The sequence below is a fragment of the Exiguobacterium oxidotolerans JCM 12280 genome, assembly GCF_000702625.1.
GTDB classification, from domain to species: Bacteria; Bacillota; Bacilli; order Exiguobacteriales; family Exiguobacteriaceae; genus Exiguobacterium_A; species Exiguobacterium_A oxidotolerans.
Window position 1 is genome coordinate 341,981 of sequence record NZ_JNIS01000001.1, and the last position, 115,343, is coordinate 457,323.

General features: G+C 47.3%; 116 protein-coding genes, 1 pseudogene and 1 riboswitch (1 of these 118 cut by a window edge). Of the genes and pseudogenes, 6 read left to right on the forward strand and 111 right to left on the reverse strand.

Annotated elements, in window-relative coordinates; genetic code table 11:
- Positions 1-110 precede the first annotated feature (110 nt).
- From P403_RS0101865 to smc, 79 genes and pseudogenes are all read right to left on the reverse strand, one after another.
- Complete coding sequence (locus P403_RS0101865; RefSeq protein ID WP_029330714.1) at positions 111-2,279, reverse strand: DNA translocase FtsK; 2,169 nt, start codon at positions 2,277-2,279, stop codon at positions 111-113.
- Positions 2,280-2,348: 69 nt separating this feature from the next.
- Positions 2,349-4,013, reverse strand: coding sequence for a ribonuclease J (locus P403_RS0101870; protein ID WP_029330716.1), 1,665 nt, complete (start codon positions 4,011-4,013; stop codon positions 2,349-2,351).
- A gap of 153 nt (positions 4,014-4,166) precedes the next feature.
- Positions 4,167-4,829 carry a M15 family metallopeptidase gene (locus P403_RS0101875; RefSeq protein ID WP_029330718.1) on the reverse strand — a complete coding sequence of 221 codons (663 nt, stop codon included), beginning with the start codon at positions 4,827-4,829 and terminating at the stop codon, positions 4,167-4,169.
- Entirely contained in the window at positions 4,829-6,088 is a 1,260-nt protein-coding gene (locus P403_RS0101880) for a lipid II:glycine glycyltransferase FemX (RefSeq protein ID WP_029330720.1), read from the reverse strand. Before P403_RS0101880 ends, P403_RS0101875 begins: the two co-directional genes overlap by 1 nt.
- On the reverse strand, positions 6,085-7,548 hold the full coding sequence (locus P403_RS0101885) for a UDP-N-acetylmuramoyl-L-alanyl-D-glutamate--2,6-diaminopimelate ligase (RefSeq protein WP_034800799.1): 1,464 nt from the start codon (positions 7,546-7,548) through the stop codon (positions 6,085-6,087). The genes P403_RS0101880 and P403_RS0101885 overlap by 4 nt, the downstream gene beginning before the upstream one ends.
- 61 nt (positions 7,549-7,609) lie before the next feature.
- Positions 7,610-8,842: a M16 family metallopeptidase gene (locus tag P403_RS0101890; protein WP_029330723.1), complete on the reverse strand. Its 1,233-nt coding sequence runs from the start codon at positions 8,840-8,842 to the stop codon at positions 7,610-7,612.
- A 74-nt stretch (positions 8,843-8,916) separates the two neighbouring features.
- Positions 8,917-11,136 carry a polyribonucleotide nucleotidyltransferase gene (gene pnp / locus P403_RS0101895; RefSeq protein ID WP_029330725.1) on the reverse strand — a complete coding sequence of 740 codons (2,220 nt, stop codon included), beginning with the start codon at positions 11,134-11,136 and terminating at the stop codon, positions 8,917-8,919.
- Between the two features lie 137 nt (positions 11,137-11,273).
- Positions 11,274-11,543, reverse strand: coding sequence for a 30S ribosomal protein S15 (rpsO, locus tag P403_RS0101900; protein ID WP_023468676.1), 270 nt, complete (start codon positions 11,541-11,543; stop codon positions 11,274-11,276).
- A 123-nt stretch (positions 11,544-11,666) separates the two neighbouring features.
- A complete protein-coding gene (locus tag P403_RS0101905; RefSeq protein ID WP_029330726.1) occupies positions 11,667-12,596 on the reverse strand; it encodes a bifunctional riboflavin kinase/FAD synthetase in 930 nt (309 codons plus the stop codon).
- A 16-nt stretch (positions 12,597-12,612) separates the two neighbouring features.
- On the reverse strand, positions 12,613-13,521 hold the full coding sequence (gene truB, locus P403_RS0101910) for a tRNA pseudouridine(55) synthase TruB (RefSeq protein ID WP_029330728.1): 909 nt from the start codon (positions 13,519-13,521) through the stop codon (positions 12,613-12,615).
- Between the two features lie 56 nt (positions 13,522-13,577).
- Positions 13,578-13,919, reverse strand: coding sequence for a 30S ribosome-binding factor RbfA (rbfA, locus tag P403_RS0101915; RefSeq protein WP_029330730.1), 342 nt, complete (start codon positions 13,917-13,919; stop codon positions 13,578-13,580).
- A 35-nt stretch (positions 13,920-13,954) separates the two neighbouring features.
- Positions 13,955-16,129 (reverse strand): translation initiation factor IF-2, encoded by a 2,175-nt coding sequence (gene infB, locus P403_RS0101920; RefSeq protein ID WP_029330732.1) that lies wholly within the window; start codon positions 16,127-16,129, stop codon positions 13,955-13,957.
- A gap of 15 nt (positions 16,130-16,144) precedes the next feature.
- Entirely contained in the window at positions 16,145-16,447 is a 303-nt protein-coding gene (locus P403_RS0101925) for a YlxQ family RNA-binding protein (RefSeq protein ID WP_029330734.1), read from the reverse strand.
- Entirely contained in the window at positions 16,440-16,709 is a 270-nt protein-coding gene (gene rnpM / locus P403_RS0101930) for an RNase P modulator RnpM (protein WP_029330736.1), read from the reverse strand. Before rnpM ends, P403_RS0101925 begins: the two co-directional genes overlap by 8 nt.
- Positions 16,710-16,712: 3 nt before the next feature.
- Positions 16,713-17,825 (reverse strand): transcription termination factor NusA, encoded by a 1,113-nt coding sequence (nusA, locus tag P403_RS0101935; protein ID WP_029330738.1) that lies wholly within the window; start codon positions 17,823-17,825, stop codon positions 16,713-16,715.
- A 16-nt stretch (positions 17,826-17,841) separates the two neighbouring features.
- Positions 17,842-18,309, reverse strand: coding sequence for a ribosome maturation factor RimP (gene rimP, locus P403_RS0101940; protein WP_029330739.1), 468 nt, complete (start codon positions 18,307-18,309; stop codon positions 17,842-17,844).
- Between the two features lie 129 nt (positions 18,310-18,438).
- Positions 18,439-22,710 (reverse strand): PolC-type DNA polymerase III, encoded by a 4,272-nt coding sequence (locus tag P403_RS0101945; protein WP_167331099.1) that lies wholly within the window; start codon positions 22,708-22,710, stop codon positions 18,439-18,441.
- Between the two features lie 150 nt (positions 22,711-22,860).
- Positions 22,861-24,561 carry a proline--tRNA ligase gene (locus P403_RS0101950; RefSeq protein ID WP_029330744.1) on the reverse strand — a complete coding sequence of 567 codons (1,701 nt, stop codon included), beginning with the start codon at positions 24,559-24,561 and terminating at the stop codon, positions 22,861-22,863.
- A gap of 30 nt (positions 24,562-24,591) precedes the next feature.
- Positions 24,592-25,833 carry an RIP metalloprotease RseP gene (rseP, locus tag P403_RS0101955; RefSeq protein ID WP_029330745.1) on the reverse strand — a complete coding sequence of 414 codons (1,242 nt, stop codon included), beginning with the start codon at positions 25,831-25,833 and terminating at the stop codon, positions 24,592-24,594.
- A 13-nt stretch (positions 25,834-25,846) separates the two neighbouring features.
- Positions 25,847-27,001 carry a 1-deoxy-D-xylulose-5-phosphate reductoisomerase gene (locus tag P403_RS0101960; protein WP_029330747.1) on the reverse strand — a complete coding sequence of 385 codons (1,155 nt, stop codon included), beginning with the start codon at positions 26,999-27,001 and terminating at the stop codon, positions 25,847-25,849.
- Between the two features lie 12 nt (positions 27,002-27,013).
- A complete protein-coding gene (locus tag P403_RS0101965) occupies positions 27,014-27,814 on the reverse strand; it encodes a phosphatidate cytidylyltransferase (protein ID WP_029330749.1) in 801 nt (266 codons plus the stop codon).
- Between the two features lie 19 nt (positions 27,815-27,833).
- Entirely contained in the window at positions 27,834-28,571 is a 738-nt protein-coding gene (locus P403_RS0101970) for an isoprenyl transferase (RefSeq protein ID WP_029330752.1), read from the reverse strand.
- An 84-nt stretch (positions 28,572-28,655) separates the two neighbouring features.
- On the reverse strand, positions 28,656-29,213 hold the full coding sequence (gene frr, locus P403_RS0101975; protein WP_029330759.1) for a ribosome recycling factor: 558 nt from the start codon (positions 29,211-29,213) through the stop codon (positions 28,656-28,658).
- 1 nt (position 29,214) lies between these two features.
- Entirely contained in the window at positions 29,215-29,934 is a 720-nt protein-coding gene (gene pyrH / locus P403_RS0101980) for a UMP kinase (protein WP_029330761.1), read from the reverse strand.
- 110 nt (positions 29,935-30,044) lie between these two features.
- Positions 30,045-30,926 carry a translation elongation factor Ts gene (tsf, locus tag P403_RS0101985; RefSeq protein ID WP_029330763.1) on the reverse strand — a complete coding sequence of 294 codons (882 nt, stop codon included), beginning with the start codon at positions 30,924-30,926 and terminating at the stop codon, positions 30,045-30,047.
- 82 nt (positions 30,927-31,008) lie between these two features.
- Positions 31,009-31,743, reverse strand: a complete 735-nt coding sequence (rpsB, locus tag P403_RS0101990) for a 30S ribosomal protein S2 (protein ID WP_012370721.1) — start codon at positions 31,741-31,743, stop codon at positions 31,009-31,011.
- A gap of 129 nt (positions 31,744-31,872) precedes the next feature.
- Positions 31,873-32,304 carry a hypothetical protein gene (locus P403_RS0101995; RefSeq protein WP_029330767.1) on the reverse strand — a complete coding sequence of 144 codons (432 nt, stop codon included), beginning with the start codon at positions 32,302-32,304 and terminating at the stop codon, positions 31,873-31,875.
- Positions 32,305-32,315: 11 nt separating this feature from the next.
- Entirely contained in the window at positions 32,316-33,089 is a 774-nt protein-coding gene (locus tag P403_RS0102000) for a FliA/WhiG family RNA polymerase sigma factor (RefSeq protein ID WP_029330769.1), read from the reverse strand.
- A 13-nt stretch (positions 33,090-33,102) separates the two neighbouring features.
- On the reverse strand, positions 33,103-33,585 hold the full coding sequence (locus P403_RS0102005; RefSeq protein ID WP_029330771.1) for a chemotaxis protein CheD: 483 nt from the start codon (positions 33,583-33,585) through the stop codon (positions 33,103-33,105).
- Positions 33,578-34,186 (reverse strand): chemotaxis protein CheC, encoded by a 609-nt coding sequence (locus P403_RS0102010; protein ID WP_029330772.1) that lies wholly within the window; start codon positions 34,184-34,186, stop codon positions 33,578-33,580. The genes P403_RS0102005 and P403_RS0102010 overlap by 8 nt, the downstream gene beginning before the upstream one ends.
- Positions 34,179-34,607, reverse strand: a complete 429-nt coding sequence (locus P403_RS0102015) for a chemotaxis protein CheW (RefSeq protein ID WP_029330774.1) — start codon at positions 34,605-34,607, stop codon at positions 34,179-34,181. The genes P403_RS0102010 and P403_RS0102015 overlap by 8 nt, the downstream gene beginning before the upstream one ends.
- A gap of 11 nt (positions 34,608-34,618) precedes the next feature.
- A pseudogene (locus P403_RS15935) lies at positions 34,619-36,615 on the reverse strand (chemotaxis protein CheW).
- 21 nt (positions 36,616-36,636) lie between these two features.
- Positions 36,637-37,488, reverse strand: coding sequence for a MinD/ParA family protein (locus P403_RS0102025; RefSeq protein ID WP_034800809.1), 852 nt, complete (start codon positions 37,486-37,488; stop codon positions 36,637-36,639).
- Entirely contained in the window at positions 37,488-38,534 is a 1,047-nt protein-coding gene (locus tag P403_RS0102030) for a flagellar biosynthesis protein FlhF (protein ID WP_029330778.1), read from the reverse strand. Before P403_RS0102030 ends, P403_RS0102025 begins: the two co-directional genes overlap by 1 nt.
- A 3-nt stretch (positions 38,535-38,537) precedes the next feature.
- Positions 38,538-40,562 (reverse strand): flagellar biosynthesis protein FlhA, encoded by a 2,025-nt coding sequence (gene flhA, locus P403_RS0102035; RefSeq protein ID WP_029330780.1) that lies wholly within the window; start codon positions 40,560-40,562, stop codon positions 38,538-38,540.
- Positions 40,563-40,576: 14 nt separating this feature from the next.
- On the reverse strand, positions 40,577-41,668 hold the full coding sequence (flhB, locus tag P403_RS0102040; protein WP_029330781.1) for a flagellar biosynthesis protein FlhB: 1,092 nt from the start codon (positions 41,666-41,668) through the stop codon (positions 40,577-40,579).
- 1 nt (position 41,669) lies between these two features.
- A complete protein-coding gene (fliR, locus tag P403_RS0102045) occupies positions 41,670-42,437 on the reverse strand; it encodes a flagellar biosynthetic protein FliR (RefSeq protein ID WP_029330783.1) in 768 nt (255 codons plus the stop codon).
- Positions 42,434-42,706, reverse strand: coding sequence for a flagellar biosynthesis protein FliQ (gene fliQ, locus P403_RS0102050; protein WP_012370733.1), 273 nt, complete (start codon positions 42,704-42,706; stop codon positions 42,434-42,436). The genes fliR and fliQ overlap by 4 nt, the downstream gene beginning before the upstream one ends.
- A gap of 11 nt (positions 42,707-42,717) precedes the next feature.
- Positions 42,718-43,386 (reverse strand): flagellar type III secretion system pore protein FliP, encoded by a 669-nt coding sequence (gene fliP / locus P403_RS0102055; RefSeq protein WP_029330785.1) that lies wholly within the window; start codon positions 43,384-43,386, stop codon positions 42,718-42,720.
- On the reverse strand, positions 43,383-43,874 hold the full coding sequence (locus P403_RS0102060) for a flagellar biosynthetic protein FliO (protein WP_029330787.1): 492 nt from the start codon (positions 43,872-43,874) through the stop codon (positions 43,383-43,385). The genes fliP and P403_RS0102060 overlap by 4 nt, the downstream gene beginning before the upstream one ends.
- Positions 43,871-44,236 (reverse strand): response regulator, encoded by a 366-nt coding sequence (locus P403_RS0102065; RefSeq protein WP_029330789.1) that lies wholly within the window; start codon positions 44,234-44,236, stop codon positions 43,871-43,873. The genes P403_RS0102060 and P403_RS0102065 overlap by 4 nt, the downstream gene beginning before the upstream one ends.
- Positions 44,237-44,248: 12 nt before the next feature.
- On the reverse strand, positions 44,249-45,406 hold the full coding sequence (gene fliY, locus P403_RS0102070; RefSeq protein ID WP_029330790.1) for a flagellar motor switch phosphatase FliY: 1,158 nt from the start codon (positions 45,404-45,406) through the stop codon (positions 44,249-44,251).
- Between the two features lies 1 nt (position 45,407).
- Positions 45,408-46,391: a flagellar motor switch protein FliM gene (fliM, locus tag P403_RS0102075; protein ID WP_029330791.1), complete on the reverse strand. Its 984-nt coding sequence runs from the start codon at positions 46,389-46,391 to the stop codon at positions 45,408-45,410.
- Between the two features lie 9 nt (positions 46,392-46,400).
- On the reverse strand, positions 46,401-46,850 hold the full coding sequence (locus P403_RS0102080; RefSeq protein WP_029330792.1) for a flagellar basal body-associated FliL family protein: 450 nt from the start codon (positions 46,848-46,850) through the stop codon (positions 46,401-46,403).
- Positions 46,825-47,061, reverse strand: a complete 237-nt coding sequence (locus P403_RS0102085) for a flagellar FlbD family protein (protein ID WP_029330798.1) — start codon at positions 47,059-47,061, stop codon at positions 46,825-46,827. The genes P403_RS0102080 and P403_RS0102085 overlap by 26 nt, the downstream gene beginning before the upstream one ends.
- Positions 47,058-47,954 carry a flagellar basal body rod protein FlgG gene (flgG, locus tag P403_RS0102090; RefSeq protein ID WP_029330799.1) on the reverse strand — a complete coding sequence of 299 codons (897 nt, stop codon included), beginning with the start codon at positions 47,952-47,954 and terminating at the stop codon, positions 47,058-47,060. The genes P403_RS0102085 and flgG overlap by 4 nt, the downstream gene beginning before the upstream one ends.
- The gene (locus tag P403_RS0102095) at positions 47,954-48,421 is read right to left on the reverse strand and encodes a flagellar hook capping FlgD N-terminal domain-containing protein (protein WP_029330801.1); all 468 of its coding nucleotides are present in this window, start codon (positions 48,419-48,421) and stop codon (positions 47,954-47,956) included. Before P403_RS0102095 ends, flgG begins: the two co-directional genes overlap by 1 nt.
- Positions 48,414-49,520 (reverse strand): flagellar hook-length control protein FliK, encoded by a 1,107-nt coding sequence (locus P403_RS0102100; RefSeq protein WP_029330803.1) that lies wholly within the window; start codon positions 49,518-49,520, stop codon positions 48,414-48,416. The genes P403_RS0102095 and P403_RS0102100 overlap by 8 nt, the downstream gene beginning before the upstream one ends.
- A gap of 15 nt (positions 49,521-49,535) precedes the next feature.
- Complete coding sequence (locus P403_RS0102105; RefSeq protein WP_235195160.1) at positions 49,536-50,054, reverse strand: MotE family protein; 519 nt, start codon at positions 50,052-50,054, stop codon at positions 49,536-49,538.
- 35 nt (positions 50,055-50,089) lie between these two features.
- Positions 50,090-50,524 carry a flagellar export protein FliJ gene (locus P403_RS0102110; RefSeq protein WP_029330807.1) on the reverse strand — a complete coding sequence of 145 codons (435 nt, stop codon included), beginning with the start codon at positions 50,522-50,524 and terminating at the stop codon, positions 50,090-50,092.
- Positions 50,525-50,536: 12 nt separating this feature from the next.
- Positions 50,537-51,850, reverse strand: a complete 1,314-nt coding sequence (fliI, locus tag P403_RS0102115; RefSeq protein ID WP_029330809.1) for a flagellar protein export ATPase FliI — start codon at positions 51,848-51,850, stop codon at positions 50,537-50,539.
- Positions 51,843-52,568 carry a FliH/SctL family protein gene (locus P403_RS0102120; RefSeq protein ID WP_029330810.1) on the reverse strand — a complete coding sequence of 242 codons (726 nt, stop codon included), beginning with the start codon at positions 52,566-52,568 and terminating at the stop codon, positions 51,843-51,845. The genes fliI and P403_RS0102120 overlap by 8 nt, the downstream gene beginning before the upstream one ends.
- A complete protein-coding gene (gene fliG, locus P403_RS0102125) occupies positions 52,552-53,559 on the reverse strand; it encodes a flagellar motor switch protein FliG (protein WP_029330812.1) in 1,008 nt (335 codons plus the stop codon). The genes P403_RS0102120 and fliG overlap by 17 nt, the downstream gene beginning before the upstream one ends.
- A 4-nt stretch (positions 53,560-53,563) precedes the next feature.
- Positions 53,564-55,132, reverse strand: a complete 1,569-nt coding sequence (fliF, locus tag P403_RS0102130) for a flagellar basal-body MS-ring/collar protein FliF (RefSeq protein WP_029330814.1) — start codon at positions 55,130-55,132, stop codon at positions 53,564-53,566.
- A gap of 28 nt (positions 55,133-55,160) precedes the next feature.
- On the reverse strand, positions 55,161-55,451 hold the full coding sequence (fliE, locus tag P403_RS0102135; protein WP_029330816.1) for a flagellar hook-basal body complex protein FliE: 291 nt from the start codon (positions 55,449-55,451) through the stop codon (positions 55,161-55,163).
- A 15-nt stretch (positions 55,452-55,466) separates the two neighbouring features.
- Positions 55,467-55,865, reverse strand: a complete 399-nt coding sequence (gene flgC / locus P403_RS0102140) for a flagellar basal body rod protein FlgC (protein WP_029330818.1) — start codon at positions 55,863-55,865, stop codon at positions 55,467-55,469.
- Between the two features lie 2 nt (positions 55,866-55,867).
- Entirely contained in the window at positions 55,868-56,230 is a 363-nt protein-coding gene (flgB, locus tag P403_RS0102145) for a flagellar basal body rod protein FlgB (RefSeq protein WP_029330820.1), read from the reverse strand.
- A gap of 245 nt (positions 56,231-56,475) precedes the next feature.
- The gene (gene codY / locus P403_RS0102150) at positions 56,476-57,255 is read right to left on the reverse strand and encodes a GTP-sensing pleiotropic transcriptional regulator CodY (RefSeq protein WP_029330822.1); all 780 of its coding nucleotides are present in this window, start codon (positions 57,253-57,255) and stop codon (positions 56,476-56,478) included.
- A gap of 16 nt (positions 57,256-57,271) precedes the next feature.
- Positions 57,272-58,651, reverse strand: coding sequence for an ATP-dependent protease ATPase subunit HslU (gene hslU / locus P403_RS0102155; RefSeq protein ID WP_029330824.1), 1,380 nt, complete (start codon positions 58,649-58,651; stop codon positions 57,272-57,274).
- Positions 58,638-59,189 (reverse strand): ATP-dependent protease subunit HslV, encoded by a 552-nt coding sequence (hslV, locus tag P403_RS0102160; RefSeq protein WP_029330826.1) that lies wholly within the window; start codon positions 59,187-59,189, stop codon positions 58,638-58,640. The genes hslU and hslV overlap by 14 nt, the downstream gene beginning before the upstream one ends.
- 13 nt (positions 59,190-59,202) lie before the next feature.
- On the reverse strand, positions 59,203-60,081 hold the full coding sequence (locus P403_RS0102165) for a tyrosine recombinase XerC (RefSeq protein WP_034800817.1): 879 nt from the start codon (positions 60,079-60,081) through the stop codon (positions 59,203-59,205).
- 172 nt (positions 60,082-60,253) lie between these two features.
- Complete coding sequence (trmFO, locus tag P403_RS0102170) at positions 60,254-61,558, reverse strand: FADH(2)-oxidizing methylenetetrahydrofolate--tRNA-(uracil(54)-C(5))-methyltransferase TrmFO (RefSeq protein ID WP_029330830.1); 1,305 nt, start codon at positions 61,556-61,558, stop codon at positions 60,254-60,256.
- A gap of 3 nt (positions 61,559-61,561) precedes the next feature.
- Positions 61,562-63,658, reverse strand: coding sequence for a type I DNA topoisomerase (gene topA / locus P403_RS0102175; protein WP_029330840.1), 2,097 nt, complete (start codon positions 63,656-63,658; stop codon positions 61,562-61,564).
- Between the two features lie 47 nt (positions 63,659-63,705).
- Positions 63,706-64,533: a DNA-processing protein DprA gene (dprA, locus tag P403_RS0102180; RefSeq protein ID WP_029330841.1), complete on the reverse strand. Its 828-nt coding sequence runs from the start codon at positions 64,531-64,533 to the stop codon at positions 63,706-63,708.
- Between the two features lie 64 nt (positions 64,534-64,597).
- Entirely contained in the window at positions 64,598-65,515 is a 918-nt protein-coding gene (gene sucD, locus P403_RS0102185) for a succinate--CoA ligase subunit alpha (RefSeq protein WP_029330842.1), read from the reverse strand.
- A 13-nt stretch (positions 65,516-65,528) separates the two neighbouring features.
- Positions 65,529-66,689 (reverse strand): ADP-forming succinate--CoA ligase subunit beta, encoded by a 1,161-nt coding sequence (sucC, locus tag P403_RS0102190; RefSeq protein WP_029330843.1) that lies wholly within the window; start codon positions 66,687-66,689, stop codon positions 65,529-65,531.
- 88 nt (positions 66,690-66,777) lie between these two features.
- Positions 66,778-67,038: an EscU/YscU/HrcU family type III secretion system export apparatus switch protein gene (locus P403_RS0102195; protein WP_029330844.1), complete on the reverse strand. Its 261-nt coding sequence runs from the start codon at positions 67,036-67,038 to the stop codon at positions 66,778-66,780.
- On the reverse strand, positions 67,035-67,916 hold the full coding sequence (locus P403_RS0102200; RefSeq protein ID WP_029330845.1) for a flagellar hook-length control protein FliK: 882 nt from the start codon (positions 67,914-67,916) through the stop codon (positions 67,035-67,037). Before P403_RS0102200 ends, P403_RS0102195 begins: the two co-directional genes overlap by 4 nt.
- A gap of 13 nt (positions 67,917-67,929) precedes the next feature.
- Positions 67,930-68,682: a ribonuclease HII gene (locus P403_RS0102205; RefSeq protein WP_029330846.1), complete on the reverse strand. Its 753-nt coding sequence runs from the start codon at positions 68,680-68,682 to the stop codon at positions 67,930-67,932.
- Between the two features lie 61 nt (positions 68,683-68,743).
- Positions 68,744-69,610 (reverse strand): ribosome biogenesis GTPase YlqF, encoded by an 867-nt coding sequence (gene ylqF / locus P403_RS0102210; RefSeq protein ID WP_029330847.1) that lies wholly within the window; start codon positions 69,608-69,610, stop codon positions 68,744-68,746.
- 243 nt (positions 69,611-69,853) lie between these two features.
- Positions 69,854-70,393, reverse strand: a complete 540-nt coding sequence (gene lepB / locus P403_RS0102215) for a signal peptidase I (protein WP_029330848.1) — start codon at positions 70,391-70,393, stop codon at positions 69,854-69,856.
- 100 nt (positions 70,394-70,493) lie between these two features.
- Entirely contained in the window at positions 70,494-70,847 is a 354-nt protein-coding gene (gene rplS / locus P403_RS0102220) for a 50S ribosomal protein L19 (protein ID WP_029330849.1), read from the reverse strand.
- A gap of 112 nt (positions 70,848-70,959) precedes the next feature.
- The gene (trmD, locus tag P403_RS0102225) at positions 70,960-71,688 is read right to left on the reverse strand and encodes a tRNA (guanosine(37)-N1)-methyltransferase TrmD (RefSeq protein WP_029330850.1); all 729 of its coding nucleotides are present in this window, start codon (positions 71,686-71,688) and stop codon (positions 70,960-70,962) included.
- Complete coding sequence (rimM, locus tag P403_RS0102230; protein ID WP_029330851.1) at positions 71,685-72,194, reverse strand: ribosome maturation factor RimM; 510 nt, start codon at positions 72,192-72,194, stop codon at positions 71,685-71,687. Before rimM ends, trmD begins: the two co-directional genes overlap by 4 nt.
- 86 nt (positions 72,195-72,280) lie before the next feature.
- Positions 72,281-72,556 carry a 30S ribosomal protein S16 gene (rpsP, locus tag P403_RS0102235; RefSeq protein ID WP_012370770.1) on the reverse strand — a complete coding sequence of 92 codons (276 nt, stop codon included), beginning with the start codon at positions 72,554-72,556 and terminating at the stop codon, positions 72,281-72,283.
- Between the two features lie 93 nt (positions 72,557-72,649).
- Positions 72,650-74,002, reverse strand: coding sequence for a signal recognition particle protein (gene ffh / locus P403_RS0102240; protein WP_029330852.1), 1,353 nt, complete (start codon positions 74,000-74,002; stop codon positions 72,650-72,652).
- Positions 74,003-74,014: 12 nt separating this feature from the next.
- Entirely contained in the window at positions 74,015-74,335 is a 321-nt protein-coding gene (locus P403_RS0102245; RefSeq protein ID WP_029330853.1) for a putative DNA-binding protein, read from the reverse strand.
- Positions 74,336-74,436: 101 nt separating this feature from the next.
- Complete coding sequence (gene ftsY, locus P403_RS0102250) at positions 74,437-75,441, reverse strand: signal recognition particle-docking protein FtsY (RefSeq protein WP_029330854.1); 1,005 nt, start codon at positions 75,439-75,441, stop codon at positions 74,437-74,439.
- Positions 75,438-79,007, reverse strand: a complete 3,570-nt coding sequence (gene smc, locus P403_RS0102255; RefSeq protein ID WP_029330855.1) for a chromosome segregation protein SMC — start codon at positions 79,005-79,007, stop codon at positions 75,438-75,440. Before smc ends, ftsY begins: the two co-directional genes overlap by 4 nt.
- A gap of 126 nt (positions 79,008-79,133) precedes the next feature.
- Between smc and P403_RS0102260 the strand changes: the two genes are divergently transcribed.
- Complete coding sequence (locus P403_RS0102260; protein ID WP_029330856.1) at positions 79,134-79,334, forward strand: DUF1128 family protein; 201 nt, start codon at positions 79,134-79,136, stop codon at positions 79,332-79,334.
- Positions 79,335-79,391: 57 nt separating this feature from the next.
- On the opposite strand, the gene rnc is transcribed toward P403_RS0102260, so the two are convergent.
- The 11 genes from rnc to P403_RS0102315 all read right to left on the reverse strand — a co-directional run bounded on the left by rnc (position 79,392) and on the right by P403_RS0102315 (position 89,569).
- Entirely contained in the window at positions 79,392-80,162 is a 771-nt protein-coding gene (rnc, locus tag P403_RS0102265) for a ribonuclease III (protein ID WP_029330857.1), read from the reverse strand.
- A gap of 58 nt (positions 80,163-80,220) precedes the next feature.
- Positions 80,221-80,460, reverse strand: coding sequence for an acyl carrier protein (gene acpP / locus P403_RS0102270; protein ID WP_012370777.1), 240 nt, complete (start codon positions 80,458-80,460; stop codon positions 80,221-80,223).
- 68 nt (positions 80,461-80,528) lie between these two features.
- Positions 80,529-81,260 (reverse strand): 3-oxoacyl-[acyl-carrier-protein] reductase, encoded by a 732-nt coding sequence (gene fabG, locus P403_RS0102275; protein ID WP_029330858.1) that lies wholly within the window; start codon positions 81,258-81,260, stop codon positions 80,529-80,531.
- Complete coding sequence (gene fabD / locus P403_RS0102280; RefSeq protein WP_029330859.1) at positions 81,257-82,180, reverse strand: ACP S-malonyltransferase; 924 nt, start codon at positions 82,178-82,180, stop codon at positions 81,257-81,259. Before fabD ends, fabG begins: the two co-directional genes overlap by 4 nt.
- Before the next feature lie 19 nt (positions 82,181-82,199).
- The gene (gene plsX / locus P403_RS0102285) at positions 82,200-83,186 is read right to left on the reverse strand and encodes a phosphate acyltransferase PlsX (RefSeq protein ID WP_029330860.1); all 987 of its coding nucleotides are present in this window, start codon (positions 83,184-83,186) and stop codon (positions 82,200-82,202) included.
- The gene (gene fapR / locus P403_RS0102290; protein ID WP_029330861.1) at positions 83,186-83,752 is read right to left on the reverse strand and encodes a transcription factor FapR; all 567 of its coding nucleotides are present in this window, start codon (positions 83,750-83,752) and stop codon (positions 83,186-83,188) included. Before fapR ends, plsX begins: the two co-directional genes overlap by 1 nt.
- A gap of 85 nt (positions 83,753-83,837) precedes the next feature.
- Positions 83,838-85,868, reverse strand: a complete 2,031-nt coding sequence (recG, locus tag P403_RS0102295; protein WP_029330862.1) for an ATP-dependent DNA helicase RecG — start codon at positions 85,866-85,868, stop codon at positions 83,838-83,840.
- Entirely contained in the window at positions 85,852-86,748 is an 897-nt protein-coding gene (sdaAA, locus tag P403_RS0102300) for an L-serine ammonia-lyase, iron-sulfur-dependent, subunit alpha (protein WP_029330863.1), read from the reverse strand. Before sdaAA ends, recG begins: the two co-directional genes overlap by 17 nt.
- A 4-nt stretch (positions 86,749-86,752) precedes the next feature.
- On the reverse strand, positions 86,753-87,415 hold the full coding sequence (gene sdaAB, locus P403_RS0102305; RefSeq protein WP_029330864.1) for an L-serine ammonia-lyase, iron-sulfur-dependent subunit beta: 663 nt from the start codon (positions 87,413-87,415) through the stop codon (positions 86,753-86,755).
- A gap of 92 nt (positions 87,416-87,507) precedes the next feature.
- Complete coding sequence (locus tag P403_RS0102310; protein ID WP_029330865.1) at positions 87,508-89,181, reverse strand: DAK2 domain-containing protein; 1,674 nt, start codon at positions 89,179-89,181, stop codon at positions 87,508-87,510.
- 25 nt (positions 89,182-89,206) lie between these two features.
- The gene (locus P403_RS0102315; RefSeq protein WP_029330866.1) at positions 89,207-89,569 is read right to left on the reverse strand and encodes an Asp23/Gls24 family envelope stress response protein; all 363 of its coding nucleotides are present in this window, start codon (positions 89,567-89,569) and stop codon (positions 89,207-89,209) included.
- A 284-nt stretch (positions 89,570-89,853) separates the two neighbouring features.
- Between P403_RS0102315 and rpmB the strand changes: the two genes are divergently transcribed.
- Together rpmB and P403_RS0102325 are read left to right on the forward strand one after the other, a co-directional pair.
- Positions 89,854-90,042 (forward strand): 50S ribosomal protein L28, encoded by a 189-nt coding sequence (gene rpmB, locus P403_RS16370; protein WP_023468758.1) that lies wholly within the window; start codon positions 89,854-89,856, stop codon positions 90,040-90,042.
- 139 nt (positions 90,043-90,181) lie between these two features.
- On the forward strand, positions 90,182-91,588 hold the full coding sequence (locus P403_RS0102325; protein ID WP_034800825.1) for an amino acid permease: 1,407 nt from the start codon (positions 90,182-90,184) through the stop codon (positions 91,586-91,588).
- Between the two features lie 357 nt (positions 91,589-91,945).
- Here P403_RS0102325 and P403_RS0102330 read toward each other — a convergent pair whose 3' ends face one another.
- From P403_RS0102330 to gmk, 12 genes are all read right to left on the reverse strand, one after another.
- On the reverse strand, positions 91,946-92,545 hold the full coding sequence (locus P403_RS0102330; RefSeq protein WP_029330868.1) for a thiamine diphosphokinase: 600 nt from the start codon (positions 92,543-92,545) through the stop codon (positions 91,946-91,948).
- 2 nt (positions 92,546-92,547) lie between these two features.
- Positions 92,548-93,108 carry an energy-coupled thiamine transporter ThiT gene (gene thiT, locus P403_RS0102335; RefSeq protein WP_029330869.1) on the reverse strand — a complete coding sequence of 187 codons (561 nt, stop codon included), beginning with the start codon at positions 93,106-93,108 and terminating at the stop codon, positions 92,548-92,550.
- A gap of 64 nt (positions 93,109-93,172) precedes the next feature.
- Positions 93,173-93,279, reverse strand: a riboswitch (TPP riboswitch).
- Positions 93,280-93,299: 20 nt separating this feature from the next.
- Entirely contained in the window at positions 93,300-93,956 is a 657-nt protein-coding gene (gene rpe, locus P403_RS0102340; RefSeq protein WP_029330870.1) for a ribulose-phosphate 3-epimerase, read from the reverse strand.
- Between the two features lies 1 nt (position 93,957).
- On the reverse strand, positions 93,958-94,863 hold the full coding sequence (gene rsgA / locus P403_RS0102345; protein ID WP_029330871.1) for a ribosome small subunit-dependent GTPase A: 906 nt from the start codon (positions 94,861-94,863) through the stop codon (positions 93,958-93,960).
- Between the two features lie 36 nt (positions 94,864-94,899).
- Entirely contained in the window at positions 94,900-96,816 is a 1,917-nt protein-coding gene (gene pknB / locus P403_RS0102350) for a Stk1 family PASTA domain-containing Ser/Thr kinase (RefSeq protein WP_029330872.1), read from the reverse strand.
- Positions 96,817-96,818: 2 nt separating this feature from the next.
- Positions 96,819-97,553, reverse strand: coding sequence for a Stp1/IreP family PP2C-type Ser/Thr phosphatase (locus P403_RS0102355; RefSeq protein ID WP_029330873.1), 735 nt, complete (start codon positions 97,551-97,553; stop codon positions 96,819-96,821).
- 61 nt (positions 97,554-97,614) lie between these two features.
- Entirely contained in the window at positions 97,615-98,943 is a 1,329-nt protein-coding gene (gene rsmB, locus P403_RS0102360) for a 16S rRNA (cytosine(967)-C(5))-methyltransferase RsmB (protein ID WP_029330874.1), read from the reverse strand.
- Positions 98,940-100,325: a methionyl-tRNA formyltransferase gene (gene fmt / locus P403_RS15940; protein WP_029330875.1), complete on the reverse strand. Its 1,386-nt coding sequence runs from the start codon at positions 100,323-100,325 to the stop codon at positions 98,940-98,942. Before fmt ends, rsmB begins: the two co-directional genes overlap by 4 nt.
- Positions 100,326-100,334: 9 nt before the next feature.
- Positions 100,335-102,659 carry a primosomal protein N' gene (priA, locus tag P403_RS0102370; RefSeq protein ID WP_029330876.1) on the reverse strand — a complete coding sequence of 775 codons (2,325 nt, stop codon included), beginning with the start codon at positions 102,657-102,659 and terminating at the stop codon, positions 100,335-100,337.
- Complete coding sequence (coaBC, locus tag P403_RS0102375; RefSeq protein WP_029330877.1) at positions 102,656-103,846, reverse strand: bifunctional phosphopantothenoylcysteine decarboxylase/phosphopantothenate--cysteine ligase CoaBC; 1,191 nt, start codon at positions 103,844-103,846, stop codon at positions 102,656-102,658. The genes priA and coaBC overlap by 4 nt, the downstream gene beginning before the upstream one ends.
- 56 nt (positions 103,847-103,902) lie before the next feature.
- Complete coding sequence (gene rpoZ / locus P403_RS0102380; protein WP_029330878.1) at positions 103,903-104,106, reverse strand: DNA-directed RNA polymerase subunit omega; 204 nt, start codon at positions 104,104-104,106, stop codon at positions 103,903-103,905.
- Between the two features lies 1 nt (position 104,107).
- The gene (gene gmk, locus P403_RS0102385) at positions 104,108-104,725 is read right to left on the reverse strand and encodes a guanylate kinase (RefSeq protein WP_200872407.1); all 618 of its coding nucleotides are present in this window, start codon (positions 104,723-104,725) and stop codon (positions 104,108-104,110) included.
- Positions 104,726-104,894: 169 nt separating this feature from the next.
- On the opposite strand from gmk, the gene P403_RS0102390 reads away from it, so the two are divergent.
- Positions 104,895-106,589 carry an Rqc2 family fibronectin-binding protein gene (locus P403_RS0102390; RefSeq protein WP_029330880.1) on the forward strand — a complete coding sequence of 565 codons (1,695 nt, stop codon included), beginning with the start codon at positions 104,895-104,897 and terminating at the stop codon, positions 106,587-106,589.
- A gap of 328 nt (positions 106,590-106,917) precedes the next feature.
- Here the strand turns inward: P403_RS0102390 and P403_RS0102395 are convergent, their stop codons facing one another.
- From P403_RS0102395 to P403_RS0102410, 4 genes are all read right to left on the reverse strand, one after another.
- Positions 106,918-107,829, reverse strand: coding sequence for an FUSC family protein (locus P403_RS0102395; protein WP_029330881.1), 912 nt, complete (start codon positions 107,827-107,829; stop codon positions 106,918-106,920).
- Positions 107,826-108,725: a DUF4097 family beta strand repeat-containing protein gene (locus P403_RS0102400; protein ID WP_029330882.1), complete on the reverse strand. Its 900-nt coding sequence runs from the start codon at positions 108,723-108,725 to the stop codon at positions 107,826-107,828. Before P403_RS0102400 ends, P403_RS0102395 begins: the two co-directional genes overlap by 4 nt.
- A gap of 201 nt (positions 108,726-108,926) precedes the next feature.
- Positions 108,927-109,616 carry a metal-dependent hydrolase gene (locus P403_RS0102405; protein ID WP_029330883.1) on the reverse strand — a complete coding sequence of 230 codons (690 nt, stop codon included), beginning with the start codon at positions 109,614-109,616 and terminating at the stop codon, positions 108,927-108,929.
- Between the two features lie 35 nt (positions 109,617-109,651).
- The gene (locus tag P403_RS0102410; protein ID WP_029330884.1) at positions 109,652-109,954 is read right to left on the reverse strand and encodes a winged helix-turn-helix transcriptional regulator; all 303 of its coding nucleotides are present in this window, start codon (positions 109,952-109,954) and stop codon (positions 109,652-109,654) included.
- A gap of 107 nt (positions 109,955-110,061) precedes the next feature.
- Between P403_RS0102410 and P403_RS0102415 the strand changes: the two genes are divergently transcribed.
- Together P403_RS0102415 and P403_RS0102420 are read left to right on the forward strand one after the other, a co-directional pair.
- Positions 110,062-110,553: a lactoylglutathione lyase family protein gene (locus P403_RS0102415; RefSeq protein ID WP_029330885.1), complete on the forward strand. Its 492-nt coding sequence runs from the start codon at positions 110,062-110,064 to the stop codon at positions 110,551-110,553.
- 2 nt (positions 110,554-110,555) lie between these two features.
- Positions 110,556-111,527 (forward strand): zinc-binding dehydrogenase, encoded by a 972-nt coding sequence (locus tag P403_RS0102420; protein ID WP_029330886.1) that lies wholly within the window; start codon positions 110,556-110,558, stop codon positions 111,525-111,527.
- Between the two features lie 205 nt (positions 111,528-111,732).
- On the opposite strand, the gene P403_RS0102425 is transcribed toward P403_RS0102420, so the two are convergent.
- From P403_RS0102425 to P403_RS0102445, 5 genes are all read right to left on the reverse strand, one after another.
- Positions 111,733-112,545, reverse strand: a complete 813-nt coding sequence (locus P403_RS0102425) for a GNAT family N-acetyltransferase (protein ID WP_029330887.1) — start codon at positions 112,543-112,545, stop codon at positions 111,733-111,735.
- A gap of 152 nt (positions 112,546-112,697) precedes the next feature.
- Entirely contained in the window at positions 112,698-113,330 is a 633-nt protein-coding gene (gene pyrE / locus P403_RS0102430; RefSeq protein WP_029330888.1) for an orotate phosphoribosyltransferase, read from the reverse strand.
- The gene (pyrF, locus tag P403_RS0102435) at positions 113,327-114,025 is read right to left on the reverse strand and encodes an orotidine-5'-phosphate decarboxylase (RefSeq protein WP_029330889.1); all 699 of its coding nucleotides are present in this window, start codon (positions 114,023-114,025) and stop codon (positions 113,327-113,329) included. Before pyrF ends, pyrE begins: the two co-directional genes overlap by 4 nt.
- Positions 114,000-114,929, reverse strand: a complete 930-nt coding sequence (locus tag P403_RS0102440; protein ID WP_029330890.1) for a dihydroorotate dehydrogenase — start codon at positions 114,927-114,929, stop codon at positions 114,000-114,002. The genes pyrF and P403_RS0102440 overlap by 26 nt, the downstream gene beginning before the upstream one ends.
- A protein-coding gene (locus tag P403_RS0102445) for a dihydroorotate dehydrogenase electron transfer subunit (protein ID WP_029330891.1) crosses the window boundary here: on the reverse strand, positions 114,926-115,343 show its 3' portion. It continues 314 nt past the right edge of the window; only the last 418 of its 732 coding nucleotides appear in the window; its start codon lies off the right edge, out of view; the stop codon is at positions 114,926-114,928. The genes P403_RS0102440 and P403_RS0102445 overlap by 4 nt, the downstream gene beginning before the upstream one ends.

Below are 115,343 nucleotides of genomic sequence, written 5' to 3' on the forward strand. Positions count from 1 at the left end.
GTCTGACAACTATTTTTCTGAAATCGTTCTCATTTAGACTTTTTTTAATATTTTCTTACACGTAAAGAAAACCAACGCTCACTATGTGAACGCTGGTTCTCTATTATTACTTAACGTCCGATGACGCGGCGTGGTTTCGATCCTTCTGACGGACCGACGAGGCCATTCTCTTCTAATGCATCGATCAGTCGTGCAGCGCGATTATAACCAATCCGATACTTCCGCTGTATCATTGACGTCGAGGCTGTATCTTGCGTCAAGATGAACTGAACAACCTCGTCATATAACGGATCGTCGACGTCAGATTCACCCTCAGGAACATCTTTTGGAATCATCGCTTCCACGTACTGTGCTTTTTGTTGACTGATGACGTGGTTGACGACCTTTTCAACCTCTTCGTCCGATAAGAACGCCCCTTGGACACGAACGGGTTTATTCATCCCATTTCCAAGGAGTAGCATGTCCCCTCGTCCGAGTAGCTTATCTGCCCCGCTCGTATCGAGGATGGTGCGAGAATCCGTTCCACTCGATACGCTGAAAGCAATCCGGGACGGTATGTTCGCTTTGATGACACCCGTGATGATATCGACACTCGGCCGTTGTGTCGCAATCACCATATGAATTCCTGCCGCTCGTGCCATCTGAGCAAGACGCATGATGGCATCTTCGACTTCGTTTGAAGCGACCATCATCAAATCTGCTAACTCATCGACAATGACGACGATGTAAGGTAGGCGTTGATGGACTTTCTCTTCCGCATTCATCTTATCAATCAATGCATTGTAGCCTTCGATGTTGCGGGCGCCGTTCTGACTGAAGATTTCATACCGCCGTTCCATCTCTGAAACGACTTGTTTTAAGGCTTGCGCCGCTTTTTTCGGGTCGGTGACGACGGGTGCGAGAAGATGCGGAATGCCATTGTAGACATTCAACTCAACCATTTTCGGATCGATCATCATCAAGCGGACTTCATCCGGCCGTGCCCGCATCAATATCGAGACGATCATCCCATTGATACAGACTGACTTTCCGGATCCCGTCGATCCTGCGACTAACACGTGTGGCATTTTGTTTAACTTCGCCGTCACGGTCTCTCCCGAGATACTCCGTCCAAGGGCGACAAGTAATCGATCTGGATCGGCTTGAACGCTTTCTGCTCCGAGGACTTCCCGAAGTGAGACCATCGCCACTTCACGATTCGGCACCTCGATCCCGACCGCTGCCTTTCCCGGAATCGGTGCTTCGATTCGAATGTCCTTCGCAGCGAGCGCGAGCGCCAGGTCATCTGCGAGTCCCGTGATCCGACTGAGCTTAATCCCTTGATGCGGTTCAATTTCATACTTCGTGACACTTGGACCTAAATGAATTTTTAAGACCTTTGCCCCAATCCCAAACGACTTTAAGGTCGCAATCAATTTCGTTGCATTGTCCTTGAGACGTTTGTTCTCTCCTGATAAATCTTTTGATGTCGGCTCCATCAATAATTCAAGAGAAGGCAATTGATATCCATCCGGTGTTTCAGTCATCGTCAACGGACCTTGTAGTTCAGTCGCCTGCGGTTCGACATGGTCCGCGAACCCGATGATTGGGACGTCTTGAATACTCTCTACTGCATCTTCTGGTTCGTTTTCCGGAAGTGACGGCACAGTAGTCTCCTGTTTAGCCGTTGCTGGTTTTGCTTGCCGTTCGAGTGGTTTACGTTCTTTTAGTTTTTTAGCCTCTTTGACCGGACGCTCCTTGCGTTCAGGTAAAGACCGCTCACGATTTCGAAACGCTTCCACCCGCTCGAGCATTCCATGCGCCAGTTCACTGAAGAATAACGGATGAAGCAGGTGCACACTTGTGCCAATTAAAAACAACCCAATCAAGAAGGCACCAAAACTCGAAATGTAATAGGCCGATCCTTGATAGAGCCAAGCATTCAATGTCCCCCTCGGCTCTCCTAATATTAAATCAATCCAAATTAAAAGACCGGCTGCGAGCAAACTGATTGCCCATTTTTTTTGTCGCTCGAGTTGCGAGAGGAACAAGAGGAGCACACTCCCTGACAAGCCATAAAGCAACGATCCGAATTGACCGACCGTATCAAAAGCGAACTCGGCGAGCTTCTCACCGACTCGTCCAAATTCTCCTAATGCAAGAAGATAGGCTAGTAATAACAAAACAGCGAAGACACCTACATATGTACGATATTGAATCGGAGGACGTTGTTTTTTAGCCGGCGGTCGTTTCCGTGCCGTCGTTTGTTTGCGAACAGGCTTCTTTTTTGTCGTCGCCATCTATACTACCTCCTGATAAAAAAACGACTCAGCTGACCAGGAATTGGTCGATCTGAGTCGCTCTTCTTGTTAAATCTCCATGATGATCGGCAAAATCATTGGACGACGTTTTGTCTGTTCATATAGATAAGAACTCAGCTTATCTCGAATCAACGACTTCATTTCAGTCCAATCGAGTTCTCCCGTTAATTTTCCTTGGAGTTGTTTCGCGACGATTCGGTTCGCCTCATTGATCATATCTTCTGACTCACGCATGTAGACGAATCCACGTGAGATGATTTCTGGGCCTGACACGATCGTTTTGTTCTTCCGACTAATCGTGATGACGCAGAGAACGACACCATCTTGAGACAAGAGACGACGGTCACGTAAGACGATGTTCCCGACATCGCCTACACCAATCCCGTCAATCAACACATTTCCGGCATTCACTTTACGTGACATCCGTGCTTTACGTTTTTCAAATTCGACCACATCACCATTTTCAATAATGAAGATGTTGTTTGCATTGACACCGACCGTCTGTGCGAGACGACTATGCGCTTTTTGCATCCGGAATTCTCCGTGAATCGGAATAAAGAACTTCGGTTTGATTAAGTTGAGCATCAACTTCAAGTCTTCTGCGTGACCGTGACCAGACACGTGAACTTTACGTTGGTTATAAATGACGTTCGCCCCGGCACGGAACAACAGATCGATTGTTTTCGAGACCGATTTCTCGTTCCCTGGAATTGGTGACGCTGCGACGACGACTGTATCGTTAAGACGGATATTGACTTGTTTATGTGCATTGCGTGCCATCCGTGTTAATGCCGCCATCGGCTCGCCTTGTGAACCGGTCGTCAAGATGACGACTTGGTTATCATCGAGGCGATTGATTTCTGACAACTCAATCAATGTTTTTTGCTTAAACCGTAAATAGTTCAAACGTTGCGCGACTTCGACGATGTTGACCATACTTCGTCCGACGACTGCAACTTTCCGGTTATTCGCTTCGGCCGCTGCGAATACTTGTTGCAAGCGGTGAACGTTCGATGCGAACGATGCAACGATCACACGACCCGGTGCTTCATAGATGACGTCGTTCAATTCGGACCCGACCGTCGACTCTGAACCGGACATCCCTGGTCGCTCTGCATTCGTTGAATCAGATAGAAGACATAAAACGCCCCGTTGCCCGATTGCTGCAATCTTACCGAAATCTGCTTGTTTCCCGTCGACTGGTGTGTAGTCAAACTTGAAATCCCCCGTATGAACGATGGCTCCTTGTGATGTTTGGATACAAACCCCGACCGCATCCGGTATCGAGTGGTTGACGCGGAAGAACGTAATGAAATGTCCCGCAACGGTTAATTTCGTCTTGGCATCAATTGGACGAAGATCTGCCTTCTTCAATAAACCGGCTTCTTTTAATTTGATTTCAATCAATCCGAGTGTCAGGCGTGTCCCGTATACAGGCACTTTCAAGTCACGTAAGACGTAACTGAGGGCACCGATATGGTCTTCGTGACCGTGCGTGATGAAAATCCCTTGAATCCGTTCTTTGTTTTCCTTCAGATAACTTATGTCTGGAATGACTTTGTCAATTCCAAGCATCTCATCTCCTGGGAACATCAAGCCAGCATCGATTACGAAGATGTCCTCGTCGAGTTCGACGACGTACATGTTCTTACCGATTTCACCAGCCCCACCAAGAGCAAAGACGCTTACTTTTTCCGTCTTTTTCTTTGACACAACATGACCTCCTATTTGTATTCACTTTTCGTGAGCCGTCCACTTATCACTATCACTATTCTAGCCGAACTTTGCCTTCCTGCCAACAACGGGACTAGGAAAATTAAAAAAAAACGTCATACCGAATCAGAACATGTCCGGTATGACGCTTCATCAAGATTCAAGCAAGTGCTCGATTTCCTCAGTTCGATTGGCCTTTTCTTGCTTACTCGGTCGTGCACCGGACTTCAATTCACTTAAAGAATAATTGAAATTCATCTCAAAATGCGGATAATCAACAAAACGCTTCCAGTCGCCACCCCACTCAAATCCAAGGGCTTTACCGACATCGGCGACCTCTCGCCAATCACTCTTGCCTGATTGATTGCCATCGTAGTCAATGTCATATGAAATCCCACCATCAATCATTTGTACGAAGTCGATCGCTAGACCGTAGTTATGCATTGATTCCCCGCCACGCGCATTTGTTACGATGTCACCAGACGTTGAACGACCTTGTGCATAGAGGGCATCCTGTTGTTTTTTTGTCCGATAACCTTGCGTGATTCGAATGTCGATATCGTAGCAAGAGTGGCTAATTCGAATCAAGTCCTCTGCCCCTGCCTCGACGGCTGGGTGGAGCTGTTTGAGGTTGTCTCGACTAGCGTTAATCAAACGGTTCTCCCCTGCTACATCCCGGGGACAGCTGTCAATTCCTAAATCTGGTTGGTCTAGTAGAACAGACGGTAAACGATTTGTTGAAGCGGCAAGAAACAACCCGACCGCGAACATCGCAAATAAAAACAAGATCCAGGCAAAGATTGTCCCTCTCTTCATTAGCGGCGGAACTTCTTCCGTAATCGCTTCAGAATCGGTAGACCTGTTTCAAGCACAAGATACAGAGGTTTGTTGAGAACGTAATCAAATTCTCCAATTTTTTCAATCATCGTACTGCCCCAGCCCGACTTAAACGCATATAACCCTGCATAATGATCATCCGGGTCCGTCGATCCACTGACGCCACCAAAATCATACGATACGGCGCCGTGTGCTTTGGCATACTGCATCATCGTCCACTGCATCAAGTGATTCGGCATGAACTCACGATACTCATTTGACGACGCACCATATAAATAGTAAGAACGACGACCGGCAAGCGTCAATAATCCACCTGAGAGAATGACACCGTCCGGATGCTTCGCGGCAATTGCCATCAACTCAGTTTTTGATTTCTCAGCCTTGTCGATCTGTGCTGTCGTCTGTTCGAGACGATTGTTCAGACTCTTGATTTTTTTCTCCGTCGTCTCTTTTTCAAGCTGTCGGTGGATTTTTGCTAATTCACGATCAGCTTGTAACAATAATGCTTCCGTGCTTTCAAGTGCCTTCGCCGCATCAAGTTTTGTTAAAAAGAGTGCCGCATCCCCGTTCGGACGCAAATGATCATAGAGATTCTCGAAGTAGTCAAGACCACGGATCGAGAACCCGTCCCGTTCGCCCGTTTCGACCATCAACTTCGCGAACGTTTTCAGTTCTTCACGACTCGCTTCATAGCAAACAATTCCTTTTCGTTCAGCTAGTCGGACGTTGTAGCGAAACTTTGAATGAAACCGATCAAAGATTTCTTTCTCTGTTCCTTCAAGGCTCGTCTCCATCGTAAAACGCGGTTGCGCATGATCGAAGCCGCCACCAAAACCATTATGCTTAAATCCGAGGGCCATCATTTCTGTCAGCAGTGTCGGGTCTTCATCACGATCAATGTTCGGATCCAGTTTGATGGCGATGGCTTTATGTTGTTTTGCCACCTTAATCGCGAGATCACGCAGTGCTGTGACGGCTTCTTTATTTGCATAATCGACGACAAATCCGCGTGGTGCGTAACATAACGTAAACGGTAGTTTCGGTACTTGCTTAAATAAGAGTAAAGCGACACCGATTGGTTGACCGTCCGGCGTTCCAACAGCAATCCGCTGATGGGTCCATCCTGTCGCCTGTTTGACGTCTCCCCATGCCGGTAACTGTAATAAGTCCCCTTTTGGATGTGTTTTAACAAACGCTTCAAATCGTTCTGTCGTTAATTCAAGTGGTTGATAATTCACTGCTTTTCCTCCAATTGGCGTATCATCTCTTTGACGATTTGTTCTTCGTCGAGTGGTGTTTTTTCGTCACCAATGATTTGATATTTTTCATGCCCTTTTCCTGCGAGAATGACGATATTATCGGGACGTGCAAGACTTGCTGCATATCGAACGGCTTCGACACGATCGCCAATTTCGACGAATTGGTCATGAAGCATCCCTGACGCAATCCCTGATGTGATCGACTCATAAGACTCAAAGCGCGGATCATCCGTCGTGACGATGACCGTCCCGGCATAGGTCGATGCCAGTTGTCCCATCATCGGACGTTTCGTCACATCCCGATTTCCACCTGTTCCAATCAAGAAAATAATCTTCTCTTTCGGGACATCGACGAGAGCCTTCAGACATTGCTCGATTCCATCTGGTGTATGGGCGTAATCGACATAGACATTATACCCGTCAATCGGTAAACGTTGCATCCGTCCTTGGGCTGGCTGAATCTGAGTGATCGCGTTCGAAATCTCAGGTAAACGATAGCCGAGTGATAATAAGATACCTGTTGCGAGCAACAAGTTATAGACGTTAAAACGACCAATGAATTGGACCGTCAATTCAATCGACTCTTCTTGATAATCCATCGTAAATGTCGTCTCTTGAAGGGTCTGCGTAATGTTGCGTGCCTGCAAATCCGCGGGCTGATCAATGCCATATGTTAACACGCGCGCACCCGTCATCATCTCAAACAATTCACTTGTCGCATCGTCTGCATTCAAAACGGCTACCTTCTCATCCGATAGGCGCTGTCCGAGTTGTGCAAACAATAACCCTTTTGCGCGGGCGTAGTTTTCGAACGTCTTATGGAAATCGAGATGATCATGCGTTAAGTTCGTAAATCCTGCCACATCAAAATCCGCGCCCGTGACACGTCCTAGCTCTAATCCATGCGACGATACTTCCATAATGACGTCTTCAACGCCCTCTTGGTACATCTGATGGAAAAATGCTTGCAGTTCCGAGCTTTGTGGCGTCGTATTCCGACTTGGAACGACACGGTCACCAATCTTCACTTCGACGGTCCCAATAATTCCTGTCTTGCGTCCTAGACGTGCCAAGACGTCACGAACAATCGTCGTCGTCGTCGTTTTTCCGTTTGTTCCTGTAATGCCAATCATCCGCATTTTTTCGGAAGGATAATCATAGAATTTCCCTGCAAGTTCAGCGATTGCCCGCGTCGTACTTCTGACAAGAATGACAGGAATCGTCACATCGAGCGCGTGTTCAGCGATGATTGCAATTGCTCCGCTCGATTCCGCCTGTCGAGCGTAATCGTGTCCATCTACTGTATATCCTTTAATCGCGACAAATAATGTCCCAGGCTTCACGTCACGTGAATCTGTCGTCAAAGAGACGACTTCCGCATCTACCATCCGTTCAATTTTTTGAATTTGGATGGCTTCGATTAATTCAGCTAAATTCAAGGGTATTCCTTCTTTCTCGACAACATGTTTTCTGTATGATTTTTTTAGTTGAGAGCTTCTCTCACACGGTTTCTTCTTCCATTTCCGGTAAGATGTACGCTTTTGCTGGTGGTTCTTCGAAGATATGTGTGATCAATCCTTGAATATCTTCTTTAGTGATGCGCTCCACCTCTTCGATGACTTCTTCTAACGTCGGATGTTTTTCCAGATGGAGTTCATTTCGTGCATTTCGGTTCATGTGACTTGATGTTCCTTCATTCCCGAGAATGAGTGAACCTTTCAGTTGCTCGATGCCATCTTCAACTTCTTTATCCGTCAAACCATTCGCAAGCAACAGTTTGATTTCTGCTTCTAAGACATCTTCGACTTCCTTCAGTGTTTCGTGTGAAGTACCGACGTAAATCGTGAACGTCCCATGGTCGTCAAATGTCGTGTAGTACGAAAAGACAGAGTACGCCAGTCCGCGTTCTTCACGAATGGATTGGAACAAGCGGCTAGACATCGTCGCTCCAAAGGCATTATTCAATAATGCAAGTCCCGGTAAACGATCGTCCGTAGAATCGATTGCACGGAAATTATAACAAAGATGGACCTGTTCTGTATCCTTTTCCTTCCGGATTACATCATTTTTTAGTTGAGGAAGCTGAATCGGACGCGATGTTTCACTCGGTGTCATGACACTGAACCGTTCCTTCACTTGTTCCACTAAAGCATCCGATACATGACCAGCAATCGAGATGACGATTTGGTCCGGTGCATACGCCTGTTTCATGTATTCCGTAATCATCTGCCGATTGATTTTAAGAACACTCTCTTCTGTCCCAAGGATGGGACGTGCCATGACATCCTCGCCATAGGCTGCGATCGCGAGCAGTTCATGGACGAGATCATCTGGTGTATCTTCGTACATCTTGATTTCTTCGATGACGACCCGTTTCTCTTTTTCGAGTTCTTCTTCGTCGAACGTCGAGTCGAGGAACATATCCGCTAGGACATCAAATGCCGTCGCCGCATGTTCGTCTAACGTCTTAACGTAATAACACGTTTGATCCTTACTTGTGAATGCATTAATATTTCCACCAAGTCGGTCGAAGTAAACCGCAATCTCTTTCGCTGAGAACTGTTCTGTCCCTTTAAAGACCATATGTTCGATTAAATGACTGATCCCATGTTCCTCAAGCGTTTCTGTTCGTGAGCCGGCCTTGATGAAAATTCCTGTTGCTACGCTCCGCGCGCTCGGCATCCGTTCGATGATGATTCGTACTCCGTTTTGTAGCTGTATCCGTTCGACCATAATAGTTTCCTCCTGAATCGGAAACAAGGTGGCCCTCGTTGCGACATCCGCACCGTTGAGCCACCTTGTTTTCATTAGTTACGACGTGGTGGACGTTGTCCGTCACGTGGTGGGCGAGATCCTGTATCCCGACGTGGCGGGCGGTTGTCACGCTCTGTTTTTTTCTTTTCATCGTATGCTGCACGGTCTTCCGCACTCATTCCTTCAACAAGAAGAATTTTATGCGAGGCGTTGACACGGCCTTTATCATCGACTTCTGTGACACGAACTTTCAGTTTGTCGCCGAGTTTGACGACATCTTCCGTTTGACCGACACGATCAAGTGCAAGTTCAGAGATGTGGACGAGTGCATCTTTTCCTTTGAACAACTCAACGAACGCTCCGAATTTCTCAATCCGGCGGACTGTCCCGTCAAACTCTTCACCGATGACGACTTCACGAACGATGTCCTCGACGAGTTGACGTGCACGATTAATGCCATCTTGATCTGTCGATGCGATAAAGACCGTACCATCTTGGTCGATATCAATCTTGACGCCTGTTTCATCGATGATCGCATTGATGACTTTACCGCCGGGTCCAATCACATCACGGATTTTATCCGGATTGATTTTGAGGGTAACGATTTTCGGTGCATATTTCGACAATTCGACACGTGGTTCTGCAATGATCGAATTCATGTGTTCAAGAATGTGCAAACGACCAAGACGTGCTTGTTCGAGTGCCTCTTCAAGAATTTGACGCGTGATGCCACCAATCTTCATATCCATTTGTAAAGCAGTTACACCATCTTTTGTTCCTGCGACTTTAAAGTCCATGTCTCCGAGGTGATCTTCCATCCCTTGAATGTCTGTTAAGATTGAATAATTTTCGCCTTCTTTAATTAATCCCATCGCGATTCCTGCAACTGGTGCTTTAAGCGGGACACCGGCATCCATCATCGCGAGGATTGATCCACAGATTGAGGCTTGTGAAGAAGATCCATTTGATTCAAGCACTTCCGAGACGAGACGAATCGTATATGGGAAATCTGTTTCTGATGGCAAGACAGGCTGTAAGGCACGCTCTCCAAGTGCTCCGTGACCAATTTCACGACGACCTGGTGCACGCATTGGACGCGCTTCTCCGACTGAGAACGGCGGGAAGTTGTAATGGTGCATGAAACGTTTTTCTTCTTTCAAACCAAGTCCATCGATGATTTGTGCGTCTCCAGCGACACCAAGCGTCGCGACAGACAAGACCTGTGTTTGACCACGTGTAAAGAGTCCAGAACCGTGAGCACGTGGCAAGAGACCGATTTCTGAGTCGAGCGGACGAATTTCAGCAAGTCCACGACCATCCGGACGGACTTTATCTTCTGTGATGAGACGACGAACTTCCGCTTTGACGAACTTATTCAATACACCAGAAACTTCAGCAAGTTGTGCTTCCGTGACTGACTCGTCGGCTGCGTAAAGATCAATATATTTTGAGATGACTTCGTTGATCGCGACGTCACGCGCTTGTTTTTCTTCGACTTGAACCGCTGTCGTAACTTCTGCTAATGCTTCCGTCTTCAGACGCGCAACAAGTCCTTCATCAAATGATGACACCGTGTAGGCAAATTTCTCTTTCCCGACGGCAGCAACGATTTCCTCTTGGAACGCAATCAATTCTTTGATGACGTCATGTCCGAGAAGAATCGCTTCGAGCATCGCTTCTTCCGGTACTTCCTTCGCACCGGCTTCGACCATGTTGACGGCATGTTTTGTCCCTGCGACTTGTAAATCGATATCGCTTGCTTCCGACTGACTTGCCGTTGGGTTGATGATGAACTCTCCATCAACGCGACCAATCGTCACACCAGCGATTGGACCGTCAAACGGAATATCCGAGATGGAAAGGGCAATCGAAGCACCAATCATCGCTGCGACTTCTGACGAGTTGTCCGCATCTGAAGAAAGAACTGTCGTCGCGACTTGAATGTCATGACGGAATCCTTCTGGGAAGAGTGGACGAATCGGGCGGTCAATTAATCGCGATGTTAAAATCGCGTTTTCTCCAGGACGACCTTCACGTTTTAAAAAGCCTCCTGGAATTTTACCTGCTGCGTATAATTTTTCTTCATAGTTCACTGTTAATGGGAAGAAATCCAAGTCTTTCGGTTGCTTCGACGCAACGACTGTTGCGAGGACGGCTGTCTCGCCATAGCGAATCATCGCTGCCCCGTTCGCTTGTTTGGCCAGTTGACCGATTTCAATTGTTAAAGTACGTCCACCGAGTTCGGTCGAAAACGTCTGTTTTGTTTGTGACATGCACAAATCTCCTCTCACTACTATCCGTTTTTTCATTCAAATCTAATTATGTAGGTTCTTGCGCCAAATGTCCACGAATCGGCAAAAAAAAGAAACAGGAGACAATGCTCCTGCTTCCACTTGTCCTTTTAGTCGGATTAGCGACGAAGACCAAGACGCTCGATCAATGAACGGTAACGAGCAACATCCTTGTTACGAAGGTATGTGAGCAAGTTACGGCGACGACCGACCATTTTCAAGAGACCACGACGTGAGTGGTGATCCTTTTTGTGTGTACGTAAGTGATCGTTCAAAGTTGTGATCTGTTCAGTTAAAACAGCAACTTGTACTTCCGGCGAACCAGTATCGCCTTGTTTCGTAGCATAAGCTTCGATAATTTCGTTTTTACGTTCTTTAGTGAGTGCCATTGTCACTCCACCTCCATCTTTTGAATGACCGTATTGCCGAGCATCGGATGGTGAGACCTGATGCCAAGTCAATCGGCTGTACGTGATCGTACTGACTTATCATAACGAACCGCTATTCTTCTGTCAAACGTTTAAACGGCGCGCGGCTTCGATTTTATCTTGAGCCAGTTGTGCTTTTAAGCTCTCAATCCCGTCAAATGCTCGCTCGTCACGTAAATAGGCAATCCACTCAAGTTTTAATTCTTGACCGTATAAGTCTTCGTCGAACTGAAGTAAGTGAGTTTCCACACTGACTTCTCCTGTTTCGTAAAAGGTCGGTCTCCGTCCGATGTTCGTCATCGCGGGGAATGTCCGTCCATCTTCTAAATGGACAAGTGTCGCGTATACACCAAGTTTCGGGATGACATACGCAAACTCCGGACGGATATTAGCAGTCGGAAAACCGATTTGTCTTCCTCGTGCATCTCCATGAATGACTGTCCCTTTAATTTGATACGGTTCTCCGAGTAAACTTGCTGCCGCTTCGACTTCACCAGCCGCTAATAGTTTCCGAATCCGCGTTGAACTGACTTTTTCATCATCTGCTTGCTGTTCAGCGACGGTCGTATGTGTGAATTGACCGCGACTATGGAAATCGAGTGTCGCCATCTTTCCAGCTCCAAATCGTCCGTACGAATAGTCAAATCCGGCAACGATATGTTTCGCACCCGCCGCAATCAAGTACGTATCGACAAACTCTTGCGGGGACAACTCGGAAAACGCAATCGTGAACTCAATCACGTAAGCCCGATCGATTCCGAGGTCCGCCATCTTCTCGAGCTTTCGATCAAGCGGGGTGATGTAACGGATTTGATCGTCACTTTTTCCGAGGACCTGCTTCGGGTGGGGATCAAACGTCATCACGGTAACAGGAAGTTTGAGTTCTTTCCCTTTGTCGATTGCCGTTTGCAAGACATGTTGATGCCCTAGGTGAACCCCATCAAAGAATCCAAGTGCAATGACTCCCGACTCCGCCACCGGTTTTTCCGGATATGTTAAATGAATGATTTCCATCCCTATCTCTCCGATCTTAATCGATTTGTAACATGACCTCGACACGCCCCATATTGATTTCAGGGTCTCGGCGATAAATCGCTAACGGTACGTCCTCTTCATTATAGACAGTAAACAGTTCGAATTCATCCGGAATGCTTGCAAGCTTTGCTCCGTTTAAGACCCGGGCTGCCGTTTCAGCGTCAATCGTCATCCGTGGCCACTTTTGAATGACTTGTTCAATTGGTAAAACGTACGCCATCCGCTCCTCGACCGTCTGGCAGTCCTCGAGTGTCGCAAGCGTCACGGTGTCACCCTCACGGATTGCGCCCGACTCCGTCCGGCGTAAGTGGCTCATATGCGCCGCGTAGCCCAGTTGTTCCCCGATTTGCACGGCAAGAGTCCGGATATAGGTCCCTTTTCCGCAGGCAATCTCCATTTGAAAGCGACACGTGTTGTGATCGAACGTCAAAGGAGACGTTCGTTTCAAGTCGTGAATCGTAACGACGCGCGTTGGTCGCTCGACTTCGATGCCTTTTCGTGCATATTCGTATAGCTTTCTTCCATTAACTTTAACGGCAGAGTAGTACGGCGGGGTCTGTTCAATTTGCCCTGTCAATTGCCGAAGGACCGCATCCAGTTCTGCTTCTGTCACTGCCCCTTGCGGCACTCCGGTCGTCTCGACCGTTTCCCCATGGGCATCTTCTGTCGTCGTCGAAAAACCAAGCGTCACTTCCGCTACATACCGTTTTCCTTCATCCGTGATGAACCGCGCGAGTTTCGTCGCCCGTCCTAAACATATCGGTAAGACGCCTGTGACTTCAGGATCAAGCGTGCCGGTATGTCCGACTTTCTTTGTTTGAAACAAACGACGTAATTTAAATACACAATCGTGACTCGTCATACCCGCTGGTTTGTCTAACGGTAGTACACCAATCGGTTCCATCTCTCATCATCTCCTAAAAAAAGGGCAACCACGCCTGTGGTTGCCCTGTTCATGTGTCAATCCTTGTTCAAGTTCCGGAGCAACTCATCAATCCGCGATCCATACTCGACCGATGTATCAATCTCGAACATCAATTCAGGAGTTTTGCGTAACCGGATGCGTGATCCAATTTCTTTACGCATGAATCCTTTTGATTTTTCAAGACCGATCCGTGCCTCTTCGCGTACTTTCTCGTCACCAAGCACTGAATAAAAAATCGTTGCTTGCTGTAAATCACCCGTCACTTCGACACCTGTTACGGTAATCGCTTTGACACGGGGATCATTGACGTCTTTGATGAGCATTTGCGTAATCTCTTTACGAACTTGTTCTGCAACACGATTTGAACGTACACTCATGTGAATTCCCTCCAGTTCGGATGTTCTCCGTTCTGTTACTTCCGTTTTACTTCTTCCATGATGAAGGCTTCGATAACGTCATCGACTTTGATGTCGTCATATTTCTCAATCTTGATTCCACATTCGTAGCCGGTTGCGACTTCTTTGACGTCGTCTTTAAAGCGACGTAGTGTATCAAGTTTCCCTTCATAAATAACGATGCTGTCACGGACCACACGAACACCTGCTGCACGTGTCAGCTTACCTTCCGTCACGTAACCACCAGCAATCGTTCCGACTTTCGAAACTTTGATGACGTCACGGACTTCAGCTTGTCCAATGATTTTCTCAACGAATTCAGGGTCAAGTAACCCTTTCATCGCTTGTTCGATTTCTTCAATCGCATTGTAGATGATTTTGTGAAGACGAATCTCAACTTTTTCTTGATCTGCCATTGATTTCGCGTTGCCGTCTGGACGGACGTTGAAACCGATGATGATCGCGTTCGCTGCTGAAGCGAGGATGACATCACCTTCTGTGATGGCACCAACACCTGAGTGAACGATGTTGATTTTAACGCCTTCGACATCAATTTTCTTGAGTGAACCAGCGAGGGCTTCGACTGAACCTTGAACGTCACCTTTGATGATGATGTTTAAGTCCTTGACTTCGCCTTCTTTGATACGATCAAAGAGATCTTCGAGGCTGACTTTCGCCGAATCGCGACGTTGTGCTTCGATTTCACGTTGGTAACGTGCTTCACCGATTTGACGCGCTTTTTTCTCATCTTCAAACGCGAAGAATTGATCACCGGCTTTTGGTACATCGTTTAAGCCTGTAATTTCGATCGGTGTGGATGGACCGACTTCTTTCACACGGCGACCGATATCGTTGACCATTGCCCGGATACGACCGAACGTATGACCGACGACGACTGGATCTCCAACGCGAAGTGTCCCGTGCTGGACGAGTAACGTCGCAACCGGTCCACGACCTTTATCGAGTTTCGCCTCGATGACCGTACCACGCCCGTGCATTTCTGGTGTTGATTTGTATTCTTGAACTTCTGAGACGAGAAGAATCATTTCGAGTAACTCATCGATTCCTTCGCCTTTAAGAGCAGAAACTGGTACGAAAATCGTATCGCCGCCCCAATCTTCCGCAACGAGTTCGAACTCTGTCAATTCTTGCTTGACGCGGTCCGGGTTCGCTCCTTCTTTATCCATCTTGTTGACGGCAACGATGATTGGTACGCCTGCTGCTTTCGCATGACTAATCGCTTCTTCCGTCTGTGGCATGACGCCATCATCTGCTGCAACGACGATGATCGCGATATCCGTCACATCTGCACCACGTGCCCGCATCGTTGTAAACGCTGCGTGACCTGGTGTATCGAGGAATGTGATTTTTTTGTTATCGATTTCAACTTGATATGCTCCGATGTGCTGCGTAATCCCACCTGCTTCGCCCGCTGTTACTTTCGTATTACGGATCGAGTCAAGAAGTGTTGTTTTACCATGGTCAACGTGACCCATGATTGTAACGACAGGAGGACGTTCCGAGAGTTCGTAGTTATCAAGGTCGAGTTCATACGCATCGAAATCCGTTTCATCGACTTGGACTGATTTTTCAACTTCGAAACCGAAGTCTGATGCTAACAATTCAACCGTCTCATCGTCGAGATCTTGGTTGATTGTCGCCATGACGCCCATGCCCATCAATTTCATGATGAGTTCGTTTGGTTTTTTCGCCATTTTTTCAGCAAGTTCACCGACCGTCAAGTTATCCGCGTATTGAACGACGTTCGCCATCGCTTCTTCTTGTGCACGGCGTGCTGCTTTCCGTTGACTTGATTTCGAGTTCGGGTCAGCGACTTCTAATTTGCGTGGTTCCGCTTTTTTCTGGTTCGGACGACGTTTTCCACCGCGGTTGTTGCGGTTTCCGAATTCTGGACGTCCGCCTTTTGTATTACGTGATTGATTGCCTGCTGGTTTATTAGTAGTAGTTCCTGGTCTGTTCGGTTTATTGTCTGATTTCACTTGTTTTGGAGCCTCCGTTTTTTGAGCCCGATGTTTCTCGGGATTAAATACTTTGTCGAGTTGCTGTACTGTCTGTTCATCTAATACTGCCATATGATTCTTGACGGGTTTCTCAAGCTTTTCAAGCTGTGCGATGACCTGCTTACTTGTTACGTTTTGTTCCTTAGCGAATTCGTATACACGTTTACCCAAAGGATCCACCTCCAATTAGTCGTTCGAGAGGAGTTCAGTTAGCTTTTTCGCAAATCCGGCTTCATTGACTGACACGACAACACGCGCATCTTTCCCTAGTGCATGGCCAAGAATCGAACGATCCCCGACTTCAAGATATGGGACATGATAACTTGTACATTTATCCGTAACCTTTTTACGCGTGGCAGCCCCCGCATCTGCTGCTAAGAGGACAAGCTTCGCTTGCCCTCCTCGTACTTCTTTCAGCACGAGTTCTTCTCCAGTCGTCACTTTCCGCGCTCGGTTCGCGAGACCAAGTAGCGATTCCCATTTACTCATGTATACCTCCCGCGATCTCAAGCAATTGATCATATAATTCATCTGTCGTCTTGACTTTTAAATGATGATCGAGCGTTCGCTTCTTTTTCGCCTTAGTAATGACAGCTACATCTTTCGTTAAATAGGCACCTCGCCCATTCATCTTACCATTAAGATCGATGACAACCTCACTGTCAGGTGTTCGAACGACGCGAATTAGCTCTTTTTTGGTTTTCATTTCTTGTGTGATGACGCATTTACGTAAAGGTACCTTCTTTTGCACGAATTATTCCTCGCCTTCGACTTGGACCGCTTCCACGTCAACTGCTTCATCTTTAAGGAACACATCACGAAGACCCATCGATTCTGCTTCTGACTCACTCTTGATGTCAATTTTCCATCCCGTCAGTTTCGCCGCAAGACGTGCATTTTGTCCGCGTTTCCCGATTGCGAGTGACAATTGGAAATCAGGCACGACGACGATTGTCGCCTTCGCCGGTTCGTTGACATACACGCCGACGACTTGAGCAGGACTCAAGGCATTGGCCACATATTCTTTCGGATCATCGGAATAGCGAACGATGTCAATTTTTTCACCGTTCAATTCGTTGACGATGTTTTGAACACGTGCCCCTTTTTGACCGACACACGCACCAACCGGGTCGATATCATCTGACGCGACCGCGATTTTCGAGCGATCTCCGGCTTCACGAGCAACAGATTTCACTTCGACTTCGCCATCAGCGATTTCCGGCACTTCAATCTCAAACAAGCGTTTGAGTAAGCCAGGGTGTGTCCGTGATACAAGAATCGATGCGCCAGACCCTTTCACCATCGGGTCGACTTTCGTCACGTATACTTTGATGTATTCCCGAATACCGAACCGTTCATTCGGCATTTGTTCATGTGTTGATAGAACCGCTTCGATTCCCTCGAGATTAACATAGAGGTTACGTGCGTCTTGACGTTCGACCATCCCCGTCATGATTTCATCTTCACGATCCGCAAAGTGATTGTAGATGCGCTCGCGCTCTGCTTCACGCATTTTTTGTGTGACGATTTGTTTTGCCGTCTGTGCCGCGACACGTCCGAAATCTCCCGGTGTGACTTCAACTTTATGGAAGTCTCCTAGTTCATAGGTCGGATCGATTTCATGCGCTTCTTCTAGCGAAAGTTGCTCTTCTGGTTGTGTCAACCGTTCGACGACTTCCTTCAGTGCAAAGACACGAATCTCTCCTGTTTTTTGGTCGAACTCAACCTTGACTGCCTCCGACTCTTTACCGAAGTTCCGGCGGTAAGCTGAAATCAATGCTTGTTCTAGCGCATCGATGATGATGTTCTTATCGATTTCTTTTTCTTTTGCAATTTGCTCGATTGCTTCGAGTAACTGTGGTCCCATCGTTCTCTTCCTTTCCTTAGAACATTACCGCAAGTCGCGCCATCGCGATCTTGATCACCGGTATTTCAATTTTCAATTTTCGTGTTTTTACGCGGACTTCGATTTCAAGCATTTCATCGTTATACGCAAGTAACGTTCCTTCAAATTCGGTAGCATCTTTAACCGGATCATTCGTTTTGACGTAGATATGTTTACCAATCGCCTTTTCGAAATCTTCCGCTTTTTTGAGTGGTCGTTCTGCACCTGGACTGGCAACATCTAGATAGTAGGGTTCGTCAATCGGATCATCATTATTTAATGCTTCCGATAACTGTTCGTTGATGTTGACACAATCTTCAAGGTCAACGCCACCTTCCTTATCGATGGAGACACGTAGGAACCAATCCGCCCCCTCTTTGACGAATTCGACGTCGACAAGCTCCATCCCCTCTCGTTCTACGATTGGTTTCGCGAGCGCCTCGACCTTCTCAGTTACGTTCGTCATCTTCATCCTCCTTCAAAAAACAAACAAGAAAGGAGCAGGTCCCCCTACTCCTTCCAAGTCGTAGTATAAAAAACATTTCCTCACTTAATATAGCATAATGAACCGCTCTAAGCAAGTCTCCGCCCGGCTTTACAGGTCAAACAACGAAAGCTGGTTCTCGTCTGGAAGACCTTCGAGACAACCAAGATTGTCGAGCGTTTCGATAATCGTTTTCGATAATTTGGCACGTTTCTGTAAATCTTCCTTCGACAGGAACTCGCCACCTTTACGAGCTTCGACGATTTGTTTTGCCGCGTTCGTTCCGAGTCCGGTCACAGCGTCGAACGGTGGTAACAGCGAATCCCCTTCGATTAAGAATTCACTTGCGCTCGACTTGTACAAATCGACTTTTTGGAACGTAAAGCCACGTTCAATCATCTCAAGCGCAATTTCAAGAACCGTATAGAGTCCTTTATCCTTCGCCGTCGCCTCGAATCCTTTATCTTTGATATCTTGTAAAACTTTTCGGACGGCAGCTGTCCCTTTGTTCATCGCTCCGATGTCAAAGTCACCCGCCCGGACCGTAAAGTACGACGCATAGTAGTACATCGGATGATGAACTTTGTAATAGGCAATCCGGACCGCCATCAAGACGTAAGCTGCAGCATGGGCTTTCGGGAACATGTATTTAATCTTTTTGCAGGAGTCGATGTACCAAAGCGGTACACTGTTTTCAATCATTGCTTCTTCCATCTCAATCGAGAGTCCTTTCCCTTTACGGACAGACTCCATGATTTTAAAGGCAAGCGACGGCTCAAGACCGGCATAAATCAAGTAGACCATGATGTCATCCCGGCAGCCGATGACGTCTTTCAGTTCACAGGTTCCGTTATAGATCAACTCACTGGCGTTTCCGAGCCACACGTCCGTTCCGTGTGATAGTCCGGAAATCTGAACGAGTTCCGAGAACGTCGTCGGTTTCGTTTCTTCAAGCATCTGTCGAACGAACTTCGTCCCGAACTCCGGAATCCCGAGCGTTCCGGTTTTCGAATCGATTTGTTCTGGTGTAACACCAATCGATTCCGTCGAACTGAAAATTTTCATGACCTCGGCGTCATCGACGGGAATCGTTTTCGGATCACGACCGGATAAATCTTGCAGCATCCGAATCATCGTCGGGTCATCGTGTCCGAGAATATCAAGTTTCAGTAGATTATCGTGAATCGAGTGGAAGTCAAAGTGTGTTGTTTTCCATTCCGACCCCATGTCGTCGGCCGGGAACTGGATTGGACTGATATCATAGATGTCCATGTAATCTGGTACGACGATGATTCCCCCAGGGTGCTGTCCGGTCGTCCGCTTGACACCCGTCACCCCGCTGACGAGCCGGTCGACTTCCGCGTTGCGGTAATTCAAATCATTTTCCGATTGATAGCCTTTCACATATCCGTAAGCTGTTTTTTCGGCAATCGTTCCGATTGTCCCTGCCCGGTAGACATAGTCGTCACCAAACAAAACTTTTGTATAGGCATGGGCCTTCGGCTGATACTCCCCACTAAAGTTCAAATCGATATCCGGTACTTTATCCCCTTTGAACCCAAGGAACGTTTCGAACGGGATGTCATGTCCGTCTTTCGTCAACGGAATTTGGCACGTCTTACATTCCTTATCCGGTAAATCGAATCCCGATCCGACCGATCCATCATCGAAGAATTCAGATTCTTGACAGTTCGGACAGACGTAATGCGGCGGTAACGGGTTGACTTCCGTGATCTCTGTCATCGTCGCGACAAGACTCGACCCGACCGAACCACGTGAACCGACGAGATACCCATCATCTAGCGATTTTTTTACAAGTTTATGCGAAATCAAGTAGATGACGGCAAAGCCATGACCGATGATTGATTTCAATTCTTTTTCGAGTCGGGCTTCGACGATTTCCGGTAACGTCTCGCCGTAAATTTTATGTGCCATGTCATAGGATAGGTTCCGGACTTCATCATCGGCACCGTCAATCTTCGGTGTAAACAGGTCTTTCGGGATGATATCGATGTTTTCGAACATCTCAGCGACTTTCTGACTATTCGTGACGACAAGACGTTCTGCAAGATCCGGTGCAAGGAACCGGAAGTCTTCCATCATTTCCTGCGTTGTCCGGAAATGAGCCGGGGGAAGCTGTTTCCGCATGTTGAGCATATTTGCCCCACCTTGCGTCCGAATCAAAACTTCACGGTACGTCGCATCATGGCGATCGAGATAATGTACGTTCCCTGTCGCGACCGGCAGGATATCGTTTTCTTCTGCCACCCGGATGACTTTTTTGATCAATTCACGAAGTTCGAGTTCATTCTGAACGATTTCCCGTTCAATTAAATGTCCGTACATCGCCGGTGGCTGAATTTCGATGAAATCATAAAACTGCATGACCTTCGCTAAATCTTCATCCGATTTATTGAGCGCCGCATCAAACACTTCCCCATTATCACACGCAGAGCCGATGATTAAACCTTCCCGGTGCGCAACGAGCTGCGAACGTGGCGTCCGAACGACACGATGGACGTGTTTCGTATGCGCAAGCGAGATGAGCTGGTACAAATTTTTTAAGCCTGTCCGATTTTTCGCGTAGACGGTCGCGTGATATGGACGCGTCCGCGAAATGTCTTTTCCCATCTCCCGGTTGAGCGACAAGTGCGTTGTCATGTTGAACATTTCATCTGCCATTTGCAATAACTTCAACATCAAGTAGCCGGTTGCTTCCGCATCATAAATCGCCCGGTGATGTTGTGTCAGTTCGATATCAAACCGTTTCGCGAGCGTATTCAACCGGTGATTCTTCAGCGTCGGCATCAAGACACGTGCCAGTTCCAGCGTATCGATAACAGGCAATGTCGATTCGTCATGTTCACCCGAACGAAGCGTCGCATTCAAAAACCCGATGTCAAAGGCCGCGTTGTGGGCGACGAGAATCGAATCCCCCGCCCAGTCCATGAATTCTTTAACGACTTGTTCTGGGTCCGGTTTCCCGCGGACCATATCATCGGTGATGCCCGTCAAATCGATCGTCGTCGCAGATAATAAGTGTTTTGGGTCAGCGAACGCCTCGAATTTATCGATCACGTCCCCGTCGTAAATCTTAACTGCCGCGAGCTCAATGATTTTGTTGTACATCGCCGATAGTCCGGTCGTCTCGACGTCAAAGACGACGAACGTCGCTTCTTCGAGACTTTTGTCGACTGGATTGTATGCCACTTGGACACCATCGTTGACGACATTCGCTTCAATTCCGTATAACACCTTGATGTCATTTTTCTTTCCAGCATAATAGGCATCCGGGAAACTTTGTGCCCCGGCATGATCGGTAATGGCGACAGCAGGGTGCCCCCAAGCTGCGGCACGTTCGACATATTTCGTTACGTTCATGACGGCGTCCATCTGACTCATTTGCGAGTGCGCATGCAATTCGACACGCTTCTCGCCTGTCCACGGATCACCCGGAAGCTCGACTTTCACTTCCGACAGTTGGGCAATCATCATACAGAGGTCGCGGAGGAACGTATCGAGTTCGACTCGTCCGGCTGCCTGGATCCACATGCCTTTTTTGATTGCCGACAGTACTTTAACATCGGTCTCGTCACGAGCGAACATCTTGACGACAAGTGAATCGGTATAGTCGGTCAATTTGAACGTAAAGATCGTTTTTCCACTTCGTAATTCCCGACTCTCTGCTGAGAATACAAGTCCCCGAATCGCAATCCGACGTTCTTCATCTTGAATCGTCTTGATCGGCACGATTTCATCTTGAATCGGTTTCCCGATCCGAATGTCGACCGGCCCCTCATCATCATCGCGCGACTGCTCCCGTTTGAATTGGAGCTCGAGCATCCGTTTCGCTTCCTCGATGTCCTCTTGTTTGACTTGATTACGTAACGCCTCTTGCGTCGATTGATCCATCTGAACAATCGGTTCACAAACAAACTTCGGAAATCCATAGGCACCGTATAATAATTGCATCTCTCCACACAGATCATTCTTTAAGAAACCAGCTTCTGGTTCACTCCGAACAGGGATGAACAGTTTATTTTCCCTAAACTCTGGCAAGACACGACTGAGCTGGGTCCGCATCGCTGCAGACGCATCAGCTAAGTCCTGAACGACGTACGGCCAGTAGTCGATGAAAAGTTTGCTTTCCGGACGATCGTCCGAGACGAGGATCAATTTGACTTCCGCAAATTGTTGATAACGACTCGTCAAACGACTGAAAAACATCTGATAGACGTTTTGCGGCAAAATCTTCGGAATTCGAATTTGGAACGTCCACGTCGAATTGCTTTTATTGACACGGAGCTTCTCAAGGGTAGCCCCCGTAAAATATTCTTCAGTAATTCCTGTCGGTAAATCTAAGTCACTCATTAAAAGCGACATGCGTTGTTGTGTATCCACTCGCAATTGTGCTGTCCTATCGCATCACACCGTGACAGCAACTCCTCCTCCTCTTGCAGATTGCCCAAGGGGCGAATGGGTGTGAGACAAGAAAACAGTCACTTAAACGTTTTAAGTGACCGTTCCCATTACTTATTCTAAACCTTCATAAAGCGAACGAACAGCCTGAACGAGATTTCCTTGTTCAATTTCTTCTGCTTCGCCGCCGCGGCGGGCTTTCAGCTCAACGATTCCGTCTGCCGCTTTTTTCCCGACGTTGATTCGAACAGGTAAGCCAACTAAATCAGCATCTGCGAATTTCACGCCAGCCCGTTCTTTCCGATCGTCAAACAGAACAGAAAATCCAGCAGCCGTCAGTTGACGGTAGACATTTTCTGCCACTTCCATTTGCTCAGCGTTTTTCCCATTGACGGCAATCAAGTGCACATCATACGGAGCAATCGCTTTCGGCCAAATGATACCACGCTCATCATAATGCTGTTCGACGACGGCAGAAAGTGTCCGTGAAACACCGATGCCGTAACAACCCATGATGAGGGGTTGTGCTTTTCCACCTTCGTCAAGGAAGGTTGCACCCATCCCTTCCGAATAACGTGTTCCAAGTTTAAAGACTTGTCCGACTTCGATCCCGCGTGCGAACTTGACGTGCCCCTCGCCGTCTGGTGAAGCATCGCCTTCTTCGACGAAGCGTAAATCTGTATATTCCGCTTCGAAGTCACGACTTGGATTTACATGAATGTAATGCGTTTCCGCTTTGTTCGCTCCACAAACTGCGTTCGTCAAAGCACGGACAGCATAATCCGCCACGACCTGCATGTCTGCCCCAATCGGACCGAGCGTGCCCGGTTTCGAATGCAGTGCCTGTTCGATTTCCTCATCAGAAGCCATCGTGATATCAAGCGCACCAAGGTAGTTTTTCAATTTAATGTCATTGACTTCGTGATCACCGCGGACGAGGGCCATGACAAGACCTTGTTCCGTTTTGAAGACGACCGTCTTGATTGATTCGGTTGCCGGTACCTGCAGGAACTCACCTACCGCTTCAATCGTTTTTGCTTCTCCTGTATTAACGGTTTCCAGTGCTTCCGGTGCTTTGTCTTGTACGTCGTACGCGTCAACAGCTTCTGCCATCTCAAGGTTTGCCGCGTAATCCGACTGATCGGAATAAACGATCGTATCTTCACCGATTGCTGCAAGTGCATGGAATTCATGTGTGCCACTTCCACCAATCGCACCTGAATCGGCGACGACAGGGCGGAACTCTAATCCGACACGCGTAAAGATTTTGTTGTATGTTTCAAACATGTTTTGGTACTCGTCGTCTAAGCTTTCTTGTGTCGCATGGAACGAATACGCATCTTTCATGATGAACTCACGTCCACGCAAGAGACCAAACCGGGGCCGACGTTCATCACGATACTTCATTTGAATCTGAAACAGATTGACCGGTAATTTTTTGTACGAGTTCAACTCATCCCGAACGATTGACGTAATTAATTCTTCATGTGTCGCACCGAGCGCGAACCGTCGATCATGACGGTCTGTCAAGCGCATCAATTCTGGTCCGTAAATGTCCCAGCGTCCTGTTTCTTCCCATAGCTCTGCCGGTTGAATGGCTGGCATCAATAACTCTTGTGCCCCTGCTGCATCCATCTCTTCACGAATGATCGTCTCAATCTTCGCTAAGACACGTTTCGCTAGTGGCAAGTATGAGTAAATCCCTGCTGCATTTTGACGGACAAAACCTGCACGCAATAAAAGTTGATGGCTAATAGCCTCTGCGTCTGATGGTACTTCACGCAATGTTGGCATAAACATTTTCGATTGTTTCATAATGAGTCGTGAACCCCTTTGATTGAAAGATTAAAAGAACTTTTGGATGTCATTCCATGTGACGACGAGCATCAATAGCATGAGCAGTGCAAATCCAACGAAGTGCACGAGCCCTTCTTTTTGCGGATCGACCGGTTTGCCGCGTAACGCTTCGAGGAAGAGGAAGAGTAATCGACCACCGTCAAGTGCGGGTAGTGGTAATAAGTTAAAGACCGCTAAGTTGACGGACAATAGAGCTGTCCACGTCAAGAGCATCGAAAATCCGCTGTCCGCTACCTGGTCCGTCATCTTGACGATCCCGACAGGACCTGATAGTTGATCGACACCAACGACCCCCGTCACTAAGTCACCGACTGCGCCCACAATTAACGTCGACATCCGCCATGTTTCCGTTACACCCGTTTCGAGTGCCGTCCCGAACGACTTTTCCGTCTCATTCGTCACACCGATGATTCCGACTTTTTGATCGCCTTGTTGTTGAATTTTCGGCGTGATTTGTGTTGTTGTTTCTTGACCATCCCGCTCATAGACGACGGTCGTTTCTTTTCCAGCTTCATCTTGGAAGCCAGCGCGAAGGTCTTCCCATTTTGTCGTCTCGTCTCCGTTGACGGAGACGATTCGGTCGCCTTCGACGAGTCCTGCTTGGTCCGCCGGCGAACCTTTTTGAACGGTCCCGATGACACTTTCACCTGTTGGAGAACCGTTGTACAACGCCAATCCAAATAAGATGATGAAGGCGAGAACAAAGTTCATCGCTGGTCCGGCAGCAATCGCAAGTACCCGTTTAAAAACGGATTTCGAACCAAATGTCCGGTCGTACGGCGCAATTTGTGTTCGTGTCTGCCCTTCGACGAGGAAGGCGGTTTTTGAAATATCGTATCGTGTCGAGACTTCATCTTGTAATCCAACGAGCTCTAACTTGTGCAATAAATCAATCCGTTCGACCGTCACGACTTGGTCCGCCTTCGGATGGCTTGCATCTAAATAAATCGTGTCGACAAGTCCCTCGTTCATTCCTAAGCCAACAGCCTGACCGGGTTTGACTTCAACGAACTCTGGTTCTTCGCCAGCCATCTTAACATATCCGCCAATTGGCAAGAGGCGAACTGTATACAATGTCTCATTTTTGAAAAATGAGAAGATTTTCGGTCCAAAGCCGATCGCGAACTCCCGGCAAAGGATTCCCGCGCGCTTCGCCATTACGAGGTGACCCCATTCATGTACGGCAACAAGTACACCGAACATCAATACGATCGAAATAAAGGTCGTCATTGCTATCCCATCCTTAGTTAGCGAGTGAAAGTGACGCGACAAACGCACGTGCCCAGCGATCCGCCTCTAAAATTTGATCCAAGGACGGATCGTTGATCAGTTCATGCGCCTGTAACGCAGCTTCAACACTCACTTCGATTTCTAAAAAGCTGATTTCCCCTTTTAAAAAGCGGGCAACGGCTTGTTCGTTCGCGGCATTAAGTACTGAAGGCATCGAACCCCCTGCACTACCCGCTTCAAAAGCAAGGCGTAATAAGGGATAGCGTTCAAATGAAGCTTCAGCAAAGTTCAAGCGTCCGATTTCTTTTAAGTTTAACCGTTCTCCCCCTTTGATTTCAAGGCGGGACGGATATGTAAGAGCATATTGAATCGGTTCACGCATATCCGGCATACCGAGCTGTGCCATGACGGCACCATCATTGAACTCGACCATCGAGTGAATGATTGATTCGCGGTGAATGACGACATCGATTTCTTCATACGCAACATCAAACAACCAGTGGGCTTCAATGACTTCAAATCCTTTATTCATCATCGTTGCAGAATCAATCGTAATTTTCGCCCCCATCGACCAGTTCGGATGGTTGAGCGCTTGCTCGACCGTAACATCCGCCAATTGATCGCGCGTCATGTCACGGAAACTACCGCCAGATGCCGTTAAAATGATTTGACGGACATCTTCACGTCGTTCTCCATTCAAGCATTGGAAAATCGCTGCATGCTCACTATCGACAGGTAAGATAGCAACACCTTTTTCACGTGCTTTTTTCATGACAAGATGTCCAGCAGTGACCAAGGTTTCTTTATTCGCAAGACCAATCGTTTTTCCTGCTTCAATCGCTGCGAGCGTCGGACGGAGACCAACGGCACCGACAACTGCCGTGATGACGATATCTGCTTCTTCCATTGTCGCGACGTCAATCAAGCCTTGATCGCCCGTCAAAATTGTCGGACGATAGTCGAGTAGCTTTTGCAACTGTCCGCGCGTCACTTCGTCCATGACGGAGACGAGCATCGGACGTAAACGATTCAACCATGGAACTGCAACGTCAATATTTTTCCCGAACGCAAAACTGACGAGTTGAAACTGTTCAGGATTGGCGGCAATGACGTCCAGCGTCTGTGTCCCGATTGAACCTGTTCCCCCAATAATACTGACTTTCTTCATGTAACTTCCTCCTCAACTGAAGATGCCGAGTGTGATCAATACCGTAAAGACGATTAACATGCTATCAAAACGATCAAGAATCCCACCGTGCCCTGGAAGTAAACTTCCGGCATCTTTCACGCCATAATGTCGTTTGTATGCTGATTGTACGAGATCACCCAGTTGACCGACGACAGCCACGATCAATGCTAATAAAACGACTTCTGCATACCCGATTGTCGGTGTAATCGCTTCAAAAATCACACCAAGAAGTACCGCGAGTAAAATTCCACCTGCTGCCCCTTCAATCGTTTTATTTGGACTGATTGCCGGCCATAGTTTTGTTTTGCCGAAACGTTTCCCGACAAAATAGGCCCCTGAATCTGTGAACCAAATCAAAAGAATGATTAACAGCGATAACGTCAGACCATTATCCAGTAAACGGATGAACGCAAACGATGCAAAACCAACACCAACATAAACACTCGTTAGTAGCAAAAAAGCCACGTCGTCAAACGTGAACACATTTTTTGAAAATACAGTCCAAAATAGACCGACTAAAATAATCAGCATTCCCCAAGCAAGTGGAGATAATCCGCTTACCACTGTTTGTTCACTCGTTAATTCATAAACACGAATGAAGGGAAGCAATGTCCCAATCCCGAACAAGAGAACGGGAATCGACGAATAGCTCAGTTGTCTCATCTTGACGAGTTCTGTATAACCGATCACTGTTAAGATTGCCATGAAGGCAAGAAATGGAAGACCACCTAAGTAAAGTAACCCTAAAAAGATGGCACCTGCCCAAACCCCTGTAATAATACGCGTTTTCATAAGCTATGTCCTCGTTTAGTCAGACGCCGCCGAATCGGCGTGTCCGTTGATTGTAATCCTCGATTGCTGTCAAAAATTGTTCCCGTCGAAATTCCGGCCACAAGACATCGGTGAAGTAAAACTCCGCATAGGCTGCTTGCCATAACAAGAAATTCGATAACCGCTGTTCTCCGCTCGTTCGTATGACGAGATCGACATCTGTCATGGAACCCGTCATCAATTCGTGTTCGATGACCTCATTTGTAATCTCAGTCGGAAGCAGTTGTCCGGCTTGTACTTTTTCAGCAATCTTTTGCATGACTTGAACGATTTCATCTCGCCCGCCATAATTTAATGCAAAAATTAACCGTAGTCCAGTATTGTCAACTGTATCCTGTTTCGCTTGTTGAACTGCCTCCCGTGTATAGACGGGTAAACGCGATATTTCACCAGCGACTTCTACTTTGACATTGCGTTCATTCAAGTCTTTTAAATCCGACTCTAAAAATTGAGCCGGCAACTTCATCAAGAAACTGACTTCTTCTTCAGGACGCGTCCAATTTTCGGTCGAGAAAGCGTATAAGGTCAGACTCTTTACCCCTAACTCATTGGCGACACGGACGACTTCGCGAACTGATTTCATCCCTTCACGATGCCCCATGATGCGGGGAAGTCCTCGTTTTTTTGCCCAACGTCCATTTCCATCCATGATGATCGCGATGTGATCAGGTACGTGTTGTTCGATCACTTCTTTTGTCTGGTTTAACCATTGAAACATGTACTTCTTCCTCCCCTCATTCATTTATAAGAAGAAAGGGACTCTTCGTGTGACAAAGAGTCCCCAACATGACGACATTTTGCGTCATACTTCCATGATTTCTTTTTCTTTATCCGTCGCCGTTTGATCAAGCGCTTTGACGAATTTATCCGTTAATGTTTGGACGTCTTCCGTGTAACCACGTAAGTCATCTTCTGTTAACGCGCCATCTTTTTCTTCTTTTTTCAGTTGCTCATTCGTATCACGGCGAATGTTACGTAACGCAACTTTGCCTTCTTCTGTATACTTCTTGACGAGCTTAACGAGTTCCTTCCGACGATCTTCTGTCAGTGGTGGAATCGCTAAGCGAATGACTGTACCATCTGAAGATGGTGCCAATCCTAAATCTGCACGTTGGATTGCTTTTTCGATTTCTGTAACCATCGATTTATCCCAAGGTGTGATTAAGATGAGGCGCGCTTCCGGTGTATTGACGTTCGCGACTTGATTAAGTGGTGTCGGTGAACCGTAGTAATCGACATGAACAGGGTCAAGGATTGCAACGTTCGCACGACCAGCACGGAGTGTCGCAAGTTCTTTTTTAAGTGAAAGATGCGCTTTTTCCATCCGATCTTCGGCTTGTTTCATGATTTGCTGTGACATATTATTTCCCCCTTACGAGTGTTCCGATTTCGTCGCCAACGACGACGCGTTTAATATTTCCTTCTTCCATCAATGAGAAAACGATGAGCGGAATATCATTATCCATGCAGAGTGACGTTGCCGTCGAATCCATGACTTGCAAGCCGTCTTTTAAGACATCGAGGTAAGACAATGTTTCGAATTTCTTCGCATCCGGATCCACGTTCGGATCAGCCGAATACACGCCATCGACATTGTTTTTCGCCATCAAGATGACTTCAGCTTCAATTTCAGCGGCACGAAGCGCTGCTGTCGTATCTGTCGAGAAGTACGGATTTCCCGTTCCGGCCGCAAAAATGACAACCCGCCCTTTTTCTAAGTGACGCATCGCACGACGACGAATGTACGGTTCAGCAACTTGTCGCATTTCGATTGAAGTCTGAACGCGCGTTTCAACGCCTACTGACTCTAAGCTATCTTGTAATGCGAGCGAGTTCATGACCGTCGCAAGCATCCCCATATAATCGGCATTTGCCCGGTCCATTCCAAGTTCTGCCCCTGTTTTACCACGCCAAATGTTACCTGCACCTACAACAACGGCAACTTGTACATTCAATTCTACCAATTCACGAATCTGTTGAGAAATTGAATTGACGATTACGGGGTTGATTCCGAACCCTTGATCACCTGCGAGCGCTTCTCCGCTCAATTTTAACACAATCCGGTTATATTTCGGTTGCATGACTACGTCCTCCTTGCTAAATTCCGTAAAAAAGGAACACGAACCACTTCCACACGAAAGTGGATTGAAGCATACGTGTTCCTTCTCTTGTCATCAGGAAATCCTGATTCTTATTTTTTAAGTTGGTTCATAACTTCTTCAGCGAAGTTTTCTTCACGTTTTTCCATACCTTCTCCAACTTCGAAGCGTACGAATGAAACGACTTTTCCGCCTTTAGATTCTACGTATTTACCAACTTTGAAGTCTGGGTCTTTAACGAATGTTTGGTCGACGAGGCAAATTTCCTCGAAGTACTTGTTCATACGTCCAGCAATCATTTTTTCAACGATGTTAGCAGGTTTGCCTTCGTTGATTGCTTGCTCTGTAAGAACTTTTTCTTCACGTGCTTTTTCTTCTTCTGTGACAGAAGAACGATCGACGTAAAGTGGGCGTGCTGCCGCGATGTGCATCGCAACATCTTTCGCGACTGCTTCGTCTGTTGTTCCTTCGATGACGACGACAGAACCGATCCGTCCACCCATGTGGAGGTAAGAACCGAACGCTGCGTTGTCTTCTTTCGTGAAGAGTGCTACACGGCGGAGTGAAATTTTCTCTCCGATTGTAGAAGCTTCTTCAGAAATATACGTTTCAATTGTTTTACCCGCTTCATATTCAGAAGCGAGAGCTGCTTCAGCCGTTTCAGAACCGTTACGGAGAACTGCATCCGCGATGTTTTGAACGAGTGATTGGAAACGTTCGTTTTTTGCAACGAAGTCTGTTTCTGAGTTGATTTCGACGAGTGCTGCTTTGTTTCCGTCAACTGCGACTGCTGTCAAACCTTCTGCTGCGATACGATCGCCTTTAGCTGCTGCTTTTGCGATCCCTTTTTCACGCAAGAAATCAACTGCCGCGTTCATATCCCCATCCGTTTCAACGAGCGCTTTTTTGCAGTCGAGCATACCTGCACCTGTTTTTTCACGAAGTTCTTTTACCATTGCTGCTGTAATAGCCATTCGATATTCCTCCTTATAACGTCCTTATTTTCAAAAAAAAGGTGATAAAAGGTCAATTCCCTTTATCACCTGGCATCACGAATTACTCAGCGTCTGCTACTACTTCTTCAGTAGTTTCAGGTGCTACGTTATCTTCGCCTTGTTTAACTTCGAGGATTGCGTCAGCCATTTTACCAGTGAGCAATTTGACTGCACGGATCGCATCGTCGTTCGCTGGGATGACGTAGTCGATTTCGTCTGGATCACAGTTAGTATCAACGATCGCAACGATTGGGATGTTGAGTTTGTGTGCTTCTGCAATCGCGATACGCTCTTTGCGTGGGTCAACGATGAAGAGTGCATCTGGAACGCCTGGCATATCTTTGATACCGCCGAGGAATTTCTCAAGACGAGTCATTTCTTTTTTAAGAATGATGACTTCTTTTTTAGGAAGAACTTCGAACGTACCGTTCTCTTCCATTTTTTCGAGTTGTTTCAAACGGTTAATCCGTTTTTTGATTGTAGAGAAGTTCGTGAGTGTTCCACCTAACCAACGTTCGTTGATGAAGTATTGACCAGCACGGATCGCTTCTTCTTTCACAGTGTCTTGAGCTTGTTTTTTCGTACCAACGAAAAGAACATTTCCGCCTTCAGACGCTACTTCACGGATGAAGTTGTAAGCTTCGTCTACTTTTTTAACCGTTTTTTGTAGGTCAATGATGTAGATTCCGTTACGTTCTGTGAAGATGTATTTTGCCATTTTTGGGTTCCAACGGCGTGTTTGGTGACCGAAGTGTACACCAGCTTCTAACAATTGTTTCATCGAGATTACTGCCATGATGAATTCCTCCTTTTGGGTTTTGGATGTCCTCCGCGATGATCGTTGTCCCAGCTAACCTATTAAAGGCACCGCAGCCGGCGATACATGCGTGCGTAATTAACACCGTAGACTAATATAGCATAAACTTTACCGTCGGGCAACCTTCGTTTTTGAAGAAAGTTTCGCAATCAACGCCACTTCACCCGTTCCTCGATTTAAAGAACGCGCGAGTTGATCCAGATCGGCCCCCGCCGCAAGTTGATCTTTCACATCTGTCAGTACTGGCTGAACGGATTCAGCCGATTCTTCCTGCGCCTGTTCGAACTGTGGAAGTTCTGTTACATCAGGACTGACGACCGTTTCATATGAGGACTGAGTAGGAGCAGCCTCAGCAGTCGGTTGCTCCTCGCGTTCAGCCAATCCGTTCACTTGTTCCATGAAGCGAAGCAAGATTTCTTCTGTCTCTTGTTTTTGACGTTCAAGATCGGTCACACGATCTTTTAGCAATGCTTGTTGTTTAAATAGAAGCAACAGACCATAACTAACGAGCGCCGCCAGTAAAATATAAAAAATTGTCATAGTAGTTCCTTTCACATCGCGACACGATCAGACAAATAGGCACTTCCTAGCGCTTGCTTTAATTTACGTAACGCCTTCGAGTGGATTTGTGAGATCCGTGAAGTCGACAATCCTAGCACTTCTCCGATTTCCGTTAACGTCAGTTCTTCAAAGTAGAAAAGGGACACAACATATTGCTCTTTTTCCGATAGTTGCTCGACTTCTTCTGCAAGCTTCGAAATCAATTCACGCATCAGTAACGTATCTTCCGGCGTCGCTGCTTCCGGGTCGAGATACGATACGGCCATTGCTTTTCCCTCATCTTGGAGCGTCACCGCCTCGTCGATTGAGAGGACATTCGCAAAGTAACTTTCTGCAAGCGCCGTCTTGACTTCGTCCGGACTCATTTCGACGATGGACGATACTTCATCAAGCGTCGGCGTCCGTTGTAAGCTCTGCTCGAGAATTTCGACGGCCGCCTCGACACGTTTCGATTTTTCACGCAAAGAGCGTGGCAGCCAGTCAATTTTTCTTAATCCATCTAAAATGGCTCCACGAATTCGAAAGGCTGCGTATGTATCGAATTTATTGTTATGATTTTGATCGAACTTTTGCAGTGCGTCGTATAGACCCATCATACCAAGACTTTTTAACTCATCACGATCGACACTTTTCGGAAGTGTCGCACTAAGACGTTGAACGTGGTATTGAACTAGAGGTTCATAATTCAGAAGTAATAGGTCAGCTACCGCTATATCGCGCGTCGATAGCCATTTATCCCAAAGTTGTTGTAGTTCCTCACGCATGACCATTCCTCCTCTAAATTTCCAGCGTTCCGACGTTGACCGTCCGAATGACGAGACGACCAGAGCTTGAATGGAACTCGATCGTCCGACCGTTCGTTCCACCAACATCTTCCGCGACGAGTGGGATTTTCGCTTGTTGCAATGCTGCTTTCACAGCAGCGATGTTCCGTTCACCGATACGCATCGATTCATGTTCATATTTGAATTGAAACATTTGCGCTCCCCCGGCAATCTTTGCCCGTAACCGAATCGCGCCACCTTGTCGTAAGCGCTTTACAAGCTCAGTTACTGCAGTATCTGCGAATTTCCCGACTTCAACGGTGATATCGCGACTGATTGCCGAGTCTGGAAGCATGACATGTGCCATGCTCGATAGACCACGTTCTTGATCATAAATGATGACGCCGACACAGGAACCTAATCCTGCAGTACGAAGGACGACCGGTTTTCGACTAACGGCATATTCCGCTATTCCAATCCGAATGACTTCATCCATCAACTTCCACACCCAATCGTTGAAAGACCGCTGCAAAAGCATCTGCTTCTGGCAGTAATAATAAATGACCGTTTAAGTCGTTACCTAAACTTGAAAGACGCGTATCGATGTATACTGCCATGTTACCAAATTTTGTCGACTCAAGTAAGGCAACTTCCAAAATTGCTCCAACCATATCAAAAGCGGAGGCAGGAACCGTCACATGCACGGATAAATCTAGCCAGTCAGAAATCGCGCGAGCGTAAGCGCCGATCAAGATGTTGCCGATTTCTTCCCAAGCGGAAACACCGATCGCATGATGTTCCGAAAAAAACTGAAACGGCTGTTGCATCAACTGAGAAATCAGTTTTTCCGCATCTTGGAGCGGCATCAAAAAGAGTAGAGACGCCTTGATATCTCCTGTAAAGCGAAGTAAGGCTCCAGCTGTGTAAGCTTCCGCTCCGCCTACACGATCAATAATCGTCGAAAAGTGTTCGAGTTCTGCTGACGGTACTTCAATTTCAACAGGCTGTCCAAGAAGTGTCGATAATGCCGTAGCTGCGTGCGCTGCCCCAATGTTTCCGACTTCCTTGAAAATGTCCTGTTCCATCCGATTAAGCATGAACGATGTCCTCGAATAAACGGTTCGGCTCAAGTAAGGAGAACAATTGATCTTCCCCTTTAGCGATTGCTGTCAAATAATTGGTTTCTTCTTGTTTTTGATCAGTCAACGGTTCAATCCGGACATCGATTGCTTCGACGACTTCGTTCGCCCGATCGACGATGAACCCGGCATCTCCATGTTCGAGCGTCGCGATGATGATTCGTGTTTCTTCCGTTCCTTCGATTTCCTCAAAACCAAGACGTGTCCGTAAGTCAATCACCGGTGTCACGACCCCGCGCAAATTGATGACGCCTTTTACGTAAGGTGCAGCGTTCGGGATTCGTGTAATCGGAATCACGCGTTCGATGGAGCGGACAGATTGAACATCAATCCCGTAAGCATTTTGTTCCAGTTGAAAAACGACCCATTTTTGTTCCATTATCTATTCCCTCACTTTCGTAGCAGTGCATTGCTATCAATGATTAACGCGACTTGACCGTCTCCAAGAATCGTCGCGCCAGAAATCGCGCGAATTCCTTCCAAATAACTTCCGAGCGGCTTCATGACGATTTCCTGTTGACCAATTAATTCAGTGACCATCAGTCCGGCTAATTTTTCACCACTTCGAACGACGACAACTGAGTAGGCTTCTGCTTCTACTTGTGGAAGACCATACACTTCATTCAACGAAATCAATGGAACGAGTTGTCCACGGAAATCAAACACCTTTTCACGATGCGCTTGTAAGATGGCATCTTGTCGAAGCGATGTCGTTTCGATGATTGCCGTCAGCGGAATCGCATACGTTTCTTGACCGAGCTCAACAAGCATCGCGGAAATGATTGAGAGCGTCAATGGAAGACTGATTCTAAAGATTGTCCCTTCGCCACGTTTCGTCTCGACGAAAACTTCGCCACCGAGCGACTCGATCTTCGATTTGACGACGTCAAGACCTACGCCACGTCCCGACAAGTCGGTTACTGTTTCTGCCGTTGAGAAGCCTGGTGCAAATAGTAACATCGACGCTTCTTCCGGTGTTAAAACAGCAGCTTCTTCTTCCGTTAGCAACTCTTTCTCAATCGCAATCCGTGTGACCCGCTCATGGTTGATTCCTGCCCCGTCATCTTCAATCTCAATGAAAACCCGGTTTCCAGAATGATAAGCACGTAACGACAGATTGCCTTCGACTGGTTTCCCGGCCAAAATTCGATCCGTCTTGCTTTCAATGCCATGATCGACGGCATTACGGATTAAATGAACGAGTGGATCACCAATCTCGTCAATCACTGTTCGATCAAGCTCCGTCTCTGCACCCGTGATATGCAATTTAATATTTTTACCGACATCTTTTGAAACCGATCGGACCATCCGTGGGAAACGATTGAAGACCTGTTCAATCGGCATCATGCGTAACGTCAAGACCAGCGATTGTAATTCATTCGTGCCGCGTTTAATACGTTCGACGGTTTCCGTCAATTCAGATGAACCGACTTCGGCAGCAATTCGTTCTAAACGACCACGATCAATGATGAATTCTTCGAATAAGTCATCAAACGGTCAATTCGTTCCAAGTTGACACGAATCGTTTTCGAGGCGACTGGTGCTGTTACGTCTGTTGTTTCACTGACGACTTTCGTTTCTGGCTCGACTGTTGATTTAGGTTCAACTAACGTGGATGTCGCAACTTCGGCTTCTATCGTTGTTTCAAAAGGCTGAATCGAGACGTGTGCCACTTCCGACACTGACTGGATGCCTTCAGTCACTTCTTCCTCTGATTTCATCGTGACGAACAAGACATCAAAGCTCGTTTCGAATTGTTCTTGCTCTAATTCATCTGAAGTCGGATTCGAAAGGATGACATCGCCTAGACTTTGAAGACGGTCGAACACCATGTAGACACGCGCCGCTTTTAAAATGACATCTGCCGATAGTTCGACCGTGATGACGTATGCATGGTAACCGGACGCAATCGATTGTTTAACGACAGACTCTGAATAGACATCACATTCAAAATTACGTTTCGTCGCCACAGCCGTCGCTTCTTCAGTCGTCTCTACAGCAGTTTCTTCTGCTTGAATGAATCGTTTTAAACGTACGACCGTTTCTTTCACGTCGAGCTTTCCGGTTCCACCTTGACTGATGTCCTCAACCATCGTTTCGAGTTGTTCCGCCGCGATGAACAAAACATCAATCAGCTCTGGTGTAGCAGGTTGCGTCTTTGAGCGCACTAAGTCAAGCGCACTCTCCATTTCGTGTGTTAAATCCGCGATGGCATCGTACCCCATCGTACCGGACATTCCTTTTAATGTATGGGCAGAGCGGAAAATCTGATCGATGACGGCTTCATCATCGAGACGCTGTTCAAAAATGAGCAGACTTGAATTGATAGCTTGCAAATGTTCAATCGATTCGTCTAGAAACAATCCTAAATATTCATTTAAATCCATTGGTGATACCCTCCTTCATGATTAGCGCACACGATTGTTTCGATTTTTCAAGCGACTTACCAATCGATCTAAAAATTTCCGTTCCTGCACGCGAAGACCTGTTAATGCGGTGGTAATATGATCGAGTCGCCAGCTAACATCACTCGTCCGATCAAAAAGATAGAACGGTTTTTGTGCTTTGACGGCTCTGACGACTGTTGGGTCATCTGGTAAAAACCCAGCGAATCGTAAAGGTTTGTTCAAAAATTGTTTACTGACAAGTTCGAGACGATCAAATGTTTCGAGTGCCTCTTCACCGTTCATCGCACGATTGACGATGACACCGATCGGTAACTCCGTTGCATGATGGTGCGACAATTTAACGAACGCATAACCATCCATGATCGATGTTGGCTCTGGTGTAACAACGAGCCAGGCTTCATCGGCACTACTAATGAAATCGAATGTTTGGTGTGTTGCTCCAGCACCCAGGTCGAGGATGACAAAGTCGTATTCATAGAAAAAACGAAATTCTTTCATCATGAACGCAACATCCGGATCCGTTAAATTCGTTAATTCAGTAAAACCACTTCCACCATGGATGAAATGTAAGGTTGGTGAAACTTCAACCACTGCATCTGCCAAGGATTCACGACGCTTGACACAATCCATGAGCGACGTCTTCGATGATTTTCCTAACAGCACCCCGACGTTCGCCATCCCGATATCAAGATCGATGATGAGGACACGTTTTTCTTGAAGCGATAAGGCGACACCCAGGTTTACGGCGACGTTCGTTTTTCCAACGCCCCCTTTACCACTGACGATCGCAATCGTTTTTGTTTCTTTGACTGACACTTTTGAACGTAAGACACGCGCTTGATCATCTCGCATCACCTGCCCCCTCTTTCTACAATCATTCGAGACATGTCGGATTGATTGACCCACGTGATATCTTCTGGTACTTCTTGCCCCGTCGTGATGCAGAGCACCGGCAGCTTCGCTTTCACGGCTAGACCGTAGATGGACCAAAACTCCGTCGTTTCATCTGCTTTCGTAAAGATAAACCCGTTGAGTGGAACTTGTTCAAAACGTCGTCTAATCTGCTCTAAGTCCCGGTATTTTGCCGTTAAGCTTAAAACAAGAAAAACATCCGTATTTGAAAAATCATGACGTGATTCAAGCTGTGTGATGTAACCTGCGTCCAAGAAGTTTCGTCCAGCTGTATCAATCAAAACGATGTCACAATCTGCTAATTGTTCTTTCGCTCGTTCAAACTCTGCTAAATCGTAGGCGATATGTAGCGGAACATCGATGATTTCAGCATAGGTTTGCAACTGTTCGATTGCCGAAATCCGGTACGTATCCGTTGTAATCAATCCAACCGTCTTACCTTCCGTCAATCGGTAGTAAGCAGCAAGTTTAGCGATTGTCGTCGTCTTGCCGACCCCTGTCGGTCCTGTCAACATCACATAACGTGATGTCACGGTCGTTACTTGTAACTCATGTTCAATCGTTTGGGCGAACGCTTGTTGAACTTGTTCAAGATCGTCTGTTTTGTAATACGTCGATAACAAAACGTCGTGCAATTGCTCCACCCGTGCCTGTAAAGCCGGTTCGGACAAAATCGCTTCATATGCCCCTAACTCTTCCGGTAAACGGCGAGAGGAAAACGAAATGATTTTCGGGACTGGCATTTCAATCGTTTTCTTAAGCTGTGGGGTCCGTTTAGGAGCTGGTTGCTGGACATCTTTTTCATGAATGATTGGATGTTCGTCAACAGAAGCAACGAGTTCGACCTTTTTTTGTGCAAACAATCCGAAGAGTCCACCCACTTTGATATGTCGTGTATTTAAAATAATCGCTTCTTCGCCTAAATCACGTTTGACAAGTTCCATTGCTTCACTAAATGAATTTGCAATAATTTTTTTAACCATCATGTATTAAATCACCCCAATGCTCTTGACTTCAATCGTCGGAATTAATTCGTTGTATGACAGGACAGGTACATCTGGGAAATAGCGCTCCGTCAACTGACGAACAAACATCCGAATGCTTGGTGAGGCCAAGATGATCGGTTGTACTCCGTAACGCTCGAACTCTGACGACAGTTCATTAAACGACTCGATGAACCGTGTCGCTTTTTCCGGGTCAAGCGCAAGATAATTTCCGAACTCTGTTTTTTGAATCGCGGACTGAATATCGATTTCCATTTCACTCGATACCGTCACGACGTGTAAGACGTCCCCTTGCAGCACCTGTTCCGTAATTTGCCGTGATAAGGCTTGGCGGACGTACTCAGCAAGCAATTCGCTATCTTTCGTCACGGCCGCATAATCAGCTAGTGTTTCAAAAATCAATGGTAAATTGCGAATCGATATTTTTTCTTTTAGTAATTGAACGAAGACTTTTTGCAGTTCTCCAATCGTTAAGAGTTGCGGCGTGACTTCATCGACTAAAATTGGATGTGTTTCTTTCAAGTGATCAACGAGTTGCTTCGTCTCTTCTCGTCCCAGCAAGTCTGCAGCATGTTTTTTAAGCAGCTCTGTTAAATGCGTTGCGACGACGGATGGTGGATCGACGACCGTATAACCAGACATTTCTGCCCGACTTCTCGTCTTTTCATCAATCCAAAGCGCTGGCATTCCAAACGCTGGTTCGACCGTTTCGATGCCTTGGATTTCAGGATCATCGACTCCGGGACTCATTGCTAAATAATGATCGAGCAAGAGTTCTCCCGTCGCCATCTCACTACCGCGAATCTTAATCCGATAATGATTCGGCGGGAGTTGTAAGTGGTCGCGAATCCGAACGGTCGGGAGGACGAAACCAAGTTCCAATGCTAACTGGCGACGAATCATGACGACACGGTCGAGTAAATCGCCACCTTGTGCTTCATCAGCAAGTGGAATCAATCCATAACCGAATTCAAACTCAATCGTATCGACATTTAAAAGCGAAATGACCGATTCACTTGAACGTAGGTTCTCCGTCGATTCTTCTTCGACGGCGACTTCTTCCGTGGTCGCTTTTGGCGTTCGTCTCAGTTGCCAAGCAAAGAAGCCGGCTGCTGCTGCGACAGGAATTGTCACATAGTCTGGAATCGCCGTGAACAGACCGAGTAAGAAAATCGCGCCTGCCCCAATCATGACGAGCAATGGCGTCCGCGTTAACTGACCGATGATGTCTTCACCTAGATTGCCGTCCGATGTCGAGCGTGTGACGATAATCCCGGTTGCGACAGAAATCAACAGCGCTGGAATCTGACTGACTAATCCATCTCCGACTGTCAAGAGCGTATATAAGTTGATTGATTCTGTCATCGGTAAGCCTTGTTGGACGACTCCGATGACCATCCCGAAAATCAAGTTAATGATGACGATGATGATGCCGGCGATTGCGTCTCCTTTTACAAACTTCGACGCCCCATCCATCGCCCCGTAAAAGTCGGCTTCGGATTGGATTTTTTGCCGGCGTGTCCGTGCCTGAAGTTCATCAATCATGCCGGAGTTCAAATCGGCATCAATCGCCATCTGTTTCCCTGGCATCGCATCCAGTGTAAATCGAGCCGATACTTCCGAAACCCGTTCTGATCCTTTCGTAATGACGAGAAACTGGATCAAGACGAGAATCAAGAAGACGACGAACCCGACGAGTGCGTTCCCGCCGACGACGAAGCTCCCAAATGCTTCAATCACTTCGCCCCCATTCCCGTTCGAGAGAATCGAGCGGGTCGTCGAGACATTTAATGCGAGACGAAACAGGGTGACGATTAACAATAAAGTTGGGAAAACTGAAAATTCCAATGCTTCTTTGGCGTTCATCGAAACGAGTAAGACCATCAAAGCAATCAAGATGTTGATGATGATTAAAAAGTCGAGTAAAAAGCCTGGCAGTGGAATGACCAGCATGAAGACGATCATGATGACGCCCAGTAGTACGGAAAGATCTCTTGTTGAAATAGTCATGATGCTCCATCCTTTCATTTTGCTTGTTTCATTTGGTAGACAAAGGCGAGTGTTTCAGCGAGTGCCTGATAAAATGATTCATCCACTGCCATACCTATCTCTGATTTTGCGAATAAGGCCCGTGCGAGCGGACGATTTTCGATGATCGGGATGTCAGCTGCTGTCGCCTTCTCCCGAATACGGAATGCGACAGCATCCACACCTTTTGCGACGACGATTGGTGCCGCGTGTTTTCCATCATCGTATTGAATGGCAACTGCATAGTGGGTCGGGTTCGTAATGACGACGTCTGCATTCGGTATTTCTTGCATCATCCGTCGCATCGCCATCTCTCGTTGTTGCTGTTTGATTTTACCTTTGATTTGAGGGTCACCCTCCGTGTTCTTATGTTCGTCTTTTAAGTCTTGTTTACTCATCCGAATCGATTTTTCGAAATCAAACTTTTGATAGGCAAAATCTAAAACGGCAAGTGCAATCAACGCGATGCTGACCGAGAGACCCAGTAAAAAGGTCAAATGACCAATGATGGCTAACGCATCTCCAATCGGCTCAGACGTCAACCGTGAGATTTCGACTTTGTTGTTCCATAAGATCGTCCCGCTCGTCATCCCGATGACAAGTAACTTAAAAACAGACTTTAAAAATTCGATCAGTGCTTTCATACTGACGATGCGTTTGACTCCTTGGAGTGGATTGATTCGATCTAACTTTGGTTGAATCGATTCTGCACTGAGTAAAGCACCAATCTGCACGAAGTTTCCTAAAATCCCGATGGTGACAGCCGTTAAAAAAAACGGGGCGACGAGAATCGCCATTTGCCCTAACATCTCAATTAATATCTGCTCGACACGCCCTTCCTCTACTGCAACAAGGACGGTCCTTGCACTCAATCCATTTTCTAAAACCAAGACGAAACGTTTGCCGAGAAACGGTCCAAAGAAAAACAAGACGAGGAACATCGCGAATAACATTAAACTACTCGTTAAATCAGCGGATTTTGCGACTTGCCCTTTTTTTCTCGAATCATCCCGCTTACGCGGTGAGGCTTTCTCTGTTTTTTCACCAGCGAAGTACTGGAGGTCGAGTTTTAAACGATATGTATTCATCTCAACCTCCCAGTAATCGAATGGCATCCGCTAAAACGTCTTGCAGTAGCGGAATGAACTTTGAAATCCCGGTAATCGTCGAACCGGCAAGTAAAAATAAAATCGCATAGCCCATTAGTAATTTGACTGAAAAACCAATCGCAAAAATATTGAATTGCGGTGCTGTCTTTGCTAAAAACCCAAGTGCAAGATCGACCAGGAACAAGGACACGATGAGTGGCATCGCCATTTGAAGGGCCGTTAACATCGCTAGACCGACGACTCGAACGACAAGACTCATTCCCGCCTCGCCTGAAACTGCAATCGAACTGCCGGGTGGAAAGATTTGAAAACTGGTGTAAATGCCATCGAGTAAAATCAAATGCATGTCGGAGGCAAGTAACACGAGTAGTGTCAACATGTAATAAAACCGGCCAATGATTGGTGATTGACCACCGAACATCGGATCATAAGCTGATGCCATCGCGAGTCCCATCTGTAAATCGATGATGGAACCGGCGATTTGTGGGGCAAATAAAAGGAAGCTAGCTAATAAGCCAAGCGATAACCCTACGATGACTTCCGTACCCATCCGAAAGAAAAAATTGAAATCATCGACTTCAACGGTCGTTTTGACGGCATAGCTCGCAAAATAGGCAAGACCGGCAGCTAAGGCTAATTTATGTTGGGCCGGCAATTGTTTTGATGAAAACAACGGTGCCGCGACCAAAAATCCGACGATGCGACCAAATACGAGTAAAAATACGCTGACAAAAGACAATAACGTCATTTCCTTGAAACCTCAGCAATCTGTTTAAAGATTTCAATCGTAAACGTTTTTAATTCTTCCATGATCCATGGTCCGAAAAAGACGAGTGCTAAAAATACAGCAACGATTTTCGGGACGAACGAGAGGGTCTGCTCTTGAATTTGCGTCGTCGCTTGTAAAATACTGACGAGCAGACCAACAACGAGTGAGACGAGCAAGAGCGGTGCCGATACCTTTAATAAGGTCCAGACGGCCGAACTCGCTAGTTGAATAATCATTTCCTGCGTCATATCGTTCCTCCCTACTTCATGCTGACAAGCAATGACTCGACAATTAAATGCCAACCATCGACGAGGATGAATAGTAATAATTTAAACGGTAAAGCAATCATGACAGGCGGTAACATCATCATCCCCATCGACATCAACACACTCGAGACGACCATGTCGATGACGAGAAATGGAATGAAAATCATGAACCCGATCTGAAAAGCCGTTTTCAACTCACTGATGGCATAAGCAGGAACTAACGCGACAAGCGGAATGTCTTCGACTTTTTCCGGCTTGTCGTAATTTCCATACTTCAAAAATAATTCTAAGTCATTGGTACGTGTATGTTTTGACATGAAACGTTTCATCGTTCCACCTGCTCGATCAAACGCTTCGTCCTGACTAATTTTTTCACCCATGTATGGTTGAAGTGCCGTCGTGTTGAGTTCCGTCAGAACCGGCGACATGACGAATAATGTAATGAATAAGGCAAGACCGACTAGCAACTGGTTCGGTGGTGTCTGTTGTGTCCCGAGCGCTGAGCGTACAAACGATAAGACGACGACAACGCGCGTAAAACATGTCATCAAAATCAATAACGAGGGTGCTAAGGATAATAATGTCAACAAGACAAGTAACTTAACTGATGTCGCTGTTCCTGATGGTGTGTCTAGAGAAATCAGACTTTCAATCGTTGTCATGAACGACCTCGTTTCTTCTGGAATTGATCAAGTTGTTGCTTGAACGACTCCAAGAAAGGCGATTCGCTCGTCGACTGCTTCATGTCATGCATCTCTTCAGTCGACCATTCCGTATCCGCTTCGAGCGTGTCGAGTAGCTCAATGTTTTGCCCGACACCGACGACGTAAACTTTATCGTGGACGCGTACGAGTTGCACCGATCGATCTTTCCCGAGCGGCACACCTCCGAGATGTGAAAGTTGATTGGATTGGCGGACACCTCGCGTCCGATCATTGATTAATCGGACAGCCAGGAGAAATCCCCCGATTAAGACCACGAGCGTGACGATGACTTTAATGACCGTCACAATCGTCGACGACCCATCGACCTGTTGAGTTGTTGGTTCACTCTTCTTAGATGGATTCAAATTCTCTTCCACTGTTTCTGCCCCGACTTGTGCTGAGAACAGGAACAACAGGAGACAGGTCAAAAAGGTCAGTCTTTTCATGACGAAACAGTTTTCGAAACGGCTTCAAGCACACGGTCTGCTTGGAACGGTTTAACGATGAAGTCTTTTGCACCGGCTTGAATCGCATCGATAACCATCGACTGTTGTCCCATTGCCGAACACATGATGACTTTTGCTGCTGGGTTAAAGGCTTTGATTTCTTTTAGTGCTGAAATGCCGTCCATTTCTGGCATCGTGATATCGAGCGTTACGAGATCCGGTGTTAATTCTTTGTATTTCGCTACGGCTTCGCGACCATTTTCTGCTTCCCCGACGACGTCATATCCATTCTTCGATAAAATTTCCTTAATCATCATTCGCATGAAAGCTGCATCATCTACGATCAATACTTTTGCACTCATCTTATTTCCTCCTTAGAACATCCGAAGACGTTCTTTTGTATTTACGATTTCTGTAATTCGTACTCCAAAGTTTTCTTCAATGACTACGACTTCACCTGTCGCAATCAATGTATTGTTGACAAACACATCAACCGGCTCTCCAGCCAATTTATCAAGTTCGATGATCGAACCTTGTGTCAATTCCAATATGTCGCGTACAGAGCGACGTGTTCTGCCGAGTTCGACGGTTACATTCAGCGGGACATCATACAACATTCCGATGTTACCCGGTACGCCTTCTTGTTGCACTTCTTCAAATTGACCAAACTGGACCGGGCTGACACCTACCGGTTCCTTTTTCGGTGCAACAGGCGTTTCATAACGTTGTTCCTGCTGGGGCGTTTGTTGCGTTTGTTGCGTTTGTTGCGTTTGTTGCGGTGCTGCTTGTGGCGACGGTTGAACCGGTTCATGCGTCGTACCTTTTGCTTCTTCAGTCGTCGTAGTGCTTGCGCTGAATAATTTCTGAATCAACTGCTTTGAAAATTCGAGTGGTGCAAGCTGAACGATTTTTGAATCGATCAATGTCCCGATTTTCAAATCGAATTCGATGATGACCATGCTTTCCCATAAAGAAAAGCTGTCGACAATACTTTTCTCTTGCGAAAAGTCGAAAATTTCAACGGCTGGTGGCGAAATATCGATCCGCATCGAGAAGACCGTTGACATCGATGTCGCCGCTGCTCCCATCATTTGGTTCATCGCTTCTTGAACGGCAGAAAGGGCGATTGGCTCCATTTCATGGTCCTCCTCGACCATCCCGTCGCCGCCCATCATCAAGTTCGCGATGACAGATGCGTCACGTTGCGTCAAAATCAAGACGTTTTCACCTTTGAATCCTTCTGTGTACCCGACGCGCAAAGCCACGTGCGGGATTGGATAACGACTGCGTAATTCGTCCATCGTGATCATCCGCACATGTGGCGTCGTGATCTCGACCTTTTGGTTGAGTAATGCAGATAACGCTGTTGCTGAATTCCCGAGTGAAATATTCCCTACTTCACCTAAGGCATCAATTTCCATCTCGTCTAATTCTTCTAATCCATCGTCCGAACTTGTATCAGTCGGCTCATCATCCGACGGGGTCCCGCGTAATAACGCATCGATTTCATCTTGCGAAAGCATATCGCTCATGTTATTCCTCCTCAATTCGTTGTATGACTTGTAAAGCGAGATGCTTCCCATTCAGACCAGGTCGCGCTTTGAACATTTTCCGATCATCAACAAACAATTCAACCGGGTCGGATGTACGTGTCTTCAGGGACAGGCAGTCGCCTACCTCGAGGTGTAACAATTCTCCAAACGATAATTCGGTTTGGCCGAGCACAGCTTTTAAATCGACGATTGACCCCATCAACTGAGTTTGCATCTGTTCAGATTCTTGGTTATCGACCGCTTTACGTTTTTCTTGTTGCATCCAAAAATGACTCGATAGCTTCGGAATGATTGGTTCGAGTGTGACGAACGGGAGACAGACATTGAGCGTCCCACTGACTTCTCCCACCGTCACATAAATCGAGACGAGGATTACCGTCTCATTCGGTGAAACGAGTTGAAGGAATTGCGGATTGATTTCTAAATCATCATACTCTGCTTCTAGTTCTGTGATTGACTCCCAAGCTTCGCCATATTGAACGAATGCTCGCTTAAACAATTGCGTCAAAATACGTGTCTCGATTTCAGTCAAATTTTCAATCTTATTCATCCCTTCGCCAGGACCACCGAGGAGTCGATCGAGCATCGCATAGGCGATGTTCGGGTTGACTTCAAAGATGACTTTCCCATCAAGCGGTTTCAGGTTAACTAGATTGATTAAGGTCATGTTCGGAATGGAATGGATGAATTCATCGTATGGCAACTGTTCGACCGTATTGACCGTGAACTGGACGTACGTTCTCAGCTGCGCTGAAAAGTGTGTTGTCAGTACACGTGCGAATTGCACATGGATTCGAGTCAAGTTCCGCATTTGATCTTTTGAGAAACGAAGTGCCCGTTTGAAATCATACACTTTGACACGCCGTTCCTCTTCTTGACTTCGTATCTCCTCGACTTCCATATCTCCGCTCGAAATGGCTGATAGCAAGGCGTCAATTTCATGTTGTGATAATACTTCGCTCATGCTGCCACCTCACTGGATGATTTTTTTCGTCGTATAGACGCGTTGAACATCGCCTTCTTGAAGAAGTTTTTTGAATTGACCACGTAATTTTTCTTCAAGCTTTGCCATATCTTGTTTTGAATCCAAGTCTTGCTTTTTCATCGATGCTAAATCACCAAGAATGATGTTGTTGATTTGAAACTTACGTAGTTCTAACTCTTCCTTCGTTTTCACATCATCCGTGACAATCGTAAACTGAACATTCAAAAACCGTTCGTCTGCGATGTTCGTCGTCAAGTCGTCTGTTTGAAAACTTCGTTCTTCGAGCTCGGCACCTGTCGGTTGTTCAACTTTTGCTTCCGTCTCATCTCCGACTAACCAATACTTCGTGAGCATATACCCTGCGCCGATCATCATGAGGGCCACGATAACCATGATCAACGGTATTTTTAACTTACTCTTCTTCTTTTCTTCTGCCATCTTCGAACCTCCTAATGCTGTTCAAGCCCGCTAGTCCGACTTGTCGGTAAAAATCGATTGTTGCCGCTTTTACCTCTTCTAACGATTCTTTGACGATGTATGTCTGCCCTCCAACGAGTTGAATCGTCGTATCTGGTGTCGATCGAATCGATTCGATTAATATAGCATTCAATACGAGCGGTGCTTGACGTAACGTCGTCAGTGTAATCATCGTTTCAAGTTAACGAGTTCTTCTAAGATTTGGTCGGATGTCGTAATAATTCGTGTATTTGCCTGGAATCCACGTTGGGCGATAATCATTTCTGTAAACTCTTCCGATAAGTCGACGTTCGACATTTCGAGCGTCCCAGACGTCAGTTGCCCAAGTCCGTTCGTGCTTGGTGTCCCGGTTGCTGGAATCCCTGAGTTCTGTGATGCAGAAAAGAGGTTCACCCCTGATTTTTCAAGTCCACCCGGGTTCGCAAAGTTTGCCATCGAGACGTAACCGACGCGTTGTAACGCACCTGTCGCATCAACGAATGTGACTAATCCATCTTTTCCGATAGCTAAGTTTTGCGCGCCAGTCGGAATTTGGAGTTTCATGTAGCCATTGTTCACTTTATTCGTAATTTGTCCTTGCGCATCGTACTGGTTTGCCGGTAAGTTTGCTTGGTTCGCTGGTGGCTGTCCTGGGTTTGCTGGTGGCGGATCAGATAATCCGACGAGGTAGTTCCCATCTCCCGTGACGATATTTCCTTGTAAGTCCGTGTAAAAGTTTCCTGAACGCGAGTAACGAACGCCATCTGCTGTAAGCACTTGATAGAATCCTTCGCCCGAAATCCCGACATCGAGCGCCCGTCCCGTGTTTTGAAGTGCGCCTTGGTTATAGACGTTATCAACCGTCGACATCGATGCCCCGAGTCCGACTTGCTTCGGGTTTGTTCCCCCGACGCCGCCGCCTGCTCCTGAAGCTGAACCGACTGATTGGTTAACGAGATCTTTAAAGGTAACCCGCCCTTTTTTGTAACCGAACGTATTGACGTTTGCGATGTTATTCCCGACGACATCAAGCTTTGTCTGGAAGTTCTTTAACCCACTGATTCCTGAATACATTGAACGTAACATTATTTTTCCTCCTTTGTTTTAATCTCCGTTAATTCATAGACGCTGACTTGCTTCCCGTTCGAAAGTTCCGCGATGACGTCAATTCCGTCTCGCTTGACGCTTATGACGTTCGCTGTCTCCTTGACCGTCGCGCCCGTCGCCGTTCCCGTCGCATCCTCAACCGTTCCATCTGTTTCGTAACTAACTGATTTCCCGATTAAATTACTGTATGTCAGCAAGGAATTCGCATGTTGATTCAAGACCATCGTGTCCATCCCTTTTCCAATCGCTTGCATTTGTTCAAGGGAAGAAAATTGTGCCATCTGTGAGATGAACTCTTTATCTTCCATCGGTGCAGTCGGATCTTGATTCGATAACTGGGCAATCAAGATTTTCATGAACATGTCTTTGTCCATCGAATTATTCGGCACAGCTGTCGTTTTATCCGGCAACTGGTAGGACGATGCCGCATTAATGGAATCAGTCATCTTCTTCCTCCTCTAACTCCTCATCTTGAGGTTTCGGTTGTTCCTCTTGCGCTGTCTCTTGCCGCTCTTGTGGTGTCGATGTATCAAACTCTTTTACGGTCGAGGCCAGTAATCCCGTCTCGATTTTAACGAGCGGCGCTTGATGTTGCAGTGAACCTTGTAATTTACCTAGCTGTTGCTCAATCAGTTGTTTCGCCTGCTCGGTGCCCGCAAACAGTTTCACTGTCAACACGCCTTCTTTTCGCTCGAGTTGAACGACGACCTCACCTAGCTGTTCTGGGTATAAACGAATCGACATTCGTGTCGAACCGTCTGCTCCTTTTAAGAACGGAGCTTGCTGGAGTGCTGCTTCGATTCGTTTTGCCAATTGTTCATCGACATTACTTTGCGGAATGAGGGGAGGCATCGTAACGGTACGATCGTTTTTCACGAACAGCGTCGAAGAAAAGGCGAGCGGTAATGCTGTCCCTTCCGAATCAACTGTTCCTTTCAACGGCTCACTACGCGTCAATCCTTCGCCTAACTTCATCGAAGCCGGTAAGGTTTGAGCCAGGGCGGCTTGTCGTGTCACTGGAAGAGCCGTCTGCACGACCCTTCCCGTCTTCACTTCACCTTCCCCTGTCTTGACAACTTTTCCGACGGGCGTATCCGCTACTGGTTGCAGTTGATCTGCTACCGGTTTCGTAACACCAAGAATCGACGCGATTGTCGCCGTAATCAATTGACCGACCGACGCCGGTAACTGTTGTAACATCGCCGTCGCTTGTTCCGCATCTCCTTCTTGGATCGTTTTTACGAGTTGTACGAGCTCCGTCATTCCTTTTGAATCTTGTTCTAGTGCTTCTAGTTGCGGATGATCCAGTAAAAGCAAGGCTTGCTCGGGTTGTGCTGTGAGTATCTTCACCAACTGACCTTCATTTGATTGTGGCGTCGTCGTGCTAGAGACGACATTCGCAGGCAAAAGACTTGGTTCTGGCGTCGTGAACAGTTGTAGCAAAGAAGCAAAGCTCCCCATGCCTTCAGCCGAAGGAGCACTTTGGACGACTGATTTCGCCGTCCCTTTGACTGTTTGATTTTGTTGCACATCTGTCAAATTCATCGTATTCGCTCACCTCTATTTCGTCGCAAGTAGTTGCGTCAATGCTGCAGCCTTTTTTGCATCCATCTTTGCGATGATGGCTGCTTGTTGTTCCGCATCGATAGTCTCGATGATAGGAACGACCTCTGTCGGACTGAGTTCATTTAAGATTGTCGCTGCTTCTTTCGGCGACATCTCTGCATAAACATCGGTCACACTTGCCGTCTTGGTTGTCTTCTTGTCTTCCTCGGTTGTTTTATCCGGGGAAGGCGTTTGTTTTAATTGATCGCGCTCTGCGATTAATCGCGTAATCTCTTGTTCTTTCACTTTGAGTGTATCCGCTTGTTCCGTCGCTTCATTTCGCAATTTTTTAATTTCTTGATTCGCTATTTTTAATCGACTTTCTAAATCAGACGTTTCCTTACCAGGCGTTCCCTTCGTTTGTTTCGACGTTTCCTCTGTCGAAAACGGGAGTGCAAGCATCGGACGACCGTTAGCATAATTGAGCACGAGATAGGCTGTACCTAAGATTAAGATCAAGGGAATGATCAACAACGGTAAAATCCATTGTTTCGATGATTTTGAATTACTTATGATGTCCGCCCTCTTCCAAACTGTAGCAGTGCCAGTTCATCTAATTGATTTTGTTCGAGTAGTGCATTGATTTGCCGTGCTTCTTCTAGTTGATTCGCCTGAAGACGCGTGAATTTCTTTTCCTCAATCATCGCTTCTTTTAAATCGACTTGTGCGCGTTCATACTGATTTTTTGCTTGAGTGACATATAATTGTTGCCGTTCGATTTGCTGTTTGACGACGTCACGCGCACGTTCACGGTATTGAGAAGCGAGTAATTCGACGGTACCCATCTCATTTTGCGCCTTCAAAAACGTTTCGTAACGAACGAGCAAGTGATACAACTTTTCGACTTCAATCTCGTAGCGTTTCTTTTTTTCAGCCGTTTGTTTCGATACACGATCTTTCTCCGCCTCGGCTAAAGGAATGATTCGCTCATATATTGTTTTCATACCTTTTCCTCCTTAGCGAATCGTCATGATTAAACGGTTCATGGCTTCTTCAAATTGACTTCCTTCTTCAACACGTTGCTTCAAAAAGCCGATTAATTCTGGATATTTTTCAACGGCACGATCGATTTCAGGATTTGTCCCACTTTTATATGCACCGATATTGATCAAGTCTTCTGCATCTAAGTATGTCGAGAGCAATTGCCGAAAGACGATCGCACTGTCTTTATGTTCCGTCGATGTGATTTGATTCATAACCCGGCTAATCGAACGTAAAACATGAATCGCCGGATACTGCCCTTTGTTCGCCAAACTTCGATCAAGGACAAAGTGACCATCTAAAATCCCGCGGACTGCATCCGCAATCGGTTCGTTCATGTCGTCTCCATCGACGAGTACGGTATAAAAAGCTGTAATCGACCCGGCTGTCGTCTTTCCGCTTCGTTCAAGTAACTGAGGCAGTAGAGCGAATACACTCGGCGTGTAACCTTTTGAAGCAGGCGGTTCTCCCGTCGCTAGACCGATTTCACGTTGCGCCATCGCGAACCGCGTAACGGAGTCCATCATCAAGACGACGTTCTTACCTTGATCCCGAAAGTATTCTGCGATTGCTGTCGCCGTATAGGCTCCTTTTAAACGGACAAGCGGTGGTTGGTCACTCGTCGCGACGACGATGATGGAACGCTTTATTCCTTCTTCGCCCAACTCCGCTTCGATGAACTCTTTCACTTCCCGCCCTCGCTCTCCAATCAAGGCGATCACATTGATGTCAGCAGTCGAACGTTTTGCAATCATTCCGAGCAGTGTTGATTTCCCGACACCAGACCCGGCAAACAAACCGACGCGTTGCCCTTGACCGACTGTCAGCAGACCATCAATGGCGCGAATACCTGTTGACAACACTTCATTGATACGTGGTCGTTCAAGTGGACTCGGTGGTTTTCGCACGATTGATGTTGTCCGGAGATGAGTCAACTCCTCACCATCAAGTGCTCGACCTAATCCATCTAACACTTTCCCGATCAGCTCCTCACCGACGGGTACGTGAAGTGGTTTTCCTGTTGCGATGACGATTGATCCTGGTGCAATTGCTGTCGTTTCACCGTAAGGCATCAATAAGACGTGACCTTCTCGGAAGCCGACAACCTCTGCTTCGATTTCTTGACCTCGATGCAGTTGAATCAAACACCGTTCCCCGATTGCGACTGCCGTCGGTCCTCGTGATTCAATCATTAAACCGATTACTTGCACGACTTTACCGGAATGTCGGACTAAATCTTCCGTCCGAATATCTCGAACGGCCGCTTGCAATTGCTTCACCTTATACATCTTGTAGCACCTCAGTCACCTGGTTAATCAACGCCTCATAACTAGAAGTAAGCCCGCCCGTAATCGCTCCATTTTCTGAATCGATACGGAAATCGCGTGGCGCGAGTTCTGGATCAATTCGTAAGCTGATTGTCGCAGCACCACCTAATATCGTATGTAGACGTTCATCCAGTAATACAACCCGTTCAAAATCTTCTGCAGACGTGTAAACAATGATTTTTTCACGGTCACGGAACTGGATAATCAATTGGTGAATCGATTGATAGAGTGCTTCCTCATCTGTATCATGTAATTTTTCTAAAAAATGATGGGTCACTTGCAGTGACAATGCACACAACTCATCTTCCATCGCTAACAAGCGGTCCGTCTGCATCTGCTCAAGACGCATTGCAAATTGATTCGTCTCCTCGAGTTTTCGTGCATAGGCGTCCAGTCCATCTTGCTGCCCTCGCTCATAACCCGCTTGATAGCCTTGCTCCTTCGCTTCCTGTAAAGCCATTTCACGTTCCTGTTCGAAAGCCTGCCGACGCGCTTCTTCTTGTTGACGCATCAGCTGAAGTTGCTCGTCGAGCTCATTTTGACCTTTTGCCATCAACGCCTCATAAGAAATACTCGGCTCGGCATCCCGTTCGATTGCTCGCTCTTCTTGATGAAGAATTGTCCGTTGATGACCTTCGATGACAATTTGTCGTTTAATGACGTTAGACAACGATATCATCTCCTCCACCACGTGCGACGACGATTTCACCCATATCCTCTAGGCGACGAATGATTCCGACGATTCGACTTTGCGCTTCTTCGACATCGCGCAATCTGACGGGTCCCATGAACTCCATATCTTCTTTGAACGATTCGACCATTCGCTGAGACATGTTTCGGTACACCATTTCTTTGACATCGTCCGAAGAGACTTTAAGCGCAAGCAACAAATCTTCGTTTGAAACTTCGCGGATGATTCGTTGGATTGCTCGTGCATCGAGTGTGACAATATCTTCGAAGACAAACATCCGTTTTTTGATTTCTTCGGCGAGTTCCGGATCCTGAATTTCGAGCGTATCGAGGATTGTCCGTTCCGTCGTCCGATCGACACCGTTCAATACTTGAACGACTGCCTCGATACCACCAGACTGCGCATAATCTTGCATACCGGCTTGAGATAAGTTCCGCTCAAGAATCTGTTCGACTTCGCTGATGATCTCCGGGTTCATTCGGTCCATCGTTGCAATTCGTCGTGCTACATCCGATTGCGCCTCAGCTGGAAGCTCCGAAAGAATCTGACCGGACTTTCCCGGGTCGAGATGTGCCAAGACGAGTGCAATCGTCTGGGGATGTTCGTTTTGAATGAAGTTCAATAATTGCTTCGGATCTGCTTTACGGGCAAACTCGAACGGTCGGACTTGCAAGGTCGAAGTTAATCGATGAATCAATTCCATCGCTTTTTCTTCACCTAATGCTTTTTCAAGCACATTTTTCGCAAAGCCGATACCACCTTGCGTAATGTAGTTTTGCGCCGTTGCCAACTCATGAAATTCTTCGAGTACTTCTAGTTTTTCTTCAGGATCAATTCGTTTCATGCTCGAAATTTGGAGTGTCAACCATTCCATTTCTTCTTCAGTCAAATGTTTGTAGACGTTCGCCGCCACTTCTGGACCTAACGAAATCATCAAAATCGCTGCTTTCTCACGACTATTCATATCTAGTTTTTTCATCTCATCAATCCTCCGCTAACCATGTGCGTAATAACTTCGCAAATTCATCTGGATTTGAGGATGCTAATTTTTCAAGCTGTTTCCGTTTGACTGCTCCGCCACTCGTATCTTCTGTCGATAGTTCTGGAATCTCAGTTTCGATTGGTGTCCATTCTTCTAATTCTTCGACTTCCGTCGTACGACGTCGTCGCATCATCATGAAGATAGCGCCGATGACGATCAGTGCCGCTGCACCAAGCGCGAACCAAACCCACATCGGCGTGACTGCAGTCGTCGCTTTTGGTGTTGGTGTTTCAGCGAACGGTCGGGACATGACGACAACCTTGTTCGTCAATTCGGCATCCGTCAACGTCGCTTTTGCATCCGTTTTCGTGATAGACGTCCGAATAATCGAGTAGAGCATCGTTTGAAGGTCCGTTTGAAGTTGCGGATCGATTTGAGCTTGACCTTTTGGTGGTTCAACGATGACTTGAATACCTAAATCACGTATTTCATAAGGTGCTCCCGTAATCTGTTTCGTAATCCGGTTTACTTCATAATTGATGATATCGTGCGTTTTCTCACTCGTATCACCTGTCGTTCCTGTACCGGCCGGGAAGTTGATGGTCTCATTTTCACCAGTACCAGCTGTTCCTTCATTCGCTGCACCCGTGTAGGCTTCGGCAACCTTTTCTGCCGAAGTTACAATCCCCTCGATTTTATCAGGGTCAACGGGTTCGACTAGTTTTTGTTCTTCTTGGCGCTGTGTGACATCGACGTCTGCCGTGACTGACACGAGCGCTTTTTGTGGTCCGAGAACGACGGATAACATTTGTTGAATTTGTTTTCGTAAATCATTTTCCGTTGTTTTCTTTAATTGCATCGGATCTGCGCCCCCAGCCGTCTGTGTTCCCTGGCCCGGTTCGTAGTACGTAAAGTACTGATCCATGATTGTAATATTTTCTTCTTTCAAATTAGGAATACTTTTTGCGATTAGGTGGTAAAGACCTTGTACAGTCTGTTGATTTAAATCACTCCCAGCGCTTGACGTTAACACAACCGATACGGTTGACGTCTCTTCGGCGTCTGATAAAAAGACGCTTTTTTCAGGAAGTGTAATCATTACCTTCGCTGCATCAATCCCGTTTACTTGCGTAATCAAGTTCTCAAGTTCAGTCTGCATCGTATCGCGCTCTAAAATATTCATTTCCTTGTCAGTAGTACCAAACCCGGCATTTTCACTGAAGAATGAATAATCGATTTGACCGGATTTCGGTATGCCAGCAGTAGCCAACTCTACTTTCAAATTTTCCGCATTCGCCTCCGGCACAAGAATCGTCACTCCGTCTGAAGCTGTCACAACTTCCGAACGAACGCCATCTTCATTTAACTTTTCAGTGACTTGTCCAGCCTCTTGCGGTGATAGTTTTGAATACAATGGCGTCATTGTCGGTGTCGACAACCAAATGATGGCAGCAATAAGAGCTGATAAAATGATTAAGGTAATACCGATGATGGTCGCTTTTTTTGCGAGTGACCATTCGTTCCATGTCGTGTTGATTGCGCTAAAACGCGCCTTTAGCCGTTCGTTCATCAAACATCTCCCACGCTTTCCTTAGCAGTCACAGTTGCATACGCATCATTTCTTGGTATGCCTCAATCCCTTTATTCCGGACTTCAATGGCGAGTTGCATAGAAAGCGATGCTTCTTCTGTTTTAATCATGATGTTATGTAGATCCGTTGTCTTCCCTGTCGCAAGGTCCACACGTGCTTGTGAGGATGCTTGTTGCGCGTCGTTCAAGCCATTAATAGCTCGGCTTAGTACATCGCTAAAATCTCCTGGGGACGCCTTAGCGACCGATTGTGATGGTAAGATCATTTGTTGCATCCCTTGAATAGGTTGAATTGCCATGATGTCATCTCCTCGTTATTTACCGATTTCCATCGCTTTTACTAACATCGCCTTTGTCGCATTCAGCGCCGTGACGTTTGCTTCATACGAGCGGGTCGCTCCCATCATATCGACCATTTCCTTCAATAAATCCACGTTCGGCATTTTTACATAGCCAAGTTCGTCTGCATCTGGGTGGTTTGGATTGTACTCTAATTTAAACGGCTCTTGATCCTTCCGGATTTCACTGACTGTGACGCCGTTACCTGTTTCTTTTAATACGGCTAATTTTCGTGCATACGGTTGCCATTCTCCATTCACGAGTTCGCCTCGTGTCGTTTGAGCATTGGCGATGTTTGCTGATACCGTATCGAGTCGGAGCCGCTGCGCTGTTAATCCTGTAGCGGATGTATGAAATCCTGAGAACATCGTCATCTTTATCGCCCTCCTCGAATAACAGATTGAATGCCAGAGAATTTACGATTCAATTGTTCGACTAGCACTTCATATTCAATTTGATTTCGTGATAATTCAGACATCTCAAGGTCAATATCGACGCCATTTCCATCATTTCGCATCGATGTGCTTTGTTCGACGACCGTTCCTGAAGTATTAATCGTCGTATGTCGTTGTAAACTCATTTTCATCTCTGAATTCAATACATCACCAAAAACGAGGCGTTTTGCTTTGTATCCGGGTGTATCCACATTCGCAATATTCGTTGAAATTACTTTTTGAGCTGCAACCGTCCGATCGACGGCTTGTGTCATGAGTGAATAATCTGAGCCTAACCAATTCATCCCTTAACCTCCACTTGATTTTATATCGAGTATTTAGTTTTTTTCGTAATTTTTAGTAACACTTCTGAAATAATTGAAACAAATAAGTCAATGTATGGAAAGAAGTTTTTTGAAAATCAGGGTAATGAGATGTTAATTTCATGTTTTTTATTACCTTTTCTTATAAAAATGATAAATAATGCCTATATAAGAAAAGAAGACCTAGTATTTACTAGGTCTTCTTGATTGATTCCAGTTTTCGTTGTCTAGTTTGATTTAATCCGTTCTAATTCATAAAGGAAATTATCGTTTAAGATTTTGATATACGTCCCTTTCATACCGAGTGAACGCGATTCGATGACACCCGCACTTTCAAGCTTGCGCAGTGCATTGACGATGACGGAACGTGTAATCCCGACACGGTCTGCGATTTTTGATGCGACGAGTAATCCTTCATTGCCGTCGAGTTCTTCAAAAATATGCTCGATTGCTTCAAGCTCTGAATACGATAACGAGTTGATTGCCATTTGGACGACAGCTTTTTTACGTGCTTTATCCTCAGCTTCATGTGCCTTCTCTCGAAGAATCTCCATACCGACAACCGTCGCTCCATATTCAGCTAGGACGAGATCTTCTTCGTCGAAATCATCGACCATTCGTCCGAGGACGAGTGTCCCTAAGCGTTCGCCGCCTCCGATGATTGGAACAATTGTTGTTTTAGATGATTCGAACGTATCACGATTATCAATCGGGAATGCCGTATGTTCACTATCAATCGTAATATTCGCTGTCGTTTCCATGACGTTAAATAAACGTTTTGTGTAGTCTTCTGGGAATTGACGTTCTTCGAGGAATCCACGAATTCGCGCATTCTCAATTTGTTGCTTGATGGCAATACCGAGTAATTTCCCACGGCGGCTAACGATGAATGTATTCGACTCCATGACTTCACTTAACCGTTCCGCCATAATTTTAAAGTCTACATGTGTACTAGCTTCCTGTTGTAACATCGTATTAAGCTTTCGTGTCTTTGCCAATAAATTCATGATTTTCTTCCTCCACTTATAAGATGAACTGACTTAAGTCACGATCATCTGCTACTTTTCCAACTCGGTCCATTACATATTGTGGTGTGATCGTAACATCCGACTCTGGCATATCTGCCGCTTCAAAGGATAGTTCCTCTAACACCCGTTCCATGATTGTATATAAACGTCGTGCACCGATATTATCGGTTTCATCATTGACCTGAGCAGCAATCCGCGCGATTTGACGAATCGCATCCTCGGTAAAGGTGACGTGGACCTGTTCTGCTCCAAGCAACGCTTTGTATTGTTTCAGTAACGCTTGATTCGGTTCTGTCAAAATCTTGACGAAGTCTTCTTCCGTTAAACTATCCAACTCGACTCGAATCGGGAAACGTCCTTGTAACTCTGGAATGAGATCAGACGGCTTCGCCATATGGAACGCTCCTGCGGCGATAAACAACATATGGTCCGTTTTGACCGAGCCATATTTCGTCACGACGGTCGAGCCTTCGACGATTGGTAAGATATCTCGCTGGACACCTTCGCGTGAAACGCCGGCGCTATCTTGACCTTTCGTTGCGATTTTATCGATTTCATCGACGAAGATGATCCCCATCTGCTCCGCACGTCGAACGGCTTCATCATGGACTTCGTTTAAGTCAAGTAAACGTTCCGCCTCTTCAGCAGTCAAAATCGGTCGTGCTTCTTTGACGGTCAGTTGTCTTTTTTTCGTTTTCTTCGGCATGACTTGACCTAGCATATCTTGTAGGTTTGATAAGCCTTCCATCCCTTGTTGTCCCGAAAATAAATCCATTTGGCGTTCTTCGACATCGACATCAATCATGCGGTCTTCTAGTTGACCACTGATTAATTGTTGACGAATGACTGAGCGGTCCGCCGTATCATTCGCTGTTTCTTGTTCAGGTTGTGCTTGATTACCACCAAACAACATTTCGAATGGATTACTTCCACCACCAAGACCCGACGTCGATTTTTTCCCGACTAACGCATCCACGATTCGTTCGTTCGCAACGGCTTCTGCTCGATCTTTTAACGCTTCTTTCTTCTCATCTTTGACAAGTCGGAGTGAAGCTTCGACTAAATCACGAACCATTGATTCAACGTCACGACCGACGTATCCGACTTCTGTGAATTTCGTCGCTTCGATTTTAACGAATGGTGCGCGAACGAGTTTCGCTAGACGTCTTGCGATTTCCGTCTTTCCGACTCCAGTCGGTCCAATCATCAAAATATTTTTAGGTGTTACTTCGTCGCGTAATGCCGGGTCAAGTAATTGGCGACGGTACCGATTACGAAGTGCGATTGCGACGGCGCGTTTCGCATCCGATTGTCCAACGACGTGTTCATCTAATTTGGCTACGATTTGTTTTGGTGTCAATTCATGCATCTGCACTTCCTCCAATCGTCTCTAAAACAATTTGATCATTCGTGAACACGCAGAGCTCTCCAGCTGTTTCAAGAGCGGCTCGTGCGATTTCTTCTGCTGACATCTGTCCAGCGTGACGTGCCAATGCTCGACCAGCAGCAAGCGCGTAATTACCGCCTGAACCGATCGCAAGAATTCCATCATCCGGTTCGATGACTTCACCATTTCCGGAAACGAGCAGTAAATGTGTCCCGTCCATGACGAGTAGCAATGCTTCGAGTTGACGTAACATTTTGTCGCCGCGCCATTCTTTGGCTAGCTCGACTGCGGCACGTTGGAGATTACCATTATACATCTCTAGCTTCGCTTCAAATTTCTCAAACAGCGTAAAGGCATCTGCTACACTTCCTGCAAATCCTGCAATCACTTTTCCCCCATAAAGGCGTCTTACTTTCTTTGCACTTTTCTTCATGATGACTTGATTACCAAATGTCACCTGACCATCTCCACTCATCGCGGATTGACCATTATGTTGAATCGCAAAAATCGTCGTTGCATGAAACATTCCGTTTCCTCCCTTAAGCACGCGGATGCGCTTGCTGATAAACATGACGCAACCGCTCCGTCGTTACATGAGTATATTGTCCCGTCGTCGATAGAGAAGCATGACCTAAGAGTTCCTGAACCGCCCGAAGGTCCGCCCCTCTCTCTAACAGGTCTGTCGCGAAGCTATGTCGAAGTGCGTGAGGCGTCACATGTTTCGAAAGCAAATGATCGCCTTTTTTTAAGATTTTACGAATACCGTCTGTCGTCAATCGTCGTCCCGATTTCGAAACGAACACAGCCTGTTCCTTTTCATCTTTTCCTCGACGCTCTTGCAAGTAAACCTGTAACGTCTGTCTAGCGAAAGAACCAATCGGCGTGATACGTTCCTTACGACCTTTCCCATATACATGGACATACTCTAAGTCTTGATCTAAATCTTGAAGATTTAGTCCTGCCAACTCACTGACACGCATCCCGGTCGCATAGAGCAGTTCAATCATTGCGACATTTCGGTTACCTAGTGTATCTTCCGCTCGAAAGGCTTCTAAAAATCGTTCGTATTCAGATGGAACTAAAAAGGTCGGTAACGATTGGGCACGTTTGGGCGCTTTCAATCCTTCAAACGGGTTGACTGCATCCGTGTCGCGCGTCAAAAAGCGACCAAATTGCTTCAAGCATGATACTTTTTGGGCAATTGTCGATTTTGAAGCTTGTTGCTCGTAGAGTGCATACAAATAACGCCGTGCAGTTGCCAATTCAATCGATCGTAGTTGATGATCGAGGCAAAAAGCGGCGTATTGTCGAAGGGTTTGATCATATGAGCGACCCGTATTCGGAGATAGTTGACGTTCGATATGCACGTACCGCAAAAAGTCTTTCCGCAGCCGCTCAAACTCTGAGTCTAATCCCATTTCCGAGCCCTCCTCCTGACCATGTGTTCTCGAATCGACCTTAGCATAGCACACCGTAAGTAGTCTGACAATAGACCAAAAACCGAAAAAATGACGAAATTATCACGCTTTTATGAAAAATTAAGAAATGGGGGAAAAGTCCGCTGTTTCTGCGGCTTTTCCCCCATCCTCTTTACATATCGGTAAAGTCTTTGATGGATTCTAACGCTCGTTCTGCGAGGAGCGCATATTTCTCAGGTTTCTTCATTCGGACTGGATGACCGACAAGCCCGGGAACAAGTCCAAAGTTCGCGTTCATCGGTTGGAAGTTCTTTCCTTCGGTCGTCGTGATGTAGTGCGCCATCGCCCCCATCATCGTCTCTTTCGGGAACGCGATTGGTTCTACTTCATTCACTAACCGTGCCGCGTTGATGCCTGCCGTCAAACCGGATGCTGCTGACTCGACGTATCCTTCGACCCCTGTCATTTGACCGGCAAAGAACAAATCATGTCGTGTCCGTGTTTGATACGTCGCTTGCAATAAGTTCGGTGAATTGACGAACGTATTCCGGTGCATGACACCATATCGGACGATTTCGGCATTTTCTAGACCAGGAATCAAACGGATGATCCGCTTTTGCTCGCCCCACTTCAAGTGCGTTTGGAAACCGACGAGGTTGAAGAGTGTCCCTGCTGAGTTGTCCTGACGCAATTGAACGACCGCATATGGACGTTCGCCTGTTTTCGGGTCTTCAAGACCGACCGGTTTCATCGGGCCAAACAACAATGTTTTTGGTCCGCGTGAAGCGAGTACTTCAAATGGCATACAGCCCTCGAAGTAAATTTCTTTTTCAAATTCTTTCAGCGGAACGACTTCTGCTGCAATCAGTTCATTATGGAAATGCGTGAACTCTTCTTTTGTCATCGGACAGTTCAAGTACGCGGCTTCTCCTTTATCGTAACGTGACTTGAGATAGACTTTATCTCGATCAATCGTATCCCCATCGAGAATCGGTGCTGCCGCATCGAAGAAATACAGATAATCTTCTCCCGTAAACTGTTTGAGTGATTCAGATAACGCGGCACTCGTCAGTGGACCTGTCGCGACGATCGTCGGACCATCCGGAATCGCTTCGAGCTCTTCATGATGGACCGTGACGTTCGGATGATTCTTCAGTGTCTCTGTCACATAGCCTGCGAAGTCATGCCGATCGACAGCGAGTGCGCCCCCTGCAGGGACACTCGCTAAATCAGCCGCCTTCATGATGAGTGAGTCCAGCTGTCGCATTTCTTCTTTTAAAACACCGACCGCATTCGTCAATTGATTCGCACGGAGCGAATTCGAACAGACGAGCTCTGCAAATTGATCGGTATGGTGAGCAGGTGTCTGCTTCACTGGTCGCATTTCATATAAATCTACTTGGACGCCACGCTTCGCAAGTTGCCATGCTGCTTCAGAACCTGCGAGCCCGGCGCCAATTACCGTTACTCGTTTCAACGGTCATTCCTCCTCTTGCTCCTGATCGATGCGCGTTTCATGATGTCCACAAGATGTACATTCTACTTTCACACCGTTCTTGATTTTCTTTTGTACCATCATACTGCTACAGACGGGACACGGCTCTTCGACCGGCTTATCCCATGAGACGAATTCGCACTCTGGATAATTTGAACAGCCATAGAACAACCGACCTTTTTTGCTACGACGTTCAACAATGTCTCCCGTTCCACATGTTGGACATTTGACGCCAATCTCGACTTGGATCGGTTTCGTGTTGCGGCATTCCGGAAAGTTTGAGCACGCCATGAACTTGCCGTATCGGCCCATCTTGATGACCATCGCATGACCACATACTTCGCAATCTTCTCCGGCTGGTTCATCTTTGATTTCAATCTTCTCGATTTCTGCCTCTGCCCGCGTCAAACGTTTCGCGAATGATTTATAAATCGGATCGACGACTTCCGTCCACTGCATATCGCCTTTTTCAATCGCATCAAGCAACGCTTCCATGTCCGCCGTGAATTGAACCGTAATGAATTCTTGGAAATAATCACTAATCATATCGATGACAAGCTCTCCGAGTTCAGTCGGTAAGAATTTCTTTTCTTCAAGCGTCACATACCCACGTTTTTGAATCGTGTCGAGTGTTGGAGCGTATGTCGAAGGACGACCAATCCCGAGTTCTTCCATCGCTCGTACTAAACGTGCCTCTGTATAGCGTGGCGGTGGCTGCGTGAAGTGTTGTTTCGGGTCAATCGATTCCTGTTGCAAGACTTCACCGTCTTCGAGTGGTGGTAAGAGTCCTTCTTTGACATCCGTCACTGCTTCATCATCTGTATCCTCGATGTAGACTTTCATAAAACCAGGGAACTTGACCGTCGAACCGTTCGCCCGGAACATGACATCGTTCGAATTCAAATCAACTTTGACCGTATCTAGGATCGCCGGTGCCATTTGACTCGCGACGAATCGTTCCCAGATAAGTTTATAGAGTCGGAACTGATCGCGTGATAAATACGATTTGACGAGTTGCGGATCACGCATCGTTGACGTCGGACGGACCGCTTCGTGCGCATCCTGTGAATTGGCCGCTTTTTTCTCTTTTCGTTTTTCACTGGCGATGTATTCTTTTCCGTACGCATTTTCGATGAAGCCGTGCGCTTCGAGATTCGCTGTTTCAGAAGTCCGTGTCGAATCGGTACGCATATACGTAATCAAACCGATTGTCCCTTCTTTCCCTAACTCGATTCCCTCGTAAAGTTGTTGGGCAATCATCATCGTTTTCTTCGCCCGGAAGTTCAACTTACGTGCCGCTTCTTGCTGGAGCGAACTCGTTGTAAAGGGTAACGCTGGATTACGTTTGCGTTCTTTCTTCGTTACCGAGTCGACCGTAAAGGATTCTGAAAGTTTTGCCAACACCTCGTTGACCTCTTCTTCCGAATGGAGTTCACGTTTTTTACCGTCGACGCCATAAAAGTTTGCTTCGAGTTTTTCACCGTTCGCATCAAGCTCAAGTTTAATCGTCCAGTACTCTTCTGGTAAAAAGGCATTGATTTCTTGTTCCCGATCAATGATCATCTTCACGGCAACCGATTGAACACGTCCCGCAGACAATCCTTTTTTAATTTTCTTCCAAAGTAACGGACTCATGCTGTACCCAACAAGACGGTCCAAAATACGCCGCGCTTGTTGCGCGTCGACAAGATCATAGTTGATCTTGCGGGGTTTCTTGAACGAATCCTTGATGGCGTCTTTTGTGATTTCATTGAAGACGACCCGACACTCTGTCGATTCATCGACACCGAGGGCTTTCGCTAAATGCCAAGCGATCGCTTCCCCTTCACGGTCGGGGTCGGCCGCGAGATAGATTTTTTGTGCTTTTTTAGCAGCAGTTTTCAATTCTTTCAAGACCGGACCTTTACCACGAATCGTAATATATTTTGGTTCATAGTCATGTTCGACGTCGACACCCATTTGGCTTTTTGGCAAATCGATGACATGCCCCATCGATGCTTTCACGGTATAGTTCGAACCGAGATAACGTTTGATGGTTTTTGCCTTTGCAGGTGACTCGACGATTACTAAATATTTTGCCATTGCAATCGCTCCCTATTAGAGGCGTACTCGTATTTTAATCTCACTTATCATAGTAGTCTCGATTCCCATTTGTCAACGTCCATCAAGATACTTTTTGAAACTTCTTCCGGATTCAGGAGCGGAATCGCGCCTTCCGCAATCAATTGATTCGTTCCACAAAACATTTTTTCAGTCGGACAACCCGGTAAGCAATAGACGTCTTTTCCTTGGTCTAGAGCGTGTCCTGCTGTATTCATCGTTCCGCTTTTCAACGCTGCTTCGACGATGACGAGAGCAGAAGATAATCCAGCGATGATGCGATTACGTTCTAAAAATTGGAATTTTTGAATGGGGGTCTCAGGAGGGTACTCGGAGAGCAACAAGCCAGCTTGTGCGATGCGATCAAAGAGGGACGCATTTTGTTTCGGATAAAGAGAATCGAGTCCTGTTGCCATGACGGCGATGGTTGGTTGGTCATACTTCAAGGAAAGGCGATGGACGAGGGAATCAATCCCATAAGCTCCACCAGAGACAGTGACGAAAGGGGAATTAAAAAACGGACGTAAGAACGACAGACGTTCTTTATGAGACGGGGATGGGGTTCGGCTACCGATGATGCTGATTAAAGGGTGACGCAGAAGCGACGGATCACCTACGTAATACAGACCGTAAATCGGTCGTGGTATGTGGAGTAACTGTTGCGGGAACTCGGGATCGGTCGGGACAAGTAACTGAGACGGGAGGTGTTCGAGTGAAAGAGCTGCTTGATATCGCTTTTTACTCTCGGCATTTGTCGGAAGATCAGCGACGGATAAAATACCATATTGTTCTACCAAGGCGACAATCGGATAAGGAACACGACATGCTGCAAATCGGACATACCATTCTCGCTCCATTAACATACACTCCTTTTATATAGAAGAAAGCCGTCCTGAATCTTCAGGACAGCTCTCGACGTTTTTATTTGACCGTTGAACCCGTGACACATTGATCGTAGATACCAGCATCTTTGATGACACGAATTAACGTTTCACCAATGACTGCCGGAGAGTCTGCGACTTCAATACCATTTGCACGAAGTGTCTTGATTTTTTCCGATGCCGTACCTTTACCACCTGAGATGATGGCACCCGCATGACCCATACGTTTGCCCTCAGGAGCAGTTTGTCCACCGATGAATCCGATGACCGGCTTCGTCATGTTGGCTTTGACCCACTCAGCCGCCTCTTCTTCTGCCGTACCACCGATTTCACCAAGCATGATGACCGCTTTTGTTTCAGGATCTTCATTGAACGCTTTGAGCGTGTCGATGAAGTCTGTCCCGTTGACAGGATCACCACCGATACCGACAGCCGTCGATTGACCGATTCCAGCCGTCGTCAATTGGTGAACGGCTTCATACGTCAATGTTCCAGAACGTGAAACGATTCCGACATGACCTGGTGTGTGGATGTAACCAGGCATGATGCCAAGTTTCGCGACACCTGGTGTAATGACGCCAGGACAGTTCGGACCAATCAAACGGACTGGTTTTCCGTCAAGGTAACGTTTTACTTTTACCATATCAAGAACGGGAATTCCTTCTGTGATACAGATGATGAGAGCGATGTTTGAATCCGCTGCTTCCATGATCGCATCCGCAGCGAATGCTGGTGGTACATAGATAATCGATGCATTTGCCCCTGTTTTAGCGACCGCTTGCGCAACCGTATCAAAGACAGGCACGCCACTGAGCACTTCTGTTCCGCCTTTACCTGGTGTGACACCACCGACGAGGTTCGTTCCGTAATCAATCATTTGTTCCCCGTGGAACATCCCTTGATTACCTGTAATTCCTTGAATGATCACTTTTGTTGATTCGTTTACCCAAATACTCATCCTTAGCTCCCCCTTACTTCACGAGCGCAGCGATTTTTTCTGCGCCGTCTGCCATTGATGTAGCTGCTGTAATCGCTAGACCTGAATCTTTGAGAATTTGTTTCCCTGCGTCAACGTTTGTTCCTTCAAGACGAACGACGAGTGGTAACTCTAAGCCGACTTCTTTTGTTGCTGCAACGATTCCTTCCGCGATGACATCACACTTCATGATGCCGCCGAAGATATTGACGAAAATTCCTTTGACGTTATCATCTGAGAGAATCAATTTGAACGCTTCTGTTACTTTCTCTTTCGTCGCGCCGCCACCTACATCGAGGAAGTTGGCCGGATCGCCACTGAAGTGCTTGATGATGTCCATCGTTGCCATCGCAAGACCTGCGCCATTGACGAGACAGCCGATATTCCCATCAAGTGCGATGTAGTTCAAATCGCTTTTTGAAGCTTCGACTTCACGTGGATCTTCTTCCGTTTCATCACGGAGTGCGACGATGTCCGCATGACGATACAACGCATTCGAATCGAAGTTCAACTTCGCGTCAAGTGCAACGACGTCACCGTCTTTTGTTGTGACGAGTGGATTGATTTCAGCGATTGAGCAATCCTTTTCAACGAAGAACGTGTAGAGTTTCGTCACCATACCAACGAATTTGTTAACGAGTTTAACGGGTACACCCATTGCAAACGCTAATTTACGTGCTTGGAAAGCTTGAAGTCCGACTGCTGGATCAACGATTTCCTTGATGATTTTTTCAGGAGTCGCTTCTGCCACTTCTTCAATATCCATTCCGCCTTCACTTGAACCCATGATGACGACACGACCTGTCACACGATCAAGGACAATCCCGAGATAGTATTCTTTATCGATCGCACAACCTTCTTCGACGAGAAGACGTTGAACGACTTTACCTTCTGGTCCTGTTTGATGCGTGACGAGCGTTTTGCCGAGTAACTCCGTCGCGAACTCTTTTACTTCTTCTTGCGATTTTGCTAGTTTGACACCACCAGCTTTACCGCGTCCCCCTGCGTGAATCTGTGCTTTGACAACTTTGATTGGGCCTGACAATTGTTCTGCTGCATCGACAGCCTCTTCGACCGTAAATGCTGCGATTCCGTTCGGTACAGGTACACCGTATGAACGAAGTAACTCTTTTGCCTGATATTCATGTACATTCATGAAAAAATCCCCCTTAACCCCTTTAGTTTCGGCTCTTTCATTGTAGTTAAAATTGGAAGCGCTGTCTATCGTTATCGACCGAAAGCATTTATTTTTTCGTGATTCCCTCATGATCGAGCTGGTACAAAAAGGCAAACAACTCAGCGATGACCCCGTATAACTCCGGTGGAACTTGCTCAGACACCTCGATTGCATCAAGTAATGTCAACAAAGTCTGATCTTGCCGAATCGGAATGTTGTGTCGAATCGCTTCTTCTAAGATTCGCTCGGCGACGATTTCGGAACCTTTGGCAACGACTTTCGGGGCTGCCATCTGTTCTTCATAAGATAAGGCAATTGCTTTTTTCATACTTGGTAGTCCACCCTTCCGTTTCGTCGCGTCAAATCGATTGGAACCCTCTCTTTTGTTTGCTCGACTAATTCAAACCGAATCAACTCATACCCCTGCTCTTTTAACCGTTGTTCCATCATCGGTTGATAGGTAGCCATGAATGCACTAATTCGTTGATCCGGATGAAAAACGGACACCGCCATCTTTCGATCAGTAATTAATAAGTCGATCGCAATTTCACCTAACTTGGGCAGTTTGAGATAAAAAGCGATTCGGGCATGGTCCGGGTTGAATTCTTTTTTGTCGAACGGTGCTTCCATCGTCACATCGACATCTTCAAAGGGACCAAACTGTGGTAGTTGCAACATAAAGATGCCGCGTCCCGGTTCATTCGTCGCTTGAACGAGTTGTTGCGTCAAGATTTGATCACTCGTCTTTCGGTCAAGAGACCCTTGCCCATCCGTCTCTGCAGTACGCGCTAACTGAATGAGCTCAACAATCGTCTGTTTGAGTACTTGACCCGATCCTTCCATCGCGCGTTGGCCAAGTTGTTGCAAAATCGTACGCGTCGTCTGCGGTACTCCCTCTGACGCTGGTCGCAAGAGACTCTCAAGCATCGAAGGAAGGACTTGTTTCGCCGCAGTTTGTGGAGCTTCCGACAAAATCTTCAGTACGGGTTGCCCTTCCGTACTCGTCACGACGAACCGGTACGACATCCCTTCTTTCAAGTTGGCCGTCGTTCCGGCAGTTAAAACCCGTTGTCCGACTTGTAACTCCATCAAACCATCGGGGAGGAGCTTCAGCACTTTGCCGACGACATTTGCCCCTTCACGTAACTGCATGTTGGCTTGATCAATAATTTTAAAGGGAAGTAAGGCCCGATGTTCGATTTGCACGCACATTCACCTCCTAGAGTCGGTCAAGAACGGGTTTAAACGTTTTGCGATGAATCGGTGTCACACCATATGTATCGAGTGCCTGTAAATGCTGTGCTGTCCCGTACCCTGCATGTTGCTCAAACCCGTATCCCGGATACTGTTTTGCATAGTCCTCCATCATCGCATCACGCGTTTCCTTCGCAATGACGCTCGCTGCTGCGATTGAGATGCTACGCGCATCCCCTTTGATTAGTGATGTTTGAGGTAAATCGCTATCAAGCTCCATCGCATCAACGAGTAGTGCTTCGGCAGATAATTCATTCACCGCTTGTAACATCGCCTGTTTCGAGGCTTGGTAAATATTGATTCGGTCAATTTCTGCTGGTTCGATAATGCCGATGGCGACCTCTGCGACTTCACAAATATGCTGATACGCCAGTTGCCGTTGTTTTTTTGACATTTGTTTTGAGTCCGTCAACGCGGGGTGATAAAAATCTTTTGGTAAGATGACTGCCGCCGCGACGACCGGTCCAGCAAGTGGACCTCGCCCAACCTCATCGACACCAGCAATCTTCTCCCACCCCTGTGCCCGGTAAGCTTCTTCGAACTGCGAGCGTTCGATAAAACTGAGGCGCAATTGTTCTTCGAGATCAAGGCGACGGCTTGTTTGTTTCAATAACAGCCTGATTCCTTTTCGTTCATCGTGCATCAGTTCCTGTTCGATTACTTCGAATTGTTCGCGTGAAACCCTTTTGAGACGTTCTTTTAAGTCCTGAATCTTCATCTTACATTCACTCCTATTTCGAAAAAAGCTTGGACCTTCTAGAGAAGGTTCCAAGCTCGTCTTATTCTGCTGTTGTTGTCCATTCTTCGACTGTTTCAAGTGTTACACGACCGACTTTTTCCGTCCGCAGCTCATGTAACAGCATCTCACTCGTCCGTTCGAAATCGACGTATCCACCTGAAGTGAACCCTCGTTTTTTCCCGATTGCTTCTAATACATCCACGGCTTCACCTGACACATCGTCTAAGCGATAGCGTTCAATCAACTGATCCGGATAACGCGATTTGAGCTCACGGATGGCAAACAACGCGATGTCATCGATGTTTAAGATATCATCTTTAATTGCCCCCGTTGCTGCCAAGCGATATCCGACAAGCTGATCGTCGAATTTCGGCCAGAGAATACCTGGTGTATCGAGCAACTCCATCTCACCCGTCTTCATTTTGATCCATTGCTGACGTTTCGTCACACCTGGGCGGTCACCCGTGATGGCAATGTTTCGTCCGGCAAGGCGATTGATTAATGTTGATTTCCCGACATTCGGGATGCCGATGATCAACGCTCGAATCGCACTCGGATTTCGTCCCTTTTCACGCATGCGATCATGTTTTTCTTTCATCAAGCGTAACGCACCTTCATGAATTTGTCCGAGACCCTTATTGTGTTTCGCATCGACAGCGATGACATCGACGCCATCCTTACGAAGGGCCTTCATCCAACGCTCCGTCAAACGCGCATCAGCCATATCGGCTTTGTTCAAGACGATCAACCGCGGTTTTCCTGCCGTAATTTGCTCGACCATCGGATTGCGACTCGACATCGGGAGACGTGCATCGACCAATTCGATGACGACGTCGATTAATTTTAATTTTTCCTGAACTTCACGACGTGCTTTCGCCATGTGACCAGGGAACCATTGTATCGTCATATATTCCACCTCAACTCATCATATTACTGGACTGCTAACTTCATGTTGTGTGACGCGGTAAGTCCTGCTGCAGTTACCGTCACTTCGTTCTCAAGAAACGATCCATTCCTTAGTATACGCAAAAAAAGCCAAGAAAAGAAGTAGTGTCGTGCGGACACTACTCGATTCCTGACCTTCTTCCATCAAACGCACGGCTGATGGAGCTGTTTCTACTAGACGCATTTTGTTGCGAAGTCTTGATTTTTAATCAACTGATCGTAAATCGCCGAACGGATAAAAGACGAAATTCGTCGTTCCGACGATTTGATCTTCATCGACGAACCCGATGTCACGGCTATCTTTCGAGTTTTGACGGTTATCTCCCATGACGAATACTTTACCGGTTGGAACTTTCGTTTCGCCAGTCCGTTCTTCTAACGTAAAGTCTTCCGTCAACGGGACACCATTCATTTGTGCTTTAAATTCTTTTAAATAGGGTTCTTCCACTTTTTTATCGTTGATATACAGCATATCATCCTTGTAGTACAACGTATCACCTGGGACAGCGATGACACGTTTGATATAGTCACGTGTTTCCGTCGCATGGAAGACGACGATATCGCCACGTTCTGGTTCATTAAAGTAATAGGGAACCTTATTGACGACCATCCGGTCTGAATTGTGCAGTGTCGGCATCATCGACTCGCCGTCCACGATGACCGGGACGAATAGAAACGTTCGGATGATGAACGCAATCACGAGCGCTACGACAAGCGCCTTTACCCAACTAAATAACTCCTTCACGCGTTCCACTCCTTTGATTAAATCTTTACTCTAGACTTAGTATACGCATAAACGATAAAAAAAAGAAGCTTGTCCGAAGACAAGCCACTTTTTCACATGATTAACGACGAATTTCTTTAATACGTGCCGCTTTACCACGAAGGTTGCGGAGGTAGTAAAGTTTCGCACGACGGACTTTACCGTAACGAACGACTTCGATTTGTGCAACACGTGGTGAGTGGAGCGGGAAAGCACGCTCTACGCCAACTCCGTAAGAAATCTTACGGACTGTGAAAGTTTCACTGATGCCGCCACCGTGACGTTTGATAACTACGCCTTCGAAAAGCTGGATCCGCTCACGCGTACCCTCGACGACTTTAACGTGTACACGGACTGTATCCCCAGGACGGAACGAAGGGACGTCTGACTTGATTTGTTCTTGTGTAATTTCACGGAACAATTGTTGTGTGTTCATGAATGATTTCTCCTTTTTTCACCAATGTTCTTATCTTCATTTGCTTATTGCATCCAACAGCGGAACATCGTTAATAGGTGGCTTTTGCCACATGTTTTAACTTATCACAGATTCAGTCGTTTGACAATCCTGAAATTGACCGGAGGTACTTTAAATCACTTGCCGACAAATCGGCTGACTCAAGTAAATCTGGACGTCGCTCCTGTGTTCGTTTCAAAGCCTGTTGTCTTCGCCACTGCTCGATTTTTGCATGATTCCCGGATAATAAGACGTCCGGGACCACTAATCCGTTATAGTCGGCAGGACGGGTATAATGGGGGTATTCGAGCAGTCCGGTCGAAAAGGAATCGTCTTCATGACTGGCCGATTTGCCAAGGACGTCAGGTAACAGTCGGACAACAGCATCAATCATCGTCATCGCCGCGAGTTCCCCTCCCGTCAAAACGAAGTCTCCAAGCGAAACTTCATCTGTCACCAGTTCGTCATGAATCCGTTGATCAAATCCTTCATAATGTCCACATAAAAAAACAAGTTCTGATTCCTGCGCCCATTCTTCTGCTACTGTTTGATCAAAACGCTGTCCTGTCGGTGTCATCGCAATGATGCGACGGTTCGCTTTCGGCAAGGCCGCAACAGCGTCAAAAACAGGTTGCGGCGTCAACAACATCCCTGCCCCACCCCCGTAAGGAGAATCATCGACACGCCCATGTCGATTCGTCGAATAGTCGCGAAAGTTAATGTACTCGAGATGTATTCGCGCATCTTCTTGTGCCCGTCCGACGATTGAATGATCGAGTGCTGTGAACATATCCGGAAAAAGCGTCAAGACTTTGATATTCATCCTTCAATCAATCCAGGTAATGGTGTGATTTGAATCCGCTTTTCTTGCACATCGATCGACGCGACGACTTGTTCGATATACGGAATCAAGACGTCTTTTTTTCCTGGACGTTTAATCGTCCAGACATCATTTGCTCCGGTCTCTAAGATTTCCGAGACGACCCCGATTTTCTCATCTCCGTCATAGACGTCGCAACCGATGATTTCGTGGTAGTAATATTCATTTTCTCCGAGCTCTTGTAAGACTTCCGGCTGTACGAAAAGTTTCATCCCTTTATACTTTTCGACGTCGTTGATGTGATGCATTCCTTTGAAGGTCACCATGACGAATTGTTTATGTTTCCGGTAACTGCTCACAGTCAGCGGTACATACGTCCCCTCTGTCTCGAGAAATACGTCATTTCCGACTTTAAAGCGTTCCTCCGGAAAATCGGTACTCGCAAGTAACTTCAATTCGCCCTTTAGACCGTGTGTGTTCGCGATTTTCGCGACTTCTAACCATTGCATCTTCTTCACTTCCTTCCTTTAAAATCGTCAATCAGATATTTTTCTGCAACAAAAAGGAGGTAAGCTTTCGCTCACCTCCAAATGTCTTACTTCGCGAGTTTCGCGTTGTGGAATTTCTCCATGATACCAGCTTTTGAGAAGAGGTTACGAACTGTGTCTGACGGTTTAGCACCTTCAGCGAGCCATTTAAGAGCGAGCTCTTCGTTAAGTTTTACTTCTGCTTCTGGTTTAGCAACCGGGTTGTAGTATCCGATTTGCTCGATGAAACGACCATCACGTGGTGCACGTGAGTCTGCTACTACCACACGGTAGAAAGGTGATTTGTTTGCGCCCATGCGCTTAAGACGAATTTTAACTGCCATTCGTAAGTCCCTCCAGATATTAAATAGTTTTTTGGTTTAGTCAAATTGACAACTTCACTAGTATACAACGTTACAGCAAAAGAGAAAAGACTTTTAGAAGAATGGGAGGCCAAAGCCGCCTTTCTTTTTCCCTTTGCCCATTTGGCCGGAGAATTGTTTCATCATCTTCCGCATGTCTTCAAATTGCTTGATCAACCGGTTCACTTCTTGAATGCTACGACCACTGCCGCGCGCAATCCGTTTCCGACGACTCGCATTGAGGATTTCCGGTTCAGTCCGCTCCCGTTTTGTCATCGATTGAATAATCGCTTCGACATAAACAAGTTGCTTCTCATCGATTTGAGCATTTTTCAAGCCCTTCATCTTTCCTTTACCGGCACCCGGAATCATTCCTAACAACTCATCCAAAGGACCCATCTGTTTCACTTGCTGCAACTGCTCGATGAAATCGTCAAACGTGAACGATGCATCGCGCATTTTGCCTTCGAGCTCCTTGGCGCGTGTTGCGTCCATTTGGAACTCTGCCTTTTCAATCAGCGATAACATGTCTCCCATACCGAGAATCCGTGACGCCATCCGCTCTGGGTAGAATGGCTCGATTGCGTCTAGCTTCTCTCCAAGACCGACGAACTTAATCGGTGCTCCGGTGACTGCCTTGATGGAGAGTGCTGCTCCGCCTCGAGTATCTCCGTCGAGTTTCGTCAGGACGACCCCTGTCACGCCGAGCTTTTCATTAAAGCTTTCTGCGACATTGACCGCATCCTGACCCGTCATCGAGTCGACGACAAGGAAGATTTCGTTAGGCTTGGCGATTTCCTTCACATCGACAAGTTCCTGCATCAGGTCCTCATCGACATGTAAGCGTCCCGCCGTATCGATCAACACGATATCGTGGTGATGCTCTTTTGCATAGTCGAGCGCGCCGGTTACGATTTCTTGTGGACTTACCTGATCTCCCATCGAGAAGACCGGTAATTCAAGTTGTTTTCCTAGCGTCTCAAGTTGTTTAATCGCAGCCGGACGGTAAATGTCCGCTGCTACGAGCAGTGGACTGCGATTGTGTTTTTTTCGTAAATGATTGGCGAGTTTTCCAGTCGTCGTCGTTTTACCAGCACCTTGGAGACCAGTCATCATAATGACGGTCGGCGGACGGTTAGCGAGCGTCAACGGAGATACTTCCCCCCCCATCAATTTCGTCAATTCGTCATGGACGATTTTGACGACTTGTTGACCGGGTGTGAGAGACGTCATCACGTCTTGACCGACGGCACGCTCCTTCACATCATTTACGAACTGTTTCACTACTTTGAAGTTGACGTCGGCTTCTAATAACGCGAGGCGAACCTCACGCATCATTTCCTTTACGTCCGCTTCAGAAATCTTACCTTTACCTCGCATTTTGGCGAGACTGGCTTGGAGCCGTTCCGATAATCCTTCGAATGCCATTGATGATGCCTCCTACTCTAATTGCTCCAGTGACTCAATCGCCACCAGTGCCTCGCTTGGAAGGTCGAGCCGCTTCAGTTCATCAAGAAGGATCTTTCGCTGTTCATATTTTTGAAACAAAGAAAGTCGTTCTTCATATTGCTCAAGCATCGCTTCCGTACGTTTTATGTTGTCGTAGACTGCTTGTCGGCTGACTTCAAACTCATCGGCGATTTCACCTAACGAAAAATCATCTAAATAGTAGAGTGACATATAATTTCGTTGTTTCGGCGTCAAAAGCTCCTGATAAAAGTCAATCAGATAATTCATCCGGTTCGTTTTATCAAGTGTCATCCGAGCACCTCCACGGTTGTTAAGTGAAATTCCTTTACAGATAGTATAGTACAGCCCTCACAGTGTGTTGTCAAGTTTTTTTCTTTACAAGCAAACCTAGCTTATTCCTCTTCCGGTGCCTCTTCCGTCGTTTGCTTTTCTTCGAATACGTCACCGAAGAGACCATGGACGAATTGCTCGGCATTAAACGGTTGGAGATCGTCAATTTTTTCACCTAATCCAACGAACTTCACGGGTAGGTCCAGTTCGTTTTTGATTGCGAGAACGATACCACCTTTTGCTGTCCCGTCGAGCTTCGTCAAGACGATGCCGCTGACATTCGTCGCTTGTTTGAACGCTTTGGCTTGCACCATCGCATTTTGTCCGGTCGTCGCGTCGAGCGCCAGCAGGACTTCGTGTGGTGCCCCTGGAATTTCACGTTCGATGACACGTTTGACTTTCTCGAGTTCATTCATCAAATTGACTTTGTTTTGGAGACGTCCTGCCGTATCACAAATCAAGACATCGACTTTCCGCGCTTTTGCCGCCTGGACAGCATCGAAGACGACGGCAGCAGGATCTGATCCTTCTCCTTGACGGATGACCGGTACGCCGGAGCGCTCGCCCCAGACTTGCAACTGATCGATGGCTCCTGCTCGGAATGTATCCCCTGCTGCGAGCATGACCGTTTTCCCTTCATTTTTCAGGCGATTCGCAAGCTTCCCGATCGTCGTCGTTTTTCCGACGCCATTGACACCAACGAACAGAATGACATTTAACTCATGATTTAAATCAAGTTCCGTTTCTTCTTCTTCAATCAACATATTGGCGACGACTTCAACGAGTACATCACGGACTTCTTTTGTGTCCTTAACGTTTTTTCGTTTGACTTCGACTTTTAGTTTTTCGACCAAATCCATCGTCGTCGTCACACCGACGTCAGCTTGAATCAACACTTCTTCTAACTCTTCGAAAAATTCTTCATCGACTTCCCGGAAACGATAAACGAGATCATTGACGGCACTCGCAAGCCCGTCCCGCGTCTTCGACAACCCTTCCGTAAATTTAGTCGTGACTTCCTGTGTCGACGTCGTCAACCGATCTTTTAACTTTTTAAAAAAACTCATTGTTTTAGCTCCTTTGATTCTACTTCTTCAGTCAATGTTCGTCGTGCCTCTTCTAGTTTAACGGATAACACTTCCGAAATACCGTTTTGTTGCATCGTCACGCCGTATAAAACATCTGCTGACTCCATCGTCCCTTTTCGGTGTGTGATGATGATAAATTGTGTATCACGCGCCAACTGATGAACGAACTCACCGAACCGGGCAACGTTCGCTTCGTCAAGAGCTGCTTCGACTTCGTCAAGGACACAAAACGGGACAGGACGCGTCTTCAAAATCGCGAACAACAAGGCAATCGCCGTCAATGCGCGTTCCCCACCAGATAAGAGTGACAAGTTCTGTAGTTTTTTACCCGGTGGTTTCGCAACGATGTCGATGCCGCTCGTCAAGAGGTCGCTCGGATCGACCAGAATCAAGTCCGCTTCTCCACCGCCGAACAGTTCGCGGAAAGTCTCACGGAAGTGTTCCCGTACCGCCGTAAACGTCTCTTTAAAGAGTCGGACGACTTCACGATCCATCTCATCGATGACGGCATATAAATCCGTTTTCGCCGTCACTAAGTCATCACGTTGCGTCGAGAGGAACGTAAACCGTTGATCGACTTCAGCGAACTCTTCAATCGCACCGATATTGACAACTCCGATTTCTTCTAATTGACGCTTGAGGAGGTGTACTTCCTCTTTCGCCTCTTCGAACGGAATCGTCAGCGGTTCAATCAATTCGAGAATCAGCCCCATCTCGTCGAGTGTCTCTTGACGTGTTTCAAGACGTGTACTGATTCTGCCGTGGTTGAGGCGTGCTTGATCGACTTGTTGTTTTGCCGACTGTTGCTCCTCTTTCAGCTTCGCTTCCCGGATTCGTAGAAGTCGTAAACTTTCGCCGTCACGTTGGATTTGGTCCGTGATTGCTTTCAACTCTTGTTCGACCGTTGTTTGTTCTTTAAGCATCTGCGCCTGCTCTGCATGCAATGCTTCAATTTGACCTTCGCCAAACCCTTCGAGCACATGTTTTAAATCACGTCGCTTATGACTCCGTTCGAGTTTCGCATGATTCAACGATTCTTCGATTCGTTCGACTTCACGATTGACTTGATCTAACTTCAAGATCATTGTCCGTTCTTCGAGCAAGGCATCTGCTTGTTGTTGTTTCAAGTCTTCGATTGTCACAGCACCACGGGCCTGTGCCTCTTTTAGCTGATCGAGATCACGTCTGAGTTCTTGTTGCCGCTTCGTCAAGTTCGCGATATCGTGCTCAGCTTGTTCAATCGTCGCCTTCGCTTCCCGTTCTTGCTCCGCCAACCGTTGCAACTGGCCATCTTGGACGGACAGTTCCGAAGCTGTGATTGCGAGACCATGTTTCGCCTCCGTCAATTCATCCCGAAGTGATTCAAGTGTCGTTCGCGTCGTTTTCATTTCTTGCGCAAGCGTCTCAAGCGTAACGTTCAATTGTTCATCTACTACTTTCATCTCCGCAAGGCGGCGCTCTTGTTCACGAATGACCGCCTGTCCTTGCGTCAGCCCTTCGCGGAGTTCGTCTAACTCCCGTGATTGACTAAAGAGTGGCGTCCCTTTTTTCCAGCTCCCCCCTGTCATCGAACCACCGACGTTGACGACATCTCCGTCGAGCGTCACGAGCCGATACCGATGTCCCGTCGCACGGGCAATCGCGTTCGCTTGTTCAAGCGATTCGACGACAAGCGTCGTCCCGAGCAAGTTCTGTTTTAATTTCGTCAGCTCATCCGTCGTCGTCACGAGTTCACTCGCAACGCCGATGTATCCTTGCATCGCAGATAGTTGATTGCGAACCGATTGATTCAAATCGCGCCGTTGAATCGAACTGAGCGGCATGAACGTCGCACGTCCCGCGTTTAGACGACGTAATTCCTGAATCAATTTCCGCCCCGTCGCGTCTGTATCGACGACGACGTTTTGCATGGCACCGCCAAGTGCCGTTTCGATCGCCGCTTCATATCGGGCCGGTACGGAAATCAATTCGGCAACCGCTCCATATATTCCTGAAATGTGATCACGCTGTTTCAAAATCGTTTTGACGGCACCGAAATAACCACTGTAATCTGCCTTGACGGACTCCAAAAATTCAATCCGGTCCTCTGTTTTATCACGCCGGCGATGGAGATCGACGATGGATCGTTCGACTTGCGTCATCATCGTTCGCTGTTCGTGTTGCTTCGTTTCAACTTGCGTCTCTTCCGCCACTAAGGCATCGAGCTGTTGCCGCACGTTGAAAGAGCTCGCTTCTAGTCGGTCAACCTCGGCCGCATAAGCTGTTTGCGCCGATTGTTTCGACCCTGTCCCTTCCGCGAACGTCCGGCGTAACTCTTCCGCACTCTGTAAATCTTGTTTTGCTCGGTTATAGGCGTTATTCGTCGCCGCCAGTCGACTCGCTACTTCAAACGCTTCAGACCGTAGTTGCTCTGCTTCTTTTTCAAAATCACGGTCCGAATACGTTAATGCGGCATCTGCTTGTTCACGACGTTTGACAGTTTGCTCGTATGTTTGCTTCGTCTCATCTCGTAAGCGAGCTGCTTTTTTCGCCTCATCCTCAATTAGGGAAACACGCGCTTCAAGCGTCGCGACTTCTTGTTCTAAACGCTCTTTCATTTGCGTCCCATGTTTCTCACGTTCTTTTGCCAAGTTCAGCGAACCTTGAATCTCAACGAGCGTCGTCGAGACGGTTCGCAACCGTTCCTGCATCTCTGTCTCTGTCCGGCGAATGTTTTCAAGCATCGTTTCTTGTTCTTCTCTCGAGGTTTGCGTTTCCTCAAGACGTGCCTGTTCATTTGACAACTCACGCTCACACGTTTCGATTTCCATCGTCAATTGGGCAATTTGTTCCATATAACTTTGAATTTCTTCTGCAATGATGCCACGTTCTAAAAAATCGAACCGGTCGCGGGCAATCAAATACTCTTTTGCAAGCGCTGCTTGTTCTCGTAACGGCTCGATTCGTCCACCGAGTTCAAATAAAATATCATCGACACGTGAGAGATTCGTCTCCGTGTCACTCAGCTTCCGCTCCGCTTGTTTTTTCCGGTGGCGGTATTTTAAGACACCTGCTGCCTCTTCGATGACGGACCGCCGCTCTTCCGGTTTCCCGGAGATGACTTGTTCGACACGTCCTTGACCAATGATTGCGAAGGCATCACGGGACAGACCTGTATCCATAAAGAGATCGAGGACGTCCTTCAAGCGGCATGGTTTTTTATTAAGAAAATAATCACTGTCTCCATTTCGACTGACGCGTCGCGTCACGCTCAACTCTTGGTAAGGTAAAGCAACCGTTCCCGACTCATTATCGAGGACAAGCGTCACCTCTGCGAACTGCTTTCGATGTTCTGACATACTGCCGGCGAAGATGACATCTTCCATCTTCGCACCGCGCAATGATTTAGCCGATTGCTCACCGAGCACCCAGCGCACTGCATCCGATATATTCGACTTCCCACTACCGTTCGGTCCGACGACTGCCGTCACTCCCGGTAGGAAGTCAAGTTCTGTCCGGCTCGCAAAAGATTTGAAGCCGTTGATTTCAATTCGTTTTAAGTACATCTTTACCACCCATATGTTTAAATTTCTTTTAATTTTCTTTTAGTTTACCATAGCCGAAAGGTCTACAAAATGGTAGGTTTTATGGTAATGTTAACGGTAAAGACGTGAAGAGGAGAATTCAACGATATGACAATTGAACAAATGATTGAAGCAATCTTGGATAAATTAAATATTATTAATAAAGGCGTCATCAAAGCTGAGCAGTTCGATGGCACAAAAAATGACGACTTAAAAGAAATTTATGAGTTCGTCATGATGCGTGAATCGTTATCACTCGCTGAGGTCGATGCAATCGTCGATGAACTAAAATCACTGAAGACGGTGTAAGAAACCATATAAAAAAGGCGTTCCCAATCGGGCGCCTTTTTTATATGGTTTTTTTACTTAAAATTGTTTTTTCAGCACAAGCAAGGCTTGTTTCGCTGCTTGCTGTTCTGCTTCTTTTTTCGAACGACCGGTCCCGATTCCTTCAAGCTTATCCGGGACTTGAACACGCGAAATGAATTCCCGGCTATGTGCAGGACCACGTTCTTCGATGATCTCGTATTCAATTTGTCCGAGGCCGACCCGTTGGATCGCTTCTTGTAATTGGCTCTTGAAGTCTGTCTGCTCTTCGAAGAAACCAGATGCCACTTTCGGAAAAACCGCTTCGGCGAGGAATCGCTCTGCTGCTTCAATGCCTTGATCGAGATAAAGTGCACCGATAAACGCTTCAAATACGTCAGCAAGTAATGCTGGCCGATTTCGTCCGCCTGTCAGTTCTTCCCCTTTACCTAGCAAAATCATGTCAGAGAATTCATAATGATTGGCAAACTGGACGAGCGATGGTTCACACACGATAGCTGCTCGCAGTTTTGTTAATTCCCCCTCGGAACGTTCCGGGTAGTGTTCAAATAAATATCTTGAGACCGTCAATTCTAAGACTGCATCCCCTAAAAATTCAAGTCGTTCGTTATCCCCATCCGATTCACGTTGTTCATTGACAAACGAAGAATGAGTAAACGCTTGCTTCAACAATTCGACATTTGAAAAATGAATCGAAAGGCGCGTTTGTAACTCTTCGAATTTTTGCTCGATTTGAGCAAACGTCCGCGCATCTTTTCGACGTTTTACGTAAGGTCCTTTTCGGACACGACGTCCTTTTTGATTCGTCATAATTCCTCCTAAACAGCTAAATCCCACCGCAAAAAGAGCGGTGGGTCAGCGTCAATGATTAGACTTGTGTTTCGATGTAGCTGACGACATCGCCGACAGTCTTCAAGTTTTCTGCTTGATCGTCTTCGATTGTGATTTCGAATTTATCTTCGAGATCCATAACGAGTTCCATTACTTCAAGTGAATCTGCACCGAGATCGTCTTTGAACGATTTATCGAGTGTGATTTCACTTTGCTCTTTACCTAATTTTTCTGCGATTGCCTCTTGTACGTCTACTAAAATTTGTTCTTTTGTCATTTGAAATCCCTCCATGAGTTGAGTATATAAGATGATTGCCGATTTGGCAAAGTACTACCGGTGTTCAGTTACATTGTCATGCCGCCATCAACTGCGAGCGTTTGCCCTGTGATGTAACGGGCTTCGTCCGAAGCGATGAAGCTGACGAGTGCTGCAATGTCTTGCGTTTGCCCAAACCGTTTCAATGGAATTTGTCCAAGTGACAGATTCCGTTGATCGTCCGTCAATTCATCGGTCATGTCTGTTTCGATGAATCCTGGGCAAATCGCATTCGCTGTGACCCCTTTACTTGCGAGTTCACGGGCGACCGATTTCGTCAACCCAATCAAACCGGCTTTCGCGGCCACATAGTTCGCTTGCCCCGGATTACCCGTGATGCCGACGACCGAAGCGATATTGATGATGCGACCACCCGTCTTCATCAACGGGCGTGACGCCGCTTGTGTGACGAGGAACGCACCTTTTAGGTTCGTATCAATGACAGCATCAAAGTCGGCTTCTTTCATACGCATCAACAAACCGTCGCGTGTGATACCGGCGTTGTTGACGACACAATCCAGTTGACCGAATGCATCGACGGTCTGTTTAACCAACGCCTTGACTTGATCAGCTTTCGCAACGTCTGCTTGGATGGCGATTGCCTCACCACCAGAAGCGATGATATCCGCGACGACGGCTTCTGCTTTTTCTGTGCTACCGGCATAGTTGACGACGACTTTAAAACCATCTGTCGCGAGACGTGTTGCGATTGCCGCACCGATTCCTCGTGAGGCGCCTGTTACGAGTGCTACCTTACTCATCCACGAATTCCCTCCGCTTCTAGTTGTTCAAGTGTCGTGATACTAATGATTTTAACGTCTTTTTTGATACGTTTGACAAGCCCACTAAGTGGTGAAGACGGTCCGAATTCGATGAAGGTATCGACACCCTCTTCAATCAATTGCTCGACACATGCCTCAAAGCGAACAGGTGAATACAATTGTTGAACGAGCAGTCGTTTCAAGTCGTCCGGTTGATCGTGAAACGATCCGTCCACGTTTGAGATAAACTTCGCTTGCGCCGCTTCGAATGGTGAAGAAGCAAGGAAATCTTCGAAACGTGGTGCGAACGGTGTCATTAAAGAGGAGTGGAACGCACCGGAGACATCGAGTGGTAAGACACGCTTTGCACCGAGCTCTTTTAATTTCGCTGTCGCCGATTCGACGGCTGCGACGTGCCCTGAGATGACGAATTGGCCAGGACAGTTGTAGTTCGCGATTTGCACGATTTCACCTGTCGCCGCAATCGATTCGACGGCATGGTGCGCGGCTTCGACATCACTTAAACCGATGACGGCAGCCATCGTTCCACCTGAAACCTGGTTCATCAACTTACCACGTTCATGGACAAGATAAACGGCTTCACTCGGCGTAAGGACCGATGCTGCGACAAGCGCGCTGTACTCCCCGACGCTATGCCCAAGGACATAGTCCGGTTTGTTACCGAGTGCTGCATAACGAGTGGCGAGAAGTGTACTATGTGCGACGATTGCGGGTTGAGCAAGCTCCGTCGCCTTTAGTTCTTCTTTTGTCCCCGTCGTTAACAGCGTTGTTAAATCTAGGCCGATTCGTGTTCCGAGATCGACTAACGTTTGTTTAGTTTCTTCCTCACTGACAAGTGTCTGTCCCATACCGGGCATTTGTGACCCTTGCCCCGGAAACATCCATACCGTTTTCCCCATCTCGCTCACTCCTTTAGCTCTATTTTGTCTTCGCTTCAATGATTTTCGCAACGACGTGTTGCTCGACCATCATTTCAGCCTGTGCCAGCGCACGACTGAAGGCATAGGCATTGCTCGAGCCGTGTGCTTTGATGACAGGTGCCGCAATTCCGAACAGCCCGGCCCCACCATATTCTTCGTACGCGAGCAATTGCTTCATTTTTTTAAGTTTCGGCTTTAAAATTAACGCCGCGATTTTCGAACTGAATGAACTCATGAACTGTTCCTTCATGACACCCATAATCATGCTTGCAGCACCTTCCGTACTTTTCAACAACGTATTCCCTGCAAATCCTTCTGTGACGATCACGTCCACATCACCACTCATCGCTTCTCTCGCCTCGACATTCCCAATAAAATGAATAGGGGCAGTCTCAAGTAAGGGATATGTTTCCTTCGTCAGTGCATTGCCTTTACCAGCTTCTGAGCCGATATTGAGCAGACCAACTTTCGGTTGTTTGATACCACGTACTTGTTCTGCGTAGACTGATCCCATGATGGCATAATCAAGCAAATGTTCTGCTTTTGCATCCGGATTAGCACCGACATCTAAGATGACGACACCTTTTCCGTTTCTTGTCGGGAAAGTCGGGGCCAGCGCAGGACGGTCAACCCCTTCGATTCGACCAATCACAAACAATCCGGCAGTCATCAGTGCTCCCGTGTTGCCTGCTGAAATCAAGGCATCCGCCTCTTTTGTTTTCACCAGGTTTGCAGCCACAACGAGTGAGCTATCTTTTTTCCGTCGAATCGCACGGACCGGTTCGTCTTCTCCAGTGATGACAGTTGCCGCGTGAACGATCGTCACACGGGAATCCTTGATGTCGTAAGAACGTAACTTCAATTCATCTCCAACCAATCGAATTTCAATGTCCGCCTTCGGGCGCTCCCCTAAATACTGAATCACACCTTCGACAATCGCACGAGGGGCGTTGTCGCCACCCATTGCATCTACTGCTAAAATCATCATGATTCCTCCTTACTACTACGATACACCGTAAACTCACCGATAAAGACACACTCATCACCGACATAACTTTCGACGTTGATGTCTGATCGTCCATCTTGTCGATGGGAACTGACGAACGCTTTCGCGACGACACGTTCCCCAACATGGACAGATCGTGTAAATTGCACGTTTGCTCGTGTCGTCAATGCTAACTCGTCATCAATTAACGCGATGGCGAGCGAATTGGCTTGAGCGAACAGAATATGCCCGCGTGCAATCGCGTTCCGGCTAAAAGCGTGTTCCGGCAAAATTTCTAAAATCGAAATCGCAGATGTATCAAGTTTCAGGTCAATCATATCACCAATGACTTCGCTTTCGGTCAAAGTACGCACGTCATCGAGTCGTTCTGTCGCGACGTGTTTAATCCGTTCCCGTAATTCAGGGATTTTCAATTCCATTCGATCGAGCCGAATCGTCTGAATGCTGACGTTAAAATGAAGCGCAAGTGCTTCATCCGTGATGAATGGATTTTGTTCAATTGTATGCTGTAGTTCTACTTGCCGTTCTTTTTTAGGTACCCGCATGTACGTTCCTCCTACAAGAAGGATAATCACTATTATCACCTGGTACTAATAGTAGTATATATCCCCCGTTGTTCACTTTCAAGTATTATTCAATTCTTTCTCCGTCAAGCAGTCCTTGCTCTTCGATATAATGGCGTAACACGTCGTAGTCCGATGTTTGCCAAAAGGCATCCGAACGCAACAAGCGGACGGCGTCGTTCCGGGCTGTTTCCATGATTTGAATATCGAGGGCAGGATCTGTCAGGACGAAGCGTGGCAATCCACTTTGTTCTGTCCCAAAGAAATTACCCGATCCGCGTAGTTCTAAGTCTTTTTCCGCTAATTTGAAGCCGTCGTTCGTCTCTGTCATCGTCTTAATCCGCTCTTTCCCGGTGTCAGACGACGGATCAGCAATCAAGATACAATATGACTGTGCATCCCCTCGTCCGACACGTCCACGCAATTGATGCAATTGCGCGAGACCGAATCGTTCTGCGTCGTAAATGACGATGATTGAGGCATTCGGGACGTTCACCCCGACTTCGACGACAGTCGTCGAGACGAGGACTTGGACCTGATTGTCCTTGAAAGCTTGCATGACCTCGTCTTTTTCAGACGAGCCGAGACGTCCGTGCATCAAACCAACTTGATTGTCGCGGAAACGTTCGACGAGAACGGCATGCAATTCCATCGCATTTTGAACATCAAGCGATTCAGATTCCTCGATCAATGGCGTGATGACATAGGCTTGTCGCCCGAGAAGTAACTCCTTCTCCACAAAACCAAAGACGCGTTCAATCTGTTCTGGTTTTGCCCAGTACGTTTCAATTTCTTTACGCCCTGCTGGCATCTCGTCGATGATCGAAACATCCATATCGCCAAACACAGAAATCGCAAGTGTTCGCGGAATCGGTGTCGCCGTCATATAGAGGACATCTGCTTGTGCTGCTTTTGCTCGGAGGCGCTTCCGTTGCTCGACACCAAACCGATGTTGTTCGTCCGTAATCACTAAATGTAAGTCCTTGAAGACGACTGTATCCTGAATCAAGGCATGGGTGCCGACAAGGATATCGATTTCTCCTTGCCGTAAGGCTTCTAGCAATAACACACGGGCCTTTCCTTTGACAGAACTCGTTAAGAGACCGACTTTAATCCCGAATGGTTCGAGTAACGGGGCAAGTGAGGAAGCATGCTGCTCCGCTAGTATTTCAGTCGGAACCATCAAGGCGCCTTGCTTGTTCGCACGAATCGTCGCGAACAGGGCAATCGCCGCGATGACGGTCTTCCCACTTCCGACATCTCCTTGCAGCAACCGATTCATTCGCTCTGCTCGATGCATATCACTCAAAATTTCTTCTGTCACTCGTTTTTGAGCGCCTGTCAACGGAAATGGCAATCCTGCAATAAACTCGTCGACGGCTGCTTGATGTAACGGTAAAGCAATCCCTTGTCCCTGTCGCTTTCCAAGTCGTAATGTCTGAAGCTTTAACTGAAAATAGAGGCACTCTTCATACACATAACTTCTTCTCGCCGCTGTCAATTCTTTTCGATGCGTCGGGAAGTGTAACGCCTTTAGCATCGTCATCCGGTCGAGAAGTCGATACGCCGTCCGAATCGAATCGGGCACCCGCTCCCCGACTGATTCTACTGCTGCGAAAGCGAGTTCGACGACACGGCGGAACGTCTTCATCCGCATGTCACCTTTTAAGGAATAGACGGGTGTCAGTTCACCTTCGATCGCCCCGAATTGAAGTTCCGTCGCTGAAATCGTCATCCGATGCAAATCCCACTTGCCGCTGACCGTCACTTCTTCCCCTAACTTCAATTGGGCTTTGTAAAAGGCACGATTGAACATCGTCACCGTGACGCTGTAGCGTTCTTCGACAAGTAACCGGAACGTTAGCCGATTCTTACCTTTTCCGTAATAACGAACGAGCGGTTCTGATTGAACTTGACCTGTGAACTTGACCTTATCTTCATGGATCGCTTCCGTTAAACTCCCCGTAACGAAATCATCGTAACGAAATGGGACGTGCTCCAGCACGTCCGAGATCGTTACGATATCCATTTCTGCAAGCTTAGTTGCCAAATCACGCCCGACTCCCTTAAGTGCCGTGACCTCACTTGATGGATTCATTCGATAAATCTCCAAAAATCTTCGACTCGAGCCAGCGTCCAGTCGGTGTATTCGCAAGACCGCCTTTCGCCGTTTCACGTAAGGCAGAAGGCATCATTTGACCGATTTCATACATTGCCGAGATGACTTCGTCACACGGAATACGTGACGTGATGCCAGCCAGTGCCATATCGGCTGCGACGAGCGCATTCGCTCCTCCCATCGCATTTCGTTTGACGCACGGGACTTCGACAAGTCCAGCGACTGGGTCACAGACGAGACCAAGCATATTTTTTAAAGCAATTGCAAACGCATGCGCCGATTGATCCGGGGTTCCTCCTGCCATTTCGACAATCGCAGCAGCTGCCATTGCTGTCGCCGAACCTACTTCCGCTTGGCATCCGCCTGCCGCACCTGAGATGGAGGCATTATTGGCAACAACGAACCCGAACGCACCCGATGTGAAAAGGTATCGGAGCATCTCCTCGCGTGAAGGCTGAAGCCGTTCTTTGACGGCGAACAACGTCCCTGGGACGACGCCCGCGCTCCCTGCTGTTGGTGTCGCACAGATTTTCCCCATTGCCGCGTTGACTTCATTCGTTCCGATGGCTTTGCTGACGGCATCTAACAAAAGATCTCCCGATAACCCGTTCCCTGACGCCCGATATCGTTGCAGTAAGACTGCATCCCCGCCTGTCAAACCGGTGACCGATTCGACACCGTCACCTGCAAGTGACCGTTCGACAGCTTCTTCCATGACTTGTAAATTCCGTTCCATCATTGCATATACTTCATCACGCTCTAAATGGCGGACCGTCATTTCTTGTTCAATCATGATTTCTGAAATCGGCACATTTTTTTCCGTAGCGAGTGCTACGAGTTCTTTTACTGATTTAAACATTTCTTCACTCTCCCATCATGACGGATCGTTCGACCTGTGGTAACCGATTAATTTCTTCAAGCACTTCTTTAGGCATCCGATCATCGATTTCAATCGCCATCAAGGCTTGACGTCCTTTTTCATGGCGCGACACTTCCATGTGACCAATGTTAATTTCATAGTCTGCGAGAATGCTCGTGACTGCCGCAATCGCCCCGAAACGATCGTGGTGCAAGACGACAAGTGCCGGCCCGCCACCTGAGAGACGTAACGGTACACCATTCAATTCTGTAATTTCAATCGTTCCTCCACCAATTGAAATGCCGACGAGTTCAAATTGATTTTCTCCATCAGTCAAATGGACTCGCGCCGTATTCGGATGGTCCGTCAGTGCTTCACTCGTCTCAAAATGAACCCGAATTCCTTTCCCTTCGGCGATTTTAATCGACTCAGGAATTCGATCATCAAACGTATCATAACCAAGTACACCACCAATGATCGCTACATCGGTTCCGTGCCCCCGGTACGTATCGGCAAACGATCCATAAAATGTGATATAAATGTCTGTTGGCGTTTCCCCGAACAACTTACCCGCCATCAAACCGATTCGTGCTGCTCCTGCCGTATGGGAACTCGATGGTCCTACCATGACAGGACCGATGATATCAAATACACTACGATACTTCATTTCATTTCCCCCTCTCTTTTAAACAAAACAAAATCCCACCTCTATTATCGCAGATGGTGGGATTCGTGAAAAGGTAACTTCACGTTTATTCTTTATTCAACACTAAGAATATATGAATAGAGCGGTTGCTTTCCGTCGTGAACTTCGACTTCAGCGTCCGGATTGATTGATTCGATGTAAGCGACTAACTCGTCGACTTCATCTTGTCCTACGCCTTCTCCGAATAAAATCGTTACGATTTCGTCGTCTTCCGTGACGAGCGTATCGATGAGTTTCTTCGCTGCACCGAGACTCGAGTGATCTGTTGCGACGATTTGTTTTTCCGCAATCGCCATGTGATCATCTTTTTTAATCTCGACACCATCGATACTCGTATCACGGACAGCATATGTGATTTGTCCTGACTTGACAGCACCAATCGCATCTGTCATGTGACGTTCGTTCTCATCGACTGTCGCTTCCGGGTTGTAGACGATTGTCGCAGCCAGTCCTTGTGGGACCGTTTTTGATTTCACGACCGTCACGCCGCATGATGCAACAGATGCTGCTTGTTCAGCCGCCATGATGATGTTCGAGTTGTTCGGATACACATAGACGTGCTCCGCATGCGCGTCTTCAATCGCTTTGACGATATCTTCCGTCGACGGGTTCATCGTCTGTCCACCTTCGATGACGATGCTGACGCCGAGTGATTTAAAGAGCTCACTGATCCCTTCGCCCATTGCGACCGTGACGAGTGCAGATTTCGCTTTCGCTTTCGTTGCAACTGGAGCTGTTACGTGATTGACGCCTTCTTCTTCTAAAATCGTTGAGTGTTGTTGGCGCATATTTTCGATTTTAACCGCGACGAGTTCACCGAATTTTTGTCCTTTGTTGATGACATCACCTGGTGTCTCGACATGGACGTGAACTTTGAGCAACTCTTCATCTGCGACGACGAGCAGTGAATCTCCGAACTCAGATAATTCGTTACGGAATGCTTCTTCACTGAACGGTGCATTCGCTAACTTATCATCTTGGAAACGAACCATGATTTCTGTACAGTAACCGTAATGGATTTCCTCTGTCGACATGAAGCTTTGAGCCGATTTATGATGCTCTGCTTCGACGAGTGCTTCCATGACAGGAGCATGTGGTTTTTCAAGTTCTTTTCCTTCGAGTGTCGCAAGGAACCCTTCATAGATACAAACAAGTCCTTGTCCACCAGAATCGACGACACCGACTTCTTTTAAGACCGGTAAAAGATCGGGTGTTCCTTCGAGTGAAACTTTTGATGCATCGACGATTCCGCGCATCAATTCAAGTAAGTCCGTCGTTGTTTCCGATTGTGTGATCGCAGCGACTGCTGTTTCACGAGCAACCGTTAAAATCGTCCCCTCGACTGGCTTCATCACGGCCTTATATGCTGTATCGACACCTTTTTGCAAGGCATCTGCGAATTCTTTCGTATCAATCGTTTCTTTTCCTTCGATTGATTTCGAGAAACCACGGAATAATTGACTTAAGATAACACCCGAGTTCCCACGTGCCCCCATTAAAAGACCTCGTGCGAATACTGATGCGACGTCTGCGACAGATTCAGATGTTGCGTTCGTTGCTTCTTTCGATCCCGATGTCATCGTCAAGTTCATGTTCGTTCCTGTATCGCCATCCGGCACAGGGAATACGTTCAGCGAATCGACGAAATCTGCATTTTGATAGAGATTCGCCGCGCCATTTTGAATCATCTTGACTAATTGCGCTCCTGTTAAACGATCTACACTCACTAAAGTTTCCTCCTCTATTTCCGTCTTAGACATTCGTCAAGCGGACTCCTTGGACAAAAATATTTACAGATGTCACTTCTAACCCTAACGCTTGGTTCAACGTATATTTAACACGGCTTTGAACATTGTTCGCGACTTCAGAAATTTTTGTACCGTAACTCACAATGATATGCATATCGATGTGGACTTGTTCTGAAGATTGTCGAACGATGACACCACGTGCAAAATTCTCACGTTTCAATAATTCAGCTAGCCCATCTTTGATTTGTGATTGGGATGCCATACCAACGACACCAAAACATTCCATTGCAGCTCCGCCCGCCAGTTGCGCGACGACATCATTATCTACATCAATCTTTCCATAGGTCGTTTTCATCTCGATCGCCACCTGAGTAGCCCCCTTTAACTAATTGTGTTCTTCTCGTAATTCTACTATAAGGACCTACTATTGAAAAGTCGCCGTACTGACTATACAATGAATAAGTGAAAAATAGTAGCGGTCAAATGAACTTTTACCATCATCCTCATCCATTATTTTAAATTTTGAGGTTCTCTGTCAAGTTTTTTTCTTGTCAGCTACTTTTTTTATGTTGCAACCGTCCTGACACCATGCTAAGATAGCAAAGTGTCTATTAGGACGAACGCAAAACAACATAAAAGGAGGCGGAACGCATGGCACGTAAATGCTACGTTACTGGAAAATCGCCGAAGTCGGGAAACAACCGTTCACACGCATTGAACAAAACGAAACGCACTTGGGGAGTCAACGTACAAAAAGTACGTATCCTCGTTGACGGTAAACCTAAAAAGGTTTGGGTTTCAGCTCGAGCTCTTAAATCAGGTAAAGTCGAACGCGTATAAGGCGCAAAAACCGGACGGGAATCTTCCCTTCCGGTTTTTTTGTCGTCTTTTTTATTTTTCTCCTAAAGTAATTGTCGCAGCGTTTGAAAACGCTTACAATAAGTTGGCAGTTACTTGATTGCTCAAGGGGGAATTCATCATGCAGTTAAAAAGAGCCATGACAAGCCGACATCTATTCATGATTTCGCTTGGTGGTATTATCGGGACGGGGTTATTTCTCGGTTCAGGGTTGACGATTTCGCAAGCAGGACCACTCGGGGCGGTCCTCAGTTACATCGTCGGCGGAACAATCATGTACTTAACGATGCTCTGTCTAGGAGAGATGGCTGTCCACATGCCTGTGTCCGGTTCATTCCAAACGTATACGACACGTTTTATCGGTCCAGGCATCGGTTTTGCCGTCGGTTGGATTTATTGGCTCGGCTGGGCCGTGACCGTCGCTCTAGAAATCACAGCTGCCGGTAGTCTGATGGATCGCTGGTTTCCAAACGTTCCTGTCGTCATCTGGTGCGCCTTATTTACCGTCATCTTATTCGGTTTGAACGCTATCTCTGCGAAAGCATTCGGGGAAGCAGAATTTTGGTTTTCAAGTCTTAAAGTACTCGCCATCCTGTTCTTCATCGGACTCGGGGGAGCCGCATGGTTCGGATGGATTGATATGGCGGCTGAACGACCAGCTACGTTGTTCGCGAACTTCACGGCGAACGGCTGGTTTCCGAACGGGGCTCTCGGCGTCTTGACGACGATGATTGCCGTCAACTTCGCTTTCCAAGGAACAGAATTGATTGGAGTCGCTGCCGGGGAATCGAGTGATCCAGAAAAATCGATTCCGAAAGCGATTCGTAATACGGTTTGGCGGACGTTTATTTTCTTCGTCCTCTCAATCACGATCATCGGTGCCTTGATTCCGTATGAATCGGCGAGCGGCATCAGCAGTCCCTTCATCATGGTCTTTGACGCAATCGGCATCCCATATGCTGCAGATTTGATGAACATCGTCGTTTTGACGGCACTCTTATCCGTCGGAAACTCTGGACTGTATGCTGCGACACGCATGCTCTGGTCGATGTCGCAAGAAGGTATGATTTCAAAAAAACTCGCCATCGTCAATCAACGGGGTGTGCCGATGCGTGCCTTAGCGTTCACGATGTTGTTCGCGATGTTATCCTTATTGACGGCATTTTTTGCCGAGGATACCGTCTTCATCTGGTTGTTATCCATCGCCGGTCTCGGAGCGCAAGTCGGTTGGATCTCGATTTCTGCTTCGCAAATTGCTTTCCGACGTCAGTTTATCAAGTCAGGACACACGCTTGACGAATTGAAGTTCAAGACACCGTTTTTCCCAGTCTTACCGATCGTTTCGCTCTCACTCAACCTGCTCGTCTTAATCAGTTTAGGTTTTCAAGCGGATCAACGTGTCGCCTTATATCTCGGCGTCCCTTTCTTCCTACTGACATGGGCAAGTTACCACCTATTTGTCAAAGGGAAGCACCTTGCTGCCAAAAGCGAACAACAAGCAGCCAGTTCGACACTTCAAGACGAATGACTTTGACATATTACCTGGTCCTGGATACACCGGATACCGGAGCCCGCCAATCTCACCAATCTCAAACAGTCGACTGACTAAAAAAGTCGTAAACAAATCAAAGCGCCGACGCTTCCGTTTTACATACGGAGTCGTCGGCGTTTCAGCGTGTAGACAAAGTAATATGGAGTGATAAAAAGCTTGCCTCTTTTCCGTTGCTTTCAGAGGCAGGAGTCAACGAAACGTGACGTTTCTTAGTAACACAGTGACGAAAAAGCGGGCATGCAGACGGTTTAGCGCGCAATCGGTCTCGAATCGCTTAGAACCCATATCCCGATCGCTTCAGCGGGATATGATGGAGTCGCGTCTATCACGTTTTTATTTTTCGTGCGTGCGCAGGACGAGAACTTCCCCTTCGACGACCGTCACTTGCGCAACACCAACCCACTCATTGCTGACCGTCAGCGAACCACCGACCGGAACAGGATGCTCCGTCAAGGGGTATTTGACGCCGCGCAGGGTCAAGTTCGACGGGACAAGGGGAATGAAGGAAAGGTAATGATACCCTTCAGACGCGAGTTCGTACTGACCGGTTTTCCAGTACCGGACATCCTCACGTTTCGTCACGAGTCGTGCCATCGGAAATTGTTTTAACAAATAGACGTTCTGTAGCGTCATGTCGAGCCGACCACCCGTCGCACCAAAGATGAGTAGTTCAGAACCTGCAGCCTGTTCGGTAGCGTAACGTAACGCTAGTTCTAAGTCCGTTTCATCTTTTTCTGCCGGATGAAGCAATCCACCATCCGGAACGTATCCGAGCGAATCAAAGTCACCGATTGCCACATCAAAATCAAGTCCTTGCTCCACTAATGTCGCAATCCCGCCGTCAACACCGATAATCATCGTCTTGTCTTTCACGAATGGTGCGAGCGTCGGGACGTCTTCTACCGGTCCTGCCGCAACGATTAAAACTCTCATCTTTAAATACCGCGAGCGGAGTAACGTAAAAGACGTGGTGCTGTCGTAAGCAAAATACCTGCAACGACCCCACATAAAACGTACGACGGAGCCATATACGTCGCGTTATAAATGAACGAGTATGGAACGACCGGTCCTTTGGCATACTCTGCAAAAAAGACGATCCCACTGATGACATGACAGATATAACGTAGACCTGCACCTAGCAAGGTCGCAAACAAGACAATCGTCATGAGACGCTTTTTTTGACCTTCTGTTGCTGCTTTTTTGACTTGGCCTGCAAACACTCCACTCAAACCGACGACACCATATGCAAGCGTATAGTCAAGCAGCGGTTGGACGACCGTCAAGACTTGCGGAGCGAACATCAATTGAATCGTTCCGACGAGCGCACCCGTGATGACACCACCAACGACGCCGTGACGAAAGGCCATGACGAAAATCGGTAACATCGCTAAGCTGATGGATCCGCCTTGTGGCATCTTAAACGGAATCAATAAATCAAATACAACACCGAGACTCGCGAAAATCGCAATCTCCATTAACATTTGTAATCGTTTCATACTGTGTTCCTCCTAAAAATAAAATAATGATGACAACAAAAAGGCAGTACGACGGACGCCGTACTGCCTGCGTGCGCCACATCCCTACGTCCGTCTGAACGGAACAGGTTCGAAGGGTTAAAGTCTACTCACTTCTCTCAGCCGCTTGACGCGACACCCCTTGCGGTCAAAATTTAATTGTCTTGGCTCTATTATACGTGAGCCGCGTTTCGAATACTAGTGATGGCTTCTGCATAGTCTGGTGCATTGTAGATTGCAGAACCTGCGACAAGGACGTTTGCCCCATTGTCGATACACAGTTTTGCCGTTTCCGCGTTGACACCACCATCGATTTCAATTTCGAACGTCAAACCGCGCTCTGCTTTGATCATCGCTAATTGCTTCAGCTTCGTCATGACGCTCGGCAAGAAAGCTTGTCCGCCAAATCCTGGATTGACCGTCATCAACAAGACCATGTCGACTTCTTCTAGGACATGTTCAATCGTCGACAGTGACGTGTGTGGATTCAGGACGACGCCGGCCTTTGCTCCAGCCCCTTTAATTTGTTGCAAGACACGATGGACATGATTCGTCGCTTCGACATGGAAGGTGACGATATCCGCTCCTGCCGCTACAAACGCTTCGACGAAGTTTTCTGGTCGATCGATCATTAAATGAACGTCAAGGACCATGTCCGTCTTTTGACGAAGACTACTGAGGACGGGTAGACCAAATGAAATGTTCGGGACGAACTGGCCATCCATGACGTCGAAATGGATGTAATCTGCTCCTGCCGCCTCGACAGCTTTAACGTCTCGTTCTAGGTTGGCGAAATCTGCTGATAAAATAGATGGTGCGATTTTAATCATTTCAATACCTCCGCGCTCGATTCTTGATTTCCTCTACAAACATACCATAATTCGTATAGCGTGAGGACATGATTTCTTCTGCCTCCACTGATTTTTTGACAGCACAGCCTGGTTCGTTTAAATGCAGGCAACCACGGTATTTGCACGTATCTTGCCGTGCGACGAATTCCGGAAAACACCAACGTAATTCTTCGATTTCCATCTCGTGTGGAAAATCTAGGTTCGAAAACCCTGGCGTATCAGCAATCAAGCCCTCTGCAAGCGGAATTAACGTCACATGACGCGTCGTATGTCGTCCGCGTCCGAGCGATTTCGAGATGTGGCTCGTCTCGAGATCGAGCGTCGGGTCGAGCGCATTCAACAATGAACTTTTTCCGACTCCCGACTGTCCCGCGAGTACACTTGTTTTTTCCTTGAGTAGCGGGCGAACTTCCTCTACCCCTTCTAGCGTCTCACTCGACGTCTCAATCACCTGATAACCGATTTGTCGGTAACCGGCAATCGCCGTCCGGACTTCTGCTTCTGCTGTTCCTTGCAACAAATCCATCTTCGTCAAGATAATAATGGGTTGAATCTCTTTTGCTTCGATTAAGACTAAAAATCGATCGAGCAAATGGGCTGAAAAGTCCGGTTCTGCTGCTGAGACGACAAGCAACGCTTGATCGATGTTTGCGACCGGTGGACGAACTAGGAAATTTTGCCGTTCCTTCACTTCTAAAATGTATCCAGTTTCGCTTTCGATATGCAATACGACCTCATCTCCGACAACAGGACTGATACCACGTTTTCGGAAGTTTCCCCGAGCGCGCGACCGCACCTCGCCCTGCGTCGTCATGACATCATAAAACCCACCTTGTAGACGAATGATCGTCCCGTCCCGATTTTCTTCGATACGATTTTCTGCCATCCCATGCCCTCCTTCAATTTGCGGTTCGTAGCACACTCATTGTTCTGCTTTCGCTTGTTTATAGGTAATCGTTTTCGAGCGATACACTACATCATCTTTATAAATCGTAATTTTCCCTTCTTCGCCCGGATCAATCGTCACCGGAACATCAAATGTTTCATCACTGTCAATCGACTCTTCAATCACCGTACGTTTCCCTTTAGCATCATCCGTCTCGATTCGAATGACTTGCCGCGGCGGATCTTCATCCCCTTCACCTACAGCATCGTAGGCTACTTTTTCCGGGAAGGTCGCCGTCACGGTTTGTTCTTCCTCCCCTTTTGAAATAAAGACCGTCACGGAATCGTTCGGCTCGACTTTGACACCCGCTTGCGGAAATTGGCGAATGACTTGGTCGAGTTCGACTTCACTCGAAAATTCTTGTTCGAATGTACCATCGAGACCTGTCGCGTCCAAGTACGCTTTTGCTTCAGCACTCGACATGTTCGTCAAATCCTTCAATTCAAATGCTGACGAACCTTCGGATACCGTGATTGTAATCGTCTGTTCCTTTGCAATCACTTCAGTTCCGGCTGAAATCGATTGCCGGATGACATTGCCTTGTTTGATGTCTTCCGACTCTTCTTTTTCGACATCTACTTTTGAGAAGCCAGCATCTTTTAAGATCGAGGTCGCTTTTTTCTCCGTTTCGTCCGTTACATCCGGCACTTCGACCGGGTCACTGCCCGTCGAGACAACAAGATTGACCGTTGAACCTTTTTTGACAGTCACTTTTGCCCGCGGTGCTTGACTGATGACAAGTCCTTCATCAATCGTATCACTTGATCGCTCAGTCGATTCGACGATAAAACCGAGTTTCTCAAGTTGTTTTTCGGCCTCGTCCGCATCTTCTTTTGCGACATCCGGCACAACGACCGTCGGATCCGGCCACATCGCGAACGTTGTCGCGGCACCTCCGAGTAAGAGGAGGAATACGAGCACAATCCACCATCGCTTTTTTTTCTTTTGCTTCGGTACAACTGTCGCGACCGTAGCTTCTTCTTCCTTGACCGGAGTCCCGGACGGAGCTGAGACTGGACTTAACACCATCGTTTGCTCCATCGGATCTTCCCCGCGAACCCCTTCATCTGCTCGTTCAGCAGATAAGGCCGTCACCATATCTTCCCGAAATTCAGCAACGGAGTGTTGCCGATCATGCGGAGCCTTCGCTAGTGCCTGCATGATACAATTTTCTAGTGCTTGTGGCACAGCCGGATTCAAGACGGATGGTCGCCGCGCTGTATCTTGCAAGTGTTTTAATGCAACAGCAACGGGTGAATCCCCTTCGAACGGGACGTGTCCTGTCACGAGTTCATAAAGGACAGCACCGAGCGAATAAATATCCGATTTTTCATCGGCAAATTTTCCTTTTGCCTGTTCAGGTGAGAAATAATGCACGGAACCAAGAACGGACATCGTATGTGTCAATGTCGCGTTCGACATCGCGACGGCAATACCGAAGTCCGTCACCTTGACCGTACCATCCTTTCGGACGAGCATATTTTGTGGTTTTATATCCCTGTGGATGATGCGATGGGCATGGGCATGATCAATCGCGCCACAAATCTGACTGATGATTTCAACCGCTTTATTGATTGCGAGCGGTCGTCCTTCACAGTAGGTTTTCAACGTCATCCCGTCGATGAACTCCATCACGATATAGTAAATTGAATCCTCTTCACCGACATCATAGACGGCAACGATATTCGGATGGTTCAAACTCGTCGCAGCATGAGCTTCGCGCTCAAAGCGTCGGATGAATTGTTCATCATGCGAAAATTCAGTTCGTAAAATTTTGATTGCGACATGCCGTTTTAAGATTTCATCATAAGCTTGATAGACATTCGCCATCCCGCCATTTCCAACTAGCCGTTCTATGCGGTAGCGGTCATTTAATCGATCTCCGTATCGCATATTCAGCCCCTCTTTCTTTCTTTGAAACGGATGGCAGCAACGGTGATGTTGTCTGCTCCACCCCGCTCATTCGCCTCAAAAACTAATCGTTCAACGATTTGCTCGAGTGGCGCATCTTCTTGTAGCAGCTGTTGTATTACTTCATAAGGGACTTCATCCGTTAATCCGTCACTACAGACGAGGACCGTTTCATAATCTGGTGCATCCCGGACTTGGACGTCGACGTCGACGAGTTCGTTCGAGCCAATCGAGCGCGTGATGACGTTTCGTCGTGGATGATTTTCGACTTCTTCTTCCGACAGTTCACCTAATTGCTTTAGCATATTGACATAAGAATGGTCATCTGTCAGTTGCTTCAATTGACCTTCTTCAATCGCATAGACTCGACTATCCCCGACGTGACCGATAACGAGGAGTTCGTCCGACCAACAGACGCACGCCATCGTCGTTCCGACGACGGCCAAGTTTTCTGTCTTGGAATACTGTAAGATTTGAGAATTGGCAATTTCCACTTGCTGTTCAATCCAAGAAGATAATTCAGCTGGTCGGCTTGGCATGTCTGCATAGGCATCAGCAAATACTTGATGCACAATCGCGCTTGCCTTCTCACCTGCCGCGTGACCACCCATTCCGTCGGCGACGACGGCAAGCCCTTGTTTTTCATCACCAACGAGTAACACCGTATCCTCGTTTTGCAATCGAACTTTTCCAGTCGTCGTCAGATAAGCTAACTCCATGACCGTCCTCCTCTTCTATCTCACCTACTGTTGATGCATTTAAGAAAATTCAGCGTGCGTGTCATCCTTGCTTTTTAAAGGCTGCGATGTAAAATCCGTCGGTCCCAAGCGTCGTCGGAAGCAACTTGAGCTCTGCCCGTTCTGAAATCAACGGCTGGACGCTTTCTGGCATTCGCCCTTTGAACGACTCATCAAAAACAAACCCTTGGCTTAAAATGAATTCTGTTTGTTGTTCATTTTCGACTGGATCAATCGTACACGTCGAATAGACGAATGTCCCTCCGCGCTTGACGAGTGGAAGAACTGCCTCGATGATTTGTCGCTGAATGATTGGTAACTGTGTTAAATTTTCTGGTTGCTTCGTCCATTTAATGTCGGGTTTCCGGCGGATGACACCGAGTCCAGAGCACGGTGCATCAACGAGAATCCGGTCAAACGATGCTGCATCGAACCGGTCACCGACTTTGCGGGCGTCGAGGGCTTCCGCTTCTACCGTAGTGAGTTCAAGACGTTCTGCCTGTTTTTTTAGTAATTTAATTTTATGTGTGTGTAAATCAAGTGCCGTCAACGTACCTGTCGTCAAGCCTTCCGCAATATGCATCGCTTTCCCACCAGGTGCTGCACAACTGTCGAGTACATGGTCAGACGGTTCTGCTCCGACGGCTCGCGCAACGAGCATCGAACTCTCATCTTGAAGCGAGAGATACCCACGGTCGAGTAAATCCGTTTGTTGGACACTGCCACTGATGATTTCAAGTCCGTCCGGGGCGACGGCGGCTGGTTTAGCGACGACACCTTGGGCTTCGAGTAATTCGACGGCTTCTTCGACGGTCGCTTTATTCCGATTGACGCGGACCGTGACGGGTGCCGCTTCGTTGTTGATTTGACAAATCTTCAATGTTTCGTCTTCCCCGAACAATTCAATCCAGCGCTCGACAAGCCACTCCGGGTGACTCGTCTCAATGCTGATTCGTTTGCTGGTCGAAGGAATCGTCGAGAAGTCTGGTTTCCCTTGACGTAAAACGTTACGCAAGACACCGTTGACGACTTTTGCGATATGCGGTTTCCCACGTGTTTTCGCGATTTCGACCGCTTCGTTGATGACGGCGTGATCCGGAATCCGGTCTAGGTAAAATAACTGATAGACACTCATCCGCAGTAACGGTCGCATGAAGGGATCGAGTTTTTTTTGTGACGCGAGCAACGGATTGAGGATATAGTCGAGTGTCAACTCACGGCTGAGTGTCCCATAGACGAGTTCCGTATATAACCCGACATCCGCTTTCGAGATTGCTCGTTTTTCAAGCATCTGGTGGACGGAGATCGTCGAAAATGCACCACCTTGTCCAATTTTCAATAACGTCGTGACTGCAGCATCGCGTACATTCATGCGTCTTCGCCTACTTTCTGTCCGATTTCGAGCGTCTGACCAATCCCACGCATGAAGGTCGCACCATCCATCCGTTTCTTTCCGGCGGGTTGGAGATCGACGAGTTTCAAGGCGACATTCGAGCCCGTCGCAATGACCGGACCATCACTCTCAAGGGCAATGATTTCGCCAGGCGTTCCTGTTCCTTCACATTTTTCAGCGAAGTAGACTTTAAGACGATCTTTGCCTAGTAGCGTATACGCACTCGGAAACGGATTCATTCCCCGAATATGGTTGTAGAGTTCTTCCCCGGGGCGAGAGAAGTCAAGCCGTTCCCGCTCCCGACTGATGTTTGGAGAAAATGTCACGTCCTCTTCCCGTTGTGCTTCCGGTGTTAGTGTTCCGGCAAATAACTGCGGAAGCGTTTCAATCAATAACCGTGCTCCAGCGTCACTCAATTTTTCGAACATCGTGCCGACCGTATCCCGTTCTTCAATCGGGACGATGATTTTTGATAACATGTCTCCCGCGTCCAGGCGGTCGACCATATACATGATTGTCACACCGGTCTCCTTCTCCCCATCAATGATGGCTTGGTGAATCGGTGCCCCACCGCGGTACTTCGGTAACAACGAGGCATGGACATTGATTGCCCCATATTTTGGTGCCTCAAGCACGGCAGTCGGGACGATTTGTCCGTAAGCTGCCGTGATGATGATGTCTGGGTTCAAATCGAGCAAGTCTTGGTAATCCTCGCGAATCTTCGTTGGTTGCAAGACAGGAATCTCGTGGGCAATTGCAACTTCTTTAACAGGTGTCGGTTTAATTTCGCGTTTTCGTCCGACCGGCTTATCCGGCTGTGAAACGACACCGACGACATTGTACCCAGCATCAATGACTTCACGGAGCGTGCTCGCCGCAAATTCAGGTGTCCCCATGAACACGACACGTGGCGTCGCCTCCTGTTCAACGAGTTTATCCGTGAACAACACGCCGTCGAGATGATCCATCTCATGCTGGATTGCACGCGCGAAAAAGCCACTCGCTTTGATTTTGACGCTACGTCCAAGGCGATCTTGTGTTTTGACGACGATGTGGTCGAATCGTTCGACTGGACCGAAGATACCCGGCATACTGAGACACCCTTCGTCATCGATTTGCGATCCACTTGATTCGATGATTTCCGGGTTGATCAACTCAATCGGACCTGTCTCGTCATCGGTATGGACAACGGCGACACGGATCGGTTGATTAATTTGTGGTGCTGCGAGTCCGACGCCGTCGTATTCATACATCGTGTCGAACATTCGGTCGATCATCTTACCTAACTTTTTATCAAATTTCGTGACGCGTTGACACGTCTGACGCAATACGTCATTTGGAACTTCTACTACTTTATACATACTGCCACCTCACATAAATACGAATGGATTTAAATCCACTGTTACTTGGATCTTTTGTTTGATGCGTAATGCGAGCATCGCGCGGAGTGCCTCCCGCACCTCTTCTTGCCCTTTGTGTTTAATAATGACTTGCTGCCGATACATGTTTTTCAGTCGAGCGAGCGGTGCATCGAGCGGACCATTGACGACGAGGTCGTCTGACTCGAGATGTCGTAGTTGTGCCGCAATTGCTTCAGCCTCTGCTTGGGCTTCTAGTGGATGGGCCGCTGAAATCGTGATGAGTCCTAAAAACCAAAATGGGGGATGCCCACCTAGTTTACGTAATTGCATCTCACGGTTATAAAAGGTTTCATAATCATGTTGTTTTGCGGTTTGGATGACGTAATGCTCGGGATTGTACGTCTGGATGATTGATTGACCGGCCAGTTCACCGCGACCGGCACGTCCTGAGACTTGCGTAATCAACTGGAACGTCCGTTCACTCGCCCTGAAATCAGGAATTCCGAGCGTCGCGTCTGCCGCAATGACACCGACGAGCGTAACATTCGGAAAATCAAGCCCTTTTGCAATCATCTGCGTCCCGAGTAAAATGTTTCCTTCACGTCGTTCAAAGGCATTGAGTAATTTTTCATGTGCCCCTTTGCGTGATGTCGTATCTTGATCCATCCGAATGATTTTCGCTTCCGGAATCAAATGTGCCAGTTCCTCTTCAATCTTTTGCGTCCCCGTCCCGAACTGTCGAATTTTTTTCGACGAACAAGACGGACATTCTTTTGGCATCGCTGCCTCGAACCCGCAGTAATGGCACTTGAGACGATCGGCTTGTTGATGATATGTCAAGTTGACGGCGCAGTGTGGACACTGCAACGTCTCTCCGCAATCGCGACACAAGACGAACGTCGTATAGCCACGCCTGTTGAGCAGCAGGACCGTCTGCTCGCCCCGTTCAATCCGTTGTTTGATTCCTTCAATCAACGGCAAGCTAAAAGGTGTCCGGTTCCCGCGTTCGAGTTCTTTACGCATGTCGATGATATCGACTGGAGGCAACTCCCCACCGAACCGTTCCTTCAATGGTAAATACTGATAGACCCCTTTTTGCGACCGGGCGTATGTCTCAAGGATCGGTGTCGCACTTCCGAGGACGACCGGACAATGATGGAACGCAGCCCGCCACGTGGCGACGTCTCGTGTATGATACCTCGGATTTTCTTCTTGTTTATAGGTCGTTTCATGTTCTTCATCTAAGATGATGATTCCGACATTCGTCAGCGGTGCAAACACGGCGGAGCGTGCCCCGACGACAACATCGACTTCTCCTTGCGCAATCTTGCGCCATTCATCGTACTTTTCACCGAGCGACAACCCACTATGCAAGACGGCGACCCGTTCACCGAACCGACGCTTGAATCGTTTGACCATCATCGGTGTCAGACTGATTTCAGGGACAAGCAAGATCGCCTGTCGGCCCCGTTCAAGCATCGCGTGAATCGACTCGAGGTAAACTTCCGTTTTTCCACTGCCGGTCACACCATGTAGTAAAAATGTCGCCGTTTCGTCCGGCGCCGTAATCGCGTCGACTGCCGCCTGTTGATCGTCTGTCAGCCTCGCGGGCGTAAAGATATCTTGCGTCAAATGTTCGTAGGGATTGCGATTGATGTCCACCGTTTCGACACTGAGGACACCTTTACGTTCTAGCGTATGGACGATGCTTAATGTCAAATCAAGCTCATGCATGACGTGACTCCACATCGTCTCCTTCTGTTCGATTAAATAGTCTCGCAACAATACTTGTTTCGTCGCTTGACTCGACAACGGAACCGACGGATCGAGCAGGCGAATCCGTTTGTCCGTTTTCGTCGTCTTTTTTTCTTTGATGACGGGTTGGAGCTCAACTTCACCTTGACGTGCAGCGAGTAAGATTTCTTGTTGGACTTCACTTGGAAACTGACTGATTTTTTTGCGGTTCCAATGCGAAAATCGAGCAGTTTCCGTCAAAATCAGTTTATCATAACTGACCTTTAACGCCGCAGGTAACATCGCGAGTAACGCCGTCGCTTGATAACAAAGTGTCGTCTCCGACAGATACGAGGAAAGTTCTAACAGTTCCTCCGTATAGGTCGGAACTTCATCAAGAACACGGACAATCGTTTTAATCCGTGTCAAATCACTTTCTTCCTTTGTCGCGACGACGATGCCGAGTAACGCCCGTGGTCCAAAGGGTACTTCGACTCGCATGCCGGGGACGACAAGATTCTGCCACAATTCCGGTACTTCATAATCGAATGGTCGGTCAACGGTCGCTGCTGCTACATCGACGATGACTTCAGCAATCATCGTAAGACCTCAGCGAATTGTTCCAGTAAACCTTTCGCTAAATCCGTTTTCAGTTGTTGACCGTAGTGTCTAGCGGGACCATTTTTCTCGAAAACCGTCACTTGGTTTTCGTCACTTGAAAATCCAATTTCCGGACGGGAGACATCATTTGCGACAATAAAATCAGCATGCTTTCGCTCTAATTTTTTCAGCGCGTGAACTTCGACCTGTTCCGTCTCAGCCGCGAACCCGACAAGCACTTGATGCGTCTTCTGTTCACCCAACGTCCGTAAAATGTCCGTCGTCTCTTCAAGCTCAATCTGTAACGGCCCATCGATTTTTTTCTGTTTTTTCGTATACTGAATCGTCGGACGATAATCGGCCACTGCTGCTGCCATGATAACTAAATCTTGTGCCGCATAACGCGTAAGCATCTCATGGAGCATCTCGTCTCCGGATTCAATCGCCACTGTCGTCATCCCGCTCGGTAGTTCGCCTTTAATCGGTCCATGGACGAGTGTCACCGTAGCGCCAAAATCACGTGCTGCTTCTGCTAGCGCAACACCCATTTTTCCGGACGAATCATTTGTTAAGTAACGGACCGGATCAATCCGTTCGATCGTCGGACCGGCACTGACTAATACATGACGCCCGGCAAGTGGTTTCGTCTCGAAGAGCCCTTTGATGGTCTCGACTAAATCCTCAGACTCCGGAAGACGTCCTTTTCCGACCCAGCCACAAGCAAGATTACCGACTCCTGGTGCAATCACCTGGACGCCGTCTGCCATCAATTGATCGAGATTTCGGACTGTCGCCGGATGTTCAAGCATATTGACGTTCATCGCTGGTGCGACGACGACAGGACACTTCGCAGCGAGAATCGTCGTCGTGATGAAATCATCGGCGATGCCTGTCGCGAGTTTGGCAATCAAATTTGCTGTCGCCGGCGCGACGACGATTAAATCTGCCTCGTCCGCTAAATCGATGTGGGCGATTTTTGAAGCATCGTGTTCGATGAAAACATCATCGTAGACCGGTTTACGTGTCAACGCCTCAAACGTCGTCTTCCCAACGAATTGTTGGGCATTTTTCGTCATTGCGACCTGGACGCTCGCCCCTGCCTGGACAAGTTTCGAGGCGAGTGCTGCTGCTTTATAGGAGGCAATTCCACCTCCGACGCAGAGTAAGATATTACGATTCGTTAGCATATTGGACTCCTCCTTATTGAAAAAAACAGCCACAATGAGGAGTGGCTGCTTCAAAATTAGTCTTGCGGTTGGTTCGTGACCAATACCTCTCCGAAGTAGAGCTCTTCAAGGGCTTTCCCGACTGGCTTATGTGATTTCGGATTTGCGACCTTCACGCGTTTTCCGTCTTGGATTTGACGCGCCCGTTTAGCAGCGACCGTCACGATTGTGTATTTAGAAGGGACTTTCTTTTGTAGCTTATCTACTGATGGATATAACATGTTATTTAACCTCCATGGCTTTTTTATAAAGGGACGCAACGCGTTCCCGACTACAATGTTCCGCAGTAACGATTGCTTGAATCCGATCACACGCTTTGTGAATTTCATCATTCGTCACGACATAATCATAAGCATCCATCATTTCAATCTCTTCTTTTGCAACGAGGAGACGTTGTTTGATGACTTCTTCTGATTCAGTCCCTCGTCCGATGAGACGATTGCGTAATTCTTGAAGACTCGGAGGCGCCAAGAACAAGAAGACCGCTTCTGGGAAGTGCTCCTTCACTTGCATCGCACCTTGTACTTCGATTTCTAAGATGACATCTTTGCCTTCATCTAAGATTTTGTTCACCCAGTCAACTGGTGTACCGTAATAGTTCCCAACAAATTCTGCATGCTCAAGCAATTGGTTGTTTTCAATCATATGCTCGAACTCATCACGTGTTTTGAAGAAATAATGAACACCATCAATTTCTCCTTCACGCGGTTTCCGTGTCGTACATGACACCGAATAATGCAAATTATTGTCCTCGTCTTCACGTAAGGCACGACAAACCGTCCCTTTACCAACACCACTCGGACCAGATAATACGAGTAATAAGCCACGCTCTTTGAAAATCACTTCAGAACCCCTCCATCTAACAAACTTCACATTGTTTCATATTAGCAGTATAGACAGGAAGTTCGCAAGTAATCTTTTTCTAGCTCGACTGCTTTATCATACCATAACGAAGCCGTTTCTGTTACCTTTAGAAAGTGGAAACGAAATCAGGAAAGAAGGTAATATCATGGCTTTTGATGGATTGATGACGACACGTGTCGTCAACGAACTACAGATGCTCGTCGGTGGGCGAATCAATAAGATTCATCAACCGTATGCACTCGATTTAATTTTTAGCATCCGGGCCGATCGTAAGAACGTCACCCTACTCGCATCTGCGAACGCAATGTATGCACGTTTGCACATGACGAGCGAATCGACGAGCAATCCAAGCGAACCCCCGATGTTTTGCATGATGCTCCGGAAGCATCTAGAAGGTGGCTTCATCGAATCAATTGAACAATTAGGACGGGACCGTGTCATTTTGATGCGTATTCGTTCCCGCAATGAACTTGGTGACGAAGAAGCCAAAAAATTATATATCGAATTGATGGGACGTCACTCGAACATTCTATTGACGGATGGTCAGGACAAAATCCTTGATGCGATTAAGCATCTTCCACTCAGTCAAAATACGTTCCGGACGATCATGCCGGGACTACAATATCAACTCCCCCCGCAACAAGATAAAGTTGATCCATTGACTGGGGATATTGAAACAGCCTTACACCGTATCGATTGGAACGCCGGTAAGATTGACCGTCAATTACTCGGGCTGTTCAGTGGACTATCCCCACAAATCGCTGAAGAAGTCGTCTTGCGTGCAGGACTTGCCAATCGCACTTCGCTCGCGGAAGCACTCCGGTCTGTCTTGGACGAACTGGAAGGACCGTACTATTTCCAACGGCTCGCGAGTGGCAAAGAACGGTTTTCGCCCGTTGCCTTACAGCATGGCGAGATTGTCGATGAAAAAACGTTCACGACGAGTGGTGACGTACTTGATGCCTTCTTCCATCAAAAATCGAACCGCGACCGTGTCAAACAACAGGCTGCGGATTTAGAACGCTTCATTAAGAGTGAGTACGAGAAGAACCTCTTAAAACGGACGAAACTCGAACGTGACCTTGCGGCGACTGAGAAGATGGATGAACTGAAGCATAAAGGTGAGCTCTTGACGACCTACTTGTATCAACTACAACGTGGGATGAAAGAAGCGACCGTCGTCGATTATTATGACGAGGACGGGAAAGAAATTACAATCGCACTCGATCCCCGTTTTTCACCGAACGAAAATGCACAACGGTACTATAAACGCTACAACAAACTAAAGACAGCCAAAGTTGAAGTCGCAAAACAATTGACGAAGAATCAACTCGAAATCGATTATTTCGAGTCGTTACTCGCCCAACTCGAGGTTGCTTCACCCGATGATATCCGGGAAATGCGTGAAGAACTCGTCGAAGAAGGCTACTTACGCGAGCGCAGTAAAAAGAAAAAGAAACCGCTCGTCCCAAAACTTGAAGCCTATCAGTCTTCGACCGGCATCGACTTTTTTGTCGGTAAGAACAACAAACAAAATGACTATGCGACGTTCAAATTCGGACGACGCTCTGAAACGTGGTTGCATACGAAAGATATTCCCGGTTCGCACGTCATCATCCGGAGTGATGAACCTGATGAAACGACGTTAAAAGAAGCCGCGATGGTTGCTGCTTATTATTCAAAAGCACGCGAATCGAGTCAAGTCCCTGTCGATTTCACGGAACTCCGTCATGTCAAGAAGCCAAGTGGTGCTAAACCCGGTTTCGTCATCTATACGGATCAAACGACGTTGTACGTCACACCAGATGCGAGTGTCGTACAAGCGCTTCGCTTAAAATGACAAACCGTGGTCGGTACAAACGTGTCAACCGCACACTGATGATTATTTTAGTACGTGTCGGAACGGTAGCGTCACACAAAAAAGATGGAACGTCACATTAAAGTGATGTTCCATCTGTAGACTGAAGACAAAGTGCAGTTTTTCTCTTAACGAGAAAGATTGTGCTTTTTTGTTCACCTCGAATCGTTATCCTGGGACAAGCATCGCCCCGCTTCACTCCGTTGCAGGGTCACTCCTGCTTGTTTTTCCTTAGGAGGCGATTTCGAGTGAACAAAACGATTCTCAACACTTTCTTTCAAGGTTAAAAGCGTACAATCGAGCACAACGTCTATTTCATCTTTTCGAGCTGTTCACGGTAATCCAGGAGATGTCCGTTGATGATATCTTTCGCTTCATTCACTTCTTCATCAAATGAGAACATCGATTGTTTCCGTTCATGCGAAAAAATCACATCATAATGATGACTCAACAAAAAGTCAATCTCTTGACCGAGCATTTTTTCTTGTTCATCCGTCATCGGGATATCTCGGTGACTGGCGATACTCTCAAGCAGTAACAGTAATTTATCTTCTAAATCGACGAGCTGTTTCAGTTCAATAAACGGTTCACTTTGTCCACTCGTCACGAGCGGATATTTTTGATCTTCTTGAAGCATCAACATCATCTCTTCATGTTTTAGCACTTGCTTACGGACTGCCAGCAGTTTTGTGTCGTCCTTAACGAGACTCCGCCAGTCCTCCATTAATTGTTGCGTCGTTTTTTTGACGAGCAACATTAAACGGTTTTCATAGTGCGGTGGGAAGACGATATAGTTGACCGCGACCGCCGATAAAACACCAACGACCGTCAACAGAGACCGTGTCAAGGCATAATGGACATAATCGGCAGTCGGACTTTCAAACATCAAAACGATGGCAAAGGCAGCAAACGTCGACATGTCCGTCCGACCAATCATCGAGTTGAAGACGAGCGACACGATAACGGCTAACCCAATCGTCAAGGGGTTTGCCCCTAACGTCGCAACGACTACGAGACCACAGACCAGACCTAAAATCGTTCCGAACACTCGATTAAAGAACATTTTAAAGGAGCGGTGAATCGTCGGTTGCATCGCAACGATTGCTGCGACGGCTCCCATTCCAGAATAGATGTCGAAGACGTACCAAGAGAAGCTGAGCGCAATCGCGACGGCGATCCCTGTCTTAATGGTACGGAGACCGATTCGAAATTGGATGTTCACTCGAGCGTCACCTGCCCGACTTCACTTTCAACCGTCACTTCCGGCTTTTCTTGTTTCGACAGCTCATAAATAGCTGCACTGTCGTCTTTTAATTTCGTGTAACGTTTTGCAGCTTTCACGTCTCCATCCGTTTCAACCGTAATTGTCCCAGCGGTTTTTGCAGGATTTAATCGAATCGCTCCATCAATCGTCTTGACGCTTAAATCAAGTTTCACACCATATTCGTCGAGTTTGACACTCTTTCCTGTGACATCAGCATGAACAGCATTCAAATCCTCGATGTCAACAGCTCCGCTCCCAATCAATGTCACGTCATCTGCGTTAATTTTATTCAGACGAATCGTCTCCGCGTCAAGCTGAATCACCTTGGCAAAAACGCCCATCCCTGTTAACGAGGCCGCATCGACATCGATTCGATTCATATAGCTAGGTAAACCAACTTCAATCTCATAATCCCCCGTTTTCAAGCTCGGGCGATTTCCGAATCGGGCCAGCCAGCCGTCACGTCCTGTCACGGTAATCGTATTTCCTGACATCCCGACTTTTAAGCGTTTTTTACTTGAAGCACTATCGACCAGTTTCAATTGAACATTCCCATCCGTGCTTCTAACGAAGTTGATGCTCGCGTTCGGCGCTTCGATTTGTAATGTTTTATAGCGGTTCGTCGTCTTGAACGTCTCACCACGAGATAAAGAATCTGTCGTAAGTAAGAGTGTCACCGCATATAGAAGAATAAGGGCTGATCCGACCGAAGCATATAGTATCCACGGACGGCGAACAGGCTTGCGCTGTCCAATTCTTTCAAAAGAATCATTTTGTTTTCGTCGTTTTGCTTTTAAACGTGTAAACGTCGACTGTTTTCGTTTTCGTTCTGATCTACTCGTTGTATCGTCCATCCGTTTACCTCCATCCAGTTCACTTCCATTATTCCGAATTTATGATTGTCCTGTCAACATCCTCTCTCCATCATACGAAAATCGTAAATATCTTGGCATCGGGCGGAAGAATGAACGGCGGTAAAAAAAAGGAAGAAGAAGAATCAGCTGAAATGATTCTCCTTCTCCCTTTAAGTTAGCGCTAATTTTTCAAAATCTGCGTTACAGTTCAAGCGATTCATCAATCGCTAAAGGATGACCTGTCTGCCCTTGCGCTTCAAGCTCATCACAAAAAGATTTGGCATCTTGTTTGATTAAATCGAATGTATCGTAATGAATCGGTACAACCGCGTTCGCCTGCAACATATCGGCAGCGATTAAGGCGTCTTCCGGTCCCATCGTGAAATTGTCGCCGATTGGTAAAAAGGCAAGATCAATGTCATGATGTGCCCCATACAGTGCTAAATCGCCGAACAACGCCGTATCTCCTGCATGGTACAGTAACTTATCTTCAATCGTCAGTAAGAAGCCAGCCGGCATTCCCATGTACATGATCGTCTGCTTCTCTTCATCAATGATGCTTGACGAATGGAAAGCTTGCGTCATTTTTACTTTTCCGAATGGAAATTCAAACTGACCGCCGATATTCATCGGATGAACATTCAACCCTTTAAAACTTAAATACGTCGCTAATTCATGTGTTGCGACAATCGTCGCACCCGTCGACTTCGCAATCGTTTCCGCATCCGCCATATGATCGGCATGGGCGTGGGTCAAAAGAATAAAATCTGCTTTGACGTCTTCCGGTTTTGTCATCGCTTTGTCATTCCCACTAAAGAACGGGTCAATCACGATATGTTGCCCATTCGTTTCAATCGTTACCGTTGACTGTCCGTGATATGTCACTTTCATTTAAAAGACCTCCCCTAGCAAATAATCGGAACGAATTATATTTTCCCCTCTCCCCAAGCACATAAACCTTTCATCGCCGGTTGAAGCGTAAATGCAGCGTCCGTCAGTCGGTACTCGACATGAAGGACCGCTTCATCGAATTCAATCCGTTCGACCATGCCGAGACGTTCGAGCTCCTTCAATTGATCCGTCAACACCTTCCTTGAGATGCCCGGAATCGACCGATGCAATTCTAGAAAACGTTTCGGACCGTCCTCTAACGTGCAATATAACTGTGGGCGCCATTTTCCACCAATGATTTCGAGCGCTCGATTAACTGGAAATTGTTCTGTCGTCATTACTTTTCGTCTCTCCTTCAAGTAGTTACTTCAAAGTGCGTACTATGCAATCGAGTGTATCGTAAGTTACCGTTAGCGTAAATCAAAAAGCAAAGGAGACAACAAACATGACTTACCCACGTAATTTTTCACACATCGGACTTTCGGTCCCAGATTTAGAGGCAGCTATTACGTTTTATTCGGAGGTTATGGGATGGTACGTCATCATGGAACCATCTGATGTCGTTGAAGACGATTCCCCAATCGGCGTCATGTGTACGGACGTATTTGGAGCAGGATGGGGAAAATTCCGCATCGCGCATATGGCGACAGGCGACCGGATCGGCATCGAACTCTTTGAATTCCCGAACAATGAACAACCAGAAAATAACTTCGAATTCTGGAAAACAGGTATTTTCCATTACGCGATTCAAGACCCGGATATTGAAGGCATGGTCGAAAAAATTGTGGCTCACGGTGGCAAACAACGGATGCCGATCCGTGAATACTACCCAGGTGAAAAACCATACCGGATGGTGTACTGTGAAGATCCGTTCGGTAACCTCGTCGAACTCTATTCGCACTCATATGAATTAACATACTCGGAAGGAGCCTATTAACTATGAAAGCATGGCTTAATCAAGAAGGAACAGGTATTGAAGATTGGCAGTATCGTGACGTCGAAGTTCCCCAAATAGACTCGCATGAAGCATTGATTCGTGTTAAAGCCGTCGCTCTGAATCCTGTCGATTACAAAGCGACGAACAATCCTGCTTGGACGTTTCCGCATATCCCGGGTGTCGATTTAGCTGGAATCGTCGAACAGGTCGGTGCAGACGTAGGTGATTTATCGGTCGGAGACCGCGTGGCGATTCATACGAACCTTCAAAAAAATGGAGCGTTCGCGGAATATGCCGCAGTCGACGCCCGCGCACTTGCTATCATTCCGGAAGACGTCAGCTTTACCGATGCCGCAGCCATTCTCTGCGCCGGGATGACGGCTTATGAAGCAATCCATCAAAAGATGAATACGACAGATAAACAGACGATTCTCATCCATGCTGGCGCCGGTGGTGTTGGCGGATTCGGTATCCAGCTTGCGAAACGGCTTGGCTTACGTGTCGTGACGACCGCGTCGACGGAAAATCATGACTGGGTCAAACGGTTAGGGGCTGACTTAGCGATCGATTACAAACAGGAGAACGTCACCGATGTGATTCGCGACTGGACGGATGGACGTGGTGTCGATTTAATCTTGAATACGGTCGGACGGACAGAAGCGACGGACGATTTAGGACGGCTCGCCTTTTCCGGTCAACTCGCTTATATCGCCGGCGGTCCCGATTTGTCGATCGTCAAACCGTTTACGTTATCACCGTCGATTCATGAAGTTGCGCTTGCCGCTGCTTACGCGAGTCAAAATGACCGCGCGATCCGTAATCTTGGTCAGATGGCGGCAGCATTACTCGAGCTCGTCCAACAGAACGCACTCGATCCACTCGTCACCGATGTCATCCCAGCCGATCAACTGGTCGAAGGGCTAAAGCGGTTGGCAGAACGACACGTCCGCGGTAAAATCATCGCGACGTTTTAAGTAGGCAACGTCCAAAATTGAAACGCCGATGCTTCCATTTCTCAGACGGCAGCATCGGCGTTTTTATATTTATCATGATTTGATGCATAGCTGTAACAGTTCAACAACAATCCTCATCCCGTGTTGAAAAAATCATCCGCTTTGCCCGCACCAAACTGGAAAAAGCTTACGTTCCGTTGTCAAAGACAAACAGACCGACTCTTGACTACCGGTATTTATCGGTTTTTGTGATTTGTAACGAGCGACCGACGAGTTGAAAACCGATTGCTTGATAGATTTTATTGGACGTCGGGTTCGACCAGTCCGTATAAAGGGTGATCATCGGGTACGCTTGCTTTAATAAGTAGATGCAGACACAAGCCACGAGATCAGAAGCAAGCCCCTGCCCTCTAAGTTCCGGCGGTGTGTAGACGTAAGAGACGGTCACGCCTGACGCCGTCGGCCGACTAGCCGATGCCATCGCGATCAGACGGTCCCCGTCGAACAGACCAAATAACGTCTGCATTGAACGATGGCGACGAATCGTCTGTTCATTTTGAAGACGATTCCGCTCCGTCACGGCTAATGCACCGGTCTCGCAAATGAAGTCCCATCCGAACGAGACGGCTTGGTCGACAGCCTGGTCGTCAACAAGGCGAAAAACGTAGTTGAGTCGCGGCGGCGGTGTCACGTGATGTAAGGCATACATGCCTTGATCCATCTTCACACGGTATTTCGTATGCGGCGCAAGAAGCGGCTTGACGAGGGCATGTTCTCCGACATATCCCTTACAGTCAAAAATCCGGGCTAGTTTTCGCATGCTTGGATCAGAAAACGCATCACCGGCTAAAATTGCTTGTTCTTCAATCGTTTGTAGGATGATGATTTTTCGGTCGTCTTCTTCAGCAATCGCCATCAAAAGTGGCGTATCCCCCCGTTCCAAGATACCGAGCGGCAATTGGTGGACCTCACTGCGCTGTTCAAGGAACGGAACAGCCACGCGTTTAAAACTCTCATAATCCCGATAATGCGTTACCATCTGAAGCGACCTCCTTTGTTCTACAACTAGTGTAACAAAAAAAGTTTCCCCCCCACATGACATGTAAAAAAACATTCATCTAAAATCGTCAAGGCTCCTCATCCTTCCGGATCAGGAGCCTTTATTTACAATGCGGTATCTGATTCACTCAATCAAATCGTCGCTGTGAAACGTTCACTCCAAGCAACTGGATCAACGGACCACGCGAGCAGTTGTGTCTGTTCGTCCCTCGAGATTGCACTTGTCGCAACTGCCGTTTCGAGTAACTCCGAAAAATTCAGTAGCGATGTCGCCTTCAGATTCGCTGCCGTTAAATTAGCTTGTAAACGACTCATGCCATAGGAGAAGATGGCTTGAATCTGCACGACTTCCGCCCCTGCCTGTTGCAAAGCTTCCGCCGCTTCAATCGATGATTTACCTGTCGATAACAAATCTTCGATGACAACGACGCGTTGCCCCGGTTTGATGCGCCCTTCGATTTGATTCCCTTTTCCATGCTGTTTGGCACTACCTCGGACATAGACCATCGGTAAGTTGAGTCGGTCCGCGACGAGCGCGGCGTGTGGAATACCCGCTGTCGCTGTCCCTGCGATGACGTCGACTTGTAACGATTTGACCTGTTGCGTCAATAAATCGGCAATCATCGAACGGACTTCCGGACTCGACAATGTCAGACGATTATCACAGTAGATTGGTGAACGGAGTCCGCTCGCCCAGGTGTACGGTTGACTTGGTGAAAGTGTGACGGCTTCGATTTCAAGTAATGCAGTCGCTAATTGATTCATTGTCGGATCCCCTTCCATTGTGCCAGTAAGTCTTCATACATCGCTGCCGGATCATCCGCCTGCGTGATGGCGCGTCCGATGACAAGATCCGTCGCTCCCGCATCGCGGGCAAATTCAACCGTTGCGATTCGTTTTTGATCATGCGCCGCTGTCCCTGCCGGTCGAATCCCTGGTGTGACGAGTTGAAATCCATCGCGACAACTCGGCTTGATTTTTTCAACATCAAGTGCTGAACAGACAACTCCGTCTAAGCCGGCTTGTTCGGCTAGTTGTGTATATGCGACGACGACGGCTTCTAACGGTTCACGAATCAGTAATTGTTCGACCATCGCCTGATCCGTCGACGTCAATTGTGTCACGGCAATCAACCGGGTGCTAGCAGCTGTTTCGTCTAACCCTTCCCGTGCCGCACGCATCATTTCGAGTCCTCCCGCAGCATGAACATTCGTCAACTCAACGCCGAGCTGACCGATGACACGGAGGGTTCGTCGCGCCGTTTCCGGGATATCATGGACCTTCAAGTCTAAAAAGACGGCATGTCCCCGTTCGACCAATTGTCGAACGAACGCCGGCCCTTCGGCGTAATAGAGTTCCATGCCAACTTTGACAGCAGGTCGGACTGGACCGAATTTTTCTAAAAATCGAGTGACGTGTAATCCTGACGGAAAATCAAGCGCGATGTAAAGCTGCCCCATATGCGTTCCCCCTAATGTCTAAAATATGTTCGATCCCGAGTTCGTCCATTCGTTTCGGAAGAGCCGCAATCAACTCTTGGCAAATGAACGGATTGACGAAGTTTGCCGTCCCAACCGCTACTGCCGATGCACCTGCATAAATCATTTCCAGCACATCATCGACCTCCATGACGCCGCCCATCCCGATGATTGGGATCTCGACGACTTGTGCGACATCATGAATCATTCGGATGGCAACGGGTTTGATGGCGGGGCCAGATAGACCGCCAATCCGATTTGCGAGAATCGGTTGACCGGTCCGGACATCAATTCGCATCCCGACTAGCGTGTTGATCATCGTCAATCCGTCCGCTCCTGCCTGTTCGACGGCCTGTGCCATCTCGACGATTGACGTGACGTTCGGTGACAGTTTGACGTAGACGGGTTTATCCGACACTGCTTTGACACGGCGCGTTAATTCTGCTGCCATCTTTGGGTCCGTTCCGAACTGCAGTCCGCCGGATTTGACGTTCGGACAAGAAATATTCAACTCGATTGCTTTGACGACCGAATTTTGACTGATTAATCGAGTGACCGTTTCGTATTCTTCCGGTGTCGATCCGGCGACATTTGCAATGATTTCCGTGTCGAACTGGCCTAAGAACGGTAACTTCGTTTCGATGATGCCTTCGACGCCCGGGTTTTGCAATCCGATTGCGTTCAACATTCCCATTCCGCTCTCCGCAACTCGGGGAGTTGGGTTTCCGTACCGCTCCTCGCCCGTCGCCGCCTTAATCATGATGCCACCAAGGACAGATAAATCGTAGAACTTGGCAAACTCTTCCCCGAAGCCGAAGCACCCGGACGCTGGCATGATGGGATTTTTCAAATTCAATCCCGGTAACGTGACCGCTAATCGATTCATAATATCACCGCTTCCGCCCGAAAGACTGGACCATCGGAACATGTCTTGACGTAGTTTCCGTCCGGCGTCTTACAGACACAGGCGAAACAAGCACCAATCCCACAACCCATCCGGTTTTCGATTGACAGGAAACGATCTTGAATCGGGACCGTTTGCAAGGAACGTAACATCGGTTCCGGACCACACGCGAGTAACGTATCGAACCGCTCTGGTGTCAGTGCCGCCGTCACAAATCCTTGAACACCTGCCGTCCCGTCGACCGTCGTAATCGTTGTCGGCCCGAGCTTTTTAAACGCCTCTTCGTAAAACACACTGGCTGCCGTATCAAACCCTAGAATCGCTTCACACGTCACCCCACGTTCAACGAGTTTACGCATCGTATAATACAGTGGTGGAACACCGATCCCCCCACCA

Bases quoted from the DNA above. Each gene is read 5' to 3' on its own strand.
- P403_RS0102065 (WP_029330789.1), bottom strand. From the start codon at position 44,236: ATGAGTGCAAAAGTATTGATCGTAGATGATGCAGCTTTCATGCGAATG.
- sdaAB (WP_029330864.1), bottom strand. From the start codon at position 87,415: ATGAAGTATCGTAGTGTATTTGATATCATCGGTCCTGTCATGGTAGGA.
- P403_RS0102080 (WP_029330792.1), bottom strand. From the start codon at position 46,850: ATGGCAGAAGAAAAGAAGAAGAGTAAGTTAAAAATACCGTTGATCATG.
- P403_RS0102000 (WP_029330769.1), bottom strand. From the start codon at position 33,089: ATGCGTGAGGAACTACAACAACTTTGGGATAAATGGCTATCGACGCGC.
- P403_RS0102425 (WP_029330887.1), bottom strand. From the start codon at position 112,545: ATGGTAACGCATTATCGGGATTATGAGAGTTTTAAACGCGTGGCTGTT.
- P403_RS0102325 (WP_034800825.1), top strand. From the start codon at position 90,182: ATGCAGTTAAAAAGAGCCATGACAAGCCGACATCTATTCATGATTTCG.
- rsgA (WP_029330871.1), bottom strand. From the start codon at position 94,863: ATGGCAGAAAATCGTATCGAAGAAAATCGGGACGGGACGATCATTCGT.
- P403_RS0101995 (WP_029330767.1), bottom strand. From the start codon at position 32,304: ATGACAATTTTTTATATTTTACTGGCGGCGCTCGTTAGTTATGGTCTG.
- flgC (WP_029330818.1), bottom strand. From the start codon at position 55,865: ATGACGATGTTCTCAGGATTTCATACATCCGCTACAGGATTAACAGCG.
- P403_RS0102100 (WP_029330803.1), bottom strand. From the start codon at position 49,520: ATGAATTTGACAGATGTGCAACAAAATCAAACAGTCAAAGGGACGGCG.
- ffh (WP_029330852.1), bottom strand. From the start codon at position 74,002: ATGGCATTCGAAGGATTATCGGAACGGCTCCAAGCCAGTCTCGCCAAA.
- coaBC (WP_029330877.1), bottom strand. From the start codon at position 103,846: ATGCTAACGAATCGTAATATCTTACTCTGCGTCGGAGGTGGAATTGCC.
- topA (WP_029330840.1), bottom strand. From the start codon at position 63,658: ATGGCAAAATATTTAGTAATCGTCGAGTCACCTGCAAAGGCAAAAACC.
- rplS (WP_029330849.1), bottom strand. From the start codon at position 70,847: ATGAACACACAACAATTGTTCCGTGAAATTACACAAGAACAAATCAAG.
- pknB (WP_029330872.1), bottom strand. From the start codon at position 96,816: ATGCGATACGGAGATCGATTAAATGACCGCTACCGCATAGAACGGCTA.
- plsX (WP_029330860.1), bottom strand. From the start codon at position 83,186: ATGATTTTAGCAGTAGATGCAATGGGTGGCGACAACGCCCCTCGTGCG.
- acpP (WP_012370777.1), bottom strand. From the start codon at position 80,460: ATGACAAAAGAACAAATTTTAGTAGACGTACAAGAGGCAATCGCAGAA.
- fliE (WP_029330816.1), bottom strand. From the start codon at position 55,451: ATGGCAATTCAACCTATTCAAGGGATGCAACAAATGATCTTACCATCA.
- P403_RS0102005 (WP_029330771.1), bottom strand. From the start codon at position 33,585: ATGGATGAAGTCATTCGGATTGGAATAGCGGAATATGCCGTTAGTCGA.
- fapR (WP_029330861.1), bottom strand. From the start codon at position 83,752: ATGCGGGTACCTAAAAAAGAACGGCAAGTAGAACTACAGCATACAATT.
- P403_RS0102095 (WP_029330801.1), bottom strand. From the start codon at position 48,421: ATGACTGATTCCATTAATGCGGCATCGTCCTACCAGTTGCCGGATAAA.
- P403_RS0102355 (WP_029330873.1), bottom strand. From the start codon at position 97,553: ATGGAGTTAGCTTATCTGACGACGACTGGAAAAGTTCGATTGCAAAAC.
- P403_RS0102195 (WP_029330844.1), bottom strand. From the start codon at position 67,038: ATGAAAAAAGCAATTGCCTTATCTTATGAAGAACAGATGGCAGCCCCG.
- ftsY (WP_029330854.1), bottom strand. From the start codon at position 75,441: ATGAGTTTTTTTAAAAAGTTAAAAGATCGGTTGACGACGTCGACACAG.
- flhA (WP_029330780.1), bottom strand. From the start codon at position 40,562: ATGACTATTTCAACAAGAGATCTTTCCGTACTACTGGGCGTCATCATG.
- recG (WP_029330862.1), bottom strand. From the start codon at position 85,868: ATGAATCCATCAAGTGAGGTCACGGCACTTAAGGGAGTCGGGCGTGAT.
- fabD (WP_029330859.1), bottom strand. From the start codon at position 82,180: ATGGGGAAAACGGTATGGATGTTTCCGGGGCAAGGGTCACAAATGCCC.
- flgG (WP_029330799.1), bottom strand. From the start codon at position 47,954: ATGTTACGTTCAATGTATTCAGGAATCAGTGGGTTAAAGAACTTCCAG.
- P403_RS0102245 (WP_029330853.1), bottom strand. From the start codon at position 74,335: ATGACACTTGATAAAACGAACCGGATGAATTATCTGATTGACTTTTAT.
- ylqF (WP_029330847.1), bottom strand. From the start codon at position 69,610: ATGACGATACAATGGTTCCCTGGTCACATGGCGAAAGCACGTCGTGAA.
- P403_RS0101945 (WP_167331099.1), bottom strand. From the start codon at position 22,710: ATGTCGCTTTTAATGAGTGACTTAGATTTACCGACAGGAATTACTGAA.
- P403_RS0101950 (WP_029330744.1), bottom strand. From the start codon at position 24,561: ATGAAACAATCGAAAATGTTTATGCCAACATTGCGTGAAGTACCATCA.
- P403_RS0102415 (WP_029330885.1), top strand. From the start codon at position 110,062: ATGACTTACCCACGTAATTTTTCACACATCGGACTTTCGGTCCCAGAT.
- fmt (WP_029330875.1), bottom strand. From the start codon at position 100,325: ATGTATAAAGTAGTAGAAGTTCCAAATGACGTATTGCGTCAGACGTGT.
- P403_RS0102260 (WP_029330856.1), top strand. From the start codon at position 79,134: ATGACAATTGAACAAATGATTGAAGCAATCTTGGATAAATTAAATATT.
- P403_RS0102440 (WP_029330890.1), bottom strand. From the start codon at position 114,929: ATGAATCGATTAGCGGTCACGTTACCGGGATTGAATTTGAAAAATCCC.
- fliI (WP_029330809.1), bottom strand. From the start codon at position 51,850: ATGTATAAGGTGAAGCAATTGCAAGCGGCCGTTCGAGATATTCGGACG.
- rpmB (WP_023468758.1), top strand. From the start codon at position 89,854: ATGGCACGTAAATGCTACGTTACTGGAAAATCGCCGAAGTCGGGAAAC.
- sucC (WP_029330843.1), bottom strand. From the start codon at position 66,689: ATGAATGTACATGAATATCAGGCAAAAGAGTTACTTCGTTCATACGGT.
- priA (WP_029330876.1), bottom strand. From the start codon at position 102,659: ATGATTGCTGAAGTCATCGTCGATGTAGCAGCAGCGACCGTTGACCGA.
- hslV (WP_029330826.1), bottom strand. From the start codon at position 59,189: ATGTTTCATGCAACGACGATTTTTGCGATTCAACATAATGGTCAATCC.
- P403_RS0101925 (WP_029330734.1), bottom strand. From the start codon at position 16,447: ATGAGTAAATGGGAATCGCTACTTGGTCTCGCGAACCGAGCGCGGAAA.
- rimP (WP_029330739.1), bottom strand. From the start codon at position 18,309: ATGACGAACGTAACTGAGAAGGTCGAGGCGCTCGCGAAACCAATCGTA.
- P403_RS0102410 (WP_029330884.1), bottom strand. From the start codon at position 109,954: ATGACGACAGAACAATTTCCAGTTAATCGAGCGCTCGAAATCATTGGT.
- fliG (WP_029330812.1), bottom strand. From the start codon at position 53,559: ATGAAAAAACTAGATATGAATAGTCGTGAGAAAGCAGCGATTTTGATG.
- P403_RS0101965 (WP_029330749.1), bottom strand. From the start codon at position 27,814: ATGAAAACGCGTATTATTACAGGGGTTTGGGCAGGTGCCATCTTTTTA.
- flhB (WP_029330781.1), bottom strand. From the start codon at position 41,668: ATGAATACATATCGTTTAAAACTCGACCTCCAGTACTTCGCTGGTGAA.
- P403_RS0102420 (WP_029330886.1), top strand. From the start codon at position 110,556: ATGAAAGCATGGCTTAATCAAGAAGGAACAGGTATTGAAGATTGGCAG.
- sdaAA (WP_029330863.1), bottom strand. From the start codon at position 86,748: ATGTTTAAATCAGTAAAAGAACTCGTAGCACTCGCTACGGAAAAAAAT.
- rbfA (WP_029330730.1), bottom strand. From the start codon at position 13,919: ATGAGTGTACGTTCAAATCGTGTTGCAGAACAAGTTCGTAAAGAGATT.
- P403_RS0102060 (WP_029330787.1), bottom strand. From the start codon at position 43,874: ATGAAAAGACTGACCTTTTTGACCTGTCTCCTGTTGTTCCTGTTCTCA.
- fabG (WP_029330858.1), bottom strand. From the start codon at position 81,260: ATGAGTAAGGTAGCACTCGTAACAGGCGCCTCACGAGGAATCGGTGCG.
- P403_RS0101905 (WP_029330726.1), bottom strand. From the start codon at position 12,596: ATGGAAATCATTCATTTAACATATCCGGAAAAACCGGTGGCGGAGTCG.
- dprA (WP_029330841.1), bottom strand. From the start codon at position 64,533: ATGGAGCGAGAATGGTATGTCCGATTTGCAGCATGTCGTGTTCCTTAT.
- P403_RS0102110 (WP_029330807.1), bottom strand. From the start codon at position 50,524: ATGAAAACAATATATGAGCGAATCATTCCTTTAGCCGAGGCGGAGAAA.
- truB (WP_029330728.1), bottom strand. From the start codon at position 13,521: ATGGAACCGATTGGTGTACTACCGTTAGACAAACCAGCGGGTATGACG.
- codY (WP_029330822.1), bottom strand. From the start codon at position 57,255: ATGAATTTATTGGCAAAGACACGAAAGCTTAATACGATGTTACAACAG.
- trmD (WP_029330850.1), bottom strand. From the start codon at position 71,688: ATGAATATCAAAGTCTTGACGCTTTTTCCGGATATGTTCACAGCACTC.
- P403_RS0102405 (WP_029330883.1), bottom strand. From the start codon at position 109,616: ATGAAAGTGACATATCACGGACAGTCAACGGTAACGATTGAAACGAAT.
- rsmB (WP_029330874.1), bottom strand. From the start codon at position 98,943: ATGAATGTACGCGATGCTGCAGTCACGACGTTATTGAAAATTGGACAA.
- flgB (WP_029330820.1), bottom strand. From the start codon at position 56,230: ATGAATTGGTTAGGCTCAGATTATTCACTCATGACACAAGCCGTCGAT.
- fliF (WP_029330814.1), bottom strand. From the start codon at position 55,132: ATGAACGAACGGCTAAAGGCGCGTTTTAGCGCAATCAACACGACATGG.
- P403_RS0102390 (WP_029330880.1), top strand. From the start codon at position 104,895: ATGGCTTTTGATGGATTGATGACGACACGTGTCGTCAACGAACTACAG.
- tsf (WP_029330763.1), bottom strand. From the start codon at position 30,926: ATGGCTATTACAGCAGCAATGGTAAAAGAACTTCGTGAAAAAACAGGT.
- rpoZ (WP_029330878.1), bottom strand. From the start codon at position 104,106: ATGTTATATCCATCAGTAGATAAGCTACAAAAGAAAGTCCCTTCTAAA.
- P403_RS0101970 (WP_029330752.1), bottom strand. From the start codon at position 28,571: ATGTTTCAATGGTTAAACCAGACAAAAGAAGTGATCGAACAACACGTA.
- P403_RS0101890 (WP_029330723.1), bottom strand. From the start codon at position 8,842: ATGGTCGAACGGATACAGCTACAAAACGGAGTACGAATCATCATCGAA.
- P403_RS0102025 (WP_034800809.1), bottom strand. From the start codon at position 37,488: ATGCGAGATGATCAAGCGCGTGTCTTACGTTCAAAAGTGTCAGTCAAA.
- P403_RS0102015 (WP_029330774.1), bottom strand. From the start codon at position 34,607: ATGGAACAAAAATGGGTCGTTTTTCAACTGGAACAAAATGCTTACGGG.
- P403_RS0102330 (WP_029330868.1), bottom strand. From the start codon at position 92,545: ATGAGAGTTTTAATCGTTGCGGCAGGACCGGTAGAAGACGTCCCGACG.
- rnc (WP_029330857.1), bottom strand. From the start codon at position 80,162: ATGACGAATCAAAAAGGACGTCGTGTCCGAAAAGGACCTTACGTAAAA.
- P403_RS0102400 (WP_029330882.1), bottom strand. From the start codon at position 108,725: ATGGACGATACAACGAGTAGATCAGAACGAAAACGAAAACAGTCGACG.
- P403_RS0102205 (WP_029330846.1), bottom strand. From the start codon at position 68,682: ATGAAGATTCAGGACTTAAAAGAACGTCTCAAAAGGGTTTCACGCGAA.
- rseP (WP_029330745.1), bottom strand. From the start codon at position 25,833: ATGACGACCTTTATTTCGATCGTATTGATGTTCGGTGTACTTGTTGCC.
- rpsO (WP_023468676.1), bottom strand. From the start codon at position 11,543: ATGGCACTCACTAAAGAACGTAAAAACGAAATTATCGAAGCTTATGCT.
- smc (WP_029330855.1), bottom strand. From the start codon at position 79,007: ATGTACTTAAAACGAATTGAAATCAACGGCTTCAAATCTTTTGCGAGC.
- pyrH (WP_029330761.1), bottom strand. From the start codon at position 29,934: ATGCAACCGAAATATAACCGGATTGTGTTAAAATTGAGCGGAGAAGCG.
- rimM (WP_029330851.1), bottom strand. From the start codon at position 72,194: ATGCAATGGTTAGAAGTCGCGAAAATCGCGAACACACACGGTCTAAAG.
- P403_RS0102165 (WP_034800817.1), bottom strand. From the start codon at position 60,081: ATGGGATTAGACTCAGAGTTTGAGCGGCTGCGGAAAGACTTTTTGCGG.
- rpsP (WP_012370770.1), bottom strand. From the start codon at position 72,556: ATGGCAGTTAAAATTCGTCTTAAGCGCATGGGCGCAAACAAATCACCT.
- nusA (WP_029330738.1), bottom strand. From the start codon at position 17,825: ATGGGACCACAGTTACTCGAAGCAATCGAGCAAATTGCAAAAGAAAAA.
- frr (WP_029330759.1), bottom strand. From the start codon at position 29,213: ATGTCACAGCAAATCATGAAACAAGCCGAAGATCGGATGGAAAAAGCG.
- fliQ (WP_012370733.1), bottom strand. From the start codon at position 42,706: ATGACGCAGGAAATGATTATTCAACTAGCGAGTTCGGCCGTCTGGACC.
- fliR (WP_029330783.1), bottom strand. From the start codon at position 42,437: ATGACGTTATTGTCTTTTGTCAGCGTATTTTTACTCGTATTTGGTCGC.
- thiT (WP_029330869.1), bottom strand. From the start codon at position 93,108: ATGAAACGATTACAAATGTTAATGGAGATTGCGATTTTCGCGAGTCTC.
- pnp (WP_029330725.1), bottom strand. From the start codon at position 11,136: ATGTCACAAACAAAACAGACGTTTTCGACCGAACTCGGTGGACGTACT.
- fliP (WP_029330785.1), bottom strand. From the start codon at position 43,386: ATGACAACGATTGAAAGTCTGATTTCTCTAGACACACCATCAGGAACA.
- rpsB (WP_012370721.1), bottom strand. From the start codon at position 31,743: ATGGCAGTAATCTCGATGAAACAATTGTTAGAAGCTGGTGTACACTTC.
- sucD (WP_029330842.1), bottom strand. From the start codon at position 65,515: ATGAGTATTTGGGTAAACGAATCAACAAAAGTGATCATTCAAGGAATT.
- P403_RS0102010 (WP_029330772.1), bottom strand. From the start codon at position 34,186: ATGCTTAATCGGATGGAACAGGACATTTTCAAGGAAGTCGGAAACATT.
- P403_RS0101960 (WP_029330747.1), bottom strand. From the start codon at position 27,001: ATGAAGAAAGTCAGTATTATTGGGGGAACAGGTTCAATCGGGACACAG.
- P403_RS0102085 (WP_029330798.1), bottom strand. From the start codon at position 47,061: ATGATTACACTGACGACGTTACGTCAAGCACCGCTCGTATTGAATGCT.
- pyrF (WP_029330889.1), bottom strand. From the start codon at position 114,025: ATGGGGCAGCTTTACATCGCGCTTGATTTTCCGTCAGGATTACACGTC.
- pyrE (WP_029330888.1), bottom strand. From the start codon at position 113,330: ATGAATCAATTAGCGACTGCATTACTTGAAATCGAAGCCGTCACACTT.
- P403_RS0102030 (WP_029330778.1), bottom strand. From the start codon at position 38,534: ATGATGGTTAAAAAAATTATTGCAAATTCATTTAGTGAAGCAATGGAA.
- P403_RS0101875 (WP_029330718.1), bottom strand. From the start codon at position 4,829: ATGAAGAGAGGGACAATCTTTGCCTGGATCTTGTTTTTATTTGCGATG.
- rpe (WP_029330870.1), bottom strand. From the start codon at position 93,956: ATGATTAAAATCGCACCATCTATTTTATCAGCAGATTTCGCCAACCTA.
- fliM (WP_029330791.1), bottom strand. From the start codon at position 46,391: ATGAGCGAAGTATTATCACAACATGAAATTGACGCCTTGCTATCAGCC.
- P403_RS0101865 (WP_029330714.1), bottom strand. From the start codon at position 2,279: ATGGCGACGACAAAAAAGAAGCCTGTTCGCAAACAAACGACGGCACGG.
- fliY (WP_029330790.1), bottom strand. From the start codon at position 45,406: ATGAGCGATATGCTTTCGCAAGATGAAATCGATGCGTTATTACGCGGG.
- P403_RS0102120 (WP_029330810.1), bottom strand. From the start codon at position 52,568: ATGATATCGTTGTCTAACGTCATTAAACGACAAATTGTCATCGAAGGT.